Origin of the sequence: Glutamicibacter sp. NPDC127525 (genome assembly GCF_042672105.1) — a bacterium.
Taxonomy (GTDB): Bacteria; Actinomycetota; Actinomycetes; order Actinomycetales; family Micrococcaceae; genus Glutamicibacter.
On the sequence record NZ_JBHXVN010000004.1, the window covers coordinates 93821 to 203383 of the forward strand.

The 109563-nt window shown below is 62.1% G+C and carries 115 protein-coding genes, 1 tRNA gene and 3 pseudogenes (1 of these 119 running past the window's edge); 55 read left to right on the top strand and 64 right to left on the bottom strand.

The window, feature by feature from the left end; genetic code table 11:
* Positions 1-186: 186 nt before the first annotated feature.
* Positions 187-972: a winged helix-turn-helix domain-containing protein gene (locus ACFVHU_RS10740; protein WP_105658819.1), complete on the bottom strand. Its 786-nt coding sequence runs from the start codon at positions 970-972 to the stop codon at positions 187-189.
* A gap of 614 nt (positions 973-1586) precedes the next feature.
* Here ACFVHU_RS10740 and ACFVHU_RS10745 point away from each other — a divergent pair.
* A complete protein-coding gene (locus ACFVHU_RS10745) occupies positions 1587-2327 on the top strand; it encodes a response regulator transcription factor (RefSeq protein ID WP_105658820.1) in 741 nt (246 codons plus the stop codon).
* Positions 2328-2350: 23 nt separating this feature from the next.
* Positions 2351-3835, top strand: a complete 1485-nt coding sequence (locus ACFVHU_RS10750; RefSeq protein WP_286172350.1) for a cell wall metabolism sensor histidine kinase WalK — start codon at positions 2351-2353, stop codon at positions 3833-3835.
* Positions 3836-3870: 35 nt separating this feature from the next.
* On the opposite strand, the gene upp is transcribed toward ACFVHU_RS10750, so the two are convergent.
* Positions 3871-4518, bottom strand: a complete 648-nt coding sequence (gene upp / locus ACFVHU_RS10755; protein WP_105658822.1) for a uracil phosphoribosyltransferase — start codon at positions 4516-4518, stop codon at positions 3871-3873.
* A gap of 169 nt (positions 4519-4687) precedes the next feature.
* Here upp and tadA point away from each other — a divergent pair, with 169 nt between their 5' ends.
* Together tadA and ACFVHU_RS10765 are read left to right on the top strand one after the other, a co-directional pair.
* Positions 4688-5164, top strand: coding sequence for a tRNA adenosine(34) deaminase TadA (gene tadA / locus ACFVHU_RS10760; protein WP_388024346.1), 477 nt, complete (start codon positions 4688-4690; stop codon positions 5162-5164).
* A 94-nt stretch (positions 5165-5258) separates the two neighbouring features.
* Positions 5259-5349: transfer RNA gene (locus ACFVHU_RS10765), tRNA-Ser, on the top strand.
* Positions 5350-5732: 383 nt separating this feature from the next.
* Here the strand turns inward: ACFVHU_RS10765 and ACFVHU_RS10770 are convergent.
* From ACFVHU_RS10770 to ACFVHU_RS10780, 3 genes are read right to left on the bottom strand one after another with little or no spacing between them, the layout of a single operon-like run.
* On the bottom strand, positions 5733-5951 hold the full coding sequence (locus tag ACFVHU_RS10770; protein ID WP_388024347.1) for a hypothetical protein: 219 nt from the start codon (positions 5949-5951) through the stop codon (positions 5733-5735).
* Positions 5952-5972: 21 nt separating this feature from the next.
* A complete protein-coding gene (locus tag ACFVHU_RS10775; protein WP_388024348.1) occupies positions 5973-6665 on the bottom strand; it encodes a hypothetical protein in 693 nt (230 codons plus the stop codon).
* A 12-nt stretch (positions 6666-6677) separates the two neighbouring features.
* Positions 6678-7427 (bottom strand): hypothetical protein, encoded by a 750-nt coding sequence (locus ACFVHU_RS10780; protein ID WP_133835084.1) that lies wholly within the window; start codon positions 7425-7427, stop codon positions 6678-6680.
* Positions 7428-7645: 218 nt separating this feature from the next.
* On the opposite strand from ACFVHU_RS10780, the pseudogene ACFVHU_RS10785 reads away from it, so the two are divergent.
* Positions 7646-7897 (top strand): annotated as a pseudogene (locus ACFVHU_RS10785) (tyrosine-type recombinase/integrase); the annotation flags it as partial.
* 1273 nt (positions 7898-9170) lie between these two features.
* Here ACFVHU_RS10785 and ACFVHU_RS10790 read toward each other — a convergent pair.
* The 3 genes from ACFVHU_RS10790 to ACFVHU_RS10800 form a co-directional block, all read right to left on the bottom strand.
* Positions 9171-10373 (bottom strand): glycerophosphodiester phosphodiesterase family protein, encoded by a 1203-nt coding sequence (locus ACFVHU_RS10790; RefSeq protein WP_388024350.1) that lies wholly within the window; start codon positions 10371-10373, stop codon positions 9171-9173.
* A gap of 97 nt (positions 10374-10470) precedes the next feature.
* Positions 10471-11013 (bottom strand): YaeQ family protein, encoded by a 543-nt coding sequence (locus tag ACFVHU_RS10795; protein ID WP_388024352.1) that lies wholly within the window; start codon positions 11011-11013, stop codon positions 10471-10473.
* A 53-nt stretch (positions 11014-11066) separates the two neighbouring features.
* Positions 11067-11222, bottom strand: a complete 156-nt coding sequence (locus ACFVHU_RS10800; protein WP_388024353.1) for a hypothetical protein — start codon at positions 11220-11222, stop codon at positions 11067-11069.
* A 390-nt stretch (positions 11223-11612) separates the two neighbouring features.
* Between ACFVHU_RS10800 and ACFVHU_RS10805 the strand changes: the two genes are divergently transcribed.
* The 3 genes from ACFVHU_RS10805 (at position 11613) to ACFVHU_RS10815 (ending at position 14362) form a co-directional block, all read left to right on the top strand.
* Entirely contained in the window at positions 11613-12734 is a 1122-nt protein-coding gene (locus ACFVHU_RS10805; protein WP_388024355.1) for a histidine kinase, read from the top strand.
* Positions 12731-13414: a response regulator gene (locus ACFVHU_RS10810; protein WP_388024357.1), complete on the top strand. Its 684-nt coding sequence runs from the start codon at positions 12731-12733 to the stop codon at positions 13412-13414. Before ACFVHU_RS10805 ends, ACFVHU_RS10810 begins: the two co-directional genes overlap by 4 nt.
* A gap of 117 nt (positions 13415-13531) precedes the next feature.
* Positions 13532-14362 (top strand): CPBP family intramembrane glutamic endopeptidase, encoded by an 831-nt coding sequence (locus ACFVHU_RS10815; protein ID WP_388024358.1) that lies wholly within the window; start codon positions 13532-13534, stop codon positions 14360-14362.
* A 95-nt stretch (positions 14363-14457) separates the two neighbouring features.
* Here the strand turns inward: ACFVHU_RS10815 and ACFVHU_RS10820 are convergent, their stop codons facing one another.
* The 4 genes from ACFVHU_RS10820 to ACFVHU_RS10835 form a co-directional block, all read right to left on the bottom strand.
* Positions 14458-14967: a hypothetical protein gene (locus tag ACFVHU_RS10820; RefSeq protein ID WP_332727684.1), complete on the bottom strand. Its 510-nt coding sequence runs from the start codon at positions 14965-14967 to the stop codon at positions 14458-14460.
* Between the two features lie 36 nt (positions 14968-15003).
* Positions 15004-15456, bottom strand: a complete 453-nt coding sequence (locus ACFVHU_RS10825) for an NUDIX domain-containing protein (RefSeq protein WP_332503186.1) — start codon at positions 15454-15456, stop codon at positions 15004-15006.
* A 283-nt stretch (positions 15457-15739) separates the two neighbouring features.
* Entirely contained in the window at positions 15740-16327 is a 588-nt protein-coding gene (locus ACFVHU_RS10830; RefSeq protein WP_388024361.1) for a DinB family protein, read from the bottom strand.
* Positions 16328-16664: 337 nt separating this feature from the next.
* Positions 16665-17615: a DMT family transporter gene (locus tag ACFVHU_RS10835; RefSeq protein WP_388024362.1), complete on the bottom strand. Its 951-nt coding sequence runs from the start codon at positions 17613-17615 to the stop codon at positions 16665-16667.
* A 71-nt stretch (positions 17616-17686) separates the two neighbouring features.
* On the opposite strand from ACFVHU_RS10835, the gene ACFVHU_RS10840 reads away from it, so the two are divergent.
* Entirely contained in the window at positions 17687-18631 is a 945-nt protein-coding gene (locus ACFVHU_RS10840; protein WP_388024363.1) for a LysR family transcriptional regulator, read from the top strand.
* 285 nt (positions 18632-18916) lie between these two features.
* Here ACFVHU_RS10840 and ACFVHU_RS10845 read toward each other — a convergent pair whose 3' ends face one another.
* Genes ACFVHU_RS10845 through modA form a run of 5 tightly spaced genes read right to left on the bottom strand, consistent with a single transcriptional unit; the run spans position 18917 to position 23363 of the window.
* On the bottom strand, positions 18917-19795 hold the full coding sequence (locus ACFVHU_RS10845) for an NTP transferase domain-containing protein (protein ID WP_388024364.1): 879 nt from the start codon (positions 19793-19795) through the stop codon (positions 18917-18919).
* Entirely contained in the window at positions 19792-21039 is a 1248-nt protein-coding gene (gene glp, locus ACFVHU_RS10850; protein ID WP_388024365.1) for a gephyrin-like molybdotransferase Glp, read from the bottom strand. Before glp ends, ACFVHU_RS10845 begins: the two co-directional genes overlap by 4 nt.
* Positions 21036-21788 (bottom strand): ATP-binding cassette domain-containing protein, encoded by a 753-nt coding sequence (locus ACFVHU_RS10855; protein ID WP_332489267.1) that lies wholly within the window; start codon positions 21786-21788, stop codon positions 21036-21038. The genes glp and ACFVHU_RS10855 overlap by 4 nt, the downstream gene beginning before the upstream one ends.
* Positions 21785-22591, bottom strand: a complete 807-nt coding sequence (locus ACFVHU_RS10860) for an ABC transporter permease (RefSeq protein ID WP_332499125.1) — start codon at positions 22589-22591, stop codon at positions 21785-21787. The genes ACFVHU_RS10855 and ACFVHU_RS10860 overlap by 4 nt, the downstream gene beginning before the upstream one ends.
* Positions 22584-23363: a molybdate ABC transporter substrate-binding protein gene (gene modA, locus ACFVHU_RS10865; protein WP_388024366.1), complete on the bottom strand. Its 780-nt coding sequence runs from the start codon at positions 23361-23363 to the stop codon at positions 22584-22586. Before modA ends, ACFVHU_RS10860 begins: the two co-directional genes overlap by 8 nt.
* Before the next feature lie 137 nt (positions 23364-23500).
* On the opposite strand from modA, the gene moaA reads away from it, so the two are divergent.
* Positions 23501-24541, top strand: coding sequence for a GTP 3',8-cyclase MoaA (gene moaA / locus ACFVHU_RS10870; RefSeq protein WP_388024367.1), 1041 nt, complete (start codon positions 23501-23503; stop codon positions 24539-24541).
* On the opposite strand, the gene ACFVHU_RS10875 is transcribed toward moaA, so the two are convergent.
* The 3 genes from ACFVHU_RS10875 to ACFVHU_RS10885 are packed head-to-tail and all read right to left on the bottom strand — an operon-like array spanning position 24538 to position 26294.
* Positions 24538-25098 carry a DUF6036 family nucleotidyltransferase gene (locus ACFVHU_RS10875; protein WP_388024369.1) on the bottom strand — a complete coding sequence of 187 codons (561 nt, stop codon included), beginning with the start codon at positions 25096-25098 and terminating at the stop codon, positions 24538-24540. The genes moaA and ACFVHU_RS10875 overlap by 4 nt on opposite strands.
* Positions 25095-25691, bottom strand: coding sequence for a transcriptional regulator (locus ACFVHU_RS10880; RefSeq protein ID WP_388024370.1), 597 nt, complete (start codon positions 25689-25691; stop codon positions 25095-25097). The genes ACFVHU_RS10875 and ACFVHU_RS10880 overlap by 4 nt, the downstream gene beginning before the upstream one ends.
* Before the next feature lie 57 nt (positions 25692-25748).
* A complete protein-coding gene (locus ACFVHU_RS10885) occupies positions 25749-26294 on the bottom strand; it encodes a DinB family protein (protein WP_166650882.1) in 546 nt (181 codons plus the stop codon).
* 104 nt (positions 26295-26398) lie between these two features.
* On the opposite strand from ACFVHU_RS10885, the gene ACFVHU_RS10890 reads away from it, so the two are divergent.
* Entirely contained in the window at positions 26399-27364 is a 966-nt protein-coding gene (locus tag ACFVHU_RS10890; RefSeq protein WP_388024372.1) for a helix-turn-helix transcriptional regulator, read from the top strand.
* A gap of 118 nt (positions 27365-27482) precedes the next feature.
* Positions 27483-27626 (top strand): transposase domain-containing protein, encoded by a 144-nt coding sequence (locus ACFVHU_RS10895; RefSeq protein WP_388024649.1) that lies wholly within the window; start codon positions 27483-27485, stop codon positions 27624-27626.
* 418 nt (positions 27627-28044) lie between these two features.
* Here the strand turns inward: ACFVHU_RS10895 and ACFVHU_RS10900 are convergent, their stop codons facing one another.
* On the bottom strand, positions 28045-28635 hold the full coding sequence (locus ACFVHU_RS10900; RefSeq protein WP_388024373.1) for a TetR/AcrR family transcriptional regulator: 591 nt from the start codon (positions 28633-28635) through the stop codon (positions 28045-28047).
* Between the two features lie 199 nt (positions 28636-28834).
* Between ACFVHU_RS10900 and ACFVHU_RS10905 the strand changes: the two genes are divergently transcribed.
* The 4 genes from ACFVHU_RS10905 to ACFVHU_RS10920 all read left to right on the top strand — a co-directional run bounded on the left by ACFVHU_RS10905 (position 28835) and on the right by ACFVHU_RS10920 (position 33629).
* Positions 28835-30283 (top strand): APC family permease, encoded by a 1449-nt coding sequence (locus tag ACFVHU_RS10905; RefSeq protein ID WP_388024375.1) that lies wholly within the window; start codon positions 28835-28837, stop codon positions 30281-30283.
* Positions 30284-30319: 36 nt separating this feature from the next.
* Complete coding sequence (locus ACFVHU_RS10910; RefSeq protein ID WP_388024377.1) at positions 30320-31150, top strand: MoaF C-terminal domain-containing protein; 831 nt, start codon at positions 30320-30322, stop codon at positions 31148-31150.
* Positions 31151-31243: 93 nt separating this feature from the next.
* On the top strand, positions 31244-32674 hold the full coding sequence (locus tag ACFVHU_RS10915; RefSeq protein ID WP_388024378.1) for an aldehyde dehydrogenase family protein: 1431 nt from the start codon (positions 31244-31246) through the stop codon (positions 32672-32674).
* A gap of 145 nt (positions 32675-32819) precedes the next feature.
* The gene (locus ACFVHU_RS10920; RefSeq protein WP_388024650.1) at positions 32820-33629 is read left to right on the top strand and encodes an SDR family NAD(P)-dependent oxidoreductase; all 810 of its coding nucleotides are present in this window, start codon (positions 32820-32822) and stop codon (positions 33627-33629) included.
* Between the two features lie 533 nt (positions 33630-34162).
* On the opposite strand, the gene ACFVHU_RS10925 is transcribed toward ACFVHU_RS10920, so the two are convergent.
* Positions 34163-34744, bottom strand: coding sequence for a TetR/AcrR family transcriptional regulator (locus ACFVHU_RS10925; protein ID WP_388024380.1), 582 nt, complete (start codon positions 34742-34744; stop codon positions 34163-34165).
* A 143-nt stretch (positions 34745-34887) separates the two neighbouring features.
* Here ACFVHU_RS10925 and ACFVHU_RS10930 point away from each other — a divergent pair, with 143 nt between their 5' ends.
* From ACFVHU_RS10930 to ACFVHU_RS10950, 5 genes are all read left to right on the top strand, one after another.
* The gene (locus ACFVHU_RS10930; RefSeq protein ID WP_388024381.1) at positions 34888-36357 is read left to right on the top strand and encodes an APC family permease; all 1470 of its coding nucleotides are present in this window, start codon (positions 34888-34890) and stop codon (positions 36355-36357) included.
* A gap of 39 nt (positions 36358-36396) precedes the next feature.
* Entirely contained in the window at positions 36397-36729 is a 333-nt protein-coding gene (locus ACFVHU_RS10935) for a cupin domain-containing protein (protein WP_388024382.1), read from the top strand.
* Between the two features lie 11 nt (positions 36730-36740).
* Positions 36741-38063, top strand: a complete 1323-nt coding sequence (locus ACFVHU_RS10940) for a flavin monoamine oxidase family protein (RefSeq protein WP_388024383.1) — start codon at positions 36741-36743, stop codon at positions 38061-38063.
* Positions 38064-38758: 695 nt separating this feature from the next.
* On the top strand, positions 38759-39316 hold the full coding sequence (locus ACFVHU_RS10945; protein WP_388024384.1) for a M20 family metallopeptidase: 558 nt from the start codon (positions 38759-38761) through the stop codon (positions 39314-39316).
* Positions 39317-39325: 9 nt separating this feature from the next.
* On the top strand, positions 39326-39952 hold the full coding sequence (locus tag ACFVHU_RS10950; protein WP_388024651.1) for a M20 family metallopeptidase: 627 nt from the start codon (positions 39326-39328) through the stop codon (positions 39950-39952).
* Positions 39953-40065: 113 nt separating this feature from the next.
* Here ACFVHU_RS10950 and ACFVHU_RS10955 read toward each other — a convergent pair whose 3' ends face one another.
* A complete protein-coding gene (locus ACFVHU_RS10955) occupies positions 40066-40554 on the bottom strand; it encodes a hypothetical protein (protein ID WP_388024386.1) in 489 nt (162 codons plus the stop codon).
* 446 nt (positions 40555-41000) lie between these two features.
* Positions 41001-42145 (bottom strand): annotated as a pseudogene (locus tag ACFVHU_RS10960) (IS3 family transposase).
* 203 nt (positions 42146-42348) lie between these two features.
* Here ACFVHU_RS10960 and ACFVHU_RS10965 point away from each other — a divergent pair.
* Entirely contained in the window at positions 42349-42639 is a 291-nt protein-coding gene (locus ACFVHU_RS10965) for a hypothetical protein (protein WP_388024388.1), read from the top strand.
* Between the two features lie 59 nt (positions 42640-42698).
* Here the strand turns inward: ACFVHU_RS10965 and ACFVHU_RS10970 are convergent, their stop codons facing one another.
* Both ACFVHU_RS10970 and ACFVHU_RS10975 read right to left on the bottom strand, forming a co-directional pair.
* Entirely contained in the window at positions 42699-43379 is a 681-nt protein-coding gene (locus tag ACFVHU_RS10970; protein WP_388024390.1) for a hypothetical protein, read from the bottom strand.
* A gap of 303 nt (positions 43380-43682) precedes the next feature.
* Entirely contained in the window at positions 43683-43826 is a 144-nt protein-coding gene (locus ACFVHU_RS10975) for a hypothetical protein (RefSeq protein WP_388024391.1), read from the bottom strand.
* Between the two features lie 415 nt (positions 43827-44241).
* Here ACFVHU_RS10975 and ACFVHU_RS10980 point away from each other — a divergent pair, with 415 nt between their 5' ends.
* From ACFVHU_RS10980 to ACFVHU_RS10990, 3 genes and pseudogenes are all read left to right on the top strand, one after another.
* Positions 44242-44823: a hypothetical protein gene (locus tag ACFVHU_RS10980; protein WP_388024392.1), complete on the top strand. Its 582-nt coding sequence runs from the start codon at positions 44242-44244 to the stop codon at positions 44821-44823.
* 236 nt (positions 44824-45059) lie between these two features.
* Positions 45060-45652, top strand: a pseudogene (locus ACFVHU_RS10985) (recombinase family protein).
* Between the two features lie 103 nt (positions 45653-45755).
* Complete coding sequence (locus tag ACFVHU_RS10990) at positions 45756-46454, top strand: abortive infection family protein (protein ID WP_388024394.1); 699 nt, start codon at positions 45756-45758, stop codon at positions 46452-46454.
* 537 nt (positions 46455-46991) lie between these two features.
* On the opposite strand, the gene ACFVHU_RS10995 is transcribed toward ACFVHU_RS10990, so the two are convergent.
* The 5 genes from ACFVHU_RS10995 to ACFVHU_RS11015 all read right to left on the bottom strand — a co-directional run bounded on the left by ACFVHU_RS10995 (position 46992) and on the right by ACFVHU_RS11015 (position 51072).
* Positions 46992-47357, bottom strand: coding sequence for a hypothetical protein (locus tag ACFVHU_RS10995; protein WP_388024396.1), 366 nt, complete (start codon positions 47355-47357; stop codon positions 46992-46994).
* Between the two features lie 27 nt (positions 47358-47384).
* Positions 47385-47945, bottom strand: coding sequence for a hypothetical protein (locus tag ACFVHU_RS11000; RefSeq protein ID WP_388024398.1), 561 nt, complete (start codon positions 47943-47945; stop codon positions 47385-47387).
* Positions 47946-49021: 1076 nt separating this feature from the next.
* Complete coding sequence (locus ACFVHU_RS11005) at positions 49022-49444, bottom strand: hypothetical protein (protein WP_388024399.1); 423 nt, start codon at positions 49442-49444, stop codon at positions 49022-49024.
* 42 nt (positions 49445-49486) lie between these two features.
* Positions 49487-49894 carry a molybdenum cofactor biosynthesis protein MoaE gene (locus ACFVHU_RS11010; RefSeq protein WP_388024401.1) on the bottom strand — a complete coding sequence of 136 codons (408 nt, stop codon included), beginning with the start codon at positions 49892-49894 and terminating at the stop codon, positions 49487-49489.
* A complete protein-coding gene (locus ACFVHU_RS11015) occupies positions 49891-51072 on the bottom strand; it encodes a ThiF family adenylyltransferase (RefSeq protein WP_388024403.1) in 1182 nt (393 codons plus the stop codon). The genes ACFVHU_RS11010 and ACFVHU_RS11015 overlap by 4 nt, the downstream gene beginning before the upstream one ends.
* A 37-nt stretch (positions 51073-51109) precedes the next feature.
* On the opposite strand from ACFVHU_RS11015, the gene ACFVHU_RS11020 reads away from it, so the two are divergent.
* Genes ACFVHU_RS11020 through ACFVHU_RS11040 form a run of 5 tightly spaced genes read left to right on the top strand, consistent with a single transcriptional unit; the run spans position 51110 to position 53795 of the window.
* The gene (locus ACFVHU_RS11020; protein WP_388024405.1) at positions 51110-51361 is read left to right on the top strand and encodes a MoaD/ThiS family protein; all 252 of its coding nucleotides are present in this window, start codon (positions 51110-51112) and stop codon (positions 51359-51361) included.
* Positions 51362-51364: 3 nt separating this feature from the next.
* Complete coding sequence (locus ACFVHU_RS11025; RefSeq protein WP_388024407.1) at positions 51365-52597, top strand: molybdopterin molybdotransferase MoeA; 1233 nt, start codon at positions 51365-51367, stop codon at positions 52595-52597.
* The gene (gene moaC, locus ACFVHU_RS11030; protein ID WP_332487502.1) at positions 52590-53066 is read left to right on the top strand and encodes a cyclic pyranopterin monophosphate synthase MoaC; all 477 of its coding nucleotides are present in this window, start codon (positions 52590-52592) and stop codon (positions 53064-53066) included. Before ACFVHU_RS11025 ends, moaC begins: the two co-directional genes overlap by 8 nt.
* Positions 53056-53547 carry a molybdenum cofactor biosynthesis protein B gene (locus tag ACFVHU_RS11035; protein ID WP_388024409.1) on the top strand — a complete coding sequence of 164 codons (492 nt, stop codon included), beginning with the start codon at positions 53056-53058 and terminating at the stop codon, positions 53545-53547. The genes moaC and ACFVHU_RS11035 overlap by 11 nt, the downstream gene beginning before the upstream one ends.
* 38 nt (positions 53548-53585) lie before the next feature.
* A complete protein-coding gene (locus ACFVHU_RS11040; RefSeq protein ID WP_013347838.1) occupies positions 53586-53795 on the top strand; it encodes a DUF1653 domain-containing protein in 210 nt (69 codons plus the stop codon).
* 24 nt (positions 53796-53819) lie between these two features.
* Here the strand turns inward: ACFVHU_RS11040 and ACFVHU_RS11045 are convergent, their stop codons facing one another.
* A complete protein-coding gene (locus ACFVHU_RS11045) occupies positions 53820-54251 on the bottom strand; it encodes a MarR family winged helix-turn-helix transcriptional regulator (RefSeq protein WP_133834408.1) in 432 nt (143 codons plus the stop codon).
* Between the two features lie 72 nt (positions 54252-54323).
* Between ACFVHU_RS11045 and ACFVHU_RS11050 the strand changes: the two genes are divergently transcribed.
* The gene (locus ACFVHU_RS11050) at positions 54324-55430 is read left to right on the top strand and encodes a hypothetical protein (protein ID WP_388024412.1); all 1107 of its coding nucleotides are present in this window, start codon (positions 54324-54326) and stop codon (positions 55428-55430) included.
* 41 nt (positions 55431-55471) lie between these two features.
* Here ACFVHU_RS11050 and ACFVHU_RS11055 read toward each other — a convergent pair whose 3' ends face one another.
* Positions 55472-55765 carry a DUF6966 domain-containing protein gene (locus ACFVHU_RS11055; RefSeq protein ID WP_388024414.1) on the bottom strand — a complete coding sequence of 98 codons (294 nt, stop codon included), beginning with the start codon at positions 55763-55765 and terminating at the stop codon, positions 55472-55474.
* A gap of 49 nt (positions 55766-55814) precedes the next feature.
* Complete coding sequence (locus ACFVHU_RS11060; protein ID WP_388024415.1) at positions 55815-56465, bottom strand: alpha/beta hydrolase; 651 nt, start codon at positions 56463-56465, stop codon at positions 55815-55817.
* 469 nt (positions 56466-56934) lie between these two features.
* On the opposite strand from ACFVHU_RS11060, the gene ACFVHU_RS11065 reads away from it, so the two are divergent.
* Positions 56935-57816 carry an esterase/lipase family protein gene (locus tag ACFVHU_RS11065; protein WP_388024417.1) on the top strand — a complete coding sequence of 294 codons (882 nt, stop codon included), beginning with the start codon at positions 56935-56937 and terminating at the stop codon, positions 57814-57816.
* Between the two features lie 94 nt (positions 57817-57910).
* Positions 57911-58303, top strand: a complete 393-nt coding sequence (locus ACFVHU_RS11070; protein ID WP_388024419.1) for a VOC family protein — start codon at positions 57911-57913, stop codon at positions 58301-58303.
* A gap of 88 nt (positions 58304-58391) precedes the next feature.
* Here the strand turns inward: ACFVHU_RS11070 and ACFVHU_RS11075 are convergent, their stop codons facing one another.
* The 6 genes from ACFVHU_RS11075 to ACFVHU_RS11100 form a co-directional block, all read right to left on the bottom strand.
* A complete protein-coding gene (locus ACFVHU_RS11075) occupies positions 58392-59174 on the bottom strand; it encodes an IclR family transcriptional regulator C-terminal domain-containing protein (RefSeq protein ID WP_388024421.1) in 783 nt (260 codons plus the stop codon).
* An 80-nt stretch (positions 59175-59254) separates the two neighbouring features.
* Positions 59255-59911 carry a 3-oxoacid CoA-transferase subunit B gene (locus ACFVHU_RS11080; protein ID WP_105658562.1) on the bottom strand — a complete coding sequence of 219 codons (657 nt, stop codon included), beginning with the start codon at positions 59909-59911 and terminating at the stop codon, positions 59255-59257.
* Positions 59911-60582 (bottom strand): 3-oxoacid CoA-transferase subunit A, encoded by a 672-nt coding sequence (locus ACFVHU_RS11085; protein ID WP_105658563.1) that lies wholly within the window; start codon positions 60580-60582, stop codon positions 59911-59913. Before ACFVHU_RS11085 ends, ACFVHU_RS11080 begins: the two co-directional genes overlap by 1 nt.
* A gap of 19 nt (positions 60583-60601) precedes the next feature.
* Positions 60602-61813 (bottom strand): thiolase family protein, encoded by a 1212-nt coding sequence (locus ACFVHU_RS11090; protein WP_388024653.1) that lies wholly within the window; start codon positions 61811-61813, stop codon positions 60602-60604.
* A 65-nt stretch (positions 61814-61878) separates the two neighbouring features.
* Positions 61879-62634 carry a DUF6318 family protein gene (locus ACFVHU_RS11095; RefSeq protein ID WP_388024423.1) on the bottom strand — a complete coding sequence of 252 codons (756 nt, stop codon included), beginning with the start codon at positions 62632-62634 and terminating at the stop codon, positions 61879-61881.
* Positions 62635-62816: 182 nt separating this feature from the next.
* The gene (locus ACFVHU_RS11100; RefSeq protein WP_388024425.1) at positions 62817-62993 is read right to left on the bottom strand and encodes a hypothetical protein; all 177 of its coding nucleotides are present in this window, start codon (positions 62991-62993) and stop codon (positions 62817-62819) included.
* 205 nt (positions 62994-63198) lie between these two features.
* Between ACFVHU_RS11100 and ACFVHU_RS11105 the strand changes: the two genes are divergently transcribed.
* On the top strand, positions 63199-63942 hold the full coding sequence (locus tag ACFVHU_RS11105; RefSeq protein WP_388024426.1) for an IclR family transcriptional regulator: 744 nt from the start codon (positions 63199-63201) through the stop codon (positions 63940-63942).
* A 16-nt stretch (positions 63943-63958) separates the two neighbouring features.
* Here the strand turns inward: ACFVHU_RS11105 and ACFVHU_RS11110 are convergent, their stop codons facing one another.
* A complete protein-coding gene (locus ACFVHU_RS11110) occupies positions 63959-64849 on the bottom strand; it encodes a LysR family transcriptional regulator (RefSeq protein ID WP_388024428.1) in 891 nt (296 codons plus the stop codon).
* 127 nt (positions 64850-64976) lie between these two features.
* Between ACFVHU_RS11110 and ACFVHU_RS11115 the strand changes: the two genes are divergently transcribed.
* Positions 64977-66050 carry an MBL fold metallo-hydrolase gene (locus ACFVHU_RS11115; RefSeq protein WP_388024430.1) on the top strand — a complete coding sequence of 358 codons (1074 nt, stop codon included), beginning with the start codon at positions 64977-64979 and terminating at the stop codon, positions 66048-66050.
* A gap of 32 nt (positions 66051-66082) precedes the next feature.
* Entirely contained in the window at positions 66083-67507 is a 1425-nt protein-coding gene (locus ACFVHU_RS11120; protein ID WP_388024431.1) for an MFS transporter, read from the top strand.
* 25 nt (positions 67508-67532) lie between these two features.
* Here the strand turns inward: ACFVHU_RS11120 and ACFVHU_RS11125 are convergent, their stop codons facing one another.
* A complete protein-coding gene (locus ACFVHU_RS11125; protein WP_388024433.1) occupies positions 67533-68438 on the bottom strand; it encodes a LysR family transcriptional regulator in 906 nt (301 codons plus the stop codon).
* A gap of 104 nt (positions 68439-68542) precedes the next feature.
* Here ACFVHU_RS11125 and ACFVHU_RS11130 point away from each other — a divergent pair, with 104 nt between their 5' ends.
* Both ACFVHU_RS11130 and ACFVHU_RS11135 read left to right on the top strand, forming a co-directional pair.
* Positions 68543-69871 (top strand): MFS transporter, encoded by a 1329-nt coding sequence (locus tag ACFVHU_RS11130; RefSeq protein ID WP_388024435.1) that lies wholly within the window; start codon positions 68543-68545, stop codon positions 69869-69871.
* Between the two features lie 97 nt (positions 69872-69968).
* A complete protein-coding gene (locus ACFVHU_RS11135) occupies positions 69969-72305 on the top strand; it encodes an arylsulfatase (protein ID WP_388024437.1) in 2337 nt (778 codons plus the stop codon).
* A 25-nt stretch (positions 72306-72330) separates the two neighbouring features.
* On the opposite strand, the gene ACFVHU_RS11140 is transcribed toward ACFVHU_RS11135, so the two are convergent.
* From ACFVHU_RS11140 to ACFVHU_RS11160, 5 genes are all read right to left on the bottom strand, one after another.
* The gene (locus ACFVHU_RS11140) at positions 72331-73296 is read right to left on the bottom strand and encodes a formylglycine-generating enzyme family protein (protein WP_388024439.1); all 966 of its coding nucleotides are present in this window, start codon (positions 73294-73296) and stop codon (positions 72331-72333) included.
* 81 nt (positions 73297-73377) lie between these two features.
* Positions 73378-73851: a DUF3237 family protein gene (locus ACFVHU_RS11145; RefSeq protein WP_388024440.1), complete on the bottom strand. Its 474-nt coding sequence runs from the start codon at positions 73849-73851 to the stop codon at positions 73378-73380.
* A 48-nt stretch (positions 73852-73899) separates the two neighbouring features.
* Positions 73900-75228 (bottom strand): MFS transporter, encoded by a 1329-nt coding sequence (locus ACFVHU_RS11150; RefSeq protein WP_388024442.1) that lies wholly within the window; start codon positions 75226-75228, stop codon positions 73900-73902.
* 120 nt (positions 75229-75348) lie between these two features.
* Positions 75349-76362 carry a PDR/VanB family oxidoreductase gene (locus ACFVHU_RS11155; RefSeq protein WP_388024444.1) on the bottom strand — a complete coding sequence of 338 codons (1014 nt, stop codon included), beginning with the start codon at positions 76360-76362 and terminating at the stop codon, positions 75349-75351.
* Positions 76363-76402: 40 nt separating this feature from the next.
* Positions 76403-77497, bottom strand: coding sequence for a Rieske 2Fe-2S domain-containing protein (locus ACFVHU_RS11160; RefSeq protein WP_388024446.1), 1095 nt, complete (start codon positions 77495-77497; stop codon positions 76403-76405).
* A 169-nt stretch (positions 77498-77666) separates the two neighbouring features.
* Here ACFVHU_RS11160 and ACFVHU_RS11165 point away from each other — a divergent pair, with 169 nt between their 5' ends.
* Positions 77667-78248: a PadR family transcriptional regulator gene (locus ACFVHU_RS11165; protein ID WP_388024448.1), complete on the top strand. Its 582-nt coding sequence runs from the start codon at positions 77667-77669 to the stop codon at positions 78246-78248.
* 58 nt (positions 78249-78306) lie between these two features.
* Here the strand turns inward: ACFVHU_RS11165 and ACFVHU_RS11170 are convergent, their stop codons facing one another.
* From ACFVHU_RS11170 to ACFVHU_RS11215, 10 genes are all read right to left on the bottom strand, one after another.
* Positions 78307-79176 carry an ABC transporter ATP-binding protein gene (locus tag ACFVHU_RS11170; protein WP_388024450.1) on the bottom strand — a complete coding sequence of 290 codons (870 nt, stop codon included), beginning with the start codon at positions 79174-79176 and terminating at the stop codon, positions 78307-78309.
* Positions 79166-79939, bottom strand: coding sequence for an ABC transporter permease (locus ACFVHU_RS11175; protein ID WP_388024451.1), 774 nt, complete (start codon positions 79937-79939; stop codon positions 79166-79168). The genes ACFVHU_RS11170 and ACFVHU_RS11175 overlap by 11 nt, the downstream gene beginning before the upstream one ends.
* Positions 79936-80769 (bottom strand): ABC transporter permease, encoded by an 834-nt coding sequence (locus ACFVHU_RS11180; RefSeq protein WP_388024453.1) that lies wholly within the window; start codon positions 80767-80769, stop codon positions 79936-79938. Before ACFVHU_RS11180 ends, ACFVHU_RS11175 begins: the two co-directional genes overlap by 4 nt.
* On the bottom strand, positions 80766-81740 hold the full coding sequence (locus ACFVHU_RS11185; RefSeq protein ID WP_388024454.1) for an ABC transporter substrate-binding protein: 975 nt from the start codon (positions 81738-81740) through the stop codon (positions 80766-80768). The genes ACFVHU_RS11180 and ACFVHU_RS11185 overlap by 4 nt, the downstream gene beginning before the upstream one ends.
* 83 nt (positions 81741-81823) lie before the next feature.
* Complete coding sequence (locus tag ACFVHU_RS11190) at positions 81824-82822, bottom strand: ABC transporter substrate-binding protein (protein ID WP_388024455.1); 999 nt, start codon at positions 82820-82822, stop codon at positions 81824-81826.
* Between the two features lie 210 nt (positions 82823-83032).
* Entirely contained in the window at positions 83033-84550 is a 1518-nt protein-coding gene (locus ACFVHU_RS11195; protein WP_388024457.1) for a long-chain fatty acid--CoA ligase, read from the bottom strand.
* A 62-nt stretch (positions 84551-84612) separates the two neighbouring features.
* The gene (locus ACFVHU_RS11200; protein WP_388024459.1) at positions 84613-85068 is read right to left on the bottom strand and encodes a MaoC family dehydratase; all 456 of its coding nucleotides are present in this window, start codon (positions 85066-85068) and stop codon (positions 84613-84615) included.
* A 54-nt stretch (positions 85069-85122) separates the two neighbouring features.
* The gene (locus ACFVHU_RS11205; RefSeq protein ID WP_388024460.1) at positions 85123-86310 is read right to left on the bottom strand and encodes an acyl-CoA dehydrogenase family protein; all 1188 of its coding nucleotides are present in this window, start codon (positions 86308-86310) and stop codon (positions 85123-85125) included.
* Complete coding sequence (locus tag ACFVHU_RS11210; RefSeq protein WP_388024462.1) at positions 86310-87200, bottom strand: amidohydrolase family protein; 891 nt, start codon at positions 87198-87200, stop codon at positions 86310-86312. The genes ACFVHU_RS11205 and ACFVHU_RS11210 overlap by 1 nt, the downstream gene beginning before the upstream one ends.
* 17 nt (positions 87201-87217) lie before the next feature.
* Positions 87218-88141, bottom strand: a complete 924-nt coding sequence (locus ACFVHU_RS11215; protein WP_388024463.1) for an SDR family NAD(P)-dependent oxidoreductase — start codon at positions 88139-88141, stop codon at positions 87218-87220.
* Positions 88142-88274: 133 nt separating this feature from the next.
* Between ACFVHU_RS11215 and ACFVHU_RS11220 the strand changes: the two genes are divergently transcribed.
* The 7 genes from ACFVHU_RS11220 to pcaC all read left to right on the top strand — a co-directional run bounded on the left by ACFVHU_RS11220 (position 88275) and on the right by pcaC (position 94335).
* The gene (locus ACFVHU_RS11220; protein ID WP_388024465.1) at positions 88275-88748 is read left to right on the top strand and encodes a MarR family winged helix-turn-helix transcriptional regulator; all 474 of its coding nucleotides are present in this window, start codon (positions 88275-88277) and stop codon (positions 88746-88748) included.
* A gap of 164 nt (positions 88749-88912) precedes the next feature.
* Positions 88913-90109: a 4-hydroxybenzoate 3-monooxygenase gene (locus ACFVHU_RS11225; RefSeq protein ID WP_388024466.1), complete on the top strand. Its 1197-nt coding sequence runs from the start codon at positions 88913-88915 to the stop codon at positions 90107-90109.
* Positions 90110-90149: 40 nt separating this feature from the next.
* Positions 90150-90998, top strand: coding sequence for a protocatechuate 3,4-dioxygenase subunit beta (gene pcaH, locus ACFVHU_RS11230; RefSeq protein ID WP_388024468.1), 849 nt, complete (start codon positions 90150-90152; stop codon positions 90996-90998).
* Position 90999: 1 nt separating this feature from the next.
* A complete protein-coding gene (gene pcaG, locus ACFVHU_RS11235; RefSeq protein ID WP_133834385.1) occupies positions 91000-91578 on the top strand; it encodes a protocatechuate 3,4-dioxygenase subunit alpha in 579 nt (192 codons plus the stop codon).
* Between the two features lie 145 nt (positions 91579-91723).
* Positions 91724-93130, top strand: a complete 1407-nt coding sequence (locus tag ACFVHU_RS11240; protein ID WP_388024469.1) for a lyase family protein — start codon at positions 91724-91726, stop codon at positions 93128-93130.
* Positions 93112-93909: an alpha/beta fold hydrolase gene (locus ACFVHU_RS11245; protein WP_166650807.1), complete on the top strand. Its 798-nt coding sequence runs from the start codon at positions 93112-93114 to the stop codon at positions 93907-93909. Before ACFVHU_RS11240 ends, ACFVHU_RS11245 begins: the two co-directional genes overlap by 19 nt.
* A gap of 18 nt (positions 93910-93927) precedes the next feature.
* Positions 93928-94335 (top strand): 4-carboxymuconolactone decarboxylase, encoded by a 408-nt coding sequence (gene pcaC, locus ACFVHU_RS11250; protein WP_105658571.1) that lies wholly within the window; start codon positions 93928-93930, stop codon positions 94333-94335.
* A 16-nt stretch (positions 94336-94351) separates the two neighbouring features.
* Here pcaC and ACFVHU_RS11255 read toward each other — a convergent pair whose 3' ends face one another.
* Together ACFVHU_RS11255 and ACFVHU_RS11260 are read right to left on the bottom strand one after the other, a co-directional pair.
* Positions 94352-95143: an aspartate dehydrogenase domain-containing protein gene (locus tag ACFVHU_RS11255; protein WP_388024471.1), complete on the bottom strand. Its 792-nt coding sequence runs from the start codon at positions 95141-95143 to the stop codon at positions 94352-94354.
* A gap of 101 nt (positions 95144-95244) precedes the next feature.
* Positions 95245-96540, bottom strand: coding sequence for a benzoate/H(+) symporter BenE family transporter (locus ACFVHU_RS11260; protein ID WP_105658573.1), 1296 nt, complete (start codon positions 96538-96540; stop codon positions 95245-95247).
* A gap of 191 nt (positions 96541-96731) precedes the next feature.
* On the opposite strand from ACFVHU_RS11260, the gene ACFVHU_RS11265 reads away from it, so the two are divergent.
* Positions 96732-97583, top strand: a complete 852-nt coding sequence (locus ACFVHU_RS11265) for a helix-turn-helix transcriptional regulator (protein WP_388024472.1) — start codon at positions 96732-96734, stop codon at positions 97581-97583.
* Here the strand turns inward: ACFVHU_RS11265 and ACFVHU_RS11270 are convergent.
* Together ACFVHU_RS11270 and ACFVHU_RS11275 are read right to left on the bottom strand one after the other, a co-directional pair.
* Positions 97580-98011 (bottom strand): acyl-CoA thioesterase, encoded by a 432-nt coding sequence (locus ACFVHU_RS11270; RefSeq protein ID WP_388024474.1) that lies wholly within the window; start codon positions 98009-98011, stop codon positions 97580-97582. The two genes, ACFVHU_RS11265 and ACFVHU_RS11270, sit on opposite strands and share 4 nt — an antisense overlap.
* A 49-nt stretch (positions 98012-98060) precedes the next feature.
* Positions 98061-99188, bottom strand: a complete 1128-nt coding sequence (locus ACFVHU_RS11275) for a hypothetical protein (protein WP_388024475.1) — start codon at positions 99186-99188, stop codon at positions 98061-98063.
* Between the two features lie 179 nt (positions 99189-99367).
* Between ACFVHU_RS11275 and ACFVHU_RS11280 the strand changes: the two genes are divergently transcribed.
* On the top strand, positions 99368-101215 hold the full coding sequence (locus ACFVHU_RS11280; RefSeq protein WP_388024476.1) for a calcineurin-like phosphoesterase C-terminal domain-containing protein: 1848 nt from the start codon (positions 99368-99370) through the stop codon (positions 101213-101215).
* Between the two features lie 150 nt (positions 101216-101365).
* On the top strand, positions 101366-102337 hold the full coding sequence (locus ACFVHU_RS11285; protein ID WP_388024477.1) for a D-2-hydroxyacid dehydrogenase family protein: 972 nt from the start codon (positions 101366-101368) through the stop codon (positions 102335-102337).
* A gap of 44 nt (positions 102338-102381) precedes the next feature.
* On the opposite strand, the gene ACFVHU_RS11290 is transcribed toward ACFVHU_RS11285, so the two are convergent.
* Positions 102382-103581, bottom strand: coding sequence for an MFS transporter (locus tag ACFVHU_RS11290; protein WP_388024478.1), 1200 nt, complete (start codon positions 103579-103581; stop codon positions 102382-102384).
* Positions 103578-104519: an EamA family transporter gene (locus tag ACFVHU_RS11295; RefSeq protein ID WP_388024480.1), complete on the bottom strand. Its 942-nt coding sequence runs from the start codon at positions 104517-104519 to the stop codon at positions 103578-103580. Before ACFVHU_RS11295 ends, ACFVHU_RS11290 begins: the two co-directional genes overlap by 4 nt.
* 79 nt (positions 104520-104598) lie before the next feature.
* On the opposite strand from ACFVHU_RS11295, the gene ACFVHU_RS11300 reads away from it, so the two are divergent.
* On the top strand, positions 104599-105480 hold the full coding sequence (locus tag ACFVHU_RS11300; protein WP_388024481.1) for a LysR substrate-binding domain-containing protein: 882 nt from the start codon (positions 104599-104601) through the stop codon (positions 105478-105480).
* 46 nt (positions 105481-105526) lie between these two features.
* Here the strand turns inward: ACFVHU_RS11300 and ACFVHU_RS11305 are convergent, their stop codons facing one another.
* Positions 105527-106213 carry a phosphatase PAP2 family protein gene (locus ACFVHU_RS11305; RefSeq protein WP_388024482.1) on the bottom strand — a complete coding sequence of 229 codons (687 nt, stop codon included), beginning with the start codon at positions 106211-106213 and terminating at the stop codon, positions 105527-105529.
* A 63-nt stretch (positions 106214-106276) separates the two neighbouring features.
* On the opposite strand from ACFVHU_RS11305, the gene ACFVHU_RS11310 reads away from it, so the two are divergent.
* From ACFVHU_RS11310 to ACFVHU_RS11330, 5 genes are all read left to right on the top strand, one after another.
* Positions 106277-106735 (top strand): 23S rRNA (pseudouridine(1915)-N(3))-methyltransferase RlmH, encoded by a 459-nt coding sequence (locus ACFVHU_RS11310; protein ID WP_388024484.1) that lies wholly within the window; start codon positions 106277-106279, stop codon positions 106733-106735.
* 63 nt (positions 106736-106798) lie between these two features.
* Positions 106799-107263 carry a hypothetical protein gene (locus ACFVHU_RS11315; RefSeq protein WP_388024485.1) on the top strand — a complete coding sequence of 155 codons (465 nt, stop codon included), beginning with the start codon at positions 106799-106801 and terminating at the stop codon, positions 107261-107263.
* Between the two features lie 4 nt (positions 107264-107267).
* Positions 107268-107729 (top strand): hypothetical protein, encoded by a 462-nt coding sequence (locus ACFVHU_RS11320; RefSeq protein WP_388024487.1) that lies wholly within the window; start codon positions 107268-107270, stop codon positions 107727-107729.
* Positions 107713-108015, top strand: coding sequence for a transcriptional regulator (locus ACFVHU_RS11325; protein WP_105658582.1), 303 nt, complete (start codon positions 107713-107715; stop codon positions 108013-108015). The genes ACFVHU_RS11320 and ACFVHU_RS11325 overlap by 17 nt, the downstream gene beginning before the upstream one ends.
* A 39-nt stretch (positions 108016-108054) precedes the next feature.
* A protein-coding gene (locus tag ACFVHU_RS11330) for an ATP-dependent helicase (protein ID WP_388024488.1) crosses the window boundary here: on the top strand, positions 108055-109563 show its 5' end (the start). 3156 nt of this gene lie beyond the right edge of the window; only the first 1509 of its 4665 coding nucleotides appear in the window; the start codon lies at positions 108055-108057; the stop codon falls past the right edge of the window.

Below are 109563 nucleotides of genomic sequence, written 5' to 3' on the forward strand. Positions count from 1 at the left end.
GTTGGGTTTTTTTTTATTTTTTTTTTGTTGTGGCGCCTGGTGGCGGCTTTTATTTATTATTACTTTTTGAATTATTTGGGGGCGTGGTTCCTGCGGGGGTTGTTTTTTTTTTTTTTTTTTAAAACACAACCCCGCGGGGGCCCACCACCCCCCCCCGGCCCCCCCCGCCACTGCTGCCAGCTGATGCTAGATGGAGTATTCCGGAGCTGCCCAGACAACAACTTCTGGGTGCTCGTAGAAGCGGTAGCCCTGGCCACGTACGGTGCGCACGGTATTGGCCAGGCGTCCCAGCTTGGAACGCAGACGACGGATATGCACGTCGATGGTGCGTTCGTTAGGGACTTCTTCGGCATTGCGCCACAGGTTTTCCAACAGCTCTTCGCGGCCTACGGTGCGGGTGCCGTTTTCCACGAGGAAATTCAGCAGCTCGAATTCCTTGAAGGTCAGGTTCAGGGTTTCGCCATCCAGGTAGACTTCGCGGCGCGAGAGGTCGATCAGCACGCCAGATGGGCGCGGGGTGGATGGACGGGCTTCAGCGCGTGGCCGGCGGGAAATCGTCGGATCGCCCAAAGCCTGGCGAACTACATCGATGGGCTCACCCTGGGCGCTGGTTGGAGCCAGTGCCACGGCGGCATGGGTCTGCGCTTGCGGCGACAAGGTGGCCAGGAAGGCGCGGACCTGGGTGGCCAGCTTGCCCAGCGAGGTGCCCTGCGCCTGGGCGGCAGTTTCATCCAGGCCCACGTAGAGCACGAAGCCGCGTGCGGAGGTGTCGGCGCTTGGCTGGCCTGTTGACTGCACTGGAGTGCTAGCCGGCTGATGCGATGCATCACGTGTTTCATGAACATTGGAAACCGCGCGCAGCGGACGGTAACCCGCTGGTGCATAGCTGCCAGAAGCTGAACGCTGCGCAGCTGCTGCGCGGTTCTGCGCATTGCGAATTGAAACGTGGACGTATCCGGAACCAGCCGACATAATCTTTTCCTCTTTTAGTGCGAAGGCCAAGTGGTTTGGCGCTCATGCTTCGGGTTTTGCTTGCGCTGTTCGCGGCCTTCGTCCACGTTCAGCAGTTGGGTTTCCCGTCAATAACTCCCAAAATCGGATTACAAATCACTCATAATTCGGCTTGGAGGCCATGGACGCCGAGCATTCGTTGAGGACGATCTTGGGCAACTCGATGTTGGAATCCGAGGTGCTTTTACCGTCCTGCGCCGTACTCACACCTCTAGTTTCCTCGTAACATTGGCAACTTGCAAGTAACAATGAACACCTGCGTCCACATAGTGAGACGAATGTTTCCAAACGTGACGCACAACACTTTAGACAATTCTAGGCTACCTAAGCGCTTAACTAAACAATATGGTCAACATATCAATAGAACTTCGTCATTATGTCCGGTCCATTCATAGGTCTGAATATTCATTCATCACTATGGTCCGTCCACGCTTCAATCATTCGTCGTTCTTAGGGGTTGACCAAATTAACCACTATCGGTTCGCGTTTTCCCCGCATAAAATCGACTTATAGTCATAGCTGGCACACAGCAAAAACATATTCTCGGCCCATGGCAATAGGACAAGCTGATTAACATGAATGAATCACGATTCTCCCCTTCGCAATTGCCCCGGCTGACTCACCCTGATGGCACGGCAATCAAAGTTCTCGTGGTCGATGATGAACCTTCATTGGCGGAATTGGTCGCCATGGGAACCCGCATGCTCGGCTGGGAAGCCACGATGGCCCACGATGGGCCCGAAGCAGTAGCCACCGCTCGCTCCCTGGCGCCGGACGTACTGGTTCTCGACTGGATGCTGCCTGGGTTCGACGGCCCCGAGGTGCTGCGCAAGGTGCGCACCCACTTCCCTGAAATCCCCGTACTTTTCCTCACTGCCAAGGACGCGGTTGAAGACCGTATCGAGGGCCTGGGGGCCGGTGCAGACGACTACGTCGCCAAGCCCTTCAGCCTCGAAGAGGTCCTGATCCGATTGCACCGACTCGTGGAACGTTCCGGCGCGGCCACTGCGGATTCCGCTGAATTGGTGGTCGGCGATCTGGTGCTGAACATGGACTCGCACGACGTATCCCGCGCAGGCCGCGAAATTTCGCTGACCGCCACCGAATTCGACCTGCTCAGCTACCTGATGAACAACGCCCGCCGCGTGGTATCCAAGTCGCAGATCCTGGACAACGTCTGGCACTACGATTTCGACGGCCAGGCGAACATCGTCGAACTGTACATCTCGTACCTGCGCAAGAAGATTGACGTTGACGCAGAGCCGATGATCCACACCGTGCGTGGCGTTGGCTACGTGCTGAAGCCGGCTGCATGAGTTTCTTTTCCCCGAATACCAGGGTGAGCTCGCCGCACGCGCTGCAGCGCAAACTACTGCTCATCCTGCTGACCTCGGTCACCGCCGTATCTGTCTTGCTCGGCCTGCTCTATAACGCGGGCATGCGCCAGACCTTGATGGACCAGCTCAACAGCCAGCTGCGGCTCACCACCGAACGCGCGCTGAATTATTCGCAGGGTGCACCAGCGGTGAACTCCCGGCTTGATGCCCCCGGCCAGTCCGCCGGCACGCTGACCGCGCGGTTCGTCGACAAATACGTCTTCAACGGCGGGGTGCTGGACGAACGCACCGGCGTGCTGAAGCAGCTGAGCCAGGAAGATGCCATCCCGATGGTGGATCTGGAGCTGAGCACGTTGCGTGCCGGCGGGCAGTTCAAGCCGGTACGTGCCCACCTGACTGTGGGCGACTATTACCTCGTCGCAGTCAAGGACTCTGGATCCAACGGCATCCTGATTGTCGGATTGCCCCTGCACAGCACCGATCTGGCGTTGCGCGGCATGGCCTGGCTGACGCTGTTCATCGCCTTGATCCTGATCGCCGGTGCGGGCCTGGCCGGTTCGTGGCTGATCTCCCGCTCGCTTGCCTCGCTGAAGCGCGTGGCCACCGTGGCTGCTTCGGTTGCCGCCGAAGAGCTTGATTCAGGAAAGGTGGACCTGACCCAGCGCGTCCCGGCGCAAGATGCAGTCCCCGGTACCGAGGTGGGCAATGTCGGCAATGCGCTGAACGCGATGATCAGCAACGTCTCCACCGCACTGACCGCCCGCGAGAAGTCCCAGGCCCAGATGCGCCAATTTGTCGCCGATGCCTCGCACGAACTGCGCACTCCGCTCTCGGCGATCCGCGGCTACACCGAGCTGCTCTCGGCCACTGAGCATTTCTCCCCGGACGGGCAGCGCTCGGTGGACCGCGTTCTGCAGCAAAGCAGCCGAATGAGCTCACTGGTTGAGAATCTGCTGCTCCTGGCTCGGCTGGATGAGGAGAATGCGTTCAAGCGCAGCGAAATTGACCTGTGCTCGCTGACATCGGATATCACCGAGGACTTCAAGCTCACCGCGAGCGACCACCATTGGGAGTTCGACTGCCAGGCGCCGCAGACCATTGTCAATGGCGACTCGGCCTCGCTTCGCCGGGTGATCACCAACCTCTTGGCCAACGCCCGCAAGCACACGACGGCCGGAAACACCGTCACTGTTTCGGTGGACCAAGACGAAGACACCGATGAAGCCATCATCCGGGTTCACGACACCGGTGAGGGCATTGCCCCGGAATTCCTGCCTCGGGTCTTCGAACGTTTCACCCGCGCCGACAAGGCGCGTTCTGGCTCCGATGGCACGACCGGGCTGGGCCTGCCGATCGCCAAGAGCATCGTCGAAGCCCACGGGGGCACCGTCACGGTCACCTCCCAGCCAGGAGATACCGTCTTCGAGGTCCGGCTTCCGTTGGATACGCCCGAAACCGGTGAAGAAACGCCGAAGGCTGCGGTGTAGTCACCGCAGCCTTCGGGCACATCGCTTAGCTGGAACTAGGCAATGGGCGGGGTCACGCCATACAGGCGGTCGCCGGCATCGCCCAGGCCTGGGATGATGTAGGACTTCTCGTCCAGCTTTTCGTCCATCGCTGCCAGCACGATGTGCACGCGATGATCGCCACCGTGGATTTCCTTCAGACGCTCGATGCCCTCAGGGGCAGCGATCAGGCAAATGCAGGTAACGGATTCTGCGCCGCGTTCGAAGATGAACTTGATGGCCTCGGCCAGGGTGCCGCCGGTGGCCAGCATCGGATCCAGCACGAACACTTGGCGGCCGGCCAAGTCATTTGGCACGCGGTCAGCGTAGGTGATGATGTCCAGGGTTGCCTCGTTGCGGGCCATGCCCAGGAAGCCGACCTCAGCGGTCGGAACCAGGCGGGTCATGCCTTCGAGCATGCCAAGGCCTGCGCGCAGGATGGGGACAACCAGCGGGGTCGGCTTGGCAATGGAGGTACCGGTGGTGGTGGCGACCGGGGTCTGCACCTCAACGTTTTCGGTTTTCACCTCGCGGGTTGCCTCATAAGCCAGCAGGGTGACCAGTTCGTCGGTCAGCTGGCGGAAAATCGAGGATGGGGTGTTCTTATCACGAAGAACCGAAACCTTGTGTGCCACCAGTGGGTGGTCGACTACCTGTACGCGCATAAGTAGAAATCTATCAGCACCGACTCAGGCAAATCGAGAGATATCCCTGATTTCCCGCCGTTAAAGCACTTTGGTGTGCCCAAGGAAACAGCAAACTTCAGTGCAGTGCGCAGTGCACCACACTCCGGGCGCCCGGCTACCGTCCCAAAACACGTAAAGTGAAAGCACTATGGTGCACGAATTTAATGCTTGGATGGACCTCGCGTTGGCTGAAGCGCGCAAAGCGCTGGCCACTGATGACGTACCCATCGGCGCCGTCATCCTCTCCCCCGAAGGCGAAGTCCTGGCCACCGGACGCAACGAGCGCGAGGCCATCAAGGACCCCACGGCGCATGCCGAGGTGGTCGCCATTCGCAATGCGGTCAAGGCCTTGGAAGCCAAGGGACAAGATGATGGCTGGCGCTTATCCGACTGCACCCTGGTGGTGACCCTTGAGCCCTGCGCCATGTGCGCCGGGGCAATAGTCCTTTCGCGCATTCCCAAATTGGTCTTCGGGGCCTGGGATGAGAAGGCCGGCGCGTGCGGCTCGGTCTTCGATATCGTCCGTGAACCGCGATTGAACCACTGGGTCGAGGTGTACTCGCGGGTCAAGGAAGAAGAATGCGGTGACCTGTTGCGTGAATTCTTCCGGAGCAAGCGCGGCTAGAACCCGACGTTGATGTGTTTCGGAACACTTCAGGCCAAAAACAGCGCTCTCGTTTTTGTTTTCGCCTGATGTTCGTTATAGAGTTATCAGGTCTGGTGACGTGTCCGAGCGGCCGAAGGTGCAACACTCGAAATGTTGTGTACGGTAACCCCGTACCGTGGGTTCAAATCCCACCGTCACCGCCAATGAAAACCCCTGGTCAGCCAGGGGTTTTCTTCCTTTAAAGAACTGGCGTGGTGCACATGTGGTGCATATTTCAGCGGAGGGACGTCGCAACATGGTCGTCATGCGTTGCGAACACGGCTTCCACCACCATGCCGGCCCGCACGCCTGCGACTGGGGCAACCACGGTGAAGAGTGCCCCTACTGGGCATCGCGCAAGCAGGACGCTGCGAACCAATAGCCTCCCGGCGGGCTGCCGCACGCGCTACGCGCGCTTGCCCTCAGGAAGCCGGGCACAGAGAAAGATCCCCCTGCTGCTGGATGCAGCAAGGGGATCTCTTCGGGTTAGGCTCAGCGGATCTGGACGTGCTCGTCTCGGCTCATTCGGTGAACGAGCAGGCATTGCCTACTGTCGTGAAGTGCTGGCCTTCGGATGGTGCCGATAGTTGGTGAATGCCAGGATCAGTGCTGCGAGCAGCAGCACTCCGCCGACAGCCCATCCAACCACGGCGTAGTCAGTAAGCTGAGGGACGCGAGGCAGATTGATCGCGGCTACCGCAAGGAACAGAAGCACCACCACGGTACTCTTCCTGGCGGCAGACGAATTGCTAGGTTGCTTTGTCATTTGCCGTTTCCTTTCTCGTGCCTAGCTGGCACCGCTCAGGCACTGTCCTACGGATGCGCCAGCGACAGCGGTGAACCCAGCCACGCAGATGATGCAGCCTGTTCCAACGGTAACAGCACAGAATGCCGCACAGGTGGAGATGATCACGAGCGCCGCCATGGTGGAGATGCCCAGCGCGTTGAGGCACTTGATCACACCCTCGTTACCAGCGGCCGCAACGCCCACCGACGAGTCTGCAGGAGACATGGCGCTCAAAGCCTTCGCAGCCTGAGCTTCAGCTTCGGGAGTGGCTTCAACAGTCCACTGCTTAAGGAGACTCCCATCGACCCACTGCTTCACATCGGCAGTGCTGTCGCTGGTGTACGTAGCTTGAACCTGCGCAAAGCTCTGGACAACGTCTCCCGCGGCGTCGACGACGGCAACGGCGAACGAACCCTCGTCGTGGCCGTCGCCAGACGTAGCCACTGCCACCATCAACGAACTGGAGCCATTGATCCGGGCGACGTTTGCCTGCTTGATATCGACTTCTGCGCCGTTTCGCAGCTGAGCGTCGAAACTCGGCTCAGCTATTGCGATCGCTCGCTCAACAGTTGAATCCGAAAGCGGCCCGTTGGTTGAGAACGAGCTTTCGGAAGCGTTGACCGGACTAGCAACCGCGAAGAGCATCGCCCAGCCTGCAACCATCGCGATGATTGCTTTCGAAATCTTTTTCATGTTGACCACTTCCTATTTCTGGGCCTGGTCGATGCAATAGCCGACCTGGCCGCCCCAGACGCCCGCAGCTGCCGCGATGCAGCCCACGCAGCCGAGCCCAACGGTTCCTACGCAGACCGCCGCGCAGGCGATAGTGATGGCGGTAATAACCCAGCCAGGGATGCCCGCGTTGGCAAGGCAGTTGTTGAGCTTGTCCCAGAAACCGGCATATGTAGTGACGTTGTTTGCCGCGTCAGCAGTGGTCAATTGCTTGTCCATGGTCAGATTTCCGTCAACCCACATGCGGGCATGACCAGATGCATCGTCGCCAACGAAAGCCATCTCTGTGCGCTGCGCAACGTTGCCTGAGTTGTCCAGGAGTGCACCGACTGTGGCGAGCTGGACGCCGTCGCCGACGAGCGGGTAGCTCACATACGATGTCCCGTCTGACATCGACCATGCTTGGACGCCGGAACGGTCAACTTTCAGACCTGAGAGCGACTCTGTTGGAAGATCGGCATTCTTGGCCAACTGGAGGGCCTCCGACTTCGACAGAATCTCGGCGTTCTCGCCGAAGCTGGCGATGCTGGTCACAGCCGGAGACGAAGCGGCCGCCGCTGGCTTAGTCAAAGCCGTACTCAGGCTCAGGACCAGGGAAGCGATTGCCACGAACGCGATCGCGAGGTACGTGACCCCGGAGCTGGATTGTTGTCTTGATGTTGGGATTGGAATGCAGTGGTCTTCATTTGACCTGACCGCAATCGAGTGAAGTTTGAGCTTCACGACTATCACCTTTTGAATGAATCGAAATCTACATCTTCGTAAAGATCGGCGCATCATCTGCCGTGCCAAGCGGGGGTCGACCGAAATCGAGCCTCCGCAACAAAAGTCCTCGGTCTGGATCGAATTGCCTCAGATACGAGCACGTTTAATAATCACCATTAAATAAGAACGGCGTAAATACTACTTAAGTAGGAGGGGCGAACCCGGGCAACGCCAAGACCGGATGGTTCACCGGAGCCGTGAAGCGAGCCCAGGCGTCCGACAAGTCGTTCCGCAGGGTCACGCCCCACGACCTGCGGCACACGGCGGCATCGCTGGCAATCAGCGCCGGGGCCAACGTCAAGGTGGTACAGCGCATGCTCGGCCACAAGTCGGCCAAGGTCACGTTGGACACCTACGCGGCACTGTTCCCCGACGACCTCGACAACGTGGTCGAAGCCCTCAGCAAGCAGCGCGCCGAACAGCTCTAACGGTGGTGCACTGTGGTGCATTTTGGTGCAGGAATACCTGTGGGACGTGGTGCGCACCTGTGAGCCAATGAGCCCAGATGCCAGTAAACACAAGGGATATTCGGGAGCTAGCAGTAATGGCGCGGATAGGATAATGGGTTCAAATCCCACCGTCACCGCGTTGAATAGCCCCGGAATCCTTGTGATTCCGGGGTTTTTCTTATCTCAAATCGGCTTGTTGCCTTAAACTCCGGATCTGTTGCATTAAAGATAGAACAACCGGGTTAAAGGTAGAAGTGGCGACGGTACAACGACGAGAGCTAAAGCACGGTTACAGTTATCGAGTCGTTTGGCGGGAACCGGATGGAACTCTCCAACAACGTACATACAACAATGACGAAGACAAGGCGAAAGATCGCAGTCGCAGTTTCGCTTGCACTTACGGATCACCAAACTGACGGCATCCATGACCGTCGTTCTCATACTAGCTGAATCCAAACAGCTAGTGTCCGCGTTCCAAGCTGGCGGTGGTCCCGGAGCCTACTACAACACCGGAACCACCGATAGGGGTTCCCAGCTACAGTTGCTGCCAACAAACGGTAAGCAAGAAGGCAAACAAACGGTGCAACCGATCACAGCGGACCCTTCCCGGTGCATTGGGTCAGGCCGCCTATCAATCACCCTAGCGTCGAGCGAGGTGTAGGCAAAGAGGCTGGTCTGATTCATTGGGAATCCACAACAGATTCAAATCCCGACCCGTACTGGGGAGTGCGGCCTTGTTGCTCGTGAGAATCCACCCGCGTGTTGTCAATTAAACTAATCCAGCCCTCGCTGATTCGATCATCAACGAGGGCTGGTTGCGAGTTTTGCGCTGGGCGATGGATCCCCATCCATCTCCCCAAAGACTTCCGATTCCCCAAAAAAACGTTAGTCCGGCGTGAAACCTATGCACAGAATACTTCGTCAAGCCCATGACGCCTAGAGAATTTTTGGAATTGGGAAAAGTTTTTATTTTATCCCCGCCCACTTCACCTTTCACTCTCCTGCAACTACAGTAGCTATTGGCCTAGGCCAATTACGAAAAGTCACCAGTCAGGCATTGAGTTCGTTTCCCCAAGAGCGGCCTCACGCTGGTGCAACCCGTCAGCGTCCCCCAAGTGCTGGCGGGTTGCCTGCCTTAATACGGAAAACCGCCCCATTTTTGTGGACTGCTCCCCGGAAGTAGTACTGGTTTCCCTATCCAAATTCTGGGGAGCAGTCCACAATGGTTCCCGGGGGTTCGCTCTACCTAGAGCTAGTTCGCGAAGGTATCGGTGAGCTTGCCCTTGGCATCCCACAGCGCCAGCGAGTCGCCACCGTTGTTCAGGATTCCCGGTCCGTCCACGTAGTAGGCTTCTTCGCTGTTGGTACCCGGACCCGAGTACACGCGCAGCTGATCGCCTGTCTCCAGCTCGTATCCTTCGCCAATTTCCAGGATGTTGTTAGCGGCATCGCGAATGATGTAGCCGCTGACATCGATGGTGCGCTTTCCGGTGTTCTCCAGGATCACGTGCTCGCCATTTTCTGGGGCGATGTCATCTCCCGGCACGTCATTGATCGCGTTGGCAATCACTACGCCATTGTTGGCAGGGAAATCTTTCTGGCCAGCGACGTGGCGGTTCACCTGCGCTGGGAAGTCGCCGGTGATTCGCTCGACACCCAGGGCCAGTGCAGCATCGGCTGCTTCGACGGCGTTGACGGTGTAGACGCCCAGGCCCAAGCCTGCGTCCTTCACGCGCTGTGCACCGGCGGCATCAAGGGTGCGGTAGCTAGTGCCGAAAGAATCCGCGTAGGTCGCGTAGGTTGCCAGTTCCGCGGCAGAAGGCACGGTTCCGGTCAGCTGCTGCAGTGGTACTTCCGGCGCCAGCTGGGCAAAGATCTGGTTGGATGCTGCGTCGAAGCTGAGGACCTCGATCTTGTTCGCCTCTGCCAGTGCCTTCCATTCAGGATCCTCAGCCAGCGCGTCGGCTACCAGCTTCTCTACGCCAGGGGACTTGGCTGGATCCTTGATTTCGATGAAGACACCCGTGCCACCGGTCAGTGCATCTGGAACCTCGTCGAAATGGGGAATCTTGGTTCCCTCGGACTCGTCCGAGAAGTAGGAACCCGCATCGAGCTGCTGCAGTTCTTCCCAGGTAAATGACGTGATGGGGTCATTGACGCGGTCAGGGAAAACCTCTGCCACGTTCGTGGTGCGGGAAGGCGTTCCGTCATGGAAGATGAACGGTACTCCGTCCTTGGACAGCTGCACATCGATCTCGATGAATTCGGCGCCGGACTGGCTGCCTGCCTTGATGGCCGCCAAGGTGTTCTCCGGTGCCACACCTGCGGCTCCGCGGTGGCCGATAATCAGTGGATCAGATCCAGTCGGTTCAATCTGAGCAGCTCCGGCAGGAGCGGCCAGGGTGACGGCCAAAGCCAGAGTTGCCGTGCCAAGGGTGATATTGCACAGTTTCATGGAGCACTTCCGTTGGTGTCATTGGTGTACACCGGCCATGTTTCCGCGCGCTGATGACAGCGACCCCACACTGAGCTGAATCAGAGATTAAGCTTTTCTACTCAATCTCATGCGTGCTGAACTGGGTTTCCAGATTCGTCCCGTTCAATTCAAGGTAGATTTGCCCCTCAGTCACCGAGACGGACATGGTATTGCGGCGGGTCAATGCTTGGCCCGCTGCATCAATGAACTTGGGGGCGAAGGAGCGCACCATGATCTCTTGCGACTGGTGGATCGTCTTGCCACGCCAAGAAGCCAGAAGCTTGGCAGGATCGCGGTGCGTGTAGACGGCGGTGCGGTCTGCCCGCTTGCTGCCCAAATGCAGGCGCTGGGCATCAGGGGCGCCCACTTCAATCCACGCGGTAATGAGCCCGGTCAGGTCCTTGACCAAAATGGCTGGCTCTTCTCCGGTGGATACGCCTCCGGCCGAGAAGGCAATACCGTCTTCATATTCGAGGCAGTAGGCCAGTACACGAGTGACCAGGTAGGCATCGGTTTCGGAAGGATGCTGCGCCACTCGCAGCGAAAGATCCTCGTAAACCCCGCGATCCACATCAGCAAGTTGAATTTCAAAGGTGTGCATAGTCGCGCCGATAGCCATAGTTCACGAGTTTACCGTGAACACCATGGCCTGATCGACGCGCGGCTAGCTGGCTAGGCTTTCGCCTCGCGGCTTCGAGCCACGAAGAAACCTGCCAGCGATGACAAGCTGGCCACGGCCGCAAAGATGACAACCATCGGATTCCCGCTAAAGGAAAGTACCGAAAACGCAGCAAAAAGAATGGCAGAAACAACGAACAGGGTCTTCATAACTAAATCCTATTTGATACAGCTCACGGATAAAAGATTTATTCAGCGGGTGGCAGCTTTCCGCTCACCCCCTTTGCCACGGGCAAAAGAGTTCAACAGTATTGGGCATGCAGCTACCGGAACTACGCTCAGTATCATCTGGCAGCCCACTTTGCACTATCCACCGTCGAGGATCGAAAGGCCCCGTACGAGGTGCGCGCATACCGCGTGGTGCGCTTATCCCAAGCACACGGACCGGCTGCCGACGCCACGGTTCCCCCTTGGGCTTCACGTCCCGCCGGCATGGTCTTCTTTAAAGCCCACCGGCCACCTGCTGGAGATCCGGCGCCGGAGAGTTGCTGGATAATCTTTCGCCCGTGGCAACGCTGGGCGCACGTGTACGATTCTGGGGTGAAGACTGTGCATTGGCCGCTGGCCGGATTCAAGTGGGACGCCGTATCCGCTGCGGTGCTCATCGGCTTGTCATTCGTCCCCGGGGTGGCACGGCAGGGCCTTGAGCTGGCGGACTCCCCCGATCACCCGCTGAATCTGCCTGGCATAGCGCTCATCGTGCTCCAGGGCGGCTCGGTGGCGGTACTGCGCCGCTGGCCGCATTGGTCTTTGGCCCTCGCCTTTTCGTCGTTTGCCGCTTACCAATTGCTCGGGTTCCCCACCACGTTCGCGGCGCTCGGCCTGCTGGTGGCCCTGGTAGGCGCCGGCGCGCTGGCGCAACGGCACCGGCCGCTGACCGTATCGCTGCTCCTAGCCGGCTACGTCCTGCTTGTCGCGGCCCTGATTCGGATTGACCCCACGCTCACGGTACCCGACGCCTTCGCCTTCGGAGCGATGCTGGCGGCGCTGTGGATCTTCGGTTCCTGGCTTCGCTCGCAGTCCGCGATGCGCCGGCGCCACGCCGAAATGCTGGAAAGGGAGATCATCCTGGCCGAGCGGACGCGCATCGCGCACGAGCTGCACGATGTGGTCACGCACCATGTCACGGCGATGGTGGTGCAGGCCGAGGCCGGAGGGTTCCACCCGCAGCTCGATGCCAAGACGCAGCAGCTGCTGACTTCCATCGCCGACGGGGGCCGGAAAACGCTGGCGGACTTGCGCAGCCTGCTCGGGGCACTGGACGGGAAAGCGGAAAAGTCGCGGGTACCCGCCGAGCAGCAGGCCGCCGAGGTCATCGCCCGGGCACGGGCTTCCGGCCAGAATGTGGAATTCGCGGAGCAAGGCGAGCCCTACCCGCTCACCGGGGCTACGGGACTGGTGGTTGTCCGGGTAGTCCAGGAAAGCCTGACCAACGCGCTGAAGCATGCGCTCGATGGCGCCGCAACGGTAGGCATCAGCTACGGCAAGGATGAGATCATGGTCGAGGTGGCCAGTTCCGGCCGCCGTGCCAGGGGCTCGGCATCGAACTCTGGAGGCCGGGGGATCATCGGGATGCGAGAACGCGTGGAACTGGCCGGTGGCCAATTGCAGGTCGAACAGCTCGCTGAGCAGTTCGTGGTCAAAGCGAGGATCCCTCGATGACCTCCACTCCAGCGAACACGCCAATCCGCGTGGTCATCTGCGATGACCACGAACTTGTGCGCACCGGATTTTCCACCATCATCAACGCCCAACCCGATCTCGTGGTTGTCGGCGAGGCGGCGGACGGAGAGGAAGCGGTACGAGTCACCCGCCGTGAGCGCCCGGATGTCGTGGTGATGGATATCCGCATGCCGCTGCTGGACGGAATCGAAGCGACCCGGAGAATTGCCGGGCCGCAGGCCTCCGACGCCGCGCGAGTCCTGGTGGTGACGACCTTTTCCCTGGACGGCCTGGTGTATGACGCACTGCGCGCCGGCGCGAGCGGCTTCCTGCTCAAGGATGCCCGGCCCGCGGAACTGGCCGCGGCCATCCGGAGCATTGCCGCCGGTGACTCGCTTATCGCCCCGGCGCTGACCCGCTCCTTGATCGGACGCTTCGGCGACCGGCTGCGGCCCTCGGCAAAGGACGCCGCCATCTTCGAGGCGCTGACCGCGCGCGAACGCGAAGTGCTGCAGCTGATCGCCGAAGGCCTGTCCAACGCGGAGATCGCAGCGCAACTGGTGATCAGTCCCGAAACGGTGAAAACCTATGTGTCTCGCATCTTGTCGAAGCTGCAGGTGCGCGACCGGGTGCAAGCTGTCGTGCTCGTCCACAAAACGGGATTCGCCGACTGGTCCTGACGCGCCGGTCCCCCGAACGGGGGATCCCAAGTGCCTGCCCGCGGGTGATTTGCCCCGCGCCCCAACGCCGTAGCGTCTTGTTCACACCCACTATCGGGTAGCGAACAAGGAGCAAGAATGACAGAAGCTACGCAGAAATCGCCCTCCCTCAGGCATAAAACCTGGATCTCCACAACCCTGATGGTCACTGGAATGGCCATCGCAATGCTGATGGCCAATGCCCTGGCCGCGTGGCCGCGCAATCCGGTGGCAGCCTTGATCATCGGACCCATCCTGGCCGTGGCAATGATCGGCCTGTTCAGCATTGCGGGACAACGAGTCGAACGCCTCAAGGCAGAAGAATTCCCGAGGCGCAACGCCGTCCGCCATGTGCTGGTCGGAACGGGGCTCGGGGTGCTGATGTCCGGGGCCACAGTGGGCCTCCTTGCCCTCTTCGGCGCGTACACGATCACCGGCTGGGGCTCCGTTTCCGGAATGCTGGCCGTCGCCGGAATGATGTGCGCGGTTGCGGTGTCGGAGGAAGTGTTCTTCCGCGGCGTGGTCTTCCGCCTGCTGCGTGGCCGTTGGGGTACCACGGTGGCGCTGAGCGTCTCGTCAATCCTCTTCGGGCTCGTCCACCTGGTGAATCCGGACGCGTCGCTGTGGGGTGCCTTCGCCATCATGATCGAAGCTGGAATCATGCTCGGCGCCGCCTACCTTGCCACCGGATCGCTTTGGCTGGCGATCGGCGTGCACTTCGGCTGGAACTTCGCGACCACCGGCCTTTTCGGCTCGGTCACCTCGGGATCCGAGGCGCGCGATTCGCTGGTCACCGCAGTGATCAGCGGACCGGACTGGCTGTCCGGAGGAGCCTTTGGACCCGAAGCCAGCATCGTGGCAATCGTGGTCTGCTCGGTGGCAACCCTCGTGTTCTTCGCAGTCGCCCGTCGCCGTGCCGCAACCGTCTGAAGATTCCCGGCCTGCACCCCAATGCGCGTCACGCATTCGGGCTGCAGCCGAGAATCCACCCGTACAGCTCAAGCTGGCTCGGGACAGCCTGAGGGCTACTTGCGCTCGGGATTTTGCGGATCAAACACCGTTTGCGACAGCGGCGCATAGGCGTACCAACCAGGATGCTCCCCACGCAGAGCCCTTTCCCGGGCTTCGGCAACGTCCGCTTGGAACTGGTTGTTTTCCACGACAAAAGCCTCGAAAGCTTCGGCAGCCTGCGGATTCTGAGCTGTACCGCTCGCCTGGAAGCTGCGCGCAGGGCAGTCATCGTCTTGAGCGCTCAAATCGATGATGAACTTGTTGCCGAGTTCATCGGCTACACGCTGTGCCAGCAGTAATCCTTGGGCATAGAACTCGCGACCGAGCTCCGCTGAGTTCCATTCGTAGTCACGGTCCAGGCCTTCATAGAAGAGCTCTTCCCATCCGGCAAGATCGGCTGCCAGTTCGGGCGACAGCCCTGCCGCGTCATAGGGAACCGGGTCTGGAAACCATAAAACTGTATCCGCATGGTCCGGAAACATTCGGACCGTGCGGGACTCGGATTCGTCCATGGAACTGTTCATGGATAGATCATACCGATGACGATGCGGCGTTCCTGCTCAGCTGAGGACAGGGTTCGACTCGTCGCTGAGTTTCCCGAGCATGGCACCGAGCCCGGCTGCCAGGACGTGCGCCTGTGCCAGTGGTAGCCACCAGCATTCCCAGGACTCGGGTGTGCCGCCATGCGAGGGATCTTGTTCACCGGCTATCCAACGCCGTGAAAGATCTTGCCGGGGAACACTGAGTTCGAAGAAGTGCCGGTTAGCAATTTCGTCTCTCATGGGCCGTAAGTCATAGGCCATCGTTCCAAGGTCTCGTGTAACGAAGCCTTCTATTCCAGTCTCCTCGAAGAGCTCACGTACGGCCGCTCGACCGGGGGTTTCACCCGGCTGGAGGGTTCCAGCCGGCACTTGGACTCCGGTGACATGCATAGGGTGCTGCAAATGCGTGAAGACCAGCAGGTGATCGTCTTGGACGACGTAGCAAACTGCTTTTTCTATCACGCTCGGCATTGCTTGATAATACCAACAGCAGCGGCTGGCCTGGCCGGGAGCACAGTCCGTTCCTCATCGGTTTCGCGCCAGGAGCCATGCATTCGGCATCGGGCATTGCCGCTAGCGCTAGGTCGATGTTGGGTTTGAGCTGCACGTGGTTCCCCACCATTGCAGCCGCTCAATCGACGAACTGAAGTGCCGGGGAGTCACAGGTCCCTTATTTCAAAATGTCCAGCAGGGTTCTGGTTCGGGGATCTCCGCCGCAAGCCTGCCGGACGACAGAATCAACACGCCGGAAGAACTAGGCGTTCTCGGCTAGCTTTTTCATCTGCAAGCGTTGTTCTTCCCACTGGTCGGCAGTGAGCTCTGGCAAGTTAGGTGCCGATGGCCGTAGACCGACGAAACCGTCCAGCTGCTCCCGGACGATATCCAAGTGCCCGGCATGCCGGTGCGACTCTGCGATCATATGCACCAGGAGCCGTTCCACCGTGGTGTGCCGATGCTTTCCCCACCATGGCACTACAGCCGGTGAACCCAGCTCCAGCTCGTCAAGCACTCCATCGGCTGCGGCAATCGCTTCCTTGTAGAACATGACTGCATCATTCAGAGTCATCCCCGGTGGCGGGAGGAAGTCTGCTTGCGCGTCATCGGAATCGAAGATGCTCCGGATAATCGGATTCTGAATTTCGCGGCCCAGGCATTCGATGAAATACCCGGATTCGGTGACGGCCAGGTGGAGCAGCAGCCCCATGGCGTGGGTACCTGTCGAGGTCATGGGCGTTCGCGCTTGGGCATCGCTCAGGCCTTCGCATTTCCACAAGATGGCTTCGCGGGCATCGTTGAGATATTCGCGCAGCAGCGCGCCGCGGTCACTTTTATCAATTGGCATGAGCCGAGTCTAATGCCGCGATGGAAACAGGAAAATAGGCCGCTGCAGGACGGTGCACAGCAGTGACCGCTCGCTCTGACGCCTAGGTAACAAGCCCGAGCATCAAGGTGACGTTCGCAGGACGGTTTCAGGGAAATCCGGCTACTTGCAAGATCGAAAGGTGGGGACATTACGCCATTATTCAGTCCGGCCTCGGGTGCAGGTCCAAGGAGAGCCGTGGTTTCCCCCGTAACGGCGGCTACAGGTTGCACGCGCAAACGCAGAATACGAATAGGAGTACATCCCGTATGTGCAGCATTCGCAGCTCCCGGGACAGGATGGATATCGCCTTGCCGGGTCAGTTGCCGTCAGCTGGCCCAATCACCGGTGCCAAGCCTTCCTTGGCCGTTGGGCCGCTTCCGCGCCAGCGTTGTTCAGCACGCGCACCCCACCACGTGGCCCCCAGGAGTACAGCGGCGCCCGCATATCCGAGTGCGCCTATCGGATCTGAGGCCAGGAGCACTCCTGCCAGCAGTGCCCATCCTGGTTCTGTGCCAAGAAGCATGCCCGCACGTGACGCCGAGGTGTGCTTAGTGGCCCACAGCTGCCCGAGAAAAGCGAAGATGGTGCAGCCCAGGCACAGATAGGCGATGGTGAGCCAATTTTCGATGCTGAAACCCGGAAGATGCTCCAGCAACGAATTGCCACCCCACGCGGCGAATATCGCAGCTCCGAACACTATCTCGACCGTGGTTAGTCCCAGCACATCAGCGTTCCTGCCAATGGTAAACCGTGCCTCGGCAACTCCGAGCAGGGCCCGGGTTACCGCCGCAAGGAGCATCAAGCCATCGCCCAGATTGGCCCCGGAGAATCCCTGCCCACCCACGAGCAGCGTAATCCCGAGTAGTGCAAGAATAACGCTGGAGACCAGAGATGGGGAAAGCCGTCTTCTCGTGAGTGCGGATTCGAGCAACGGTGTGAAGAGAATGGAAAGGGCAATGATAAGTCCGGCATTGGTGGCACTTGTGAGCGTGACACCAATGGTTTCCAAAGCGATAGTCGCCGCTCGCATGGTCCCGAGCAGGACTCCGGGCAAAGTCGAGTCCCGGAGCCGCATGTTGGAGCGGGCGAGATTCACGCAGAGCAAGATTGCCGCTGCGGGCAGGAAACGTGCGCACATCACCGCGGCAGCAGACGAGGCCATCGCGAGATCTTGGGTTGCCAGGTAGCTGCCACCCCACATTATTGCGATGATCATCAGGATTATATCGGGAAGAAAGCGATGGGCTACACGAGGATTTTCTGGCATGCTTTCACTTTAGGAAGGCAAACCATGCAGAACAACGGCCAGTGTCTTCACGATCCCGTAAGCTAAGCTTCATGGAAGTGCATCACCTGCGAACCCTGCGCGAGCTCAGGGACCGGGGCTCAGTAACTGCAGTAGCCCAGGCTCTGCACCTTTCGCCGTCTGCCGTATCCCAGCAGCTTGCCGCGCTCCAACGCGGGATGCCAGTTGCCCTGACCGAGCCGCGCGGCCGCGTGCTGGTGCTCACCCCCGCCGGGGAGCGGTTGGCCGACGCCGGCGGAGAAGTATTGGAGTCTCTCGCACGCGCAGAGAATTCCGTCTCCGAATACCTGCTGGCCCGTCAAGAGCCCGTTTCGGTCACCGCTTTCCACAGTGCCGGACTGGCCTGGTTTCCGCCGCTCATCGCCAGCAGCCTGAGTGATCCAGACGGCCCCATGGTGCATTGCCGGGACGAAGACGTGTCTATCAACGGGTTCGTCGATCTGGTCGGGAACTATGATCTGGTCATCGCCCACCGCCCGCTGGCCTCAGCTGCATGGCCGGGCAACAGGGTGCACGTCACGCCCGTCCTGCAAGAGCCGATCGACGTGGCACTCCACCGGGAACACCCGTTAGCGCACCAGGAAACGGTGCGCTTGGCCGATTTGGTGGGCGAAACCTGGGTCGCAGCACACGAGGGATTCGCACTGGAACCGTTGCTGGTCCAAGCGATGTTTGCCAGTGCCGGAAACCCGATTCAGATCGCGCATCGCGTCAATGAGTTCAACCTGGTGGCGGCGATCATCGCCGAAACCCGCATGCTTGGGTTGCTGCCTCGATATACGGGGCTGACCCCATATTTCCGCGAGCACGTAGTGCTGCGTCCCCTGGCAGACCTCTCCCTCGGCCGCCATATCGACATCTTGACCAGGCTCGAAGCACGGACTCGGGTGAGCACACGCACCGTGATTGACCGGATCATCAAGATTGCCGACCGGACCCGCCGCCACGCGGAAGAAGCGTTGCCGAAAGGCCACTAGCGTTGCTGCAAGCAAATGGCGCATTCTGGTCGTCTGCTCGTCCTGCGAGAAAATCGCGACCAGGAATCGGGCGATTACTGAATCCCGGGTATTCAAATTATCGAAGCTTCCTTGATTCCCTGCCTAAGTCAGGGCTCGGCGAAAAGGCGCACTCCCCGAAGCACTCCCAGGATCTGTAATTAGCGGTCAGTCCGGCAACAAATCGAAAAGGGCCACTCTTCAATTCGCTCCAACCTTGCGCACCATTTCACTGGTATTGCACTGCGGTCTCAAAGGATTCATGGCTTACGTTGTTCCTTCAGGATGCTCATCAGCCCAGCGGTGGGCACGCGAGACCAGTTGCTCGGACAAGCCAGGCAAGTCTCCCTTGCCGCTGCCCATGGCCAGGCCGAGCAGGAAGGTACTCAGGGGTGCTGCTGGTCGGGCCACCTCGTGAGCTACATGCTTGGCAACATCAAGCACGGTAGCGATATCCACTTCGCCGGAGTCCAAGCCCAATTCCTTGGCGGCTGCTTCCAGCCAATCATTCAGTGCTTCGGGTGGCAAATGCTGTGCCATGGCTTTCCTTTCATTCTGGCGGGCGCTTTCCAACGCCTGCGGGGTATCAATGTCGCTGCTGGTTTCATCATCCACCGGCACCCTAGCCAACTGCAGCTGATTCAAGGCTCGGCGCACCGGGGCATTGACCAGGTTCTCGCCCAACTCTTCGCAGACCGAACCCAGTGCCGAGGTGCGATAGATTCCTGCCAGCCACTGGGCATGGCCTTCAGCGTCAACCAGCAACAGGCCGTCAGCTGCGCGTTGTCCGAAGCCATTGATCAACGCGGTGGCCACGGCGATCGGCCGTTGCAGGTCGCAGGCCAGAACCATGGTCCATTTGCTGTTTTCGCTGCCAGCAAGTTCAGCAAGCCCGGCAGCAATGCCCGCCAAGGGGCCAGCAAATGGCGGATCCTCCCGGATGACCGAATCGGCCTTGGCACCAGCGGAATCCGGGCCGACCACAACGACGCGTAGTGCGCCGGTTGTGCGGGCCGCGGCGACCACGCGGTCAACCAGGCGCTGGCCGTGCAGCTCTATTTCGGCTTTGCCTTCGCCGCCCAGCCGAGAGCCCCTGCCGCCGGCGAGCACCAGGGCATTGAAGTTGGCGAGCTGCCGCGTGCTCATGGGATCATCCCCAGTACCTCGACTTCATCGCCGGGGTGGATCTGGTTGACGCCAGCCGGGACCAGCGCGTAGCCCTGGGCAGCGCCGAACCCGCCCACCGAGTGGGAAATGCTGCTGGCGTGAACCGCCGGGGCGCACCGCAGTTGCTCCCCAGGCTCGAAGACTACCGGGATGACCTGCATGCGTCCGGCCGCGGCTTTCCATCCCACCGCGGCGATGGCGCGCAAAGTCGGGCGCAGCACCTCGCGGTGGCCTTGCATGGCCCGCAGGCACGGGCGCACGAACAGCTCGAAGCTGACTGCTGCGCTGACCGGGTTGCCGGGCAAGGCGAAGACCATCGCACCGGCCTCCAAACGGCCCGCGCATTGCGGCTGGCCGGGGCGGATCTTCACCCGGGCCGCCTGCACTGCCGGTTCGGCTTCCAGCACCTGGCGCATCACATCGTAGGCGCCGGGACCTACTCCCCCAGTGCTCAGGATGGCATCATGCGTGGAGCCGAGCACGTCCAGCTGTTCGCGGACCGCTTGAGTGTCATCCACGCAGTGCACCACGGTAGCTGCCTGGATGCCGGATTCAGCCAGGAGCCCTGCCATGAGCAGCGAATTGGTTTCCGGGATTTGCCCGCGCGAGAGCCTTTCACCGGGCGCAAGCAATTCCGCCCCGGTGACCAGCACGGCCACCTTGGGCTGTGTGCGCACCGACAGCTTGCTGGCACCGGCTGCCGCCAAGGCGGAAAGACGGGCCGCGGTGAGCTGCTCGCCGGCATAGGCCACCAGGTCACCGGCGGCCTTGTCCTCGCCGCTGCGGCGGATGTCCTTGCCTGCTGGCACCGGCCCATGGATCTGCACGGTGGCGGCATCCCAGCCATCTGCAGCGGCTGAAGTGTCCTCGATGCGCACCACGGCATCGGCATCCGTCGGGATCGGAGCACCGGTCATGATCTTCACGCACTGGCCCGGTTCCAGCTTCGGGTCCCAGCCGCTGCCCGCGGGCACTTCGCCGACGACTTCCAGGGCAATTGACACCTCAGCGGTATCCTCGGAGCGCACCGCATAGCCGTCCATGGCCGAGTTGTCCCACAGCGGCAACGGGTACGTGGAGGTGGCATCCTCGGCCAGCACCGCGCCGTGCAGGAGGGCGAAACCGCCAGCCACCTCGATCTGCTGCGGGGCCAACGGCACGACCTGCGACAGCAGCCGCGCGCGGTGCACTTCAAGTTCCACGGGTTCATTGACGGTGCTCATGGCTGCTCTCCCTGGATGCTCCTGGGGTGCTGCGCTGGCAAGGTAGCCACCACCGCGCGCACAAAACGGTTGGCCGGATCGGCGAAGACCTGCTCGACGGTTCCCTGCGCAATGATGCTTCCCCGTTCCAGCACCAGCAGGTCATCGGCGAGCGCCAGGGTGTCGGCGGCTGAATGCGAGACGACGATGGCGCTGGTGGCGGTGCGTTCCAGCTCTTCGCGCACCAATGCGCGCATGTCCATGGCGGCTTCGACATCCAGCGAGGCGAAGGGCTCGTCGATCAGCAGGATCTTGGGCTGGGCGGCCAAGGCCCGGGCCAGCGCAATGCGTTGGCGCTGCCCGCCGGAGAGGGCCTCGGGCCGGTGGGTGGCGATTTCTTCCAGTCCCAGCCGCCCGATCCATTCGGCGGCCACGGCCTTGGCGGCAGCCTTGTCCAGTCCCCCGGCCCGGGCGCCAAAGGCGATATTCTTCAGCGCATCCAGGTGCGGGAACAGGTGCGGGTCTTGGCCCAGCAGGCCCACCTCGCGCAGGTGCGGCGGGCGGTGCTGCTTCGCGTCGGCCAGCAGGGAACCGGAAAGCTCGATGCGCCCCTCGGCAATCTTCTGGATCCCGGCAATCGCATGCACAATGGTGGACTTGCCCGAGCCGCTAGGGCCCATCATCGCCAGCGTGCTGCCGGCAGGCACTTCGAATTCAACGGCCACGTCGAATCCGGTGCGCGGCACGCGCAGCGCAACCTTCAATGTCATTTCAAGGCCCCCGGACGCCAGGCCCGCACCAGCAGCAGCACCACTACCGCGGTGGCCAGGAGCAGGATCGATAGGGCTACTGCCGAGTCGCGTCCAGTTCCAGCCCCGTTGAACGCGGTGTAGATGGCCAGCGGCATGGTCTGGGTAACCCCCGGCGCGTTGCCGGCGAATAGCGCGGTGGCCCCGAATTCGCCGATGGCCCGCGCGAAGCACAGGATCACGCCGGCCACCAGTCCGGGGGCGGCCAGCGGCAAGGTGATGCGGGTGAGCACCATCCAGCGCCCGGCGCCCAGGGTGGCGGCGGCTTGTTCGTACCCGGCGCCGGCGGCCCGCAGCGATCCTTCCACGGAGAGCACCAGGAAGGGCAGGGCCACGAAGCTCTGGGCAATGACCACCGCGGCGGTGGAAAAGGGCAGGGTAATCCCCCACAGGGAATCGATGAACTGGCCGATGGGGCTGGTGCGCCCGAAGAGGAAGAGCAGGGCCACGCCGCCGACCATGGGCGGCAGCACCAGCGGCACGGCGATCAAGGCCCGCAACAGCTGGGCAACCCGGGCCGAACTGCGGGCCATCAGCACCGCCAGCGGCACGCCGAGCAACACGCACAGGGCGGTGGCAGCCACCCCGGTGCGCAAGCTCAGCCAGAGCGCCGAGAGGGCTTGGGGGCTGGTGGCATCGGCCACCAGCGTGGACCAGCTGGCACGGGTGAGAAGCGCCAGCAGCGGCAGCACCAGCAATCCCACGCCCAGCAAGGCCGGGGCAATGGCGAAGCCTGGAACCCGTACCCCGGTATCGCTAGCCATTGGCCTGCGCAGCCCCGGTGCCGAAACCATGCTCTGCCAGGATTTCCTGGCCGCGCTCGCTGATCACGAAGTCCACGAACGCCTGCGCGCCGGGGTTCTGGCCCAGCGTGGCGATCGGATAGGTGTTCACGACCTCGTCGGCTCCTTCCAGAACGATCGCGGCGACGTTTTCGTCACCCAGCACATCGGTGGCGTAGACCAGTCCGGCATCCGCTTCGCCGGCGGCCACCTTCTGCAGCACCGCAGTGACATTCTGCTCCTCGCTGGCCGGGACCACTTCGACGCCCTGGGCCTGGAGCAGCTGGCGTGAGGCCGAGCCGCACGGCACCTGCTGCGCGCACAGCACCGTGGTGGCCGCGGCAAGGTCTTCCAGCGAATCGATATCCGCCGGGTTCTCCTGCGGTACCGCGATCACCATGGTGTTGCTGGCGAAGATCACCGGCTCGTGGCCGAACCCGGCTTCGGTCACCTCCAGCATGTTGCGTTCATCGGCCGAGGCGAAGACATCCACGTGTGCGCCTTCAAGGATCTGCGTGGCCAGGGTCGAAGAGCCGTCATAGGAGATGCTGGCAATCTGCACCTCCGGATGTTCTGCGGTGAACTCCTCGGAGATCTGTTCGAAGGCGCTCTGCAAGGAGGCTGCCGCGGAGATGGTGATGGGTTCGGACGCGGCCTGATCGGAAGAGCCGCTGGCCGAACAGCCCGCCAAAGCCAGCACGGCCGCCGCGAGCCCGGCAAGGGCTCGGAACCGTGGAAACGGGCGGTGCTGCATGGGATCTCCTTGAAATCGGGGGCTGGTGCCAATGCTACCGTCGAGCCAACCGGGGCCGATCCATTTTGCGTACTTGATTTGTTACTTTCAGGTTAACCGTCTTCCACGCAACGGTGCCGGGGGCTACTGTGGAGTGTATGAAAGCACAAGCGGCCGGCACCCTGGGCGATGCCCGTGGACGGCCCCTGCATGACCTGCGGATTTCGGTGACAGACCGCTGCAATTTCCGCTGCGTCTACTGCATGCCCAAGGAGATCTTCGGCCGCGACTTCGTTTTCCGCGAGCGCTCCGAGCTGCTCAGCTTCGAGGAGATCGAGCGGCTGGCCCGCGTCAGCGTTTCGCTGGGGGTCACCAAGCTGCGGTTGACCGGCGGCGAGCCGCTGCTGCGCCGTGGCATCGTGGACCTGGTGGGCATGCTCGCCAAGCTGCGCACCCCCGAGGGCCAGCCGGTGGATCTGGCAATGACCACCAACGGGTCGGCGCTGCCGGTGTTCGCACCTGCGTTGAAGGAAGCCGGGCTGAACCGCGTGACCATCTCCTTGGATTCCTTGGATGACGAGAAGTTCAAGGCCATCAACGACGTGGACTTCCCGGTCTCCCGGGTACTGCACGCCATCGACGTGGCCCGTGAAGTGGGCCTGGGCCCGGTGAAGATCAATACCGTGGTCAAGCGCGGGGTCAATGACTCGGAGATCCTGTCGCTGGCCGAGCACTTCCGCGGCACTGGGGCGATCCTGCGCTTCATCGAATACATGGATGTGGGCACCACCAACGGCTGGAAGCTGGATGAGGTGCTGCCCTCCTCCGAGGTCGTGGCCATGGTCAATAAGCGCTGGGCGCTGGAACCGGTGACTAAAACCGAACCGGGTGAAACGGCCAACCGCTGGCGCTACAAGGACGGCGCCGGAGAGATCGGTGTGATCTCCAGCGTCACCAACGCCTTCTGCGGCAACTGCTCGCGCGCCCGGGTCTCGGCCGAAGGCCAGCTCTACACCTGCCTGTTTGCCGGCTCGGGCTATGACCTGCGCCAGCTGATGCGCGACGGGATCAGCGACGAGGATCTTGCCAAGGCGCTGACCGGGCATTGGCGCAAGCGCGATGACAATTATTCCGAGCTGCGTGCGGCGCTGACCCCGGGCAACCGCAAGCGCATCGAAATGTCCTACATCGGGGGCTAGGGGTTCTTGTTGCTTCTTAGACGCCGTGCGACGGTTATGGCCTCTTCTGCGACAATCTCATAATTTTGCCGACTCCCAGACAACGGAATTGAGTCTTCTCCATACTTGTCATAGGCGAGCTCAAGTAATTCGCTGGTGTCGCTGAGTCTTAAAGCGTTGATCAGGTGCCCTAAATCAAGAATGTCTTTGTCGCGCTCCGCCGCCAGCTTCATGGCGGTCAAAGTCGGCAAATCAGCAACTTCGACTGCGGAAAGAATAGAGTCCGGCGCGGGAGCCCAAGAGGCATTGTCGGGGATGAAAGCGGCTGCACTAGAGTTCAACCACTTTTTAGGCAAACCGTGTTCGGCCGCCATCGCCTCTATGATTTTTTCGACTTCTGTCCGATGCGAGTAGTAAGCATCGATATCTTCCGTAGCACGATCAATCAGGCCGTGAAGAAGCATAGCCGAGCCCCCGACGACTCTAATTCTCACGTTGAGTCCCTGTTCGTTCAGGCGCCGTTCGAGTTCTGCGAGCAGGTCAACGACTCTGTTTCTTCCCAAGCCCGTTCTACTCATGCTGTTCCCAAGCTCCGTTGTCGAATCCACACATTCAGTTCTTGAAGTGCTGGAGGCGTCTCAGCGCGAATTAGCTCCTTCATCTTCTCCCCTACCGGATACAACTTTTCCGAGAGGAACACGGGTTCCGTTGGTCGCACAATGTCCGAGGTCCACTGCGGGACTGGCGTATTGGTCTGGCCCGCAATCCACTTAGTTATGGCCGCCAGAGCCACTTGGTATTGCGAGTCCTCCAATTCAGGCGACTGTGCCAAGAGTGGACGCCCGGCTTCAAGAGATTCAGTCGAATATTCACTGATGAGACGCAGTGCGAACTCGAAATTTTTGGCTTCCAGGGTCTGTCGGAAGTCCTCAGCTATTTCAGCGCCCCTGTCATTAATAATGCGTAGCCTAGGCTCCTCAAACCCAAGTCTCTTCAGAACCCTAAGCACTAATCCCAGAGCCACCGTTTCTTTCCCTGCTTCCAAGTCAACGATGAACTTACGCGAAACCCCTACCGAATTTGCCAAGGCAGCTTGGGTCAGCCCTAGGAAACCACGTTGGGTCCGGATCTTATCCGCCAGGCTTCCGACAGTGAACGATGGGGTTTTCATATTCAAATGATGTCACCGTACGGTGACTTTGTCTAGAAGTTTGATTGCCGCCTGTTGTTATCCCATGGTCTTCTGCCCATCCAGGGATTCGCGGATGATGTCCGCATGCCCTGAATGCTGGGTGGTCTCGGCGATGATGTGCAGCAAGGTGCGGCGCACCGACCAGTGGATATCGACAAACCATGGGGCCGAAGGCAACTCGTGCACGGTGTCCAGATCCAGCTCAGCCAGCAGCGCATCGGTGCGGTCGGCAATCAAAGCGTAGTTTTCCAGCACCGCGTCGAGAGTATCTCCTGGCTGCATATGGAATTCGTTATGGAATGCTTCGATCGCTTCGGGTGGCATCTGGCTGAAATCCGCACCGTCCCACGCCATGGCTGCCCGGCCTTTGACCATGAATTCCTGCCACTGTTTTTCGACTGCGCTGACATGTTTGATCAACCCGCCGAGGGTCAGCTCGCTCACGGTGGTTCGCTGCTCCGCCTGCTCATCGCTCAAGCCTTGGACCGTAAAACGCAAAAAATGCCTCGCGTTGGCCAGGGTCTGGAACAGGTCGGCGCGTTCTCCGGTGAGCTTGGTGTTGGTGATGGCCATGGTGCTCATGATTGCCTCCTGGCATAAGCTGCAGCCGGTATTTCCAGCTGGTAGTAACCAGAATAGAAGTGAAAAGTGCCAGTTTTTGTCCTAAATCAAGGCAGACTTATCGTATGAGTACCAGTACCAGATTCTTGCGCTTACTCTCGCTACTGCAGACCCATCGCTATTGGTCCGGAGACGAGCTCGCAGAACGCCTTGACGTCAGCCTGCGCACCGTTCGCCGGGACATCGACCGGTTGCGTGACTTGGGCTACCCAGTGCAGGCCGATCGCGGTGTGGAAGGTGGTTATCAGTTAGCCTCCGGCACCGCGTTGCCTCCCCTGGTGCTCGACGATGAGGAAGCTGTGGCATTGGTAGTCTCATTGCAATCCACCGTGCACAGCGGATCTTCCGCGCTGGCCGAGGCCGCGTTGCGGGCCATGGGAAAAGTTGTGCCCGTACTGCCAGCCAGATTGAGGAAGCGGGCGCAAGCGCTGACCGCGAGCACTGTCCCACTCAATTCCCAGTCCTCCGCAACAGATCCGGTGGATCCAGCGGTACTGGTGGCATTGGCCCAGGCGTGCCGTGATCATGAACGAATCGCCTTCGACTACAAGGATGCCAAGTCAGCAGAAACCTCGCGCCGGGTAGAACCGGTCCAATTAGTGAATGTGGGCAACCGCTACTATCTCGTGGCCTTTGATCTGGACCGCGATGATTGGCGCAGTTTCCGGGTGGATCGCGCACTGAACCCCTCGCCCAGGGCATTGCGGTTTGCGCCGCGTGAAGTGCCAGGTGGCGACGCAGCGGCCTTTGTGCGCGCAGGATTGCGCGGCAGCGGGCAACCAGAAGTGAGCGCCCGGATTCAAGCCAGCGCCGAAAAGCTGGAGCCTCTCATTGGCCGCTGGTTCCAGATCCAGCAAATCGATGAGAACAGTTGCCTCGTGCGCACCGAGAATATGGATCTGCGCTGGGCGGCGTTCGGCCTTGCGATGAGTGAGGCCAAGGTCAGCGAGGTGTATCCGAAGGAACTGCGGAAACTGCTCGACTCATGGTCGTTGAACTTGTTCCACCCTCCGATAGGCAAAGGCGATTAACTGGCTCTCCCCAGTGCCCATTACTTAGCACTCTGACGTGTCGATCTTTTCTCATCGCCCGCCACTGATAGGTGAAATCGAAAGACCAGAACGGCTCTCGGACCACGTTTCACCAGGTGTGATAGCGAAAGTTTCCCCCTCCCCGCTAGTTGGCGAAGTGATCACCCAGGTAGTCACTGGCAAGCAACGCTTGCGCCGGCTCCCCTCGTGGATGACGGCGTACTCGGTGACGGCGCCGTCCTTGCGTGTCTCGGCCTCCTAGGAAAGAGATCATGCACAGCCTGCCCGGTGGGCTGCACCGGACCAGCTAATGGATGCTGCCTGCCAAAGCGGCGATTTTCAAGGCCCGCATCCGGTTTGGATCTGAATTGATGATTGAGTTGTTCAACCAGGTCGCAAACCGTTCGGCTCCTTGGCCAGCGCGGACCGGACCGCCACGGATAGTGCCGACGCGCCCGCCAACTGGCAGGCCTCTGGGCGATCGTGGCGAATGCCAGTTCCAAAGGCGAATTACCCCAGGCAAGGATCCTGGGCTTGAGGGGAATGCGGCACCGGCAGCCAAATTCTGGCAACAGGATAACGCCTTCAATTGGTGAAGGGCATGCCCCGGTGCGCCGAGAACCGACAAGGTGGAATTTGGAACGACCACTGAGAAATCTGCCGCGAGCTCCGAAGGCAGTTCACGACTTGTGGTGTTCGGGGGAACGATCCATGGAAGTCGCCATCAGTTGCCCCAATTGGACTACGGCAGATCTGATCCCGGCGGGATCGCCCATGGTAAGAAATTGGAGCATAAGTCCGTCTAGGGAGGCGAAGATGGCTTTGCACAGGTCTTCGCCGGCTTCGATACCGCGGCTTTGCAGGGCTGCATGCACCGACGACACGTAATTCGCGTACAACCGGCGCGAGGTCTCTTGCAGCTCAGGCCTACGCCTGGCTTCCAGCAACATTTCAAACTGGAACATGTGCACTTCGGGCTCGGCCGTGACCGAAGCGATCAGGGCATCGGCATAGTGTTCATTGAGGTCCGCAAAGAGGGCCAGCTCGGTATTTTCTATGGAGCGCTGAATTGCCCATTCCATGGTGGCTGTCAGCAGCGTTGCAATTGACCCGAAATGGTGGGAAATCAAGTTGTGGTTCACGCCAGCTTCCCCCGCGACCGCCCGGTAAGTGACGCCGCGGAGTCCTTTTGCTGCGACTATCCGCATGACGGCCGACATAAGCGCCTCGCGCCCCTCCCCATACGAAGGGCGTTCCGTTTCATTGCTCATGGAACGAGTCTATGCGCCAGCACTGCGGATTCCTCGTTGTGAAAACCCAAGGAAAACTCCTTGACGTCCAAACTGTACATATGTACAGTTTGAATCGTGAGCCACACCACGACAAAAGATCAGTCACGCGAACTGCCCGAAAGTCCACCACTGCGCTAGCCCTCTTTTGAGGGCGGGGCATTATCGAAAGATATCGAGCATGAATCAGCCATCAGAACAACCGGCCCCGCCCCTCACCGGCCAGCAAAGCCCCGGGACCGACGAGGGACTGCGGTCCAACCGACTCGGAGTGCTTGCCGTTGCGTTCTTCGTGATTGCTGCCGCCGCGCCAATCGCGGCCGTGGTCGGTGCGAGTCCCGTGATTTTCTCAGCCAGCGGCGCCGGAACACCTGTTATCTATGCCATCGCTGCGTTGCTGATCGGCCTCTTCTCGGTGGGATACCTGCGAATGAGCCGGGAAATCACCAGCGCTGCTGGCTTCGTCGCGTATATCGCCAAAGGCCTGGGATCAAGATGGGCTACCGGAGCGGCAGGCATCGCCCTTGTCACCTACGCGGCCCTGCAATCCGGCCTCTGGTCCCAATTCGGCGTATTCGCACAGGAGCTCGTCGCCAGGCTGACCGGGGTTGAAGTACCCGTCTACGTGTTGATCGTGGCCGTTCTCGCGTTGACCACCCTCCTCACCATGAGGGGCGTGGGTGCAAGCCTCAAGGTTCTGGGTGTGCTGATCGTCGGCGAGATCCTGGTGGTCACGGCCCTCGTGGTGTCACTGATCGTGCACCAGGGGTTTGGCATCTTCACCTTCGAGGGGTTCACCGCCCAAAACGTCTTTGGTCCCGGACTGGGTATCTCGCTCCTGTTCGCCTTTACCTGTTTCACCAGCTTCGAGGCAACAGTCGTCTTCTCCGAAGAGGCCGTCAACCCGCGCAAGACCATCCCACGCGCGCTCTGCCTCGTCATCGCGTTCGTCGGGATCTTCTACGCGATCTCCACCTGGGCGATCAGCGGGGCCATCGGCACCGACAGCATCCAGTCCGAGGCGACCAATAACCCGGCAGGCCTCGTCTTCGACCTCGCCGCGGTGAACGCCGGACAGTGGCTGAGCACCGCAATGCAGGTCATGGTCGTCACCAGCTTCATCGCCATGCTGCTGGGACTGTCCAACATGTTTTCCAGGTACCTTTTCGCACTGGGCCGCTCCGGAACCCTCCCAGCCCAACTGGCCACCACCAGCGGCAGAGGCACTCCAGCCCTAGCCGCCCTCGTTAACGGCATCGGGATCTTCCTGGTGGTCACGGTATTCCTTGCCTTCGGAGCCGACCCCATCACCACCGTCTTCGCCTGGCTCGTTGCACTGGGCACCGCTGGATTCATCACGATCCTGGTCCTCACCTCCATCGCCATCATCGTGTTCTTCGCCCGCCAGAAGACCCGGGACAACCGGTGGGTCACGACCATAGCCCCCGTACTGTCCTGCATCGCCTTCATCCTGATCGGGTACCTAACGATCTCCAACTACGACGTCCTCCTTGGAGGCGCCGGAGGCGTCGCGAAGTGGCTCCTGCTTCTCATCCCGGCAGCGTTCGCCGCAGGCCTTGCCATCGCGGCGCGAAAGCCGGCCATCAACTACGACTCCGTCGGCGTCTAATACCAAACCACCAACCACCGAAAGAAACAGGTAATCATGAACACCAACCCAGCTGTGAACCCCAGCGCCACCACCGGCACCGAGACCAACGGCTACGTGCCGCAAGATGAATGGCCGGCAGTGACGGCCATGCTTGCCGGCTTCGGCGACCCGTCGTTGCCTGCCAGCCATAAACTCGACGAAACCTCGATCGTGATCACTTTCGACAACGGCTGGACGATCACCCACGCATTTGCCCAGGGCCTCGTGACTTGGACCATTACCGGGGGCGACAACGCGGGCGCGACCGGCACCCACCCGTACCGGGCCGTGGAAGTTCGGGAGGAAATCTTCTATGTGGATTTCCTCAAGGGCGAAGGCACCGCAACCCGCGACGTCACCATGATCATTAACCGCGCCGACGGCCGCGTCACAGTCGCAGATTCCTCGTTCGTGAACCGCAACGGCGATGTCCGCATGAACACCGAATTCCTGTCCGGGCGAATCTTCGGCACCGGCGAGATCGAGCCCCGCTCCGAGAGCGAAGAGCTTATCGGCAAGCGCATCTTCTACCGCTACAGCCCCACCGAGCAGTATGAGCACATCTACCTCAGCTCCGGCACCTTTGTCTGGCACTGCATCCAAGGCGCAGAACGTGGACTAGGCGATGTCGATCCCATCCGGGTCTTCGAACTGGCCGACGGCGTCGTCCTGCTCTACTGGAGCGAAACAGTCATGCCCGTCGAATCGTTCGTCGTCATCGATCTCGCCAACGAGCGATCCATCGGTCGCATGTTCTGCTGGGATGGACCAACACTTGCACCGATGCATCTGCCCTTCGACAGCAAGTTCACCGTGCTGAATGACACGCAGTACCCCTCCGAATAAGAACAAGGTCCTTCCTGCTGCTCGAGAAACGACAAATTCCCTGCTCCGGCATCGCGATTCCGTCTCGAGCCCACCAACCACGAAAGACTCGACATGACGATCCATCCAAATACCCGACCCGCCATTTCCAAGGACCTTCTCTCCGCAATCCACGCCGTCCCCGGAGGGCGCGAGATCACGGACCCCGCAACTGGGGCTCTCGTTGGCCTGGCCCCGGAACATACCACCGCCGATCTTGAAACTGCCATCACCGCTGCCCGCGCCGCGCAGCCCGGATGGGCAGCGCGTTCCCACGCCGAACGCAGCGAGCTGCTGAACCTGGCTGCCGACGCAGTGGAAGCCAACGCCGAAGCGCTGGCGGTGCTGCTCTCACGGGAACAGGGCAAGCCGCTTAACGGCCCTAACGCCCGCTTCGAAGTCGGCGCCTGCGCCGCCTGGCTGCGCACTACCGCTGGAATCGATCTTGAACCAGAGGTGCTAGTCGATGATGAGAGCGGAACGGCCGAACTGCATTACCGCCCCTTGGGTGTTGTCGGTGCCATCGGCCCATGGAACTGGCCCATGATGATCTCGGTCTGGCAACTGGCACCGGCCCTGCGGATGGGTAATACCGTGGTACTCAAACCCTCGGAATACACGCCGCTATCGGTACTCGCCCTGGTGCACGTAATCAATTCGGTACTGCCTCAGGATCTCTTGCACGTGGTTTCCGGTGGCCGCGATGTGGGCGAGGCGATCAGCAAGCATCCAGGCATTAACAAGATCATGTTCACTGGATCGACCGCTACGGGCAAAGCCATCATCCGCTCTTCTGCCGATACCGTGAAGAGGCTAACTATGGAACTCGGCGGCAACGACGCCGGAATCGTACTGCCCGATGCAGACCCCGAGAAGATCGCCGAGAATCTGTTCTGGGGGGCATTTATCAACACCGGCCAGACGTGCGCCGCCCTGAAACGGCTCTATGTCCACGAGAACATCTACGAGGAAGTCTGCCAGGCGCTCATCAAGGTTGCGAAAGCGATGCCCATGGGCAACGGACTGGACGAAAAAAATGTCCTGGGCCCGCTGCAGAACAAGGCGCAATTCGACATCGTCGCTTCCTTGGTCCAAGCAGCCAAGGATTCTGGCGCGCGCGTCCTGCTAGGCGGAAACCCTGTGGCAAACCAGCCGGGCCATTTCTACCCAACGACCCTTGTCGCTGACATCGGCAACGACAATGCCCTAGTCACCGAGGAACAATTCGGTCCGGCCTTGCCGATCATCAAGTACTCGACCCTTGATGAGGCCATCGCCATGGCCAACGGCCTGGACGTCGGCCTCGGCGCGTCCGTGTGGTCCTCGGACATCGACGCGGCCCGGAATGTCGCCGCCCGCATCCAGGCCGGAACAGTGTGGATCAACAAGCACGGCGCCGTGGACCCTCGGGTCCCTTTCGGCGGCGCCAAGATGTCAGGCTATGGACTGGAATTCGGCGTCGAGGGCCTCAAGCACCTCGGGCAGCCCCAGGCCATCAGCTACTAACCCCAACAGCGGGGGCCACCTACCCAGTGGCCCCCGCACACCTGGGACCGTGCCGGTGATGGTGTCGACAGCTCCTTATCCCCGCATCACCGGTAGTGGTTCCCTCCCACAGTAAGGACACCGAACGAACAAGAAGCCCGTAGCCATCGTCACCGGCGGAGGAACAGGCATCGGCGCCGCGACGGTGTCTGCACTCCGGGACCAGGGATGGAACGTTGTCGTTTGCGGACGGCGGTCCGAAACACTTGAGAAGGTCGCCCTATCCACCGGAGCAATCCCCGTGGTTGGCGACGCCGCCTCCGCAGCGGATGTGGACCGGCTGCTCAAGACCACCGTTGAACGGTTCGGATCCGTCGACGGCCTAGTGCTGAATGCCGGTATTGTGCGCCCCGGCAAGGTCGGGGAGTTAGCAACCGACGATTGGGACGCGATGGTCCGCACCAATCTGACCGGTCCCTTTCTCCTGGCCAAGGCGGCCATGCCGCATCTGATAGCCGCCGGAGGATCGATCGTAGGGATCGCCTCAGCATCCGCGCTCCGGGCCACCGCTGGCATTCCCGGATACAACGCCACCAAAGCCGGAATGGCAATGCTGATGGAGTCAATTGCCGTCGACTACGGGTCCTTCGGGATCCGCGCCAACACCGTTTGCCCGGGATGGACCAGGACTGAAATGGCCGACATGGAAATGGACGAATACGGTGCCGAACTCGGCCTTGAACGAGAGCAAGCCTACTCGGTGGCCACATCATTCGTGCCCAGCCGGCGTCCAGCCGAAGCGGCGGAAATCGGGAACGTGGTCTCCTGGCTGCTCTCCGAGCACGCCTCGTACATCAATGCGGCGGTGATCCCCGTAGACGGCGGGATGATTGCTGTCGACCCAGGGTCTCTAGCGCTGGATCCCCGGGCAACGATGTCCGCCAACCAGTCCTCCCAGTTTCCTGCCCACCCTTGAAACGGCCCTGGGCCGCTGAAGCTTACCGCACCACGCCAGCTGTGAACTGCAGTGCTTTTCCCGCTGATTCGCACCATTAGTTCGTGGGGTTGTGTTCAGGGGAATCAGTACGGTTGGTACGCCGCGCGTCCCCGACGAGCATGCACCAGGATCCCAGCGCGGTTGATGGACTCCGCGCAATGCTCAATCATGCCCTGCGTCAAATGATTGGGGTTTCAGTGATGGTCCGTTTCGACCCAAGTGTCATCGTGGTCCCGAGTCCCAGGAAGAAGTTGACCTTCACACGAATTTGCAGACCGCATCAGGGAAGCGTCTGAGCAACGACCGCCAATGACAACCGCGAACACCACCAAAGAGATATTGGCGATGATCATTAGCTTCTTGTCCTCGTTCACAGCGCCGTTGCTTTAGCATCCGATCTGGTACCGCTAAGTCGGCCTGCCACCCAGTGGACCGCAGGATTGCCAGGTCAGCTCACCACGCCTCTCGAACGATGACGGACAGACACGCTAGGCTACCGCAGAAATATCGCACTACCCAGACTGGCAATTTGCACTCAGGTTGGCCTCCAGCAGGGCACCGACGCATTCGATGGCTTCGCGCACCGCGTCGGGTTCAGCGACGGTGAGCTGCTGGAACACCAGCCCGTCGAGGGCGGCAAAGACGGCGCGTGCCAGCGGCCGGGTATTGGCGTGTCCGTGACGTTTCAGCGCCCGTTCGAGCGCCGCAATATACCCCTCGTAGAGCGTCACAGCGGCATCTCGGAGGTCGGGGCGGCGGCGTGCCTCGAGCACGAATTCGTACTGGAACAACTGCAGGTGCGGCTCGCTGCCGACCAGCTCAACGAGCGCACGGGCAAAGCCCCCATCGATCGTTTCAGCGGCCGAGAGGTCGCTGAGCCGGATGGCGCGTGACGTTGCCCAGGCCACAGCCTCATGGAGCAACGCGTCCTTCGTCCCGAAATGATGGCTGATTAGGGTGTTGTTGACCAGCGCAACCTCGCTGACCGCCCGGAACGTCAGGCCGCTGAGGCCACGTTCCGCGACCACAGTGACGGTGGCCGCGAGGAGCGCTTCCCTGCCCTCGCCGTATTTGTTAATTCGCGTCGCTTTCACATACCGAGTCTAATCCACGGATGTGTCCCTTGACACAATGAACTAAGCAGATGCATAGTTTTAAATATGTGAGGACGAACACGTCTCCGCATCCGCGTGACCCGTACGCCGCGCGGTCCCAACTTGTGATCGAAAGGCCCCTCATGCCTGCATCGCTCGACCCCCACAACTCCGCTCCAGCGCTGCACCGCACCTTGCGGTGGCAAGACGCATTCGCCCTGGCGATGGCTGTCTCCGGAGGCCTCTTCGTATCCTTCGGCGCAACCATGGCCGCCATCGGCGCTCTTTCCGCACTCTTCATCTGGGCAATGGCCGCAGGCATCGGATGGGCACAAAACCACCTCTTCGCCGAAATGGCTTCCATGTTCCCCGACAAATCAGGTGGGGTACCGATCTACGCGCATGAAGCCTGGAAAGGACGTTTCGCCCCCGCCGGTGCATTAGCGTCCTTTGGCTACTGGTTCGGCTGGTCGGCCGTCATCTCGATTGTCAGCCTCACCGCCGGCGCGATTATCCAGGCCCGCTGGTTCCCAGGGGCGTTGTGGGCCCTCGATCTGGGGATCCTGCAGGTCGGTCCTGCCCAGCTGATCGGGATCGGGCTGATCCTGGCGCTGATGGTGCCGAATCTTTTCGGCGCCCAGCCGGCAGCCTGGGTGAACAAGGTCTTCGGTGCCCTGTTGCTGATCCCGCTGCTCACCTTCGTGGTTGCCCCATTTGTCAGCGGCCAATGGGACGCAAGCAACCTGACCTGGGGCCTGGGGCAGGCCGGGGCCGACCATTGGGGTGGTTGGCAGGATGCAGCAGTTTGGCTTTACTTGATCGGCTGGACCGCCTATGGGACCGAAATGTGCGCCGCTTTTACTCCGGAATACCGCAGCACCAAGGACGCCCGCCGAGCCTTATCCAGCTCCGGCGCCTACACCTTCATGATGTTCGCCCTGGTACCGATTGGCGTTGGCGGACTTGTGACGCAAGCCGATGCCGCCGCCGACCCCTCAGCGGTATTTGTCAGCGGCTTCGCCGCGATGCTGCCCGCCGGCTTCGCCGGAGACATTGCACTGCTCATCACCATCGGGGCACTGCTCATGGGAGTGAACGCCAGTATGGCCGACGGATCGCGTGCACTCTACGGTGCGGCAGTCGACGGGCTTGTTCCCCGCCAGTTCGAGAAACTCAACCGACACAAGGTACCGGCCCGCGCCACCGTCACCGCTGTGGTCATGAACATCCTGCTTGTCCTCTTTGTATCCAACCCCATCTCCATTCTCGTGGCGGCCAACATCGGCTATCTCCTGGCCATCCTGCTTGCCGTCTCGGGCTTCCTCCTTCTCCGTCTGGACCGGCCCAACGCCTTCCGAAGCTTCAAGCTCGGCCGATGGGCTATCCCTCTGTCCATCATTCTCACCGTATATGGCGCAGCTGTCCTGGTGGTCGGAGCCTCCTCATCCCACATTTCCGGATATGGAGGGCCCGTTGAACTGGGCATCGGAATCGGCATTCTCCTGCTTTCCCTGATCCTGTTTGTGATCAGACGCCGCATCCAGGACAGGCTCCCTCTGCTGCGCGAACCACGGCCCAGCGAAGAACTCGAATTCCACAACACCCAATCCTAAAAACGTCGTTTTCCGACCGACCGAAAGAAGAGAAGCATCATGTCGCAGATATTCCATGCCAAGCACACCCCCACCGCATTCGAGCCGTTCGAGCTCGGCACCGTTCAATGGCTGCGCCGCAACGGAGACAACGGGAATCAGGCTCTCGCCTCCGGTATCTGGAGTGTCTCCCCCGAGGAAGCCCCCGAACCCTTCGACCTGCCCATCGGCGAAGACGAAACCATCTACATCGTCTCCGGCCACATTCGCATCGAGGTCCAAGGCGGGGACACAATCGACCTCACCGCCGGCTCCATGGCCTCGCTGTCCAAGGGCGCAATGACCCGCTGGACCATCATCGAGCCCACCATCGAATTCTTCGTCTACAGCTAAGGAACACCACCATGGACAACTCTGACGTCCTCATCATCGGTGCAGGTTTCGCCGGACTGACCGCAGCCCGCGAACTTTCTCGCCACGGATACAAAACCACCATCCTCGAAGCCCGCGACCGCATCGCCGGACGCACTCACCTCGAGGAACATCTGGGCAGAAACCTGGAACTCGGTGGCACTTGGGTCCATTGGACCCAGCCTTACGTCTGGGCCGAAATGGGCCGATACGGGATCCACCCCGTCTCCGGCCCCGACTTCACCCAGGCTTACTGGAGCACGGGGAACCAACAGCACACGGGGCATCCCGATGAACTAATGGACCTGCTCGATGCGCCAAATCAAGCGTTGCTGGCCGACTCGCGCAAATACTTTCCGCTGCCTTGGTCTCCGTTGTCCAACCCCGAGATCACCAACATCGACGACGTCACGCTCTCCGAAGCCATCGACCACTTGGACCTGCCCACGGACCAACGACAGCTGCTGCGCTCATTCTGGACCCTGAACTTCAACGGCGCCTTGGACCAAGCCGCCTACACGCAAGCGTTGCGCTGGTGCGCCGCGGCCAGCGGTTCCTGGCAGTTGATGTTCGAGACCTGCGCAACCTTCAAGATCGAGGGCGGAACCCGTCGACTCGCCGAGGCCATCCTGGCCGATTCCAACGCCGAGCTATTGCTAGAACATCCAGTTGCATCCATCCATCGGGACGCCGACGGGGTCGTCGTCCGAACCATCAGCGGCCACCGGTTCACCGCCCGCCAACTCATCCTGGCGGTACCTCTGAGCACCCTGAACGACATCGACATCCAGCCCGAACTCTCCGCGACGAAGCGGGAGGCCGCGACCCGCAGCCATGCCGGACACGGCGCCAAGCTCTGGGTCAAGGTCAAGGGACAGCAGGAACGCTTCGTCGCCGTGGGCCCCGAGGACGCACCCCTGAATTTTGTCCAGGTCGAGTACATCGATGCAAACACCACCACACTGGTCTGCTTCGGCCCCGTTGCCGCGGCGGTCGACGTCACCGACACAGCAGCCGCCCAGCGCATTCTCGATGAACTCGTCCCGGGCCTGGAAGTACTGGAAATCGCAGGCCACAACTGGGTCGATGACAAATATGCCCGCTCCACCTGGTCCATGCACTACACCGGCTACCTCACCGAATCCCTCGCCGAACTCCAGCGCCCCGAGGGACGAATCCGCATCGCCGGTTCGGACATCGCCAACGGCTGGGGAGGATTCATTGACGGTGCCATCGAAAGCGGCCTCGACGCAGCCCGAACCGTGGCTGAGCAACTCGAAAATCAACTAAGGAGCAGTGCTGTCTTGACCGTCTAGAATCTTTCGCCTGAATGCCGGGTCCTGCTAAACGGTTCGCCTCGCTTTCTCTCAGGAGAGGGGTGAGGAACACGCTATGAGCCTTCCATCCACCGCGACCACAGGGGCGACCTTATTGGGCTTCCTCCCCGTAATTCAGCCCTTCACGGGAGGACGGGAGATCAAGAACCCCGCGGCCGTTGCCCTCGTCGGGCTGGCCTCGGAACACATCATCGCGGATCAGCCGGTAGCAAAACTGGCTGGAATTTCGGGGGCTCCCTGCTCCTGCAGCCGTCTGTCATCTAATTTGGCAGGTGAAAGTTCAGCAGTGAGGCGTCTTGCAGCCAATGGGTGCAAGACGCCTCAACGATTGCCACTCCTCCGGCTGAGAATCCCTGATATAAGGGCACACTGACGATGAGCGAGGCGAGTGTCACGGATGTTCAGCTGAAAAGTGCGAACACTTCTGGATTCGTGGACGAAGAATTTAGGCTTCTCATCGGGAAAGTTGTGAGATGCAACAAAAAGCATCGTGACAGCTTGACGGCGGCACAACCGCGAAGCGTATAGTCGCTGGCGTGCTAAATAGATTCAAATCGCTCGTAGTAAAAGCTTTGATCAGTGCTTACTTAAAGATTGAGTCATCGGCATAGTCATCTCTAAGCAACTCGAGGTCCACTGCCCGTCCGTCGACGACGCCTACGAAAGGCTGATTAATGACCACTGCCGACTTTACCGCTGATGCACAAACCATACTTCCCGAACTGATTAAACTGCGCCGCGCGCTGCATGCGGACCCCGAACTCGGTCTCGATCTGCCCCGCACCCAGCAGAAGGTGCTCGACGCCCTCGAAGGGCTGCCGTTGGAAATCACCACCGGCACGCGCACCAGCTCGGTCACCGCAGTGCTTCGAGGAGAACGGCCCGGCCCGACCGTCCTGCTTCGTGGCGACATGGACGCATTGCCGATTCTCGAAGAAACCCATCTGGACTTCGCCTCCTCCAATGGCAACATGCACGCCTGCGGCCACGATCTGCATACCGCCGGACTAGTTGGGGCAGCCAAGTTGCTGTCGGCTCACCAAAGTGAACTTCATGGCTCGGTCATCTTCATGTTCCAGCCAGGAGAAGAGGGCTACGGTGGCGCCAAGATCATGCTCGAAGAAGGACTGCTTTCTGCAGCCGGCGAATCTCCTGTCGCCGCCTACGCGGTCCATGTGGGCCCCGGTCCACGCGGAGTCTTCGCAACACGAGGCGGCCCGGTGGCTGCCTGATCGAACCAACTGAGCGTCACATTACATGGACGTGGCGGACATGGCTCGCAACCCCACCAGACCTTGGATCCAGTTCCTGCAGCGGCCGAACTCATCCTGGCGTTGCAGAGCTTCGTGACTCGACGATTCAATGCCTTCGACCCGGTAGTCCTCTCGACCACCCGGCTTTCCACCGGAGATGGTGCTATCAACGTCATCCCTGAAAGCGTCGAGCTGGCGGCGACTATCCGCACCATGTCCCACGAATCGCTGGCTGTTTTGGAGGAAGGCCTGCCACGTGTCATCAATGGTGTGGCAGCAGCCCATGAGTTCACCGCAGACGTGAGTTTTGAAATGATCTACCCGGTGACCGTGAACGATCCGATTGAGACCGAAGCGGCACTGGAAACGATGCGCGAAATCTACGGTGTACAGCGCGTGGCGATCATGCCATCACCAATGATGGGATCTGAGGATTTCGCTTTTGTGCTCGATGAAGTTCCCGGCACATTCATCGCGTTGCTGGCCACTCCACCGGAGTTGAACGCGTCGGAAGCAGAGTGGAATCACTCGCCACGTGTCGTCTTTGATGACGCGGTGCTCGCAGATCAGGCCGCAGCCCTGGCAGCCATCGCTTTTCAGCGAACCGCACGCTGAACTTCGGAGCTGCGCGCTAATTTTTGAGAATCACGGTGGTTTGCGTCCCCCGCATACTCAAACCCGGCGCGCAGCGCCGTTCTGATTGACGCCGCATTATCAACGTGCACGCGTCATTGAGGAATCAGGCCGGCATCCATCGCGTGCTTCTGAGCAAAAGTGACAGATTGAAAACCGAGTCCACTTCGACGATTGGCAGGTGCTACTAGCGCGCCGAGGTGGTCCAGCTTTCCTTCCCACACGTCATAGCCAGCACCCGCCACAGGAAGCGAATCACGTTCTGATTCACTGAGCAATATGAAGGTATTCTCCATCTCACTCAAGCCGACTTCCGCGGTGTCCTCGTCTGGACAGGCTGTTTCTAGATCAACAGCGTGCGCTCGTGCACGGCTCAGCTCGGCGTTTGGGTTTGGGTTTGGCAATGATGGAGCTGAATCACTGAAGTACAGCTTCGCCTCCCCGAGAGCCCGCCCACCATAGGGAGTGCTGAGTTCCAAAAGTTTCGCGTGGCTGGCCAGTTCCGAATCGGGTAGCTCTCGGCCAGCTTCTAACGCCCATGAAGGACCAACCAAAACCCCGGTGCCAAATAATGAAACGAACATGAGTGCCGAGCTATCGTTCTTCTCGCGATAAACACGGTCCTCACCCCCTGGTGACTGCACGTGCCTTGACTTCAGGGGCGTACTGCTTGGGCATACTTTCCATTCTCTCAATAGAAAACGGCATAAAACCCGGGACCACTCAACATGCATTAGATGCACGAAGCCTGTGTTCGCAAGAGCGCCCAGCGGCAAGAGCAGTCGCGGCCCTTGAGAGCGGCGAAACGCGCAAAGTCCGCCTTACGTACCGATACGGTGGATGTGCTGATGGACGGGAGTTCTCGCCGGTACTTCGATTCCCGTGGTCTATAAGCCGATAATGTACGTTATGTAAAGCCGAAAAGACTTTATTTGCTTTCACCGCATATCGTGAGGATTTGGGTAAGAGCCAATGCCTTTCAACTCTGCTTGAATTGAAGTTGGTTGGGTCCCTTTAAGCAGTCCAGCAGCTATGTGATAGCTAACTGATTCCCTCTAACCCATTCATCCCAAAACCGGGACGGCGTCAACCCATCCAAAGACCCATGGGGACCTCATGATTGTAAATGTCTTTCCATTCATCAGCCAAATACTTCGCATCCGCCATAGTGTCCATGATTTCCCCGGAAAGTTGTTCACGACGGAACTGCGCATTGAACGACTCAATAAAACCGTTCTGCCAAGGCGAACCAGGATCGATAAACGCAATGGACACCCCTACACTGTTGCACCAATCCACCAGCGCGCCAGCCGTGAACTCAGGACCGTTATCACACCGCACGAACATCGGCTGGATCCCGGTTTCAGCAATGATGTCCTCTAATACAGCCACCACATCAGCAGCCTTAAAAGCACGGCGGGGAATGATCGCCAAAGCGGTCCGCGTGTACTCATCGATGATATTAAAGAACCGGATATGACGGCCACAAGAGGCGACATCCGATTGGAAATCAAAGCTCAGTACATGCATCGGATACTCGGCGGTCAAACGCTTCTGATCCCCCGCATCTGGGCGGCGCGACTCTTCTTACGACATCTGGGCTTACAGACCAGGCCTTCTTCTCGCCATAGTCGTCGGATGCGCTTGCTGTTCAAGACAGTGTCTTTCCACCGTTCGGTGGCCAGCAAATGCCAGCGGGCCTTGCGCCACCCCCAGGCCGGATGCTTAGACGCGATGGCCCTCAGGTCGGCTCGTAGCTGCGCTTCGTCAAAGCTCATCGGTGATTTCTTCTTACGAAGTGCAGAGCGGTTCTGGCCCAGAACTTGGCAGGCGAAGCGTTCGGACGCCGGCGAATTCATCCATTGCCATCCGTATGGCGCGGCGGCGTGGTTCGGGGCCTAGAATTTTCCCTTGGCTACCTCGGTGAGGATGTCGTTGGCGAGCATTTGATCAGCGAGCAGCTTCTTGAGGCGCGCGTTTTCCTTCTCTAACTCCTTGGTACGTTTGCTGGCTTCAGCGTTTTTCTCTGAACCGTATTGGTTGAGCCAGCGGTACCAAGTAGCTTCGGTGATCTGAAGTTCTTTGATGACCTCGATCATCTTGTGGCCTTCGTTGAGCATCTTTTGTCCTTGACGGACTTTAGCGATGACCTGGTCTGGTGTGTCTGCGTGCCATTTTTCTGTGATTCCTCCTGTGTCCATTGTTGGACACGAGTACTCACATAGTCACTGGACTACTTTCCGGGGACCCAACCGGCGGCGGAAACTGACTTCCCTGTCGCTCCCCGACCAGAAGTAAGAGGAACTATTACTCGTTCTATTGTAGTATTCTCAAGTGGCGCAGTGCCGTGTACCTTTGACCTACCCTAGACTTGGTGCATGGAATTTTATGAAACTACTCACGGCGAGCCTCGCGATAGTCTAGATGATCCGATTTACAGAATTCAGTTTTGGGAGCGCTTCGACCCCTCGTGCGGCTGGAATCTTCAGTCCTGGCTTCTTGGTGAAGCCCAAGACGTGACTGAAGTCCTAAAGTGGGCGACTCTAAACGCTCGTGGCCGCCTATTCGAAGTTTTTGTTGAGACAGAAGTTGAAGAATATAGAGGTTACCAGATTCCGCGTACTTGTGGTTATATAAAAATATATGGAATAAATCCCAATGAGTCATAGTTATCGAATGCAAAATATGCGCCTGAGAATTTTATTCTCAGGCGCATACTTTGTTCAGATTATTGTTCTTGGGGCACAAACGTTAGCTCAATGGATTCCGCAGGTATACCCACTGGTGCGATTGACGCTTTTAGTCCACATGCCACGCCGGTAGTTTTTCCGTAAGCGCTGTATTTGGCAGGTCCATCTAATTTATAGCCCGGTGGTGCTACTAGAACTCCTTGAGCCCAGCCGCGGAAATCAGCTGGTCCTTCTTTGCAAGAAACAGCTCGATTGGCCCTAATCGTTGGTTTGTTAGTCTTGGAAACAGCTGGAGCACCCCATTGCTTATAATTTGGTTTCGTTCTAACTAAAGAATAATGGAGCGTCAATTTACTTGCATTAACTTTTTTATTTGTAGCTGCGTTTTTACACGTAATAACAGCCACACCGTTAATGGTTCCCGCAACATGATGTGAACCGTGAACGTATTGAATATCTAAACTGCATCGAATTATCGGTTTTAGAATCCTCGTGGCGGCAGTCTCACTAGGAGTGATCGTTTCTTCGACGACTGTAATCATGGATTCGTCTCCAGTGAAAGTACTGTTGCCAAATTGATCTTCAACTGGGGCAAGGAAGCCCTCTTTGTTTCCTTCGACAGTTCGCTCGAAGAACTCTCGAGTGTTTGTGGTCTCTGCCGAAGAATCTTCGGCGGAAGCATTGGCTGGAACAGCTGTTGAAAAAAGCAATGCCAACATTCCGACCGAAGTGAATATTTTAGTCCTTATGGACGCCATCCTCGCCTCGCAATTCAGAAGGTAGTAATAAGTCAGACCTTAGGATTAAGGTGCTCTACGTAACATTAGTCGAACTTGTCGAAGCTACAAATTTTATGCTTTTCGATTTAGCGACACTGTATGAAGGCCCTTTTTACAAGGAGACTACTATTTATGTCGGAGCATGATCATAAGAATCTTCTAAAGAGAAATTATCGAATTTTCCACGAATGAGCATTTGAGGTTAAGTAGAGGACTTGTTCAATCTCTGTGGAGTAGTTCTTACTACCGCGGGGTCCGTTGGTTGGCGGCAGTGAAGTCGATCAGCGAGGTAAACCGTGCCCGCCTCGTCTCATCGAGTACCTGCCGGTGCGTATCGATACTCCACTCCGTGGGGTCCTCCAACAAGACGATCTTCGGAATAGACATTGTCTCGTTTCGGCATGGTCTCCGCTGCTTGAGCACCCACCGATGCAATCTCCATCATGGGAGCGGAGTCGGCCGTTGGTCTCCTGAAACTCCGGAACTCCAACCGAAAGCTTTCGCCAACTGACCGTCGGACGGTCCACTCCCCCTAGCAGCTAGTGCTGCTCCATGTGTGGCATGGGTGCCGGCTTCGTATCTCTCCCGTGATTTGGAGCGTGCGTGGATGGTGGTGCATTGTCAGTGGCTTAAGTCTGATCTTTCATGCATGGTCGGGCCAGCCATACAAACTAAGCTACTCCTGGAATGTGCGACAGCGAAGAAGGAAACTACGTACCTGTGTGAGTCAGCGGAGCATAGGTTGGTTCACTACCGCGAACACAGCTGGTTACTTGGATCGGAGTTGATTGCAGTTTAAATTATGGCTCCGAGAGTGCAATGGATGCTTGACTCGATCACCATGTCGGCGGATTTCGTGCGTAACGGGCGCCTAGACGTTATTGGTCCTAATGCTTTGGTTCGTGCTCTGCACGCGCCAATGTTCGAGAGCTTTACGGCAACGAATGGGTGGGCGAATTTTGCTCGCTACCACTTTTTGGACGAGTCTTCGAAAGATTTCTTTGTGGAGTGGGAGGCAGGAGATGCGGCTACAGTCGCGTTATTAGGAGCGGAGGCTGGACGGGTACCTTACGACAAGGCATTGCAAGAATTGATCGGTGAGCTTACGACTAAAAGTAAGGAATTTGGTGGCTTCTGGGCTGCTCACGCGGTACGGATTCGTCATGAAGGTCTAAAGCGTTTTGCGCACACTATCGTCGGCGAGATTGAGCTCACCGACCAGTCGGCGGACTTGCAGATCGGGAATCGCAGTTCTCACGATATGTCTTTCTACACGGCGGAACCTGGCAGTGCCAGTGAAGAGCAACTGCGCGTGCTAGCGAGCTGGGATCTTCCGAGCGCGCAGTCAACGCCTTCGAGTGGTTCCCCAACTCATCAGGTATAGCGGGGTTCTCATAGCGCGTGGCCTGAAGAAATTGGTTCGATACCTTACATAGAAGTGGCTGCAATAAATGGGATTCAAAAACACTCATTTTTGACACACTGATCACTTGGTCGTTGTGAAAATTCCTGACAGCTGAAAATTCAACAGATTTCGAGGAGCATTTAGTCGCATAACTCAGTGCCATAACTATGCGTCGATACATCGCCTATCCCACGAGTATGGATACATTTAGGCCCATGGGACACCTCCTCGGATACGCCAGAGTCTCCACCGGCGACCAAGACGCACAACTTCAACTCGACGCACTGACCAAAGCGGGGTGCCATCGCATATTCACCGACACGGCATCCGGCTCACTCGAGTCTCGGCCCGAGCTCGATAAGCTCCTGGATCAGATCCGCCCCGGCGACACTCTAGTGGCCTGGCGCCTCGACCGCCTCGGTCGCTCCATCCGCCATCTGATCAACCACATGGACGCGCTGCAGCAACAAGGCATCGATTTCAAATCCCTGCAAGAGAACATCGACACTAGTTCTTCAGGCGGCCGGCTTGTGTTCAACATCTTCGCGTCCCTGGCGGAATTCGAACGCGACCTCATCCGCGAGCGCACCAACGCCGGCCTAGCAACGGCGCGGGCACGTGGCCGCACAGGAGGGCGCCCCTCATCTCTCTCCCCGACAAGCTTCGCGCTGCGAAGAGGATGTACGAACAGCGCGACATGACCGTGGCACAAATTGGCGAAGTTCTCGGCGTCAGTCGCAGTACCGTTTACAGGGCGTTGCAGAAGTCCAGCCTGAAGCAAACGAAGACAGGCACAATTGGTACATGAGTTCACCGCTAAATGATGAGATTGCAGGAGCTATTGGGCAGTTCTTCTTCGCTGGGGATGCCCTTAGCATTCCGTTTTGACACGAGTCTTCAAGACAGCGGGCATGTCAGATCATGACCCCTACGATCCGGAAACCCAGACACCGAATAAACAACAACGTGTACTTGCTGTAGCTAGTGTCGGATCCCGCAAATCCGAAACAGCACGAAAACTCGTTGATAGCTTGCTCAATGCACTCAGACTCCATGGCTCATTTAGCCTTTCTGAAGACCAGCAGAGAGTTGATACTCTGCGATCCGCACTTACCCACAGTGGATGGGGTTTAACGACTGATGGACGCCTAGAACAGCTAGGAAAGATTGATTTCGAAACTGGTGGCCGTGCAGCCCTCGACGAGCAGCTTAATCGATTGCGCAGAAATGTGGACGACCCGGCAGCTGTCTTGGGCGGAGCAAAGGAGCTCTTGGAGGCAATAGCCAAGTTTGTTCTCGAAGAAGGCGGTCTCCCCCTGGATCCGAGGGTCCCATTCCCTGGTCTCATTGAAATATCGTTCGAGCGTCTAGGTTTGCTCCCCGCCGTAGTTAACAACTCTGTCGAGGGGTCAAAACAAATCCATGACATCTACAGGTCAGCTAAGAAGATAATTATCGCCGTCAACGAATTAAGAAACCTGCAAGGGACTGGGCACGGCAGAACGCTCCCGACAGGAGTAACTGTGGAAGCAGCTCGTTACGTTATTCGAGAAGCAACGCACGTTGCCGAGCTCATGTTAACAACCCATGATCGACAAATGGGCCGTTAAGCACTTTTATCGGTTCTGATCATGCGCGAAGTATGAAAATACTGAATGCAGATATCCTACAACTGAATGGTTGCAGGAAGTCTCAACGGGCACCACTCCCCCGCGAAAAATCCACGGATGCTCAATGGTTCAAAATTCTCGCAACTATTTTACGCAACTGATATCACAGATATGATGTATCCACCATTAGTTGCGAAACACTTTCGACGGACTGATGGCCAGGCTGATCGGGTACGCCCGCCCAAGGGGTGGTTCTCCAGCTCCTTAACAAGTTTCAGCACCCCCACCCCCGGGTGCGTACTGATCGTAGAATCTCGCAGCTGGGTCAGGATAACCATGCTTTTATGATGGCTCCGCTCATTGTCGCGCTCGGGTCAATATCGAAGAACGTGTCAGTTGCCGAAATTCTCAGCACTTTTGTCCGCAGGGTTGAGCACCTCCCGAGAACATGACCCGAAAAGAAACAACGTTAAGCGCAAGAATCGGTGGTTGAGAACTCCTTACGTGTTCATCAACCACCGATTACTTGTATCCGAACTAGATTGCAGTTTTCACCGTATCCGACTTGCTGTGGACTACAGCTAGAGCAATCCACAAAAGCACGGGTGCTCCAGTGACTGCAGCCGTGACGGCGAAAGGCAACACGGTGCTTGCAGTCAAAACGAATGCCGTACCCAGCACTGAGAGCACACTAGCTGCAAGTCCGACAATGAATCCTGCTTTCCTAGCTTCGCGGCTTACCTCCGCTACAGCCAAGACACCGGAAACAACAGCGGCCAGGGCCGCTATTAAGGAAACCGCGGTCAACCCATTAGCCCCGGTAAAAATTGATCCGACGGTAAAACACGCCGCCACAGTGATTTTCAGCCCTGTAGACATCCCGAACATTCCTCCATTTTGCATTGAGATCACCTTCCAAAAGAGAGCGGATTACTTTCCCCAAGGGGTCGCGCACCAAGCACCAGCTGCCGCGAGCGAGGCGGCCAGACCAACAACGCCCCCCTTTATTGCCTGCTTACCCAAGAATTTCACCATAGTTTCAGCAGCCTTTTTCCAATCCTTGCGATTGAGGTAACCCAGAATCGTTCCTTCAGAAGCGCCGAAGAGGGTTGCGAACCCGGTGAAGTTCAGGACGCACTGGCCGTAATTTGCTGCTGAGGCAACTGGGATATTACCGATGTGAGTTTGCGGAACCTGGGCGCGGAACTGGGCAATGATCTGCCCGCCTTCTACTTCCCCAAAATGCTCGATAATGCTCATTTCATCAACACGGAATGATCCATCTTCATTCTGGGTGATTCCGTGGGTGAAAAGCGCTTCAAGGTCCTTAGCCAACTTTTCCACTTCGGCATTCGACACCGAATCTTCGGCAATTGCCGTAGCCGCTGGATTGAGCTGGGCCGGCGTTGACGCGGACGCGGGAAGTGCTGTGAAGGTCAATCCACAAGTAAGGACGGCCGCAATCGAAGCATTCACAAACTTATTCTTCATTTTTGCTCTCCAAATGAGCATGAACTGCCCCAGCTGATTTCTGGAACATCTGTCCTTAAAACGTATCTAACCCAATTAGCTTAAGTCAACGCTAATAGAGTGCACTATTGAAATCAGTGGTCATACTTAAGTGGTATGGCGACCTCGTTGAAAATGTGCTATCGCGCCATGCGATCACGTTCACTCTTGAACCCTAAGCCGCGTCTCATCTCGTTGAGTGGAAGGTCCACTGATGGTGATCGCGGTCCCGCAGGTATTCGGCCAACGCAGCCTACGATGTAATCCAGCTCGGGTGCCTTGCTTTCATTACGTTGTTGGCGGAGAGGCGAGATTCTGTCTGGCGTTTATATTTCATTTCTATGCACGCGTTCAACGAAACTTCGCTAGGAGGTGAAGCAATCCACACAGCTCGCGTTAGAGGCAACTACACGTACGGACAGGCATTCGTTGTGGCTGGGAACAGTCTCATGCCTGCGAGTGACGAACTTGTGAACACTCACCTGTTGGCCACTTTAGGTAACGCTCAAGAATGTCATGTTGCAGGAGGCTAAGATCCCTTTTCTTGCCGGACTGGCCTCGAAATTTCTAGCGAAGTACCACGTGGACTGCATCAGTCTGAGTGCTATCAGTGCTATTTCTTGTTGGGTCTACTGGGAAACTGCTTATCTGCACTTGTCGGATATGCAGATCTTGCCTCAGTGTTTATCGCCACGACCATATGCGACCGGATCACTCGCCGAAAGTCAGATCTGACTCCGCATAGTCGCGCCCAGACAGTGTACGCGTGGCACGTCTGTGGGTTTTCGACTACTGCGCGTTAGGTTAGCCAGCGTTTGCGGTTCCGCATAGCAAGGTAGAAGGCGTCTTCGTGTTCGATGTCTACAACAAGCAGATTCGACAGTGCGCGTGGGTTGCTTTCAACCGAGCCCCGGCTAAACGCTAGAGGACGTCCACGCAATGATTGCCGAGTTTGAAGCCGACTTGCTCAGCATGCGTACACGCGAAAGAATGAGGGTGACTAGGGTGCTTACACAATCTGCCTGACTGGCTCTTACCGATGCCCCGATACAAAACAACTAGCATTCAAAACCTTCTAACAGTGCTTCGGCAGATATATTCTCGAGCCAAAAATACGCATGACTCGCAAGCAAGACGTCGTTTATTGTCTGCACTGTTCGCGGAGCATCACGAAGAGAAAGGACCGCACTCGCGACATTCGATATCGCGGAGTTCAGGCTGGTCCTGTCGAACTCAACGCCGAGCAAAGCCAACAGAAAGTCGTGCGTCAGTTTGCGTAGCTCTTGTTTGGAAAGCATCTTCTGCGTCGAAAATTCCAGAGCGTGTTGCATCGACAAAGTCGCGTTTTCCACATCCGGATGCGGCAGACATTGTTGTCGAAGCCTGGACACCAGGAATTCATCGCGAGGAATTTCTCCCGGCATGATTTCCCTATAGTCGGTCTTGCTCCCTACGCCAGGAGGATAGTCAGCCGCAGGCAAGCCCGGCTTTCCATTAGTTGCATAAGTGAAGCAGTATCGACCCTACAGCCCAACCCATTCTGAACTGCCGGAAGAGAAGTGCTGCTTCTTCCAGATCGGGACCTCGGCCTTGATGCGTTCCACCAGGTTCTCAATGGCATCGAATGCTTCCTTCCGGTGCGCTGCTGCCGAAGCAGCGACCAGCGCGGCGTCGCCAATCTTCAACGGACCCACGCGGTGCACAGCGGAAAGCTTCAGCCCGGTGCGTTCTTCTTCCTCGGCAAGGATTTTCTCCAGGAAATCCTGCGCCTGCGGGTGATGCGAGTAGTCCAAGGAGTTCACCGACTGGCCGCCGTCGTGATTACGAATGATTCCGTGGAAGAGCACCACTGCGCCTGCAATATCGGACTGCACGGCATCGCGCACTGCGGCCTCGTCGATAGGTTCTTCGGTGATCAAGGCGTAGCTCATGAGCGGGCTCCTTCGGTGTGTGCATGATCGGCCAGCAGCTGCGGGGCCACTTCAGCCAGTGCGGGAAGCCCGCCTTCAAGGTAGTTTGTTCTGATGCCTCGCCCGGCGAGCAAGGCGGCCGCGCGTTGCGAGCGAGGACCGCGTGCGCAATAGACCGTTACCTGTGCCGGGATCTGCTTCAGATCTGCGCCGGCTTCAATAGCTGCTTCCAGCCCAGGAAGGGGCAGATGCAAGGAACCGGCGATGTGCTGTTGTGCGCGTTCGTCATCATTGCGCACATCCAACAAGACAGGAGCAGCGGAACCAGCCAGCGACTCGGCGAGCGCCTTGGCATCGATGCTTTGGACCTCGGGCAGAGAACCGGAGCAGAAGAGCACGTAGTCAATCAGCTCGGTGACTTCAGCGCCTCGGGGGTCTCTAGAGAATTCGAGGGTGCGGGTGCTAGCAGCCAGCGCATCATAGATCAGCACCTTTCCCACCAGCGGGGCACCGATTCCGGCGATCAGTTTCAAGGCTTCGGTGGACAGGAGCGAGCCGACGGTTCCGCACAATCCGGGCAGCACGCCCCCGGCCGCGCAATCCGGCACGGAGCCCGGGGCAGGCGGGACCGGGAACAGGTCGCGGTAACCCGGACCATGCTCATGCCAGGCCACGGAAACTTGTCCATGATGCTGCAGGATCGATCCCCAGATTAGCGGGATGCCCGTGAGCTGCGCGGCGTCATTGGACAGGTATCGGGTCGGGAAGTTGTCGCTGCCATCGATGACCAAGTCATAATTTGCAAAGATCTGAAGCGCGTTGGAAGAATCCAGGCGCAGATTATGCTCGATGATCTTCACATTGGGGTCCAGCGCCGTGGCGGCCTGCGCCAAGGAAGCAGTCTTGGCCAAGCCGATATTAGCGGTGGTGTGCGTGACTTGGCGGTGCAGGTTGGATAGCTCCACCACGTCATCATCCACGATGCCGATGGTGCCTACCCCTGCTCCGACCAGATACGGGACGCTGGCGCTGCCTAGCCCGCCAGCGCCGATAACCAGTACCCGGGCGGCGGCCAGGCGGCGCTGCGCGGTGTCATCAAATCCGGGCAACGAGAGTTGGCGTGCAGCTCGTGCAGCCTGTTCCCCGCTCAGTGGCGGCCCGGGGGCCACAAGCGCGGGAAAATCGCGTTCGCTTTTCATCGTGCTCCTTATCGCCTAGGCGCGATAGCATGAAGTCATGTCGAAGATTACGATACGCTACTTCGCTGCCGCGGCGGCAGCAGCGGGCTGCGAGCAGGAGAGCTGGGAACGCCCCGAAACACTCGCCAGGCTGCGTAGCGAACTGATCGATTCCTACGGACCTGAAATGGCCCAGGTTTTGCGCGCCGGAAGTTTCCTGATCAACGGCGTGGTGCGCCGCGATGCCGGCGAGCTGGGCACTGCCGACGACCTGACCGTGGATGTCCTGCCGCCGTTCGCAGGCGGATAGTCCATGTCCTGCACTCTGGAAAGCCATCGCGCGGAACTTGAAGAGCTGCTGTCCCCGGTCTTCGCCTGTCTGGACAGCGAAGTGCTGCCCGTCGATAGCCCTGAGGCCAGCGATCGAATCCTCAGCGAGGACCAGTACGCGTTTTTGCCCATCCCTGCGTTCACCAACTCGCAGATGGATGGCTACGCTGCGCGCAGTGCGGACTTGGCAACAGCCTCGCCTAACTCCCCCATCTCTTTGCCATTGGGTTTCACCGCTGCCGCCGGCGACCGGCAAATACCCCTGGCTGAAGGCACAATCAGTCCGGTGATGACCGGTGCGATGATCCCTCTGGGTGCTGACACTGTCATCCCCATCGAGGAAAGTGGCTCTGGCGCTTTCCCGGAATTGGTTCGTGCCGGCTTTGGCACCCCCAGCGGCCACGCAGAATTCTCGGCCCCCAGCGCCGTGGGCCGCTTCATCCGCCCCGCCGGCGTTGATCTCGAAACCGGCGCCTTGGTGGCCAAGGCCGGAACCCGGCTGACCCCGACCATGATTGCCGCACTGGTTTCCAGCGGGCTGCGGGAAGTACCGGTGCGCCGGGCCTTGAAGGTGGCCGTGTGCACTACAGGGGACGAGCTCAGCGATGGGCAGCGTTCCCAGGGCCAGATCCCGGACTCGAATTCCCCCATGCTCGCAGCCTGGCTGCGCCGCTACCAAGTGCAGGTGCGCACCTTGCAGCTGCCCGATGATCCGCAGCGCTTCGCCCTGGCCATCGATGCCTTGCAGGAACAGGTTGACCTGATCGTAACCGTGGGCGGTATCAGCGCTGGAGCCTATGAGGTGGTCCGCCAAGCGCTGTCGCCGCTAGGCGGGGTGTTCCATCATGTGGCCATCCAGCCCGGCGGTCCGCAAGGCTTCGCCCGACTGGCCAAGGCAGCGGTGCTGTGCTTCCCGGGCAACCCGGTCAGTGCCCTGCTATCGGCAGAACTGTTCCTGGCCCCGCTGCTGCGACAGCTAAATGCCCTGCCAGAGCCCTTGCCCCGGCACTACCCGCTGGCAGCCGATGCCAGTTCCCCCGAGCACAAGCACCAGGTGCGCCGAGCGCTGATCCGCGATGGCCAGGTCACCATCCTGGATCCGGGCTCGCATCTGGTCCACGATCTGGCCCGCGCCGATGCGCTGGTGCATATCCCGGTAGGCGTCAGCCAGTTGGCTGCCGGCCAAAGCATCGAAACTTGGAGCATGAATGTCTGAGAAACTCACCCACCTGCGCGAAGACGGCAGCGCCCATATGGTCGATGTCAGCGACAAGGCCGTCACCAAGCGCGTGGCCACCGCAGAAGCCATCTTCGCCACCCGCCCGGATGTTGTCCCGATGCTGATGACCGGGCAGTTGCCCAAGGGCGAGGCGTTGGGCACCGCAAGGGTCGCTGGCATCATGGCGGCCAAGCGCACCTGGGAACTGATTCCGCTGTGCCACCCGCTGCCGATTTCCAAGGTGTCCATTGATTTCACCGCCGAGGAATCCGCGGTGCGCGTCACCGCCCAGGTGACCACCAAGGGCGTCACCGGGGTGGAGATGGAAGCGTTGACCGCGGCCAGCGTTGCGGCTCTGACCCTCTACGACATGGTCAAGGCCGTGGACAAGCACGCCGAGGTCCGCTCGGTGAAGGTTTTGGCGAAGTCCGGCGGCAAGAGCGGTGACTGGGTTCGTGGAGACTAGCCGCACGGCGGCCGTGGTGGTCGCTTCGACCACCGCCGCAGCAGGCGCCGCCGAAGACAAGACCGGCCCGCTGATCACCCGGTGGCTGTCCGAGCGCGGCTTCGAGACCGGCGAGCCGACGGTGGTGGCCGACGGACAGCCGGTGCGTTTTGCCGTGGACGACCTGCTGGCCAATGACGCGCAGGTCGTGATCGTGACCGGCGGGACCGGGGTCTCACCCGATGACCAGTCCCCCGAAATGGTTGCCCCGCTGCTGGATGTCCAGCTGCCCGGAATCATCGAGGCCATCCGCCGGCGCGGAGAAGCGACCACCGCACTGTCCATCATTACCCGCGGGGTTGCAGGATTCTCCGGTAACAGCTTCGTCATCACGTTGCCCGGGTCCACCGGCGGAGTGAAAGACGGGCTGGCCGTCCTGGATCCGATCCTGGAGCACCTGCTGGTCCAGCGCAGCGGCGGCACCGGGCACGGCCCGCGGTAAGTTCTCTAGCACCATCATTGATCAGAAAGGCCACCAGGTTGAGCATCGAACCCGGAATCTACCAGCACTTCAAGGGCCAGCGCTACGAGGTGCTGGCCGTGGGGAAGCACAGCGAAACCGAAGAGCCGCTGGTCTTCTACCGCAAGCTCTACGACGACTACAGCTTCTGGGCTCGGCCGCTGGAGATGTTTGCGGAACACGTTGAACGCGATGGCTACAACGGCCCGCGTTTCGCCAGGATCGCCTAGGGCAAGTTGCAGATTTCCCTGGACCTACTGCGAGTCGGCAACGTTATAGCGTTCCAAGGCTTCGGCAAAGGCCGAGATCTGCTCTTCGCTCCAGCCCTCTAGACGATCGGTTACCGCAGCGCGGTGCACGGCGGCGGAAGCCTGAAGCCGCTCGCGGCCCACGCCGGTCAGTTCCACTACGCGGCCGCGCCCGGATTCCGCATCGTCATAGGCGATATATCCCAAGTCCAGCAGCGTGCCTACCTGCCGGGAGACTGTCGAGCGGTTCAGCGAGAACGCCTCGGCAATGTCGGTGGCCCGGGTTCCGGGAGTATCGGCAATGAAGCGCAGCAGGGAATGCTCCACGAGTGTCAGCGGCTCGGCCAGCTGGCGTGAGCGCGTATTGGCACGTCGGGTAATCATTTGCATGTGATGGAAGATCGATTGGATATCGGCTTCCCGCTGTTCCTTGCCCATGTTCCGAGTCTAGTACGCAGGGCTTTGCCGGGCACTCAATGTTGCATCATGCAACTTTAAGCGTATTCTTTAATGCTGATGACTCTCACCGACAACGCCCCGCGCCAATCCCCCGCTTCCAAGCATGCCGATAATCCGGCCAAGAAGAAGTCTCCCGCAGCCAAGCCGGCAGCACTGGGCTGGGGAAAGCTCGTGTTGACCATGCTGATCCCGTTCTTCCTGTGCGCCATCATGGGATTGTTCTATCTGGGGGCCTTCCACGCGCCCAGTCCGCACAACGTGCAGGTGGCGGTGGTGGGCGATTCCGCGCAATCCAAGGTTTTCGCCCAGACCCTGCAGGATGGGTCCGACGGTGCATTGAATGTGCGCACCGTCGCCGATGCGGACCAGGCCCGGAAACTGGTAGAGCAGCGCGAGCTCGTGGCCGCCTACGAAACCAGCGGCGGCACGGCAACGCTCTACAGCTCTAGCGCCGCGTCGGAAACCTCGGCGAATAACGCCCAGAAAGTCTTCTTGGACGTGGCCTACGAACAAGGCCAGCCATTGCGTATCGAAGATGTCGTGCCCACCGGCGAGCAGGACACCACCGGGCAGGGGCTGTTCTTCCTGCTGGTCGCCTTGAGCATTGGCGGCTACGCCAGCGCCGTGCCGCTGGCCGGGTTCATGGGCAAGGTCAAGCTGCCCGTGCGCTTCGCCATGGCGGCGGTTGCCGCAGCGGTGGTTGCCACAATCGCGGTGCTGATCGCGGGCCCGGTCTACCGGATCATCGAGGATCATTACGCGGGCATCTGGCTGATTTCCTGGGTTTACGCCGCCGGCATCACCCTGCTGGGCCTGGGCCTGCATCCGCTGCTGCGCCACTGGACCACCCCGACGCTGACCTTGTGCTTCGTCGCACTGAATTTCACCAGTTCCGGCGGGATCTTCCAGCCGCAAATGCAGCCCGGATTCTATGGTGCGCTCAATACCTTCTGGAATGGCGCCGGGTGGCTGCACGCAGTGCAGACCCTCGTCTACTTCCCCGGGCAGTCCATCGGCATGGATCTCCTGCGGCTAATCCTCTGGCTGATCCCCGGCATCCTGCTGGTCATCCTGACCCACGCGTGGAGCGTGCGCAGAACCCGCGTGGCCGATGAAAATGCCAGGATCCGGGACGTCGAGGAAACCGTCGCCGCGTAGCGGCACGCGCCGCGGGGATTGCTCCCTGCCGGATGCCGCTCCTAGCTGTGCAAGAGCCAGGAGCGCGCGGAGCCCAAGGCTCGGCGCAGTCCGCTCACCGCGTCATCCATGACCGCGGTTCCCACATCCTGGAAGGACCCCATGCCGCCGCGGTAGAGTTCCAAGGCCTTCCGGGCAGCCTCTCGCAGCTGCTCTCGGCTTTCAATATTCTCGAAGAGGCCATCAAGCCAGCGCGCCGCATGGGCGCGTTGCACGTCATGGTCCTGGGCCGCTGCGAGATGCAGCTTCTCGATAGCCGCGCGGATTCTGCCCAGTGCTTGCTCGACATTGTCCATGGCACAAGGTTATCCCGGCCGTCGGGCACTGCTGCCCGCCAGCCGCGCTTCAGGACTTGCCCAGCGGTATCAGGTCAAGTTGCGCGGTGATATGGCTGCGGACGTCGTTCAGTTCATCCATGTTGATCCCGTGGGCCAACCCCGGGTAGGTGCGGGCGGTCAGGGTCGAATGCTCGGGCAGGAACTTGGTGGTGCGTTCAATGGCGACCGGGGCAATGACCCGGTCTTCGGTGCCACGGCCCCAGAACACTGCTGGACGCTGCGCGGCGATGATTTCATCGGCTGACTGGGTGCCGCCTAAGACGAATCCGCCCAGGATCGTGGTGGCCAGCACCCGCTCGGGCCGGGTGCGCAGCAGCTGGCTGGCCATCAGCCCGCCCTGGGAGAAACCGACTGGAATGATCTTGGTGGCGGTGTCTACATTTGCATCGATCCAGGCCCAGATCGCCGCGGTGGCCGCTTGCACCGGCGCCGCGTCGGGGACGCCCGGAGTGGTGATCTGGAACCAGGCGGCCCCGCCGTGGCCCAATTCCAGCGGAGCGCGCAGCGAAGCCCAAGGCAGATCCAATCCCAGCGGTTCGGCGAGCGAGCCCAGGTCGTGTTCATTGGAGCCGAAGCCATGCAGGAAGACCAGCACGGCACCGGATTCCGGGGTGCTGCTCCAATTGGCGGAACGCACATCGCTCAACAGGTTGCTCATAGCAGGCCAACTCCTCATAAATTGTTTGCGGGCGGTTCCCGATGGTGGAATCACAGCCTTCCGGCGGCGTTCCCAACAAGGTTTAATAAGCCAAGCATACCGTAATTGATTGAAGATACAAGTAAATTTCATTGCCGCGATCCGTCACAGTACCCCGAGCGCCACCCGCTCGGAAAATCTGAAGCGAAGCGCACCCAAGTCCCGCTTGCCCTTCTGCCGGCCACCACAAGCGACCCCCCAAAAACCAGCTAGTCACCATGGATAACTCCGACATAAAGCAGGGTTCAAGCTAGTGCGAAGGCTTGCGGGCATTCCAGGGAAAATTCGCGCAATCTGGAGGGAACGCATCCTACTTCACGCAAAACCTTGTCACCAGAAAATCCTAGACAGAAACTAAAATTACTGTGATCATTTCGTGTTACTACCGGCCAGTAGCAAGTGTCTCCCATCTTTTACTCGAAGGACCACCATGCAACGACGCATACTTTCCGTTCTGGGCGCGCTGTGCCTGGCCGCTGCGACACTCACCGACCCGGCCATCGCGCCGAGCGCGGCAAGCACCGCACAAGCCGAAACAGTTTCGTCCCTGAACATCAGCCCATCCGGGGCTAATAATTGGGATTGCGCACCCGATACCGAACACCCCTATCCCGTAGTCCTCGTCCACGGCACCTTTGCCACCATGAACGTCAACTGGATCTCACTGTCCCCCAAGCTCAAGCGCAACGGCTATTGCGTTTTCGCACTGAACTACGGCTTGGAAAACGGCATCTCGGGTGCGGCGCATGTCCCGGACTCGGCAGCCGAACTGCGCGACTTCATTGACCGCGTCCGCCAGGCCACCGGCGCCAAGAAGGTGGACATCGTCGGGCACAGCCAGGGCGGAATGATGCCCCGCTGGTACATGGGGCACATGGGCGGAGCAAAACATGTCAACGAATTGGTGGCCATCGCCCCATCGAGCCACGGCACCCAGGGCATTCTGGTGCCGAGCGCTACCGGAGTCAGGATTGCCGGCAGCTACGCTGGCTGGATCTGCGACGCCTGCGCCGACCAGGTGGCGGGCAGCGAGTTCATGACCGAGCTGAATTCGATCGGCGACACCGTCGCAGGCCCGGATTACACGGTCATTTCCACCAAGTACGACGAGGTCGTCATGCCGCACAAGTCCCAGTTCCTGCAGGGAGACAGCGAGCACGTGACCAACGTGCTGCTCCAGGACAAGTGCCCGCTGGATGCCTCGGGACACGCCAGCATGGCCGTTGATCCTGTAGTCCACCGCTGGGCGCTCAACGCACTGTCCACGGATGGTCCGGCCGATCCGGGCTACCGCCCTTCCTGCTACCTGTAAGCGGGAATCGGCGCATCCCGGCGTCCGCGCCGATGCCGGGATGCGCCTGGCTCGCACCTAGGCAGAGCGCCAGCCAGCTACTAGATTGGTGGGCATGGACGTACTTTCCAGCAGGGTGCTGCTGCGGCCAATTGACCTGGCCGCAACCCAGCAGTTCTATCGAGATGTGCTGCAACTAGCCGTTGCCCGGGAATTCGGTCCGGCACAGCAGCCGGGCTTGGTGTTCTTCCTGGGCAATGGCCTGCTGGAAGTCTCCGGGCACCGGCCGCCAGGGAAGCCTTCCACGCTGGTACTGTGGCTGCAGGTGCGCGACGTGCAGGCAGAGCTGGAACAGTTGACGGCCCGCGGTGCGACGGTGCAGCGCGAGGCGCGCAAGGAGGACTGGGGCCTGATGGAAGCATGGATCCAGGATCCCGACGGCACCAGAATCGTGCTGGTGCAGGTACCCGAAGGACACCCGATCCGCCGGGACGTGCGCGAGCCCTAGCAACTGGTGCTGGCCTGCGCGGCTCGCCGCGATCACCACGTGTGCTGGCATCGAATGGGATCCGGCCACCGCCTGACCCCGGCGGGTACTAGCGGCTGGCGGCGAGGGCTTCGCGTACCTGCGCGGCAGCTTCGAGCAGCTGCGGCAAAACCACCTCGGCTGCCTGTTCGGCGCTCTGCGTAGTATCGGGGCGCACGCTCATCGACACGTTCATCGCGGCGACCACGGTGCCATCGGCACTGAATACCGGCACCGCCACCGAGCGCAGGCCGATCTCCAATTCCTGGTCCACCACCGCATAGCCCTGGGTACGGATCCGCTGAAGTTCAACGCGTAGCTGATCCGGGTCATCGATCCCCAGCCCGGTCATCGAATGCACGCCGGCGGCGATCACCACCTCGCTGATTTCTTCAGGCTGGTAGGCCAGCAACACCCTGCCCATGGAAGTGTTGGCCGCCGGGAAGCGGGTGCCCACCGAAATGCCCACGCGCATGATCGAACGGGTATGCACCCGGGCGATGTAGACGATCTGCGATCCGTCCAGGATGGAAGCGGAGGCCGATTCATGCACGGCGGCCGAGAGTTCCTCGAGCACCGGTTCGATCAGCTGCGGCAAGGTGGCGCTGGACAGGTACGAGTACCCCAGCTGCAGGACCTTGCTGGTCAGCTCGAAATGCTTGCCGTCGGTGCGCACATAGCCCAGCTCCACCAGGGTCAGCAGGAACCGCCGGGCGGTAGCCCGGGACAGGGAAGTCCGTCCGGCGACCTCGGAAAGGGTCATCGACGCGTGATCGGCATCGAAGCTGCTGATGACCGCCAAGCCGCGGGCCAGGGACTGGACCGATGTGGTTGTTGCTGCCTGCTCGCTCACCGTGCTCCTTGCGCGCTGGAAATGATTGCGGGGCGCACTTCCAAGACTCGGATGCGCACCCCACTAATCTACTGGGTCTTCTAGGCCTGGGTCAGTTCCACCGGGACCTTGGCGGCCAGCTCCTCGAAGCTGATGCCATGGGTGGAGCGCACGAAGACCTTGGCATCGCGCAGCTCGAAGACGGCCACTTCGGTGTAGATCCGCGAGACGCAGCCCAGCCCGGTGACCGGATAGCTCAGCGTTTCAACCAGCTTGGATTCCCCGGCCTTGGTGAACAAGCTCATCATCACCCAGGTCGCCTTGGCGCCGATAGCCAGGTCCATGGCGCCGCCCACAGCAGGGATGGCACCTTCGGCACCCGTGTGCCAGTTGGCCAAATCGCCATCCTTGGAGATCTGGAAGGCACCGAGCACGCATACATCCAGGTGGCCGCCTCGCATCATCGCGAAGGAATCCGCGTGATGGAAGAAGGAGGCGCCGGGCAGCTGCGTGACCGGGATCTTGCCTGCATTGATCAGATCCGGGTCGATGTCCTCGCCGGTGGCCACCGGGCCCATGCCCAGCATGCCGTTCTCGGTGTGCAGGGTGACGCCCTGTTCCTTGGTGAGGTAGTTCGAGACGTTGGTCGGCTGGCCGATTCCCAGGTTCACGAATGCTCCGGCCGGGATGTCCGCGGCAACGAGCTGCGCCATTTCATCGCGGGTGAGCTTTGCTTCGGTGGTGGTCATTGCGCTCATTACTTTTCCCCTCCCAGTTCCACCACGGTATCCACGAAGATGCCCGGGGTGATGACGTTTTCCGGATCGATGGAACCGGCCTGGACGACCTCGTCCACCTGCACGATGGCCGACTTGGCCGCGGTGGCCATGATCGGGCCGAAGTTCCGCGCGGTCTTGCGGTACACCAGGTTGCCCAGCGTGTCGGCCTTCAGTGCCTTGATCAGCGCGAAATCGGCGTGGATCGGGGTTTCCAGCACATAGCCCTTGCCATCGATCACGCGGGTTTCCTTGCCCTCGGCCAGCAGCGTGCCGTAGCCGGTGGGGGTGAAGAACCCGCCGATGCCTGCGCCGGCGGCGCGGATGCGCTCGGCCAGGTTGCCCTGCGGAACCAGCTCCAGCTCGATTTCCCCGGCCCGGTAGGCCTCATCGAAGTGCCAGGAGTCGGACTGGCGCGGGAAGGAGCAGATGATCTTCTTGACCCGGCGTTCCTTGATCAGCAGGGCCAGGCCGGCGTCGGCCTGCCCGGCGTTGTTGTTCACGACCGTCAGGTCCTTCGCGCCGCAGTCCAGGAGCGCGTCGATCAGTTCCATCGGCTGGCCGGCGTTGCCGAAGCCGCCGATCAGGACGGTGGCGCCGTCGGTGATCTCGGCGACGGCATCCGCGGCCGAGGTGGCAATACGTGGTGCCATGATGCTGCCTTTCTACAAGCTACTTGGTTGCGTTCACGTTCTCGACGACGACGGCCAGTCCCTGGCCCACGCCGATGCAGATGGCGGCGATGCCGAAGCGTTCGCCGGATTCCTGCAGCCGGCGGGCGACGGTGCCCAGGATGCGCAGGCCCGAGGCGCCCAGCGGGTGGCCGATGGAGATGGCCCCGCCCCAGGCGTTGACGATCCCCGGGTCGATATCCCAGGCGCGGATGCAGGCCAGGGACTGGGCGGCGAAAGCCTCGTTCAGCTCGACGGAGGAGATGTCCGACCATTTCAGCCCGGCCTTGGCCAGCGCCTTGTTGGCGGCCTGGACCGGGGCGAAGCCGAAGAACTGCGGGTCCAGGGCGGCGGCGCCGTTGGAGACGATGCGGGCGATCGGTTCGGCGCCCAGCAATTCGCCGCCGCGCTCGGATCCGATGAAGGCCGCCGACGCGCCGTCGTTCATCGGCGAGGCGTTGCCGGCGGTGACCGTGGCATTCTCCCCGGTGCGGAAGACGGTGCGCAGCTTGGCGAGGGTTTCTGCGGTGGAATCAGCGCGGATGGTCTCGTCGCGGGTGACTTCGGTGCCGCGCTTGTTCGCCGGCGGAACCGGGACCACCAGGTTCTCGTACTTGCCAGCCTCCCAGGCGGCCGCGGCATGCTGGTGCGAGGCCGCGGAGAACTCGTCCTGGTCCTCACGGGAGATGTTGTGCTTCTCGCGCAGCTGCTCGGTGGCCTCGCCCAGCGATACCGTCCATTCCCCCGGCATGGCCGGGTTGACCAGGCGCCAGCCCAGGGTGGTGTTGGCCAGTTCCAGATTGCTCATCGGGAAAGGACGCTCGGTCTTGGGAAGCACCCATGGAGCACGGCTCATCGATTCGACGCCGCCAACCAGGACCAGGTCCGCGTCGCCGGTGGCGATCTGCCGGGAGGCCGCGATCGAGGCATCCAGCGAGGAGCCGCACAGGCGGTTCATCGTGGTGCCCGGCAGCGAGGTGGGCAGCCCGGCGAGCAGGGTGGCCATGCGGGCCACGTTGCGGTTTTCCTCGCCGGCGCCGTTGGCGTTGCCGAAGATCGACTCGTCGATGTCCGCGGCATCCAGCTGCGGTGCGCGGGCTACCAGCTCGCGCACGACATGGGCGGCCAAGTCGTCGGGGCGGTGGCTGGACAGTGCGCCGCCGATCTTGCCGAAGGGTGTGCGGATTGCGTCGTATAGGTAGGCCTGCTGCATCATCTCACTGCTCCATCGCTACGGGATGTTCACATTGTGAACTTATGTTCGTATGTTGAACTTTATCATTTACCGCCGTCGGCTTCAATAGATTTCCCGCACCGAGGCACCGGCCACGAAAAAGGTGCCCCACCGCCTGGGCGGTGGGGCACCTCGGACCCGCAATCCCCTAACTGGGCGTTGAACGCGACATTCAACGGCTGCCACCCGCTGGCTGCGTCGAACACCGGCTCCTGCACCGCCAGGCTGCAAATGGATCCGATAAAGCTTCCGTCCTCGCCGTAGGCGATCTCATCCCATCTGGCATCAAGGTCCTGGCAGGACACCGGCTCGATCCCGCTGCTCGACTTCCCGCCGGAGTCGAGAACTTCCCCGGCGGCGCGCTCCAGCCCGAAGTTGGCGAAGGCAACCTTGCTTTCGCCATCCTCGTCCTGGAATTGATCGAGGCTGCTGGAGATTTCCGTGATGCTGAATTCGCCAGCTGCGATGCTCCCGCCCCCGGCGTAGGCCTGGTCAATCTGCGCGATCTGCTCCTGGCACAGCGCGCAGTCCGAGGCGGAGAACTCCTTGAGTGCCGCCGTGTCGCCGGTTTCCACCGCATGATTCAGCAACGCCACCCAGTAGCCGATGGCGGCCTCGAGGCCTTCCCCGGAATGCTCTTCGAGAACTTGGGGCCGCTGCGGAACTTCGGCGGCCTGCTGCGTGGAACCCGGGCCAGCTGCCGCCGTGGCGCCTGGCGGATTGCCGGATCCTTCCTCGGATACGCTGACGCAACCGCTGGCGGCGAGCATGAGCGCAGCCGACAGTGCAACAAGCTTCACTTCGCGAATTCGAACCATAACCGCCCGCTTCCAGTAGGTACGCCCCCATCCGCAACCGTTATTACATCAATCATTTGGAAAATAAGATGGCCCGGAGGTTAACTTCTGGATTGCTTTCGGCTGTTTGCAGCTCGTGTTCCCTGGTCATTCGGGCTACTCGTTGCTTCCTCAAGGGAGGATGGTTACGGCTGCTCGGCCAGCTCCCCGGGGCCCTTGCTCAGTTCCGAGCTGGTCATCGGTGCGCGGGATTCTTCTGCCCCGATGTGCTTGGGCTTCTTGCTGACGCCGAACTTGCTGCGCTCCACGACGGGGTTCAGCTTCCCGTCTGGATCCGGCGGCGAGTCGCGGTGCTCTGCCATGGTGTCCTCCCTCAGTCCTGGCGCGTTCACGGCTCCGGACCACTGCGGGCGCCTGGCCGGGCCCGCAGGCTAGTGGTCATCGGGATGCCTGTGCTCATCGTAGGCGTGCTCCGGGCTGCGGGTCTAACATTTCTCGTGTTGGCTTGCCCTGAATCGGCTTCTGGCGGGCCACTGGCGTGCTGGCCTGCTGGTCTAGAGTAGTTCCATGGCCAATTCGACCAGCGGGGACTCGATGCTGGACCGCCTGGTGCGGATCCTGGATGCCTTCGACGCGCACAACCCGCAGCTGACCGTCAACGCCCTGTCCCGCCGGGCCGATGTCCCCCGGGCCACGGCCTACCGGCTGGTCGAATCGCTGGTCTCCCACGAACTGCTCTCCCGCGATGACGATGGCCAGGTGCGCCTGGGCCTGCGGCTGTGGGAGCTGGCCAACCGCAGCGCTTCCACGCTGGGCCTGCGCCAAGCCGCCTTGCCCTTCATGGAGGACATCAACCAGCTCATCGGCCAGAATACCCAGCTATCGGTCCTGGACCGGGATGAAGTGCTGATCATCGAGCGCCTCTCCCGGCCCGGGTCCGTGGTGAACCAGGCCAGCGTGGCCGGCCGGATGCCGGTGCACCGCACCTCCATGGGCATGGCCTTGCTGGCATTTGCTCGGCCCGAGGACATCGCCGGCTATCTGGGGCGCCACCATGCGGCGGTGGACGCAACCCATCCGGATTTCCGCGCCGAGATCGCAGAGATCCGCCGCAACGGCTTTGCCTCCTTCGATGGATTCATCGACCCGGAGACTACTGGGGTCGCCGCCCCGATCTTGGACGAATCGGGCTACCAGCTGGCGGTGATCTCGGTCGTGGTGCCCAGGGGTTCGGGAAACTTGCAGTCCGCCGCGCTGGCGCTGCGCACCGCGGCCCGCGGCATTTCGCGGTCCTTGGCCCCGGCTTCCTGATTCCGGCTGGCCCCGGCTAGGCCCACTGGCCCTGCAGGGCCGCGAGCGTCTCGGTGACCATGGCGCTGCGGCTGACCGATTTCGGCATGGCCGCCACCAGCGAATTGGGCTCGGTGCGCTCGGAGAGCGGCCGGAAGACCAGCGGCCGGTCCTCCAGGCTGCTCTGCGTGGGCTGCATCAGCAGCGAGTAGGCCAATCCGCGGCCCACTACCGCGTGGATGGAAGGCACATTCGCCAGCAGCCAGCTGACCTGCGCGGTGGCCCCATGGCGCTTGAACTCGTCCAGCGTATGCTGCAGGGCGGGCTCCAGGTCCAGGAAAGCGGCCGGGTACCGGGCCAGCTGGGAGAAGCTGATCTGCTCGAACCCGGCCAGCGGATGCTCGGGGCTGACCACGACCTGGCGGTGGAATTCCTTGAGCACCACCAGCGCGCAGTCGGGCCCGAACTGGGTCTCGTAGCCGATGGACAGCTGGGTGCGGCCGGAAAACAGCGCCTCCTGGATCTCGGGGCCGCTGCCTTCGATGAAGCTGAGCTGCAATTGCGGATGCCTGGTGCTGAACCACTCGATGAGGTGCGGGATGACATGGACCGCCAGCGTGGTGAAGACCCCCAGGCTCAGCCGCCCGGTCAGTCCGGTATGCACCTGGGAAACGGCTTGGCGCAGGTGCTCCACCTGGTCGGTGATGATCCGCGCCCGGGTGGCCACCTCCTGGCCTTCGACGGTGAGCGCGATGCCGCGCCCGCGCTGGCGCATGGCGAGCGTGACCCCCAGCGCCTGCTCCAGCTGCCCCAGGGCCAGGCTGACCGCCCCCTGGCTGACGTGGCACAGCCGCGCCGCCTGGGTGACGGATTGCGTTTCGGCGACCGCTGCGAAGTATTCGAGTTGCCGCAATGTCAGTTCACTCATTAGTTCTCCTTATGCCTGTATGCAGTAATTCTAGCTAGGCAAATGTGACGGGGGCCACCAAGATGGAATGAGCACCAGGGGAAGCAGCCCTTCCCCGGCACCATCCGTTGAAAGCGAGAGATCCGCCATGGGCCAATCCGAAGAACCGGCCGACCTGATTCCCTACGTCGTCACGCTGGGCACCGCCGGCGGCCCGCGCTGGTGGAAGGACCACCGCGGCACCCCGCGCTTCGGCATCGCCACCGCGGTGGTGGTCGGCGAGACCTGGTACCTGGTCGATTGCGGCCAGGGCGCAGGGCGCCAGGCCAATGCGGCCGGGCTGCAGCTGCCGCAGCTGGGCGGGATCTTCATCACCCACATGCACTCGGACCACACCGTGGATTTGCCTTCGCTGCTGCTCTTCGGCGCCTTCGAGCTGAAGAACACCGAGCGCGGGCCGATCCCGATCGTGGGTCCCGGCGACCGCGGCAAGCTGCCGCCGCTGTCCCCGCGGGCCACCTCGGTGCCCGAGCCCATTGCCCCCTCGCGTCCGACGCCCGGAATCGAAGGCCTGGTCTCCGGGATCCTCTCCGCCTACGCCACCGACTGCAACGACCGGATCTTCGATTCGCTGGCGCTCTCCCCGGCCGTGCAATTCGACCCGCGCGAAATCCGCCTGCCCGAGTCGCTCGGCTTCGACCCGGATACCGATGTGGCTCCGCCGATGGATCCCATCGAGGTCTTCCGCGACGGCAACGTCACCGTGTCGGCCATCCTGGTCTCCCACCACCCCACGGCCCCGGCCTACGCCTTCCGCTTCGACACCGCCGCCGGTTCGGTGACGATCTCCGGGGATACCGCTCCCTGCGCCAACCTGGCCACCCTGGCCCGGGGCACCGACCTGCTGCTGCACGAGGCCATCAACCTGGAGGTCCTGGCCGCGCAGTACTCCGACGCGCAGATGCTGCAGGCCACCATGGACCACCACCGCCGGGCCCACACCACCGCCGCGCAGGCCGGCAGGATCGCCACCGAAGCGGGGGTCGCCCACCTGGCCCTGCACCATCTGGTTCCCAGCTACAGCCCTCCCGAAGCCTGGCAGGAAGCACGTACGGCCTTCAGCGGGCGGCTCACGATCCCCGATGACCTCGACGTGATCCCCTTCGGGCCGGCCGCCCGCGCCACCCCGGCGCCGGCCACGGCCAGCACCCGCAGCAACTAGCATCCACAGCAAAGCACCGAAAGGACAGGGCCATGAGCCAGAACCCGCACGCAGGACCGGCAACGCCGGCACCGCAAGGCACGACCTACCACGCCAACCCCAAGGAGATGCGCAGGATCCTGTTCTCCAGCTTCCTGGGTACGGCGGTGGAGTACTACGACTTCATCCTCTACGCCACGGCCGCGGGCATCGTCTTCAACCAGGTGTTCTTCGCCGGCCTGGATCCGAATGCGGCCCTGTTCGTCTCCTTCGGCACCCTGGCAGTGGGCTATATCGCCCGCCCGCTGGGCGCATTCATCTTCGGGAACCTGGGCGACAAGATCGGGCGCAAGGCCATCCTGATCACCACGGTGCTGGCCATGGGCATCGCCTCGACGCTCATCGGCCTGCTGCCCACCACCGCGCAGATCGGCCTCTGGGCACCGGTGCTGCTGGTCAGCCTGCGCATCTTCCAGGGCCTGGCCGTGGGCGGCGAATGGGGCGGGGCGATGCTGCTGGCCTTCGAGAACTCGAAGAAGAGCTCGCGCGGCTTCGCCTCGGCCTTCGCCTACATGGGCGCCCCGGCAGGCACCATCCTGGGCACGCTGATCCTCTCCGGGATGTCGCTGCTGCCCAAGGCCGAATTCCTTTCCTGGGGCTGGCGGGTGCCGTTCGTCTTCTCCGCGGTGCTCATGATGCTGGCGATCTTCATCCGCATGCGCGTTTCCGAGTCCCGGATCTTCACCGAGGTCTCGGCCGCCGCGAAGAAAACCAAGAAGCGCATCCCCATCGCCGAGCTGTTCCGGAACCACCGCAAGCCGCTGATGACCGCGGTGGTGGCCGGGCTCTCGGGCCAGATGGCCCAGGGGCTGATGGGCGCGTGGGCGATTTCCTTCGCCGTGCAGCAGGCCATCCTGGCCCAGACCGAAGTGCTGAACATCAAGGCCATCGGCGGGGTCTTCACCGTGCTGGCCATTATCACCGCCTCCAAGCTCAGCGACCGGCTGGGCCGCCGCCGCATCCTGATCTGGGGAAATATCGCCGCGATCATCCTCGCCTTCCCGGTGATGGCCTTGCTGGAGATGGGCAGCACCATGGCCTTCATGCTGGCCATCGTGCTGGGACTGAGCCTGGTCCAGGGATTCACCTCCGGGCCCTATGGCGCCTTCGCCGGCGAGCTGTTCCCGACCGCGGTGCGCTATTCCGGAACGTCGGTGGGCTACCAGCTGGCTTCCACCCTTGGCGCCGGGTTCACCCCGATGATCGCCACCGCCCTGGTGATCGCCGGCGGCGGGAAGCTCTGGCTGGTGGCGGTGCTGTGGATGGCATTCTCCGCCATGTCCCTGGCGGCGCTGCTACGCTCGCAGGACCGCTCCGGCTCCGAGATCCAGAACCTGGATGCGGAGATGGGCTCGGGCCCGCTGGTGGACAAGTCCCGCAGGGCGCAGGGCCAGGAGGCTGCCGCATTGCGCCACTGAATCCCGCGCGGCTTCGGCGCAGGTGTCAGCCGTGCTGCGCGGTATCCTCGCGCAGCAGTTCCAGCGCGGCGGCAACCCGCCGCGGCATGGTGTGCCCGGCGGGCAATACCGCCACCACCGAATTCTGCTCCATCGCATCGGCTACCGGCACATAGACGACCTCCAGCCCGTCGTAGGTCGTCCCGGTGGCCGGCACGCTGTTGGCGAAGGAATAGCCCAAGCCGCGGCCCACGAGCGAGCGGATATTCTCCATGCTGGTGCTGCGCCACCTGATGTCCAGCTCCAGCCCGTGCGACTGGACCAGCGCGGTCAGCCGCTCGGCGGTGGGCGGGACATCGAGGATCACCGCCGGCTCCTCAACGATCTCTGCCAGCCGCAGCGAGTCGCGCCCGGCGAAGCGGTGCCCGGCGGGCAGCATGATCTGCAGGTGTACATCGACCACATGCTCGCTGCGCAGGTCCTCGTCCGTCTGCCACGCATAGCCGAAGGCCAGATCCAGCTTCCCCTGGCGCACGGCGTCCTGGATCGGGCCCGGGGCTCCCTCGGAAATGCGCAGGTCCACCAACGGGTGCCGCTGGGTGAAGTACTGGGCCAGCGGCGGCACCAGCCGGGGCGCCAGCGTCGGGCTGCACCCGACGCGCAGGGCGCCGCGCATCTGCTCGACGCTTTCGGACACGGCCAGCTCGGCCTCGGCCACGCGCTCCAGGACCGACCGGGCATGGCGGGCGAATTCGGTGCCGGCCGCGGTGGGCAGCAGCTTGCGCGACCGGCTGCGGATCAGCAGGTCGGCGCCCAGGGATTTCTCGAGCTGCGCGATGGCCATGGAGGCCGCGGCCTGGGAAATATGGCAGGCGGCGGCCGCGGCAGTGACCGAGCCGTGGTCAACGACCGCCACGAAGTACTGGAATTGCCGCAGGGTCAGCTCAGCCATAAGTTCCTCTGATGGTTTGTATTGATTCAATTGATTATCCATATTGTGTGTCGCGGAGCACACTTGTTACAAGCCAAGCCACATCGACCACCAAGGTGACACCCATGAGCAACAAGACCGCCGGGACGGCAAGGACGCCGCATTCCCTGCACTCCGATTCGCTGAACACCAAGGACATGCGCCGCATCCTCGCTTCCAGCTTCATCGGCAGCGCCATCGAGTACTACGACTTCATCCTCTACGCGACGGCAGCTTCCATCGTCTTCAGCCAGGTGTTCTTCGCGGATCTCAGCCCCTCCTTCGGGCTCTTCGCCTCCTTCGCCACCCTGGCCGCCGGCTACGTGGCCCGCCCGCTGGGCGGCATCGTCTTCGGCCACTTCGGCGACCGGATCGGGCGCAAGAAGATGCTGGTGCTGTCCATGATGATGATGGGCGTGGCCACCACGCTGATCGGGCTGCTGCCCACCACCGCGCAGATCGGCATCCTGGCCCCCACCGCCCTGGTGCTGCTGCGCGTGGTGCAGGGCATCGCGGTCGGCGGCGAATGGGGCGGGGCCGCGCTCATGGCCCTGGAGCATGCCCCGGCCTCCAAGCGCGGCTTCGCCACCTCCTTCGCCAACGCCGGCGGTCCGGCCGGCGCCATCCTGGCCACCCTGGTCGTCTCCGCCTTCTCGGCCATCGCCGGGGACCAGTTCCTGATCTGGGGCTGGCGCATCCCGTTCCTGCTCAGCGCGGCGCTGATTGCCGTGGGCCTGGTCATCCGGCTCAAGGTCGCCGAGACCCCGATGTTCAGCAAGCTCGCCGAAGCCAGCGAGAAGCGCAAGCTGCCGCTGCTGGAGGTGCTGCGCAACCACCCGCGCGCCGTGGTGCTGGCCCTGCTGGCCACCGTCAGCTTCTACTGCTGCCAGGGGCTGCTCACCGTCTGGGGCGTCTCGGTGGCCGTGGGCGAGGGCGTGGACCGCTCCGGGGTGCTGAACTGGAAGGCCGCCGGCGCGGTGCTCACCTTGATCGTCACCTTCTGGGCGGCCCGGATGAGCGACCGCGTGGGCCGCAAGCGGATGCTGGTTCTCGCCGGAATCGTCGGCATCGTGCTGGCCTACCCGCTGATGGCGCTGCTGAACAACGGCACCCTGTGGGGCTTCGCCGTGGCCATCGTGATCGGCAACGGACTGGTCCAGGGCCTGCTCTACGGGCCGATCGGCGCCTTTGTCGCCGAGCAGTTCCCCACCCACGTGCGCTACACCGGCGCCTCGCTGGCCTACCAGGGCGCCTCGGTGGTCGGTGCCGGATTCACCCCGATGATCGCTTCCGGGCTGGTCATCGCCGGCGGCGGCGGATTCTGGCTGGTCGCAGTATTCTGGATGCTCGTGATGGCCATCGGCCTGGGCGCGGTGCTGCTGACCCGCGAAAGCTCCAAAACCAGCCTCTCCTAGCAGCCAGTTGGCGCCCGCCGACCACCGCCTTTGCAATACGGTGGACGGCGGGTGCCCTTCATGCGCCAGCAAGATCCCGAAGAAAGAGAACAGCCCCATGCCCGCACAGATCAATTCCGGCCCGTACCCCGTGCGCGGCTACGCGAACTTCACCGGGGAGGTCTCGCAGAAGGCTAGCGAGTCCATCCCGGCCTGGAATCCCCCGGTGCGCGCGCCGCAGGGCGCACCGAATGTGGTCGTGATGCTCATGGACGACATGGGCTACAGCGACATCTCCCCCTTCGGCGGGGAAATCGACACCCCGGCGCTAGCCGAGATTGCCGCGGAGGGCTACCGGCTGGGCAACTACCAGACCCCGCCGATGTGCGCCCCGGCCAGGGCCGCCCTGCTCACCGGGATGAACCCGCACCGCGCCGGCTTCGCCTACGTCCCGCACATGGACCCCGGCTTCCCCAATTCCGCCATGGAATTGCCCGAAGACGCCCCAACGCTAGCCGAGAGCTTCAGGGCCGGCGGCTACGCGACCTTCATGGTCGGCAAGTGGCACCTGACCGTGGAATCGAAAATGCACGATGGCGCAGAGAAGAGCAGCTGGCCGCTGGCCCGCGGCTTCGACCGCTACTACGGCTGCATGGACGGGTTCACCTCGCTGCTGAACCCGCACCGGCTGGTGCGGGACAACAGCCAGGTAGTGGTCGATGAATACCCCGAGGGCTACTACCTCACCGACGACTTGACCGGCCAGGCGCTGGGGATGCTCACCGAGCTGCGCGCCAACGACCCGTCCAAGCCCTTCTTCCTCTACTTCGCCCACCAGGCCGTGCACGGCCCGCTGCAGGCCAAGCCCGCGGACCTGGAAAAATACCGAGGCCGCTACGACGCCGGATGGGACCACGTGCGCTCCGCGCGCTTCGCCCGGCAGATCGCCGAAGGCCTGTTCCCCGAATGCACCGCCTGCGCCCCGCGCAACACCGAGCCGGGAGCCGCGGTGGCGCCCTGGGATGAGCTGGCCCCGGAGCAGCAGCAGCTGTTCGCCCGCTACATGGAGGTGTACGCGGCGGCCGTGGACAACGTGGACCAGAACCTCGACCGGCTCATCGGCCACCTGAAGGCCACCGGCGAATACGAGAACACCATCATCGTGTTCACCTCCGACAACGGGGCCACCGCCGAGGGCGGGGACACCGGCACGCGCAGCTACTTCAGCCGCTTCGGCACCCCGCGCTTCGGCCTGCCCGAAGGCTGGGATCCCGATGTGGCCCGCGACCCGGAACTGATCGGCGGGCCACGGGCCTATGCGCACTACCCGCGCGGCTGGGCCTACGCCTCCAACACGCCGTTCCGGCTCTACAAGACCCACACCTACGGCGGAGGCACCCGCGTGCCGATGCTGTTGTCCTGGCCGGCCGGGCTTCCGCGGTCCGCAGCCGATGACGGGATCCGCCACCAGTACGCCTACGCAACCGATATCGGCGCAACCCTGCTGAATCTGGCCGGGATCGCGCCGCTGGGTCAGCGCCACGGAATGCCGGCGCAAGAAAGCGACGCGGTGCCATTCGATGCCTGGCTGCGCGATCCTTCGCAGCCCTCGGCGCACACCGAGCAGTACACCGAGCTCAACGGCCGCCGCGCCTTCATCGATGGCAAATGGAAGGCCGTGGCCCCCGAGCCCAACGGCCCCGGCTGGGAGCGGTGCGCCTGGGAACTCTACGATGTCGCCGCCGATCCCGCCGAGACCATGGACCTGGCTGCCGCCCACCCGCTGAAGGTCCTTGAGCTGGCCGAGCGCTGGCAGGCTGCCGGCTGGCGCAACCAGGTCTTCCCGCTCAATGACGACGGCTCGTTGAACCGCAACCGCCCGGCCACCGAACTGGCCCTGGAGCAACCGGTCACGCTGCGTCCCGGCGCCCCGAGCCTGGAACGCTTCCGCAGCGCCAAGCTGACCCGGCTGCGTTCCTTCAGCATAGATGCGCAGCTGGAGCACCGGATGCACGACGCCGGCGTCATCGTGGCGCACGGCGACCAGGGCGGCGGCTACGTGCTGTCCGTCCAGGACGGGCGGGTGCATCTGGGCTACAACCAGTACGGCACGACGCGCCGCACCAGCGCGCCCCTGGCCACCGGCGACCGGCAGATCACGGCCGAGTTCAGCGCCCGGCCCGGGCTGCGCTGGGATATCCGGCTGCTCGTGGACGGGGTGGAAGCGGCCCGGCTCGATGGCCTGCTGCAGCTGGCCGGCATGGCGCCCTTCGCCGGGATCAGCGTCGGGCTGGACCGCGGCGGGCCGGTGGACTGGGAGCTTTCCGAGCGCCACGGCTGCTTCCGCTACAACGGGAGCTTGCACCAGGTGCGCTATACGCCGGGGCCGAAAGCCGACTACAACCCGGAGCAGATCCTGGCCCTGGACCGGGCCATGGCCCGCGCTTTCGAGTAGCCGCCGCACCGCGCCGCGCAGCTGGCTAGCTGCGCGGCGCGACGGTGCGGAAACCGGTATTGCTGCTGGCGGAGTCCGCGCTGTTGGAGGTGCGGGCCGCAACCCGGTAGCGGTTGCAGTAGGAATCGTGGCAAAGGAAGGATCCGCCGCGCATGACCCGGCCGTGCCCGATGGTGGGCCCGGCCGGATCCGCACCGGGAGAATTGCGGTAGTACTTGGGCAGGAACCAGTCGGAGCACCATTCCCAGACATTGCCGCTCGTCTCGTGCAACCCGAAGCCGTTGGGCGGGAATGAACGGACTTCGGCGGTGCCCAGAAAACCATCCGCACAGGTGTTGCGCACCGGGAATTCGCCCTGCCAGATATTGCACCGGTGCTCGCCCTCCGGCCCGAGCAGCTCATCGCCCCACGGGTACCGCTTGGATTCGAGCCCGCCGCGCGCGGCGTACTCCCATTGCGCCTCGGTGGGCAGCAAGCGCCCGGCCCAGGCGCAATAGGCCTGCGCGTCGTTCCAGGAAACCTGGACCACCGGATGCTGCGGAATCTGCCGCCAGCTGGATTCGGCACCGTGCGGGTGCGCCCAGCTGGCCCCGCGCACGGTGAGCCACCAGCCGGCACCTTCGGCGCTGCCCAGGATGTCCTTGTCCGGGGCCTGGGCCAGCAGGTGGAAGACCGCCGAATAGCCATAGGCCTCGGACTCGGTCCGGTACCCGGTGGCTTCCACGAAGCGGGCGAATTCCGCGTTGGTCACCGTGGTGGCATCGATCGAGAAGCCCGACAGTGCCACGGCGTGCACCGGCCCCTCCCCGTCCTTCGCGTAGCCTTCGCCAAAGGCATCCCCCATGGCGAAGCTGCCTGCGGGCAGCGCCACCTCGGCAACCTGGCGAGTTGCCGGATCAATGCCGGCCTGCGGGAGCCCAGGCACGGCCGCGGGTGCGGCGCTGGACCCGGTTTCGGGGTGCTGACGCTGGGCAGGATGGCAGCAGGACACGGCGGACCTCCTTAGTGGAATCTGGTTTCTCCCAGCCTAGCCGAGCGCTGCCGCCCGGGCTCGCCAGCCCTTGGCGGCGCCCTAGCGCACCCGGAACACGTCGATGCGCACGCCGCCGGGGCGCCGTTCGCCCACGCCCAAGAACAGGGTGCGGTTCATCCAGGCATGCGGCCCGGAGTCATCGGCCGAGAGGTACGGGACGCAACGGAAGTAGACGCGGGAAGGATCCACCTGCTGCCCGGCCATCATCTTCTCCAGGTCTGCCGGGTCCGCCGAGCGCACCGCCCGGTTTTCCACCAGGATGCGCTGTCCATCCTCCAATTCCAGGACGTAGTTCGCTTCCAGCAGGGCCAAGTCCGCGGTCGGATAGCGCTGGAAGTCGGCCCCGGCATCCAGCACCTTGCCCTGGATCCCGGGGCCGGCTACGCGTCCGCCGCGGATCGGGGCCACCCTCCGGATGCCCTGTGCGGTGGCGCCGATGTCGATGGTCTCACTGACCTCGACCTCGATGGTGGCCACGAAGTCCAGTGCGGGCGGGGTTGGGTTCTGCTCCATTCCAGGTCCTTTCAAGGGTGCTTGTTTCCATTGTCCAGCAGGCCCGGGCTATTCGGCCTTGGCCGGCTGCGCAGCGGCATCTGCGGCGGCTGGTTGCTGCCGGTTGCCCGTTCCCGGCGAGCGCAGCATCCCCAGGGCGGCCGCGGCAACCAGCACCACGATGCCCACGCCCAGGTAGAGCTGGCCGGCGGTCCACGAGGCATCAAGCAAGCTGCCGGCAGCCAGCGGGGCGAGGATGGCGCCGAACCGGCCGATGCCGATGGCCCACCCGACGCCTGTTCCGCGCGATTGCGGAGCGTAGGAGGCCGGGGCCAGGGTATACAGGCCGGCAACGCAGCCGTTGATCAGCATGCCGACCAGGACGCCGAGCACGAAGGCCAGGGCGAGGATGCCGGCGGCCGAGATGAAGACCACCATGAGCACCGAGGAAAGCACGGTGAACGCGATGAGCACCTTGCGGACGGCCCATTTGGCAGTCAATGCGCCGAAGAGCAGGGAACCGAAGGTGCCGCCCAGGGTCAGCATCAAACCGCCTACCACGCCCTGGCTTTCGGTCATGCCCGCGGTAACCAGCAGCTTCGGGGTCCAGCTGTTCACGAAGTAGAAGCCGAACATCACGGCGAAGAAGGCAACCCAGATCACCGTGGTCACCCGGCGGGTATCCGGCGAGAACAGCGCGAGCACGGCGTTGCCGCTTCCCTTTGATCCATCGTTGCCCTGCTCGGGCAGGACTACGTCCTCGGCACCCAGGCGCATCTTGCGTGCCAGCTGGCCCAGCTTCTGGCTGGTTCGCGCGGTACGCCGGGTTAGCAGGAAGTCCACGGACTCCGGAACGACGGCCAACAAGGCGAAGAAGGCAGCCATCGTCAGCGCACCGCCGAAGATGAAGACCGAGCGCCAACCATAGTGCGCCTGCAGCCAGACTGCGGCCATGCCGCCCAGGGTGGCGCCGACACCATAGCCAGCGGTGTAGATGCTCACGGCCATGCCGCGCCAGCGCCCATTTGAGTACTCGCTGGTGATCACGTTGGTGCATGCCAGGATGCCGCCGACGCCCAGGCCCGTGACGATACGCCAGATGGCAAGGGCCGTCATGGAATCTGCGGTGGCGGAGAGGAACATGCCCGCCGAAGCGAGCGCGGTGGTGCCCAGCAGCATCGGGCGGCGTCCGAACAGGTCGGCAAATGGGGCCAGGAACAACGAGCCAGCGGCCATGCCAAAGAGGCCCGCGCTCAGCAGCACGCCCAGCGCGGCTCCGTTCAACGAGAATTCTTCGGAAACCTGGTTCGAGGTAAACGCCATGGCCAATACATCAAAACCATCGAGGGCGTTCAAAAAAGTGCAGACTGCGACGACCAGCCATTGGAAGGCCGACATCGGTGAATTTTCAATTCTCTGCTTGATGTCCATGGGGAACTATCTCCAGTTTCGGGGTGCACCAAGCCACCCGCCGAGCCGTTTCTGCCTGCCGGCGGTGGTGCCTAGATGGGAATTCAGCTAGTTCGGTTCGATGGTGACCACAGCAGGCCCGCCACCGGTGGCGGCATCGGCTTTGGCGCCGGTCTTCGAGGTAATGGCCCGTGAAACGCAGCAGTTCATCTTGCTCGACTGGCGTTTTTGCCGTTCGGAGTAGAACACGTCGCGGTGGTCGATATGACCGGTGATCTCGGTGATGCGCACCTCGCACAATCCGCATTCGCCCTTGCGGCAGTCGGACATCATCTGCGCCCCGGCATCTTCCAAGGCCTCAAGCATGGACCGCCCCTGCGGAACGGCCACTTCCAGGCCCAGCTTGGGAACCCGGACAATGAATTCTTCGGGGTCATGCCAGCCGGAGTTGCCAAAGGTTTCATAGCGCAGCGCCGAAGGTTCCAGCTCGCGCTCTACCCAGCCCCGGCGAACCGCATCCATGAGCCGGATCGGCCCGCACATGTACAGTTCCGTTTCCTGACCAGCACGTCCAAGCAACTCGTTGACCTTCAGCGACGTGCCCTCGTCATCAACGTGGACTTCCAGCCGGGAACCGTGCTCGGTTTGCAGTTCGGACAGGTAGGCCATGGCCGAACGCTTGCGTCCGGCGAAAACCAGCGTGTAGTCAGCCTTCAATCCCTTGAGCACCGAAGCCATATTCGCCATGGCGGTGATGCCAACACCCCCGGCCAGCAGGATGTAGTGCTTGGCTCCCACGCGCAGCGGGAAGTTCTGCAATGGCTGGGTGATCTGCAGCCGGTCCCCTACCGACAGCTCGTGCATGTAGGTCGATCCGCCCCGGGACAGCGGCGCCTTGAGCACGCTGATCGCCAGAGTTGTTCCGTCGGCGCTGGATTCAACTACGGAGTAGGAACGCTTGGCATCATTGCCGTTGATCTGTACCGCCAGATCAATGTGGGAGCCTGGCTCGGCGCGCTTGGGCAGCTGCGGGGCGAGTTCAATGCGCTTGATCCCGTCGGCCACCTCCACGATGCGGGTGACTGCCGCGTCCTGCCAGACTTCAATATTCGTCGCTGCCATTGCGTTGGCACCAACCTTTCAGTTTGAGCGAGGGAACCGGCTAGGCGCGGGCGGACTGGTTTGCTTCGGCTGCGAGCATGCCTTCGAGGATGCGGCGGACCCACATGCCTCCGGCGTCGATGTTCAGGTTGTAGAACTCGTAGTCCGGGTTGGCATCGATGGCTTCCTGCTGGGCCTTGAGCATCGCTTCGTCCTCGCCGAAGACGCCATGCACGCCGTCACGCAGCTGGGTGGTGATCAGCTGGCTGTCAAGGCAGTAGTTGCGCATGAACGCCCAGAAGTAGTGCGAGGAGCGATCGGTTTCCGGGGTAATGGTGTTCACGACGAAACCATTCACGCCTTGGCTGCGGTCGCCTTCCGGTGCTCCGGTGCCGGCCTTGGCCACACCCACGTCAATGGTGATGGTTGCCGGTGCTTCGAAGTGGATGATCTGCCAGCGGTCTACCTTGCCCTCGAAGCCCGGGAACTTATCGCGCATGTTCTTCAGCCAGAACGGCGGTGCATCGATATTGTGCATCCAGCGGGTGACGGTGACCTTGTTGCCCTCGTGCGTGGTGATGAATTCCGAGTCGCTGAGCTCATCCTGGCCGATCGAGGAGGAATGCACGAATTCCTCATGGGTCAGGTCCATCAGGTTGTCCAGGATCAGCTGGTAGTTGCAGTCCGCGGCAATGGTCATGCCGTCGCCTGCCCATTGGTCGGAAGACATCTGGTGCATGTCCGGGACCCGATCCGGGTCTGCCAAGGATGGGTCGCCCATCCAGATCCACACGTAGCGGTAGCGCTCGACCAGGGGGAAGGAGGGAACGGTGGCCGAGGGGTTGATGGTCTCCTGGGCGGGCATGGAGACGCAGCGGCCAGCGGAGTTGTAGACGATGCCGTGGTAGGGGCACTGCAGTCCGTCTTTGCCTACGGTCTTGCCCATGGACAGCGGGGCCAGCCGGTGCCAGCAGGAATCGGCCAGCGCCACGGCCTTGCCGTCTTCGGTGCGGTAAAGGGCTACCGGACGCTTGGCGATGGTGCGGGACATGGGCTTGCGCGTGACCTCGTGGTCCCATGCCGCTACGTACCAGGCATTGAGCGGGTGGCCCATGATCTTGGCGGTGGTGGTGCTCTTGGCTGCAACCTCGGTCATGGCAGTCCTCTCGATGGCGGACCCGGCTGCGCTCAGCCATGGCGGATCCAGTATGTGATTTGCTCAAGGGTGGAATTCGGCAAACTATCTATGCACATAGATAGTTTGCATGCCATTAGAATAGCTATACACATAGTGATTGGCAACACATTTCCGGAAAGAGGCGATTTTGAGTCTTCGCAACGCGCTGCTTTCGCTGCTGACAGTTGAGCCAATGACCGGCTACGACCTGTATAAAGTCTTCGAATCCTCGGTCGGGCACGTCTGGCACGCACCGGACTCGCAGATCTACCCCGAGCTGAAACGCATGGAATCCGAGGGGCTCATCACGGGCCAGGATGTACCGTGGGGTCCGCGCGGAAAGAAACGGCAATACACCATCACCCAGCAGGGAGTTGCCCAATTCAAGGGCTGGATGAACACCCCGCTGGAGTACGCACGCACCCGCGATCCGGCGCATCTCAAAGCGGCTTACCTGGAGTGGGCGGAACCCGAGGCCGCACGTGAGCAAATGCGAGGGCATATCGCTCATCACCAGTCCCTGCTCAAGCAATGGCAGGAACGGATCACCGAATTGGAGCAAGGTTCGAACTCCATGCTCGCCAAGCGATTGAAGAGCACGCCGCGCAAGGATTGGGAAGCGACGGTCGCCTATAAGCGGTTCACCTACGAGGGCCTGATTGCCCGGGCAGAATCCGAAATCCAATGGGCTACGCGCGGGCTGGAACTCATCGATTGCTTGAACGCCTGAGAGCTGCTGGCGGGCGCAGGAAAGCCGCCGGTCCCGCAAGGACCGGCGGCTCAGCTTGCTACTTGGGGTCCGTCAAGAACTTCGTCTTGGCTTCCTCCGGACGATGCCCCTGCTTGGCCTTCTGGATTTCGGCATAGACGTGGTGGCGGAGTTCGGTGAACCGCGGCAGCGACCGGGTCTCCAGCTGGTCGCGCTCTGCCGGCAGGTCAATGGCAATATCCTCCTGCACCACGGTCGGCGACGAGGAAAGAATGATCACCCGCTCGCCCAGGTAGATCGACTCGTCGATATCGTGGGTCACGAACAGCACCGTCACGCCCAGCTTCTTCCAGACATTGCGGATCAAATCCTCGAGGTCAGCACGCGTCTGAGCATCAACGGCCGCGAACGGCTCATCCATCAGCAATACCTCTGGCTGGTAGGCCACCGCGCGGGCAATCGCCACGCGCTGCTGCATGCCGCCGGAGAGCTGCCAAGGATAGGACTTGGGCACATGGGCCAGCCCCACGGCCTCCAGCGCCTCGTCGACCAGCTTCTTGCGCTCGGCCTTGGGCACCCCGGCATTCTTCAGAGGCAGCTCCACATTGTCGGCCACGCGCAGCCACGGAAACAGCGAACGGCCGTATTCCTGGAAGACCACAGCCATTTTCTTGGGCGGCCCCGTGACCTTCTGGCCGTCCAGCAGCACTTCGCCGCTGGTGGCGCCCAGCAACCCGGCAATGCACTTGAGCAAGGTGGTCTTGCCCGAGCCCGAAGGGCCCACCAGGCAGACCAGCTCCCCGTGCCCCAGGTCAAAGGTCAGGTCGCGGACGGCTTCGATATCGCCGCCGTCAGTGTGGTAGACCTTCTTCAGGCCACGAACCGAAAGCAGCGCTTCGCCTTCTGGCAAGGTGCGTCCACCGGTGGTTCCATTCTGGCTAGACAGCATTTTCAACCTCTTTCAGACCGTTGTACCAGCGCAGCACGCGGCGTTCGATCCACTGGAAAATAAATGACATGATGACACCGATCAGACCCAGCACCACGATGCCGGACCACATTTCCGGAACAGCGAAGGAGCGCTGGAACTGGACTATCGCGAAGCCCAGCCCGGAGGAGGACGCGAACATCTCGGAAATGACCATCAGGATCAGCCCGATCGACAGGCACTGGCGGATGCCGGCCATGATGGTCGGGGTGGCGCTGGGCAGCACCTGGTAGCGGATCCGCGAGAAACCGCTGATCCCGTAGGAACGGCTTGTTTCGTTCTGCACCGGGTCGATGGCGCGCACGCCTTCGATGGTGTTCAGCAGCACCGGCCAAATGGCTCCGGAGATGATGACTGCGATCTTCATTCCGTCGTTGATGCCCACCAGCAGCATCAGCACCGGAATCAGCACCGGCGGCGGCAAGGCGCGGAAGAATTCGAAGACCGGCTCGGTGATGGCCCGTGCGGTGCGGTTCAAGCCCACCAGCAGGCCCAGCAGCACGCCGAGCACGATGGCCCCGAGCACGCCGAAGACCAGCCGCTGAATGCTTGGCAGCACATCGGTGAACATCCGTTCGCCGATCCAGGTCTCGATAAAGGTCCTGACCAGGTCGGCCGGGGTGGGAACGAAGAAGCTCGCTCCGCCCAGGGTGGCGGCAACCCACCAGAGGACCAGCAGGATAGGCAGGGCCACGAGGAAGGTCAATGACTTCAGGGTTCTCATGCGATGACTTCTCCTCGAACAGAGGCATGCCAGGAGAGCACGCGCTTCTCGACCACGCGCATGCACAGGTTGATCACCACGCCCAGCAGGCCGGTGGCCACGATCAGCGCGTACATTCCGGCAATTGCGCCGCCGGATTGGGCCAGCTGGATTTCCTTGCCCAGCCCCGGGGAACCGATGATCAGTTCCGCGGTGATCGCCAGGATCAGCGCTACCGCTGCTCCCAGGCGGATGCCGGTCATCAGGTACGGCAGCATGGTGGGGAAAATGACGTCGCGAATGCGCTGGAAACGGGAGAACCCGTAGGAGCGGGCTGTCTGCATCGCCACGTTGTCCACGTCCGCCACGCCGTAGAGCACCTGGATCAGCACCTGCCAGAAGCAGGCGTAGATGATCAGCATCAGAGAGGACTCGATCTTCGTGCCGAACATCAGCACCGCCAGCGGGATCAGCGCCACCGATGGAATCGGGCGCAGGAATTCGATGGTGGAGTTGGTGGCGCGGCGCAGGAAGGACGACATGCCGATGGCCAAGCCCAGCACCAGGGCCAGCAGCACGGCGATGGCCAACCCGATGAACCAGGCGAGCAGGGTCTCGCCCACAGCCACCCAGAAGGCCGTCAGCATGAAATCGGCGAACAGTGTCATCAGCACTTCTGAAGCCGGCGGCAGGTAGGCGGCCTGGACGATTCCCAGGGCCGGGAGCAGTTCCCAGATGCCAAGGAAAATCACGATGCCGATCAGCCCCCACACCCCGTTGGGCACCGCCGATCCGGTTCTTGCGCGCTTGGCCCTGCGCGCCCTCGCAGGTGCTGCGCTCGTGGCACTCATGGCAGCAGCTTTTCCAAGTCAACCGGCTTGGACAAGGTCCCGTAGCTTTGCGCCGCGTCGCCGAGCTTCTGCACGGCCTCGCGGTTGAAGTCGGTGCGGAAGCGCGGCAGCACCATTTCAGCGCGGACTTCCTCGCTGATCTTGGTGTACGTGCCGACGATGTCGCGGACCTCGTCGGGGTTCTGCTGCGCGTAGTCCAGCGACTTGTTCATCGCCCTGGTGAACTTCTGCGCCACCTCGGGATTTTCCTGCGCATACTGCGCCGAAGTGAAGTAGCCGGCAACATCCAGCTCCGGATCGAATTCGGCGAAGTTCGCCGACAGCATTTTCGCTCCGGCGTCCAGGGCCGAGCTCTGGAATGGCTCCAGGATCCAGGCCGCATCGACAATGCCGTTCTCCAGCGCTGCCGGGGCATCAGGGAATGGGACCTCGACGAATTCGATGCTCCCCGGGTCTCCCCCGTCTTCTTCGACGATCGACTTGATGGTGGTGTCGCCGATATTCGACAGGTTGTTGACCGATACCTTCTTGCCGGCCAGGTCCTTCGGCGAGGAGATCTTGGAATCGCCCTTGACCAGCACGGAGCCGACATCCGAGGTGCCATCTCCCGTGGTGGAGATGCCATTGGCAACGAATTTCATGTCCAGGCCCTTGTCATTGGCGACCATCACGGAAATGAGGTTTGAGAAGGCGAAATCGTAGCTTCCGGATTGGATGCCCGGGACGATGGCCGAGCCTCCGGTGGCGGTTTCGATTTCCAAATCCAGGCCTTCGTCAGCGAAGAAGCCCTTGGCGTCCCCGAGCCAGATGGGTGCGGTATCCACGATCGGGATCACGCCGACGGTGATTTGCTCTAGCGAGCCCCGGGCATCGGCGGAGTTGTCTGCTCCTCCGCTGGGTGAACCGGAGCTGCAGGCGGCCAGCGCGAGCACTGAGATGGAAGCGAGTGCGAACTTGAGCGAGTGTTTCATGGCGAATTCCCCCATTGTGGTGCGATTGCCGCTGCGTCCCCGGCTTCCCGGGGCCGCAGCAGCATGAGTGCAAAGCAGTTGGATTACTTGATGACCAGCTGGTCCATGTCCGGGGCCTTATCTAGGAATCCGAACTTGGCCGCCAGCTCGCCGAGCTTGGTCAGCTCGGGAAGCGGGGTTTCAGCCTGCCAGGTTTCCATCAGCAGTCCCTGGGCCACCTTGGCGTCCATGTTGATGAAATCGGGAAGCATGGCGCGGGCGGCATCCGGATCGCTTTCAGCCGTTTCGAGAACTTCTGCCATCGCGGCCTTCCAGTTCGTGATGACCTCGGGGTTCTCCTCGGCGAACTTGCCGCTGGTGAAGCTGACCATGGTTGGCATGCCGGCAATGGCATCCTGGTTCGGGTAGCCCACCAGCTCGTTGTCCTTGTTGGCCAGCGCGCGGGAGAGGAATGGCTCTGGGACCCAGATCGCGTCGACGTTGCCGCGGTCCAGCTGGGCTTCCATATCCGGGAACGGCATTTCGCTGAACTTCAGGTCCCCAGGATTGGCTCCGGCCATCTCCGCCGATTCCATGATGGTCAGATCGCCCTGGGTGCGCAGCGCGTTGACCGAGGTGGTCTTGCCTGCCAGGTCCTTCCAGCCACTGATTGCCGAGTCCTTGCGGGCAACTACGCCGTTGGCATCTTCGCCTGAGCTGCGGGACTCGGAGTAGCCGGTGACGATCTTCATGTCCAGGCCCTTGTCCGCTGCGGTCATCACCGATAGCGGGTTTCCTACGGCAATGGCCAGTTCGCCGGTGGAAACTGCGGGCAGCATTGCCGCTCCGGCGTTGGAGGTGCTCAGCTCGACATCCAGGCCGTGCTTCTCGAAGGTGCCGGTATCGATGCCCTGCTGCACTGCTACCGACGGTGCGATGGGCAGGATGCCCACGGTGATCTTGGTCAGCGAGCCGTCTTCGGCGGCCGCGGAATCGCTTCCTTCGGCTTCCCCCGAGCCGGAGAGCGACCCTCCGCCGCAGCCAACCAGGCCCAGTGACAGGACTGCCGCACCTGCGAGTAATGTAGACCAGCGCTTATTCATATTTCCCCCTAGAAAGCCAGTGCCCCGGTCCCGAGTGGCAGACCGCGAAAAGCGTGTGATTTGAGACACATAACCAGACTAGGGTAATCATTGAAAAAGTCAATGGTTGACCTTGTAATGATTTAACTTCTAAGGCTGCAGGCCAGATCCTGGCCGATGGTCAATGGTTTCCAGCCCGGACGCTGCCATCAACGCCCGGGCTGGAAACCCTCAACTGTATTGCTTGCGCAGATCGGCTTTGCGGATCTTTCCGCTGGCCGTGCGCGGCAGTTCATCGAGGAATACTGCGGTGCGCGGAATCTTGTAGCGGGCCAGCCGGCCATTGAGATGGGCCACGATCTCCTCCTGGCTCAGCGAGCTTCCCGGCTTGAGCACGGCGATCGCACGCGGCACCTCGCCCCATTTATCGTCCGGGATCCCAATGACCGCGACAGACTCGATTTCGGGCAGCTCCATGATGGCTTGCTCCACTTCCGCCGGGTAGATGTTCTCACCGCCGGAAATAATCATGTCCTTCAGGCGATCCGAGATGAACAGGAAGCCTTCCGCGTCCACATGCCCGATATCCCCGGAACGGAACCAGTCGGGTTCGTAGAAGGCGCCGGCACTAGCTTCAGGGCGGTTCCAGTATTCCTGGATGACATTGGGACCGCTGATCAGGATTTCGCCCACCTCGCCGGCGGGCAGCTCGTTGCCCAGGGAATCGGCAATGCGGATATCGGTGAAGAAGTGCGGCAAACCTGCCGAGCCCATTTTCGGGCGGGAATGCGCGGCTTGCAGCAAGGTGGCTCCCGGTGCGGTTTCAGTCAGCCCGTATCCGCCGCTGAACCCCAACCCGCGGGCCTCGTAGGCTTCCAGTACACGCAGTGGCACGGCCGAGCCGCCGCAGGTGAGCATTTGCAGCGAGGACAAATCGGTGTCCGCCCACTTTTCGTGCTCGGCCAGGAGCTGGAAGGTGGTTGGCACCCCGGAAAGCTGGGTGACCTGGTAGCGTTCCACCGCATCCAGGACGGCAGCGGGTTCGAAGCGCTCCTGCAAAACCACAGTTCCGCCCTTGAGCAGCATCGGCAGGGCGCCCATGCCCAGGGCCGCCACGTGGAACAGCGGAGCGATGAGCAGGACCACCGATTTGCTGGTGATGTCGTAGTCCACGATCACGTTGTAGGAATTCCACGTCATGTTCGCGTGGGTGAGCACCGCGCCCTTGGGCGTGCCAGTGGTTCCCGAAGTGTAGAGGATGATGGCCGGGTCTTCGAGTTCCACGGCGATGTCCCCGTGCGCGGCATCGCCGGCCTGCAAAGCCCGCTCATAGGAGCTGTCTTCGCAAGGAACCAGCGCGACGTCCCAGGCCCGGGCCACCGGGCTGCCGGCAATGGCCGCCTGCGCTTCATCAGCGAAGTTCTGGATATAGACCAGCACTTCGCTGCCCGAATCGCGCAAGGCGAAGTTCAGCTCCCGGGGAGCCAAGCGCACATTGAGCGGCACAAACAACGCACCGAGTTGCGTGGCGGCGAACATGGTCTCCAGATAAGCAGTGTGGTTGGCCCCGAGGAACGCCACGCGGCTGCCCCGGGTAATCCCCTGGGCTGCCAGGGCACTGCTGAGCTTGTCGATGCGTTCTGCCAGCTGAGCGTAACTCAGGCTGACTCCCGCGTGGATCACCGCAACCTGCTGCGCGGACTTCACCCGGCGCCGGTGGATCCAGTTGCCAAACCCCTTATTCAACATCTGTCACTCTTTTCATTAGGTCGATCGTTGCGGCTATCGCGCTGGCCCAGCAGCGCTGCGCCCTAGGCGTAGAAGCGGTAGAGGCCGCGGGAGACAACGGCCGGCTTCGTGCCGCCCTCCACTTCGACCACCTGGTCCACTGCGATCTGGTATCCGCCCTTGACCTCTTCCACTTCGGCAATTACGGCCTTCATGCGGACCTTGGAGCCCACTGGCACCGGAGACGGGAAGCGGACTTTTTCCAGGCCGTAGTTGACCTTAGTCTTCACGCCGGTGACATCGAAGAGCTCGGTCCAGAAGGCGATCTGCAGGCTCAGGGTCAAATAGCCATGGGCAATCGGTCCGCCGAATGGCCCGTCCTTGGCCTTTTCCGGATCGGTATGGATCCACTGGTGGTCATCGGTCGCGTCAGCGAAGGTGTTGACCTGTTCCTGGGTGACCACACGGTATTCGCTGTAGCCCAGGTCCTTGCCCTGTGCGGTGGCGAGGTCTGCGTAATCCAAAATGGTCGGTGCCATGGTGTTTCTCCTGGTGTTGTGTTGGTTGTTTGCGGAAGTTCGTTGCTGCCGGATTCAGCGGAAGGCGCTGACCCCGGTAATTGCCCGCCCGATGATCAGCGAGTTGATTTCGTGGGTGCCTTCGTAGGAATAGATGGCTTCGGCATCGGCGTGGTGGCGGGCCACGTTGTTCTCCAGCAGGATGCCGTTGCCGCCGCAGGCTTCCCTGGCCAGGGCCGCGGTTTCGCGCAGCATCCGGGCTGTGAACATCTTGGCCATCGCCGAGTTCTCGTCGCGGTAGATGCCGGCTTCTTGCTGCTGGGTCAGGCGCACCACCATGGCCAGGCAGGCGGTGGCGTTGGAGAGCATATGCGCCAGCTTTTCCTGGATGAGCTGGAAGGAGCCCAGCGGCTTGCCGAACTGGCTGCGCTTGGCGACGTAGTCGCGGGCCGATTCATAGGCCCCGAAGCACACGCCGGTGGCAATCCAGGCGACATCCGAGCGCATATTGCGCAGGCACGCAGCGACGTCCGCGAAGGAGTTGATCTCCGCCAGCCGCGCGGCGGCCGGGACCCAGGCATCGGCAAGCTCGATGTCGGCGTTCTGCATGATGCGCAGGCTGGTCTTGCCCGGGATCTTGCTCAGTTTCACGCCGGGCGCGTCCGTTGGCACCAGGAAGCACTTGACCTGCGAGTCGGCCTCGTCGCGGGCGAAAACTGCCAGCACGTCGGCTTGGCTGGCGCCACCGATCCAGCGCTTTGCGCCGTTGATCAGCCAGCCAGCTTCCCCGTCGCGCTGCGCCTGCTTTGCCGAGGTCGCCAGCCCTCCGGCGATATCCGAGCCGTGGTCCGGCTCGGTCAGCGCGAACACTCCTTTATAGGCGAAGGAAGTGATCTGCGGTTCCAGCTGCGCAACCTGCTCTGGGCTTCCGCCCAGATTCACCGTGGTGCGGAACAGGCCCGACTGCGCGTTGTAGAAGGTGGCTACCGAGGCATCCATGCGGCCCAGCTCGAAGTTGCGGAAACCGGCATAGAGGCCCGAGGGGCGCTGGCCCGCTTCCAGGACTTCGGCAGGTTCCATCAGCTGGGCGTCGACCAGCGGCGCGATAATCTGCTCCGGGAATTCCCCACGCTCCCAGTAGTCGTCGAGTACCGGGCCCACATGCTCTTCCAAAAGGGCACGCAGGCGCGACAGGGCATCGCGCTCCGCCTCGCTGAGCAGATCCTTGAATCCGTAGAAATCGCTGGTGGCCACTGCTTCCATCAGCCCTGCACCCCCAGCACGCGAAGCGCATTGCCTTTCAGGATCCCCGGGCGGACTTCATCCTTCAGGTCCAGCTCGGCAAAGGCGCCAAGCCATTTCTGCGGAGTGATCAGCGGGAAATCGGTGCCGAACAGCAGCTTGCGCGCGAGCACGTTATTGCCCATCTTCACCAGCGAGGCCGGGAAGTACTTGGGGCTCCAGCCCGACAGGTCGATGTAGACATTAGCCTTGTGGGTGGCAATGGAATTCGCCTCGTCCTGCCAGGGCACCGAAGGGTGGGCCATGACGATGGCCAGGTTCGGGAAGTCCGCGGCCACATCGTCCAGCAGCATCGGGTTGGAATAGCGCAGCTTGATGCCGCGACCGCCGGGAAGTCCGGCACCCATCCCGTTCTGCCCGGTGTGGAAAATGCATGGCAGGCCCAGTTCCTGCAGCGTCTCCCACAGCGGGTAGAAGCTCTCATTGCTTGGGTCGAAGCCCTGCAATGACGGGTGGAATTTGAAGCCGCGCACTCCCAGGGACTCGGCCTGGTACCGCGCGTCGTCAATAGCCTGCTGCCCGCGGCGCGGATCGACCGAGCCGAAGGGAATCAGCACGTCATTGTTCCGGGCACAGCCTTCCACCAGATCCTCGATGGAGTTCGGATCATGCCCCAGCGCGGTGCGCGCATCGACGGTGAAGACCACTGCGGCCATCTTCAGGTCGCGGTACAACTGCGCGATGCTGTCGATGGACGGGGTCCGGTCCGCTGACTTGAAATACGCTGCCGAGGCCTCGAAGAGGTCTTCCGGCATGGCCTTGTGGCCGCATTCATCGACTTCAAGATGCACATGCATGTCGATGGCGTCCAGCGCCGCGAAGTCGATTCCGAGTTCATAACGTGCAGTCATGGCTTTTCCTCCGGGCGTTACTTGGCTGGTTCCGGGCGGAGTTCTCCAGGAAGCTCCGGGAACTTCTCGCCGACGGACTGCTGGTTGCCCGCGAACGGGAACCGTTCCTGCAGTGTTGCATAGTCCCAGCCGCCGTCGTGGAATTCCGATTCGATGGCCTCGGGGTGGCTCCACAGCTGCAGCCGGTCGCCGCCGGCGCCAATGGCCTGGCCGGTGATGCCGCCAGCTTCCTCGGAGGCGAGGTAGGCGATGAGCCCGGCCACGTCGTCGGCGGTGCCGAAGCCCAGGTCCTTGCGGAAGAAGTCCGGCATGGCTTCGCCGCGCTCATCGGCTTCGACGGCCTTGGCGAAGAACGGAACGGTCTTGGTCATTTCGGTAGCGGCCACCGGGATGACGGCGTTGGCGGTGACGCCGGCGCGCTTCATTTCCATGGCCCAGGTGCGCACCATGCCCACGATGCCGGCCTTGGCCGCAGCGTAGTTGCTCTGGCCGAAATTGCCGCGCTGGCCGGTGGGCGAGCCAATGGCGATGATACGGCCGGAGACATTGTTCTCCTTGAAGTAGCCGTAGGCCTCGCGGACGCAGGTGAAGGTGCCGCGCAAGTGGACGTTGATGACCAGGTCGAAGTCCTCGTCGGTCATTTTCAGCAGCGACTTGTCGCGCAGCACGCCTGCGTTGGTCACCAGGATATCCAGGCGGCCGAAGTTCTCCACCGCGCCGGCAACCAGTGCCTTGGCGGTTTCAGTGGAGCCCACCGCCGCTACGACGCCTGCGGCTTTGCCGCCGGCCTCGGCGATGGAGGAAACGGCCGCTTCCACAGCCGCTGGGTCAACATCGTTGATGATGACCGCAGCGCCCTGGCGAGCCAATTCTTGCGCGTAGCTCAGACCTAGTCCGCGTCCGCTTCCGGTGACGATGGCAACTTTCCCTGCTAGCGACATGAGTTCTCCATTTCAATGGGTGTTTCGATTGCTCCCCCTCGGTGAAAAGTGGGAACCTTGACTACATACATAAGAACTTTAATCCTTGAGAAAGTCAATGGTTTATTTTTTCATGAAAAGTGAGGATAATGGAGTGAGCAGCAAAATCACTGCCAAATCAGCGAAGGAAGAGCAGTTCATGAAATGCGACCTCGTGCAGGAGCTGAACTTCCTGGTGGCGCGCATGCGCTCCCTGGGGTCCAGCCGGGCCAACCACGCACTGAAGCCCCTCGGCCTGAAGGTGCGCTCCTACTCCGTGCTTTCTTTGGCATGCAGCGACATCATGCCGACCCAGCGCGACCTGGCAGAGTTCCTGGCCCTGGACCCGAGCCAGATCGTCCCCCTGGTGGACGGCCTGGAATCCGGAGGGCTGGTCTCGCGCATGCCGGATCCGAAGGATCGCCGCTCCAAGGTCATCGTGGCCACCGCTGCCGGGCGGAAGCTCTATGCGCAGGCCAGGAAGGTCACGAAGCAGAATGAGGATGAGACCCTGGAGGCGCTCACCCCGGGCGAACGCCTTCAGCTGCGCGACCTGCTATCCCGCGTCGCCTTGGCCGAGGCCGAGTAGCGACGCCGGAAGTATTCTCATTCATTGAGAATGCGCCTGCCTGCCGGGTCGCATGCACCGCATCCTGATGGAAGTTCTTCTTACTTCCTTAGACCACATGCATCGGTCCGGCAACGCAGCCGGGCGCTCGGTTGCTGGTCCAGACGACAGCAAGGCAGGGTCCCATGGTTCAGAATCCGCGCATCCTCAAGACCAAGGTCGGCATCATCGGCGGCGGCCCAGCCGGGCTCATGCTTTCGCATCTGCTGGCCAAAACCGGCATCGAGAACATCGTCGTGGAAATGCGCGACCACGAGGCCATCCGCAACACCCACCGTGCCGGAATCCTCGAAGCCCAAGCGGTCAAGATGCTCACCGAGTCCGGCGTGGATGGACGGGTCCTGACCCACGGCGACGAGCACGCCGGCATCGACCTGCGCTTCAACGGCGAATCCCACCCGCTGGACTTCCGCGACCTGGTCGATGCCACCGTCACCCTGTACGCGCAGAACGAGGTCTTCGTTGACCTGGCCGCGGCGCGCCAACGCGACCAGGGCGATGTGCGGTACTCCTGCGAAGTCACCGAGATCCTGGACTTGGAGACCTCCACCCCGAAGTTCCGCTTCACCGATGCGCAGGGCAACCTCTTCGAGGTGCATGCGGATGTGATCGTCGGCGCCGACGGCTCGCGCTCCTTCGCCCGCCGCCAGATGCCCGAAACCCTGCGCAAGGACTTCAAGGTCGCCTACCCCTTCGCCTGGTTCGGAATCCTCACCGAAGCACCGAAATCCGCCCCGGAGCTGATCTACGCGAACTCCCCGCACGGCTTCGCGCTGATCTCCCAGCGCAGCGACACCGTGCAGCGCATGTACTTCCAATGCGACCCGAACGAAGACGTGAACGCCTGGAACGATGACCGCATCTGGGCCGAGCTGCAAAAGCGCGTGGACGGACCGGATGGCTTCCAGCTGAAAACCGGGGAAATCTTCGACAAGACCGTCCTGGGCTTCCGCTCCTTCGTGCGCGAACCGCTCTCCCACGGGCGCCTGTTCCTGATCGGCGATGCCGGGCACACCGTCCCGCCCACCGGAGCCAAGGGCCTGAACCTGGCCTTCGCCGATGTGAAGGTGCTCTTCGAGGCCCTGGACTCCTACTTCTCCACCGGCAGCGAGCAGCTGCTGGACGGCTATTCGGACCTGGCGCTGAAGCGGGTGTGGAAGGCGCAGAACTTCTCCTACTGGATGACTTCCATGCTGCACACCCCGGTTGGCGGGGACCCGTTCATGGCCAAGCGCGCCTTGGGCGAGCTGGAAACCGTCACCTCCTCGCGGTTCGGCCAGCAGTACCTGGCCGAGTCCTACACCGGCTGGCCCCACGCTTAGAACCTCTAACCATCCTCCGCACCTTAGAAAGGAGCCCGCAATGAGCACCGAAACCGCACCGCAGGACCGCACCGAAGCCGAGTCCTTCAACAACTCGCATCTTCTGGACCCTGCGGCAACCACCGCCAGCCAGGAAGAAATCAGCGGCGAGATCGCCGATCTCCACGAGGCCTACCGCCAGGAGGTCATGGCGGGCAAGAAAGCCGAAACCCAGCCGCGCGTCGACTTCGCGCCCTACCGCTCCTCGCTGCTGCGCCACCCGACCAAGAACCTGCACCACGCTGACCCGGAAACCATTGAGCTGCACTCCCCGGCTTTCGGCCAGCGCGACGTGCATGCGCTGGAATCGGATCTGACCATCCAGCACAACGGCGAGCCGATCGGCGAGCGCATCGTGGTCGCCGGCCGCGTGCTCGATGGCGACGGCCGCCCGGTGGCCGGGCAGCTGGTGGAAATCTGGCAGGCCAATGCCGCCGGACGCTACATCCACAAGCGCGACCAGCATCCGGCCCCGATCGATCCGAACTTCACCGGCGTGGGACGCGCCATCACCGGCCCGAACGGCGAATACTCCTTCACCACCATCAAGCCGGCACCCTACCCGTGGAAGAACCACCACAACGCCTGGCGCCCGGCGCACATCCACTTCTCGCTGTTCGGCACCGACTTCACCCAGCGCATGATCACCCAGATGTACTTCCCTGGTGACCCGCTGTTCAGCCTCGACCCGATCTACCAGGCGATCACCGACAAGGAAGCGCGCGACCGCCTGGTCGCCAGCTACGACCATTCGCTGACGACCCATGAATGGGCTACCGGATACTACTGGGACATCGTACTCACCGGCTCCAACCGCACCTGGATGGAAGATGAAGAGGGAGACCACTAGCATGGCTCAGGCACCAGAACTGAAGCTGGCCCCCACACCGGGTCAGACCATCGGCCCGTTCTACGGCTACGCATTGCCCTATGAGAAGGGCAATGAGCTGATCAGCCAGGCCCATCCCCGCTCGGTGCGCCTGCACGGGATGGTCTATGACGGCAACGGCGAGGCCATTCCGGACGCCCTGCTGGAAATCTGGCAGGCCGACGAGAACGGCAATGTCGTTTCCCGCGATGGCTCGCTGGTCCGCGACGGCTACACCTTCACCGGGTGGGGACGGGCGGCGGTGGATAACGCCGGGCACTACACCTTCACCACCGTGAACCCGGGCGCTACCGAAGAGGGCAAGGCCCCGTTCATCATGCTCGCGGTTTTCGCCCGCGGCCTGCTCAATCGCCTGTTCACCCGCATCTACCTGCCGGAGGACACCGAAGCGCTGGCTAGCGACCCGTTGCTGTCATCGCTGGGCGAAGCAGAACGCGCAACGCTGATTGCTGCTCGCGAAGACGATGGCTCGCTGTGCTTCGATATCCGCCTGCAAGGCGGGAACGAAACGGTGTTCCTCTCCTACCCGCGCGAGAGCTAGTTGCCACCGCGACACCCCGCTGGATTGCCCCAGCGCCCGCACTGTTACGGGCGTTGGAGCGCCCGGCGGGGTGTTGCCCGTTGCCGGGCACTACAGTTCTAGATAGACGGCTTATACGCTCAACAGCTAAGAATCGAGGCACCGAATGGATGGCGCAGACTACGGCGTGCTGGCCCCCGCCTGGGCAGGAACTGCGGCCGGGGCATTGGCCAGCGATGCGTCTTTCGTCCAAGCCATGCTGGATGCCGAAGCCGGATGGGTGCAGGTCCAGGCGGATGCCGGCCTGTGCAGCGTCCAGGATGCGCAGGCCGTGCGCGAGGTGGCCCGCGCGGACCGCTACGACCTGGCCTTGCTGGCCTCCAGGACACCGGATGGGGCCAATGCGCTCATCCCGCTGCTGGGCATGATGCGCGACCTGCTCAAGCACGACGGGGCCGCGGCAACTGCGGGCACCGCGTTGCACCGCGGTGCCACCAGCCAGGACATCATCGACACAGCGCTGATGCTGGTCCTGTCCAAGACGCTCACGCTCACGCTGGCAGATCTGCGCAGCACCGCTGGCGGGTTGGCTGCCCTGGCGCAGGCCCACCGCGGGACCGTGTGCATTGCCCGCTCGCTGACCCAGCATGCGCTGCCCACCACCTTGGGCTGGAAAGCGGCCAGCTGGCTCTCGGCCGTGCTGGATGCCGAGCAGCAGCTGGATGCCGCGGCGCGGCAGCTGCGCTTGCAATGGGGCGGTGCGGTGGGCACGCTCGCCTCCCTGGAGCAGCTGCTCTCCGGCCAGCCGGAGACAACGGCCACAAGCCAGTCGCTGTCCTCGGATCTGGCGGCCCTGCTGGGCCTGGAGGATCCGGGAACGCCCTGGCACACCAACCGCATGCCGATTCTCCAGCTTGGCTCCGCACTGGGTGCGGCCATTGCCGCGCTGGGGACCCTGGGCGCTGATGTGCTCACCGCCTCCCGTCCGGAAATCGGCGAGCTGTCCGAACCTCGCGAGGCCGGCAAGGGCGGCTCCTCGGCCATGCCGCAGAAGCAGAACCCGGTGCGCTCGGTACTGCTGCGCAATGCGGCATTCAGCGCCCCCGGATTGCTCTCCACCCTGTTCACTGCTGCCGGCACCGCGGTGGATGAACGCCCCGATGGCGGCTGGCACGCCGAATGGAGTGCCCTGCGCGAACTGGCCCGGCTGGCATCAGGGGCGGCATTCCACGCTTCGTTCCTGGCCAACGGCCTGGGAGTGGATCGCGCTGCCATCGAGCGGAACCTCGCCCTGGGCGGAGATGCCGTGCTCTCCGAACGACTCGCTGCCGCCCTGGCTGATCTGGTGGTCGGCGGAAAACCGGCCATCCAGGCATTGGTGCGCCGCAGCCTCGACGAGGGCATTTCCCTGCGCGATCTGCTGCGCCTGGAAATCTCCGTGCATGACTTGAACGACCAGGACCTCTACGAATTATTTGATCCAGCTGGCTACCTCGGTGCCGCGGATCGCTTCACCGAAACCGTACTCGCCGATTACTCGGCACGGAAGGAATCATGGCAGTCCCGCAACTAACCCCCTCCTTGCTGCACACCGACAAGGCACTTCCCACCCTCATCGTCGGCCCCTCGCTGGGCACTGCGGCCCTGCCGCTGTGGGCTCCGGCCTTGCCTTACCTCAAGGACAAGTTCCAGGTCATCGCCTGGGACCTGCCGGGGCACGGCGAAAGCAAGCCGTCCACCGAAGCCTTCTCGCTGGCCGAACTGGCTACCGGCGTCACCAAGGCCGTCGAGGCGCTGCGTGCCGACGGCGTCATCTCCGAGGGCAGCAAGCTGTACTACGCCGGAGTGTCGGTCGGCGGGGCCACCGCCCTGCAGCTGGCCGTGGACCACGCCGGCTTCTTCGACGCGTTGTCCTCCATCTGCTCTGCGGCGAAGATCGGCACCCCCGACGGGTGGACCGACCGTGCCGAGCTGGTCGCCAAGGCCGGCACCCCGACCATGGTCGCCGGTTCTGCCGAGCGCTGGTTCGCACCGGGATTCATCGAGAAGGAGCCGGTGATCAGCACCGAGCTGCTGCACAGCCTGCAGAACGCTGACCGCTTCGCCTACGCCCACGCCTGCGGCGCCTTGGCAGGATTCGACGTGCGCGGGCAGCTGGCTTCAACCAGCGACCCGATCATTGCCATCAACGGCGCACAGGACCAGGTGTGCCCTCCGGCAGACGCGGAGTTCATCGCCGAAAATGCACCCCGCGGAACCATGGCGGTCATCGATTCGGCCGCCCACCTGGCCCCGGCCGAAGCACCCGAAGAGACCGCGGCCTTGCTGGCCGAGTTCTTGCTGGCCAACTAGAAGCGAGGACTTGCAGAAATGGCTGATTCACCGCGCCTTCCCGGCGATACCTATGATGCTGGCATGGAGGTACGCCGCCAGGTGCTGGGCAACGAGCACGTTGAGCGTTCCACCAGGAACTCGAATGAGTTCACCGACGAATTCCAGGAAATGATCACCCGCTACGCATGGGGCACCATCTGGACCCGCGACGGCCTGCCGCGCACTACCCGCAGCGCCATCACGCTGACCGCAATGATCGCCGGGGGCTACTGGGAAGAACTGGAAATGCATGTGCACGCGGCCCTGCGCAATGGCATGGCTCCCGAAGAAATCAAGGAAGTCTTCTTGCAGTGCGCCATCTACTGTTCCGTTCCGGCGGCGAACGTGGCGTTCAAGGTCGGCAAGAAGGTGCTGGAGGAGTACGCGGCAGCCGAAGGCCACTAGCGGTGGCACCGCGCCGCTAGCGGCGCGCCGCCGCGGCTTGCCGGATCGAGTGCAGCAGGGCCCACGGGACGATGCCGCTGGTGCGCGGGTTGCGTGGCGAGGGGTGGTTCTTGATCGAGAAGCTGTACTCGCCGGCTGGGCCGCGCGCCTCGATGCGGTGCTCGGTCAGGCCTGCCTCCGGGTCGGCGATCAATCTGGCTGTCACCGCATCCCAATCCCCCACAGCCAACGCCACCGCCGCGGCCACATTCAATGACTTCGGGAAGTCCTGGGCCGCTGCCGCGGCTGGACCGCGAAATACCTCTACCGGTCCGGCGGCCTGCTCCAATTCACCGCGCCGCTGCGCATCCATCCACGGCTGCACCAAGGTGGCCGGCAGCTTGCGCGTCGTCACCAGCACCTGGTCGATGCCGCCCATCCGGGCAGCCGCGCCCAGCAGGTCCAATCCGCCGATGGCCCCGGCAGTGCTGGAAAAGCGTCCAGGTCCGGCGGCCTGCACTTGCGCGGCGAACTCCGGGTCAGCCAGCGCTCCCATGGAACTGGCCAGCAGGTCAACCCCGCAGGCCAGGATGCGCACCGCATTCTCGCGCAGGGCTTGCTGGCCCGCGCATTCGACCACCAGGTCGCAGCGCTCCAGGGCCGACTCCCAGCTCAGCTGCTCATGCTCCAGCCCGGTTTGCGGACGGCGCAGGATCACCCCTTCGAGCTGGGCACCGTGCACCGTCCCGGCTGCCAGTTGCTCCGCCACCACGGAGCCGATCGCCCCGTGGCCCAGTATTCCCACCCGATACATGCTGCCCGTGGCCATGCCCGTCCTATCCGAAAAGATCGATGTAAGCTACCGCCAGCTTAGGCCAGCTCGCGGGCTCGGCACGAACTGCCAGCTGGCCAGGGTGCGGGCCGTTGCCGCTAGTGCCGGGAAGCGGTCGAATGGTCCGTGCGTTCCATGAGCCGGGAGGCGCCATATCCGATGAGGATGCCCCAGAAGGCGGCATGGATGTTGAACAGGTCCAGGCCGGAAATGGTTACCACGAACGTCACGAGGGCGCCCAGGGTGAATTTGGTGGCGAAGGCCGTCACAAAGGCCTGCTGCAGGGCCTTGAGCATGGCGATGCCTCCCAAGGCCAGCACGAAAGCCTCTGGGGTGGCCAGCATGAAGCGCGTCAGCGTTGGAGCGAACAGGGCGAAGAGCAGGGACAGGAGGCCATAGACCACCGCTGCGGTGTACTGGCGGTGCTTTTCGCCAGATGATGTGAGCAACGCGTTGGTTGGCCCGGTGACGCAGGCGGACACCGCACCGAAGCATGCGTTCAGGATCGAGAACCCGCCCGAGGCCAGCGCAAAGGCATTGACCGGGGGACGGTGCCCGGCAGAGCGCAGCACCGCGACACCCTGGCCGTTCTGCACAATCAGCACGGTGATGGCCAACGGCACTACCAGTTCCAGCTGCGCAGCCCAGCTGAATTCCGGAGCGGTGAACACCGGGGTGGCCAGCACGGGCCCGCCAGCTGCGTCCAACGCGAACTGGCCGCTGGCGGCCACCGCGATGACCCCGGCGATCAGCGTGCCCAGCACCGGGGGAATTCTTCTGCCCAGCGCCGGCACCGCAGCGAGCAGGACGAAGACCAGCACCATGGGGCCGGCCACCACCGGGTTGGCTTGGGTGGACGAGACGATGTCGGTGCCGAAGCGCAAGAAGACCGCGGCCACCATGGCCATCACAATCGGCATGGGTATGGCCGCCATGATCCGGCGCACCACCCCGGTAGCGCCCAAGGCCAGGACCAGTACCCCGGAGACGAAGAACGCCCCGACCACCTCGGGGAAGGACAGGTGCTGCAGCGAAGGGCCCAGCAGCACCGTGCCGGGGATGGACCAGGCGAATCCCAGCGGCTGGCGGTAGAGCAGGGACATCACGATGGTCGCCAACCCGGCGGAGAGGAAGATCCCGCAGACCCAGGAAGCCATCTCGGCCTGGGACAGCCCGCCAGCGGCACCCACCGCAAGGGTGACCGCGATGGGGCCCGAAGCGGAGAACACCAGCCCGATCACGCCATTGCTGGCATATACCCCGCCCACGTCGCGCAGCAGGTCGCGGATTCCGGCAGGCCGTTGCGCGGCCCGCTCCAGCAGCGGTTCGCGTGGTGCCCGCGCAGCTGCTGGAGCCGATTCGCGGGTGGGCAGGTTATCGGCGGGTTTGGGCATGTGCGCTCCTGGGCGATGATGGCAGTGGCATTAATAGTCCACCACCATTGCACGGCTCCAGGGGCCGTGGGACGTGGCGCATTGATCCGGGGTATGGCATTCCTAGGATAGTTCTGGCTGCTGGCTGCCACTGCACGCAGGGCTAGGATAAGACCGGGGCGATGCGGCCCGCGGATGAAAGGAATGCAGGGATGAATTCCAATACCGAGCTCGGCGAATTCCTCAAGGCCCGGCGGGCCCTGGTCAGCCCGGCAGGCGATGGCGGCCCCCGGCGGCGCGTGCCTGGGCTGCGCCGCGAAGAGGTCGCGGTCCTGGCCGGCGTGAGCACCGACTACTACACCCGGCTGGAACAGGGCCGGCACAAGCGCCCCTCCGAATCCGTGCTCGGCGCGTTGGCCAAGGCCCTGGAACTGGATGAGACGGCCGCCGGGCATTTATTCAACCTGGCCCGCTCGGTGTCCGGCTCCGGGCGCAACAGCCCGTCGAGCAACATCCAGCGGGTACGCCCCTCATTGCATCAGCTGCTGGATTCCTTCACCGGGCATCCGGCCTTCATCCGCGGACGGCGTACCGAGGTGCTGGGCATGAATGCGCTGGCCGCCAGCCTGCTCACCGACTTCCTCGCCAAGCCGGTGCGCCACCGCAGCCTGATCCGCTGGGCCTTCCTGGATCCCGAAGCCAGGCAGCGCTACGCCGACTGGGAGCAGATCGCCGCCTCGATGGTCGGCACCTTGCGCCTGGATGCCGGGCGCCAACCACATGATCCGCTGCTCGCGCAGCTGGTCGGAGAGCTGTCCATGAACAGCGAAGAATTCCGCACCTGGTGGGCCGATCACCGGGTGGTCGAGCGGCGGGACGGGATCAAGCGGTTCAACCATCCCCAGGTGGGCTATCTGGAGGTCAACTACGAGGCCTTGGACGTGACCGGGGCACCAGACCAGACCCTGTTCATCTACACCACCGACCCGGGCTCGGACTCCGAAGCGAAGCTGCGCGATCTGGCCGCGCTGCTCAACGGCCAGGGACCGGCACCCGAAGCCTAGCTGCGTGCTGGGATCAGCGATTTGCCGAGCCAGCTGCGCTCCAGCTCGTTGAGCGGGCGCGACGAGACGCCATCGGCTGCCAGCGGCACCATGACCGTGGTCGAGTCGAATACCGGCTGCCCGTCCTGGTAGCCGATGCCCCGCACGGTGAAGGACTTGTTGCCCAGCCGGCTGATGCCCATGCGGATGAGCATCTCGGGCTGGTAGTACAGCGGGCGCAGGTAGTCGATCTGGATCGATGCCACCACGGTGCCGAATTCGAAACGGCCTGTTGTCCCGTCCTCGCGCGTCCAGCGGATGCGGGCTTCTTCCATCAGGGTCACGATGCGCGCATTGTTCACATGGCCCAGGGCGTCCTGGTCCGACCAGCGCAGCTGCAAGATGACTTCGGTAGCCGCGGCCAGTCCATCGTTTGTCGTTTCGCTCATGGAACCCATTGCACCAGAAACCCGGGCTGGCTACTGCGCCCGTGACGGCTCATGAACTTGGGCCATCGCCGGAAGGCACCCAGCGTGCATCCTCGTTGTTGGCGTCCAGGCAGATCCATTCCTGTGCAGGCCCGTAGCACCGCAGCTCATCGGTGAACCAGAACGTCTGGTCCGGGTCCCACCCGGCGATCACGCTGGCGTATTTATCATCGATGTCGAGGCATTGCCCGGCGAGCGCCAGATAGGCGCCGATGCCCAGATGCACCCCGTCGTAATCGCGCGCCACGGCCAGCCAGTCGGGGGTCTTCCATGCGCCGTCGCGCCCGGTGGCCAGGTACCAGTCGTGGCGCTTGTGCGCGGTGACCTCGATGCCGTGCTCGCGGCAGAGCCGGATCCAGTCCTCGGCCGTGGCGATCTCCAGCACCTTGGCTGCGGGAGGCACGCTCGTGAACCTGACGCTGGCTTGCTCCCATCCGAAACCGTCTTCCACGCAGCTCAGGCCCACTGGCTCCCGGTCTGGGAACACACCGGTAGTGGAGGGCAGGCGGCTGCTGGGCTTGGACCACCATTCCCCGCCGAAGCTGCCCAGCGGGGTGCTGCTCATTTCGGCGGCATCGCGGGCTTCGGTCGCCAGGACGCCGGCCCTCCACTCCTGCAGTAGGCCCAAGGCATTGCTGCCGGGAGCCTGCGTCCTGCCCTGCGGGTCATGTTGGTCGAATTCGACCTGGAATTGGTTGCGCAGATCCACGGGATCCAGCCACCAGGCCGCGAGCCCGCTGTCCGCCAGGTGCCGGGCCACGCGCTCAAGCGGCGCGGCCAGTTCCGGCAACGCCAGCAGGGTGTCTTCCCCATCCGGTTCCTGCCAATAGCGGGCACTGTCGACCGAGCGGACCAGCGCTTGCTGCAGCAGCGCTGCGGTGGCCGGAACCAAAGTGGTGCCGTCCAGGCGCCGGGCGATCTGCTGGACACTGGTTTCGGGCATGCTGGATTCATCCGCGCCAAACAGGCCAACGCTTTCGCCGCGTTCTACCGCTACGTGATACGCGGCGTAGAACATTGCCGCATGCAGCGGATGCTCCCCGAACGCCGGTAGCAGCTTCTCTTCGCTGGCAGTGGCGAACTCCCACAACATCCTGCGCCCGCGCGCGCCTGCCATGAGCGCCTGCACTAGTTCCATCCGCGCCACTTCATTTCACTGGTTCGAAAACAGTAAATCCCGCCAAGACAGTCGATAACTATTTACGGGATCGATTATTAGACATTACCTGAGCAGGGGTTGCAATTCACCTGCCATTGGCACCGTGGAAGACGGCCGGCCAAGGGGCCGGCAGATTGTCCCCACCCGGAGGAACGTTCGTGAAAATCTTCGCTCGACCCGGCAAAACCAATCATCTCACCCCACTGCATCTCACCGCCGGAAGCCTAGTTGCCATTGCAGCTTCCACCGCATTCATCGGCGCCACCCCGGAACTCGAGGCAGTGCCGGCAGCCAAGTCCGCCGCGGACTGGAGCTCCTCGGCCTACCGCGGGTCAGTCGAGGTGATCCCGGCAGGAACTGGCCGCAGCGGCACCGCGCAAGAGACGCTCGACGGAGTGGTCTTCGAGGATCGCAACAAGAACTCCACGCAGGATGCCAACGAGCCTGGCCTACCGAACGTCACGGTTTCCAACGGCCGCGACGTCGTGGCCACCGATGGGCAGGGACGCTACGAACTTCCGGCCTACAACAACATGACCGCGTTCGTCACCCAGCCCCGGGGCTTCCAGGTTCCGGTCGACGACGACAACGTCGCCCAATTCTTCTACACCCACCTGCCTGAAGGCTCCCCGGACCTGAAGTACGACGGCATCGCCCCGACCGGGCCGCTGCCCGAGGCAGTCAACTTCCCGCTGGTGGCCAGCAGCGCCACGCAATCGCCCGAGCAGAGCTGCGTCATCGGTGCGGATGTGCAGACCTATACCCAGCAGGAAGTCGAGTACGCCAGGGAAGGCGCTTTCGCCGATCTGGCGGCCCGCACCGACTACACCGGCTGCGGTGCCTTGTTCATCGGCGACCTCGTGGGCGATGACCTGACCTTCTTCCACCAGACCCGAGAACTGTCCTCCATGCTCAACGGTCCGGCCCGGTTCCTGCCGGGCAACCACGACATCGACTACGACTCGCTGGACGGGCAGCACGAGTACGATTCCTTCCGCGCCCAGTTCGGTCCGGAGTACTACTCCTACGACACGGGCAAGACTCACGTCATCGCCCTGAGCACCATCGATTACCCGACTGCGGTTCCGGCCAAGAAGAGCGACTACACCTACGATCTGGGCAAGCGCCAGCTGCAGTGGCTGCGCGCGGACCTGGCCGAGGTACCCAAGAACAAGGCCATCGTCCTGGCCGGGCACAGCCCCCTGCTGGAGTTCTTCTACAGCGACGAGCATTCCACCAAGCAGGTCCGGGAGATCTACGAGCTGCTGGAAGGACGCGAGGTCGTTTCCCTGGGCGGGCACACCCACATGTCCGAGAACCTGCGCGCCGGGGACCTGATGGATGGCTGGCGCGACGAGGTCGGCGAGGCAGGCCTGCCCTTCACGCACCTGACTGTCCCAGCCATTTCCGGGCAGTGGTATGACGGACGGGTTACCGAGAACGGCTACCCGACCTCCATCCAGCGCGACGGGACCCCTCCGGGAGTGCTCACCTTGGACATCAAGAACACCAAGATCACCGAGCGCTTCACCGTGACCGGCGGGGATACCAGCAAGCAGATGTCCCTTGGCTTGAACACCCCGGCGTACCGGCAGTGGTACGAGGAGAATCTGGAAAAGGAGCGCGGCACGGTTCCGGCCCTGGATGACCCGCTGGCGGTGAGCCGGCAGGGACTGGCCGAGGACACCTGGCTGACCACGAATTTCTGGATGGGCAGCACCGGCTCCGCTGTCGAGGTCTCCATCGACGGCCAGGACCCGGTTGCGGCCGAGCGGACGCAGAAAATGGCCGGCGAACGCCCGCTGTCAGGCGCCGAGTACTCGGATCCGGCGGCCATCGCCGAGCAATTCGTCCATGGTGGCGGCTTCGCCGAGAAGACCAGCCACCTGTGGCGCTTGGAACTGCCAGATGATCTCTCCGTCGGGGCGCACACCGCCACGGTGACTGCCACCGACGTGCATGGGCGTTCTTTCACCGAGGAATTGGATTTCACGGTCATTGGGTAGCGCCATCCTTCGTGCGTGCATGAAAAACTCCCCAAAAGTTGTTGTGACTTTTTCAGTCCAACTTTTGGGGAGCAGTTCAATGAGCAGGCACCAGCTTTTTGTTACGCCCGCAGTGGGACAGCATCGGCTGAAGGTGCCTAGGATGAATCCATGCGCATTGCAATCCTGGATGATTACCACAACGTGGCCCGCTCGCTGGCCGATTTCGACGGCCTCGCCGTCGCCCTGGACGCCGAAGTCACTGTCTTCACCGAGCACCTGGGCCACGAGGACAGCACCGTCGTCCAGGCGCTGCAGCCCTTCGACGCCATCGTCGCCATGCGCGAACGCACGCCTTTCCCGGCCGCCCGGCTCAATGCCCTGCCCAACCTGAAGCTGCTGGTCACCACCGGCCGCCGCAACGGATCCATCGACCTGCAGGCTGCCAAGAACCAGGGCATCGTGGTCAGCCACACCGGCTACGTGGCTACCGATGCCGCCGAGCACACCTGGGCGCTGATCCTCAGCGCCGCACGCCGACTGGACGTGGAGCTGTTTTCCGCGGACCGCCCGCTGGCGGCTGGCTCGGGCTGGCAGACCACTTTCGGACTGGGCCTGTCCGGCAAGACCCTGGGCGTCTACGGCCTGGGAAATCTGGGAGCGAAGGTTGCGAAGGTCGGCTTGGCCTTCGGCATGCGGGTCATCGCCTACAGCCAGAATCTCACCAAGGCCCGCGCCACCGAAGTGGGCGTGGAACTGGTCTCCGAAGCCGAGCTGTTCTCCACCAGCGACATCGTCACCGTGCATCTGAAGCTCTCGGAGCGCAGCACCGGGGTCATCGGACCCAAACAGCTGGCGTGGATGCGTCCCGATTCCATCCTGGTCAACACCTCGCGCAGCAGGATCGTGCAGACCGACGCGCTCATCGACGCGCTGGACAGCCGGCAGCTGCACCTGGCCGCGGGGGATGTTTTCGACGTGGAACCGCTGCCGACCAAGGACCGGCTGGCCGCTACCCGGGGCGTGATTGCCACCCCGCATATCGGCTATGTAACCATCGAGCAGTTCGAGATGTTCTACCGCGACGCGGTGGAAGACATCCGCGCGTGGGCTAGCGGCGCACCGATCCGGGTGCTGGCCTAGGTACCCGGGGACACTGCACACTGCTGAACGGCTGCCGGGCCCGCCTATTCGGTGCGGCGGCCTGGAGCGAACGTCCGCTTGGCAACCACCACCGTTGCTGCAGTGAGCACCATGAGGACGAGCACCGTCCATGCCTGTGTTTCGCTGGATCCGCCGAGGGCAAGAACGGCGCCGCCTGCCAATCCTCCGCCAGCCACCGCGAGGTTGAATACGGTCACGAACAAGGATTGGGCCACGTCGGTATTTTTGCCGGCGCGATCTGCCAGGCAGGTTTGCAAGAGCACCGGTGCTCCTCCGAATCCGATCCCCCATAGGATTATCGCGGTGGCAGCCGCCAGGCTGCCCAGTTCAGGATGCGCCAACACCAAACCGGCAATTCCCATCACAGACAGGCAACCGAGAATCAGGACCCTCATGGCGCGGTCAATGACGAGTCCTGTGATGGTGATTCCGGCGAAGGATGCCACCCCGAATAGCAGCAAGCCCAAGTCGAGGTTCAGGCCACTGGGAGATAGCACAGGCGCGATGTAGGTATAGAGCACGTTGTGGGCCAGCACCCAGAACAGGGCCACGAACAGGACCATGCGAACTCCGCGAATCCGCAGTACGCTGCCTAGCGACGGCTTGCGAGTTTCTGGCCGCCCAGCAATTGGGGGCAAAGAAACAAGGATCCAGAAAAACAAGGCAAGTGCCGCGACCGAGATGCCCAGAAATACCCATCGCCAGTCAACGATTGATCCAGCCCAAGCTCCCAATGGGACCCCGAGCGCCAAGGCGATCGGTTGGCCTAGCCCTGCGATGGTCAGCGCACGTCCCTGCAATGATTCGATAACGAGGCTTCTCGCGTACCCGGACATGACGCCCCAGATGAGAGCCGCTGCCGCACCAGCAGCAAACCGGGCAAGGAGCACCAGGGGATACCACGGAGCCAGTGCTGTTACGGTGTTGAAAAGTACAAGTCCCAGTACTGCGCAGAGCAGGACCTTCTTCCGGTCCATGCGGCGGGTCGCAAAAATCAGCGGAATGGCAGCGAGGAGCGAACCGACTGCGTATAGGGTGACCAGCTGGCCAGCGCCTGCAGGTGAAGTCCCGAGCCCTGAAGCCAACTGCGGCAATAACCCGGCCGGCATGGATTCTGTAAATATTGCCAGGAACCCCGCTGAGGACAGGGCCAGGAGTGCACCCCACGGAAGGCGGGCTCTCGCTTGGAACGGCTGGTAACTGATCGGTGACGTTGTTGTCATTGGGCATCATTCCGAGATTGAAGGGCGAAGTGATTGCTGAAACGTGGTAATCGGATAGTGAATTGGCCCGCGGCCAGTGCAGCCACCGCCAGCGAGAAGCCAAGGAGCTGGCCGGCGTTGAGCGATTCCCCGCCAAGGCCCACCCCGAGCGCCGCTGCAACCAGCGGGGAAAGCATCCCTAAAAGGGCCGTGGAAGTGACCGGAAGACGCCCCAGGCCACGGAACCAAAGGGTGTAGGCCAGCAGTCCGCCTACGAGCCCGAGCCACAGATATCCGGCAAGGCCCGAAGCCGGCACGCTGTTGGGGAATCCTTCAAGCAGCATTGTTGGCATCAGCAATACGAGGCCACCGGCAGTCAGTTGCCAACTGGCGAAACCCATTGCCCCGAGACCTGCAGGCCGGCCCCACCGTTTGGCCAAGACCAGGCCCAGGCCCATGGCGAGGCATCCGCCCAATCCAGCAAGAATTCCTACTGGGTCAAGCCTGGCGGCGGGTCCGAGGACTACAAGCCCTACGCCCAGAACACCGGTGACGGCCCAAGCCAACTGCCATCCGGAGGGGCTTTGCCTCAGGATCAGCACTGCGAGAATTGCAACGACAAGCGGTTGCACGGCCCCGAGGGTGGCGGCCACTCCTCCCGGAAGCCGGCTCGCGGCCACGAACAGAAGTGGAAAGAAGAGTCCGACGTTCAAGAAGCCGAGCACGGCGGCTTTCCACCACCAGCCACCGCGAGGGAGCTGCCGTACCAAAAGCAGTCCGATGATCCCTGCCGGCAACGAGCGAACGAGCGCGGCGAACATCGGGTGCCCCGGGGGAAGCAGTTCCGCCGTCACCAAGTATGTTGTGCCCCAAACGGCCGGAGCCAACGCCGTCAGCAGGGTAGTGCCGGCACGAGAGCTCGTCATATGCGCAGGTGAAGGAGCCGTAGTTGTGATCATGCTTCAACTATCACGGTGAACTCATCAATCAGTCCAACACATAGTTTTCATGTCAACAATCGTGTGCCACGATAGATGAATGGAATTGCAGCAACTTCGCTATGTACTTGCCGTCGCAGAACACAAGAACTTCACGCGCGCTGCCCAAAGCTGCCATGTGGTCCAATCGGCCTTGAGCCACCAGATCAAGGTATTGGAGCACGAAATCGGGACTCAACTATTCGCTCGGACTAGCCGGAAGGTCGAACTGACCGAAGCCGGGGTTGCCTTCCTGCCATCGGCGCGAGCAAGCTTGGAAGCAGCAGAGCGCGCTGTCTCCGAGGCCCTGGCCACCACCGGCGAAATCCGCGGCAAGCTCAGCGTCGGAATCATTCCTACGGTTACCGGGATCGATCTGGCAGCTGCATTGGGGGAATTCCACCGCGACAACCCCGTAGTCCACGTCAGCTTAAGCACCGGGGACAGCAACGCGTTCATCGAGTCCATTCGGGCCGGTTCCATGGACGTTGCCGTGCTTGGCCTGCCCGGCAGCACCGCTCCAAAACAAGTAGCTTCCCGGATTCTCGCTCGTGAACGACTCGTTGCCGTGCTCGATGCCGGGCATCGACTGGCAGAACATCAGCGCCTGGGTCTCGTTGACCTATCTGATGAGCTTTTCGTGGATTTTCCTGCGGATTCACCGGGGCGAGCGCAGTCGGACATAGCGTTCGACTCCGTGGGAGTGTCCCGACACGTCGCATTCGAAGCAACGAACGTTGATCTGATGCTTGATCTCACCGCTCAGGGCCTGGCGATTGCCTTGATGTCCGAAGCGCTGGTTCCGGCCAATCGCGGACTTGTTGCCGTCCCGCTGTCCGACGGGCCCTCACGCACGGAATACCTTGCCTGGAGTGAATTCAATCCCAGCCCGGCTGCCCTCGCCTTCATTGCCATACTGGAGAAGAACTTCAAGGTCCGATAGAGCGTCGACGTCTTCTGGCGGCACGGCATTGGCAGGACCGGTGAAACTAGGGCTTCTGCGGCCGCGGCACGAAGAAGTAATGCAGGATCGCCACGACGGCGGCCCATGCGGACCCGATCAGCAGCCCCACCAGCACGTCAGAGACCCAGTGGTGCCCGATGTAGATTCGCGAAGCTCCCATCGCCAGGACGAATAGCGCCGCGACGATGGAGATCAGGTACGCGTAGCGGCGCAGCCCGTAGATGATCGCCAGGTAGCTGGCGATGCCGATCAGCGCGGCCGAGTTCAGCGTGTGCCCGCTGGGGAACGAAAAGGTCTGCGGCGGCGCCGGGCCTCCGGGAACGCCTTGGGGACGCGGCACCTGGAGGCTTGTCTTGAGAATAACGGTCAGCAGGACCGAGACCAGTGCAGTGAACGCGATGGCCGCCAACGGCCACGCACTGCGGGTTTTCCAGCACAGCAATGAGGTGATCACCAGCATGATCATGGTCATTCCCGGTGTGGATCCCCAGAAGTACAAGAAGTCGGAGACCGCAAACAGGAACGGCGACTGGTGCTCCAGTGCCCATTGGTAGGCAGGGGCATCCAGATCCCTGGCCCATCCGCCCGCGTGCAGGGAGACCAGCACCCTGCGGGTGAAGTAGAACATGGCGACAACCAGCCCGAAAATCATCCACAGCACCTGTGCGCCGCGGGAACGTTGGCCTTGCCGGAAATACCATGAGGATCGCATGGCTTCCATCGTATCGGGGCGGGCGCGAAGCGCTGAACTCGATCGATGCGGAACAATGGAAGCATGACGATCAAGGTGCTGGCAGTTGGCAAGAAACACGAATCCTGGGTGGACGAGGGAATTTCCCGCTACGAGAAGCGGCTGAAGAAACCCTTCAATCTCACCTGGCAGCTGCTGAACCATTCCTCGCGCGAGAACGACGCGGCCCGCACCGAGGAGTCTGCCCGCATCCTGGCGAAAATCGATGAACGCGACTTCGTGGTTCTGCTCGATGAACGCGGCAAGAACGTGGACTCCCCCGCGTTGGCCAATACTTTGCGCACCCCGATTGATGCTTCGCGCAATGTCGTGATCATCATCGGCGGCGCGTACGGCGTGGACGCATCCGTGCATGCGCGGGCCAATTTCACCTGGTCGCTTTCGAAGCTGGTCTTCCCGCACCAGCTGGTGCGCTTGATCCTCACCGAGCAGCTGTACCGCGCGCAGGACATCCTGGCAGGCGGGAAGTACCATCACGTTTAAGCCATTCCCTTGACTTTCCAACTTGGAAAGACAAGACTTTCCATAACGGAAAGTGGGGAAATCATGGCTGAGGGGCAAGAACGAATCGACAAGCTGACCGCCGCGGAGCGCTTGGCCTCCGCGGACCAGGCCTCGAACAAGATGATCGCTGCCGGCACTTCTTCCCGGGCCACCCTCTTCGTGTACGTGGTGCTCGGGAGCACCGCGATGAGTCTTGAACATGTCCTTTCGCCAAAGATGGCTCTGGCGTTATTCGCGGCGGCTGTCGTTGCAGCCCTCGTGCACTACGTGATTATGCGCAGCCGCGCCAAGATGCGCCCTTTGCTCAGCAGCTCGGCAACCTACGGCTGGTACGCGTTCCTGGCGTCAATGATCGTGATGTGCCTGCGCTTTTGGGTCGCCGAGGACCCTTGGAGCATCGGTGCGAAACTAGTCGTCTCCTGCACCGCCTTATGGCATTTGCTTTCCTCGGCGCAAGCGGCATGGGACAAGGACCGTGTGCAAGATGCCCAGGAAATGGCGGTCTAGCCAGGTGAACAATTCGCAGATCCCCTCGGAGCGCGAAGCCGCTTCCCAACTCGCCGCGGCCGAAGAAGCCGCGAACGGCACCGTCAGCGCCACCGAAGCCCCCGGGGCATTCATGATTGCCCTGGGCATCGTCACGTCGGCAATCTTTTCGCTCTACGGAGTCATCGACATCGCCCTTTGGTACTGGTCGCCGGTGCTCTTTGTGCCATTGATCGCCTGGTACGCCTACTGGTCGCGCCAGCGGCCCAAGTCCCGTCCTGCATTGAGGCACTCGGGCAAATACATCGCTGTCATGCTGTTCATGATGCTCGCCCTGCAATTGTGCACCTTCTGGATTCCCCAGACTTGGCTGTTCGCGATACCCAAATTCCTCGCATTGGCCGCTGTCTTCACCGGTTCCCTGTGGATCATGCGCCGCGAAACCATCAAATCCCGCATCAAGGATGGAAATGAACAAGCCATCTAGCAATGCGCAATTCGACGAGCTGATCCATGCACCCATCCGCCTGCGCATTTGCGCCAGCCTCGCCCCGGTGCAGTGGGCAGAATTCGCGCACCTTCGCGGCATCCTCGATGTCGCCGACTCCGTCTTGAGCAAGCACCTCAAGCAGCTCGCCGATGCCGGGTATATCGGCATCGAGCGGTTCACCAAGCTGGGGCGCAGCCATATGCGCGTTTCGCTGACCAAATCCGGACGCCGGGCCTACGTCAGCCATGTGGCGGCCCTGCGGGAGATCACGGCGGGCGGATAATGGCCGATCTTGTCGTTCGCAGACCGTAGTATCGATTCCATGAGCGATGTCCTGTCCCGGTTCGGCGCAGCCACCCGCAAGTGGTTCACCGACGTCTTCTCCGCGCCCACGGTTGCCCAGAGTGGCGCCTGGGAATCCATCTCGGACGGGAAGCACACCCTGGTCATCGCGCCTACCGGCTCGGGCAAGACCCTGGCCGCGTTCCTCTGGGCACTGGACCGGCTGCACCACGCGGAACTTGACGCTCCAGCATTGCCGGGGATGGACTCCGATGCCGATCATCCAACGGGCAATGGCACCAAGGTGCTCTACATTTCTCCGCTGAAGGCCCTCGGGGTCGACGTGGAGCGCAACCTGCGTTCTCCGCTCGCTGGCATCCGCGCCACCGCGCACGAAATGGGCTTGTCCCAGCCGTCGGTGTCGGTGGGAGTGCGCTCGGGAGACACCCCGGCCAATGACCGGCGCAAGCTGCTCAAGGACCCGCCCGAAATCCTGATCACCACGCCCGAATCGCTGTACCTGATGCTCACCAGCCAGGCACGCAAGACCCTGGCCGATGTGCACACCGTGATCATCGACGAGGTCCACGCGATTGCCAATACCAAGCGCGGAACCCATTTGGCCCTGTCCCTGGAACGGCTCGACGCGCTGCTGCCCGCCCCGGCCCAGCGCATCGGGCTCTCTGCCACCGTCGAGCCGCCCGAAGAAGTGGCCCGCTTCCTGGTCGGCTCCGCCCCGGTGAACATCGTACGCCCGCCGTCCACCAAGAAATGGGAGTTGGCGGTGCGCGTCCCGGTGGAAGACATGACCGACCTGCCTTCCGCGGCCGGAGCGCATGATCTGGGTCCGGGTTCCTCCCCCGCGGCGTCGGCGAGCATCTGGCCGCATGTGGAGAACCAGCTGGTGGATCTGGTGCTGGACAACCATTCGACCATCATCTTCGCCAACTCCCGCCGGCTGGCCGAGCGGCTGACCGGGCGGCTGAACGAAATCTACGCCGAACGCGAGGGATTCAGCGCCGAGAATGCTTCCACCTCCACCCCCGCCGCGCTGATGGCCCAGGCCGGCTCCACCGCTGCCGCGCACCCGGAAGCTCCGTTACTGGCCCGTGCCCACCACGGCTCGGTGTCCAAGGATTCGCGCGCCCAGATCGAGGAAGACCTGAAGCTGGGCAAGCTGCGCGCCGTGGTGGCTACCAGCTCCCTGGAACTCGGCATCGACATGGGGCTGGTGGATCTGGTGATCCAGGTCGAATCCCCGAACTCGGTCTCCTCGGGGCTGCAGCGCGTGGGCCGTGCCGGGCACCAGGTCGGCTCGGTCTCCCGGGGCGCTTTCTTCCCCAAGCACCGGGCGGACCTGCTCTCCACCGCCCTGGTGGTCACCCGCATGCGCCAAGGAGCCATCGAGAAGATGGTGATCCCCGCCAACCCGCTGGATGTGCTGGCGCAGCAGACCCTGGCCGCGGTGGCCATGGACGACTTGGACGTAGAGCAATGGTTCGACACCGTGCGCCGCGCCGCCCCCTACCAGCAGCTGCCGCGCAGCGCC

What these genes read in the sequence shown, in the direction of transcription:
- ACFVHU_RS10825 (WP_332503186.1), bottom strand. Translation starts at nt 15,456, where the DNA reads ATGCCGAGCGTGATAGAAAAAGCAGTTTGCTACGTCGTCCAAGACGAT.
- ACFVHU_RS11120 (WP_388024431.1), top strand. Translation starts at nt 66,083, where the DNA reads ATGAGCCAGAACCCGCACGCAGGACCGGCAACGCCGGCACCGCAAGGC.
- ACFVHU_RS11130 (WP_388024435.1), top strand. Translation starts at nt 68,543, where the DNA reads ATGAGCAACAAGACCGCCGGGACGGCAAGGACGCCGCATTCCCTGCAC.
- ACFVHU_RS11025 (WP_388024407.1), top strand. Translation starts at nt 51,365, where the DNA reads ATGTCCTGCACTCTGGAAAGCCATCGCGCGGAACTTGAAGAGCTGCTG.
- ACFVHU_RS10905 (WP_388024375.1), top strand. Translation starts at nt 28,835, where the DNA reads ATGAATCAGCCATCAGAACAACCGGCCCCGCCCCTCACCGGCCAGCAA.
- ACFVHU_RS10885 (WP_166650882.1), bottom strand. Translation starts at nt 26,294, where the DNA reads ATGAGCACCATGGCCATCACCAACACCAAGCTCACCGGAGAACGCGCC.
- ACFVHU_RS11180 (WP_388024453.1), bottom strand. Translation starts at nt 80,769, where the DNA reads ATGAGTGCCACGAGCGCAGCACCTGCGAGGGCGCGCAGGGCCAAGCGC.
- ACFVHU_RS11170 (WP_388024450.1), bottom strand. Translation starts at nt 79,176, where the DNA reads ATGCTGTCTAGCCAGAATGGAACCACCGGTGGACGCACCTTGCCAGAA.
- ACFVHU_RS10970 (WP_388024390.1), bottom strand. Translation starts at nt 43,379, where the DNA reads ATGTTGGCATTGCTTTTTTCAACAGCTGTTCCAGCCAATGCTTCCGCC.
- ACFVHU_RS10860 (WP_332499125.1), bottom strand. Translation starts at nt 22,591, where the DNA reads ATGGCTAGCGATACCGGGGTACGGGTTCCAGGCTTCGCCATTGCCCCG.
- ACFVHU_RS11295 (WP_388024480.1), bottom strand. Translation starts at nt 104,519, where the DNA reads ATGATCACAACTACGGCTCCTTCACCTGCGCATATGACGAGCTCTCGT.
- ACFVHU_RS10890 (WP_388024372.1), top strand. Translation starts at nt 26,399, where the DNA reads ATGAGTACCAGTACCAGATTCTTGCGCTTACTCTCGCTACTGCAGACC.
- moaC (WP_332487502.1), top strand. Translation starts at nt 52,590, where the DNA reads ATGTCTGAGAAACTCACCCACCTGCGCGAAGACGGCAGCGCCCATATG.
- ACFVHU_RS10980 (WP_388024392.1), top strand. Translation starts at nt 44,242, where the DNA reads ATGGCTCCGAGAGTGCAATGGATGCTTGACTCGATCACCATGTCGGCG.
- ACFVHU_RS11135 (WP_388024437.1), top strand. Translation starts at nt 69,969, where the DNA reads ATGCCCGCACAGATCAATTCCGGCCCGTACCCCGTGCGCGGCTACGCG.
- ACFVHU_RS10945 (WP_388024384.1), top strand. Translation starts at nt 38,759, where the DNA reads ATGACCACTGCCGACTTTACCGCTGATGCACAAACCATACTTCCCGAA.
- ACFVHU_RS11240 (WP_388024469.1), top strand. Translation starts at nt 91,724, where the DNA reads ATGGATGGCGCAGACTACGGCGTGCTGGCCCCCGCCTGGGCAGGAACT.
- ACFVHU_RS11000 (WP_388024398.1), bottom strand. Translation starts at nt 47,945, where the DNA reads ATGAAGAATAAGTTTGTGAATGCTTCGATTGCGGCCGTCCTTACTTGT.
- ACFVHU_RS11195 (WP_388024457.1), bottom strand. Translation starts at nt 84,550, where the DNA reads ATGTTGAATAAGGGGTTTGGCAACTGGATCCACCGGCGCCGGGTGAAG.
- ACFVHU_RS11115 (WP_388024430.1), top strand. Translation starts at nt 64,977, where the DNA reads ATGGGCCAATCCGAAGAACCGGCCGACCTGATTCCCTACGTCGTCACG.
- ACFVHU_RS10800 (WP_388024353.1), bottom strand. Translation starts at nt 11,222, where the DNA reads ATGAAGACCCTGTTCGTTGTTTCTGCCATTCTTTTTGCTGCGTTTTCG.
- ACFVHU_RS10745 (WP_105658820.1), top strand. Translation starts at nt 1,587, where the DNA reads ATGAATGAATCACGATTCTCCCCTTCGCAATTGCCCCGGCTGACTCAC.
- ACFVHU_RS11160 (WP_388024446.1), bottom strand. Translation starts at nt 77,497, where the DNA reads ATGACCGAGGTTGCAGCCAAGAGCACCACCACCGCCAAGATCATGGGC.
- ACFVHU_RS10795 (WP_388024352.1), bottom strand. Translation starts at nt 11,013, where the DNA reads ATGGCTATCGGCGCGACTATGCACACCTTTGAAATTCAACTTGCTGAT.
- ACFVHU_RS10915 (WP_388024378.1), top strand. Translation starts at nt 31,244, where the DNA reads ATGACGATCCATCCAAATACCCGACCCGCCATTTCCAAGGACCTTCTC.
- pcaC (WP_105658571.1), top strand. Translation starts at nt 93,928, where the DNA reads ATGGCTGATTCACCGCGCCTTCCCGGCGATACCTATGATGCTGGCATG.
- ACFVHU_RS11060 (WP_388024415.1), bottom strand. Translation starts at nt 56,465, where the DNA reads ATGAGCAACCTGTTGAGCGATGTGCGTTCCGCCAATTGGAGCAGCACC.
- ACFVHU_RS11255 (WP_388024471.1), bottom strand. Translation starts at nt 95,143, where the DNA reads ATGGCCACGGGCAGCATGTATCGGGTGGGAATACTGGGCCACGGGGCG.
- ACFVHU_RS11245 (WP_166650807.1), top strand. Translation starts at nt 93,112, where the DNA reads ATGGCAGTCCCGCAACTAACCCCCTCCTTGCTGCACACCGACAAGGCA.
- ACFVHU_RS11210 (WP_388024462.1), bottom strand. Translation starts at nt 87,200, where the DNA reads ATGACTGCACGTTATGAACTCGGAATCGACTTCGCGGCGCTGGACGCC.
- ACFVHU_RS11185 (WP_388024454.1), bottom strand. Translation starts at nt 81,740, where the DNA reads ATGAAACACTCGCTCAAGTTCGCACTCGCTTCCATCTCAGTGCTCGCG.
- ACFVHU_RS10910 (WP_388024377.1), top strand. Translation starts at nt 30,320, where the DNA reads ATGAACACCAACCCAGCTGTGAACCCCAGCGCCACCACCGGCACCGAG.
- glp (WP_388024365.1), bottom strand. Translation starts at nt 21,039, where the DNA reads ATGAGCACCGTCAATGAACCCGTGGAACTTGAAGTGCACCGCGCGCGG.
- ACFVHU_RS11225 (WP_388024466.1), top strand. Translation starts at nt 88,913, where the DNA reads ATGGTTCAGAATCCGCGCATCCTCAAGACCAAGGTCGGCATCATCGGC.
- tadA (WP_388024346.1), top strand. Translation starts at nt 4,688, where the DNA reads ATGGTGCACGAATTTAATGCTTGGATGGACCTCGCGTTGGCTGAAGCG.
- ACFVHU_RS10815 (WP_388024358.1), top strand. Translation starts at nt 13,532, where the DNA reads ATGACAGAAGCTACGCAGAAATCGCCCTCCCTCAGGCATAAAACCTGG.
- ACFVHU_RS11310 (WP_388024484.1), top strand. Translation starts at nt 106,277, where the DNA reads ATGACGATCAAGGTGCTGGCAGTTGGCAAGAAACACGAATCCTGGGTG.
- ACFVHU_RS10955 (WP_388024386.1), bottom strand. Translation starts at nt 40,554, where the DNA reads ATGTTCGTTTCATTATTTGGCACCGGGGTTTTGGTTGGTCCTTCATGG.
- ACFVHU_RS10875 (WP_388024369.1), bottom strand. Translation starts at nt 25,098, where the DNA reads ATGAGTAGAACGGGCTTGGGAAGAAACAGAGTCGTTGACCTGCTCGCA.
- ACFVHU_RS10740 (WP_105658819.1), bottom strand. Translation starts at nt 972, where the DNA reads ATGTCGGCTGGTTCCGGATACGTCCACGTTTCAATTCGCAATGCGCAG.
- ACFVHU_RS11305 (WP_388024482.1), bottom strand. Translation starts at nt 106,213, where the DNA reads ATGCGATCCTCATGGTATTTCCGGCAAGGCCAACGTTCCCGCGGCGCA.
- ACFVHU_RS11325 (WP_105658582.1), top strand. Translation starts at nt 107,713, where the DNA reads ATGAACAAGCCATCTAGCAATGCGCAATTCGACGAGCTGATCCATGCA.
- ACFVHU_RS11200 (WP_388024459.1), bottom strand. Translation starts at nt 85,068, where the DNA reads ATGGCACCGACCATTTTGGATTACGCAGACCTCGCCACCGCACAGGGC.
- ACFVHU_RS11260 (WP_105658573.1), bottom strand. Translation starts at nt 96,540, where the DNA reads ATGCCCAAACCCGCCGATAACCTGCCCACCCGCGAATCGGCTCCAGCA.
- ACFVHU_RS10835 (WP_388024362.1), bottom strand. Translation starts at nt 17,615, where the DNA reads ATGCCAGAAAATCCTCGTGTAGCCCATCGCTTTCTTCCCGATATAATC.
- ACFVHU_RS10940 (WP_388024383.1), top strand. Translation starts at nt 36,741, where the DNA reads ATGGACAACTCTGACGTCCTCATCATCGGTGCAGGTTTCGCCGGACTG.
- ACFVHU_RS10840 (WP_388024363.1), top strand. Translation starts at nt 17,687, where the DNA reads ATGGAAGTGCATCACCTGCGAACCCTGCGCGAGCTCAGGGACCGGGGC.
- ACFVHU_RS11270 (WP_388024474.1), bottom strand. Translation starts at nt 98,011, where the DNA reads ATGAGCGAAACGACAAACGATGGACTGGCCGCGGCTACCGAAGTCATC.
- ACFVHU_RS11125 (WP_388024433.1), bottom strand. Translation starts at nt 68,438, where the DNA reads ATGGCTGAGCTGACCCTGCGGCAATTCCAGTACTTCGTGGCGGTCGTT.
- moaA (WP_388024367.1), top strand. Translation starts at nt 23,501, where the DNA reads ATGAAAGCACAAGCGGCCGGCACCCTGGGCGATGCCCGTGGACGGCCC.
- ACFVHU_RS11145 (WP_388024440.1), bottom strand. Translation starts at nt 73,851, where the DNA reads ATGGAGCAGAACCCAACCCCGCCCGCACTGGACTTCGTGGCCACCATC.
- ACFVHU_RS10995 (WP_388024396.1), bottom strand. Translation starts at nt 47,357, where the DNA reads ATGCAAAATGGAGGAATGTTCGGGATGTCTACAGGGCTGAAAATCACT.
- ACFVHU_RS10830 (WP_388024361.1), bottom strand. Translation starts at nt 16,327, where the DNA reads ATGCCAATTGATAAAAGTGACCGCGGCGCGCTGCTGCGCGAATATCTC.
- ACFVHU_RS10900 (WP_388024373.1), bottom strand. Translation starts at nt 28,635, where the DNA reads ATGAGCAATGAAACGGAACGCCCTTCGTATGGGGAGGGGCGCGAGGCG.
- ACFVHU_RS10930 (WP_388024381.1), top strand. Translation starts at nt 34,888, where the DNA reads ATGCCTGCATCGCTCGACCCCCACAACTCCGCTCCAGCGCTGCACCGC.
- ACFVHU_RS10975 (WP_388024391.1), bottom strand. Translation starts at nt 43,826, where the DNA reads ATGTCTATTCCGAAGATCGTCTTGTTGGAGGACCCCACGGAGTGGAGT.
- ACFVHU_RS11105 (WP_388024426.1), top strand. Translation starts at nt 63,199, where the DNA reads ATGGCCAATTCGACCAGCGGGGACTCGATGCTGGACCGCCTGGTGCGG.
- ACFVHU_RS11155 (WP_388024444.1), bottom strand. Translation starts at nt 76,362, where the DNA reads ATGGCAGCGACGAATATTGAAGTCTGGCAGGACGCGGCAGTCACCCGC.
- ACFVHU_RS11290 (WP_388024478.1), bottom strand. Translation starts at nt 103,581, where the DNA reads ATGACAACAACGTCACCGATCAGTTACCAGCCGTTCCAAGCGAGAGCC.
- ACFVHU_RS10880 (WP_388024370.1), bottom strand. Translation starts at nt 25,691, where the DNA reads ATGAAAACCCCATCGTTCACTGTCGGAAGCCTGGCGGATAAGATCCGG.
- ACFVHU_RS10810 (WP_388024357.1), top strand. Translation starts at nt 12,731, where the DNA reads ATGACCTCCACTCCAGCGAACACGCCAATCCGCGTGGTCATCTGCGAT.
- ACFVHU_RS10935 (WP_388024382.1), top strand. Translation starts at nt 36,397, where the DNA reads ATGTCGCAGATATTCCATGCCAAGCACACCCCCACCGCATTCGAGCCG.
- ACFVHU_RS11285 (WP_388024477.1), top strand. Translation starts at nt 101,366, where the DNA reads ATGCGCATTGCAATCCTGGATGATTACCACAACGTGGCCCGCTCGCTG.
- ACFVHU_RS10965 (WP_388024388.1), top strand. Translation starts at nt 42,349, where the DNA reads ATGGAATTTTATGAAACTACTCACGGCGAGCCTCGCGATAGTCTAGAT.
- ACFVHU_RS11215 (WP_388024463.1), bottom strand. Translation starts at nt 88,141, where the DNA reads ATGTCGCTAGCAGGGAAAGTTGCCATCGTCACCGGAAGCGGACGCGGA.
- ACFVHU_RS11020 (WP_388024405.1), top strand. Translation starts at nt 51,110, where the DNA reads ATGTCGAAGATTACGATACGCTACTTCGCTGCCGCGGCGGCAGCAGCG.
- ACFVHU_RS11100 (WP_388024425.1), bottom strand. Translation starts at nt 62,993, where the DNA reads ATGGCAGAGCACCGCGACTCGCCGCCGGATCCAGACGGGAAGCTGAAC.
- ACFVHU_RS11010 (WP_388024401.1), bottom strand. Translation starts at nt 49,894, where the DNA reads ATGAGCTACGCCTTGATCACCGAAGAACCTATCGACGAGGCCGCAGTG.
- ACFVHU_RS11090 (WP_388024653.1), bottom strand. Translation starts at nt 61,813, where the DNA reads ATGCAGCAGGCCTACCTATACGACGCAATCCGCACACCCTTCGGCAAG.
- ACFVHU_RS11110 (WP_388024428.1), bottom strand. Translation starts at nt 64,849, where the DNA reads ATGAGTGAACTGACATTGCGGCAACTCGAATACTTCGCAGCGGTCGCC.
- ACFVHU_RS10775 (WP_388024348.1), bottom strand. Translation starts at nt 6,665, where the DNA reads ATGAAAAAGATTTCGAAAGCAATCATCGCGATGGTTGCAGGCTGGGCG.
- ACFVHU_RS10845 (WP_388024364.1), bottom strand. Translation starts at nt 19,795, where the DNA reads ATGAGCACGCGGCAGCTCGCCAACTTCAATGCCCTGGTGCTCGCCGGC.
- ACFVHU_RS11150 (WP_388024442.1), bottom strand. Translation starts at nt 75,228, where the DNA reads ATGTCGGCCTTCCAATGGCTGGTCGTCGCAGTCTGCACTTTTTTGAAC.
- ACFVHU_RS11275 (WP_388024475.1), bottom strand. Translation starts at nt 99,188, where the DNA reads ATGGAACTAGTGCAGGCGCTCATGGCAGGCGCGCGCGGGCGCAGGATG.
- ACFVHU_RS11050 (WP_388024412.1), top strand. Translation starts at nt 54,324, where the DNA reads ATGCTGATGACTCTCACCGACAACGCCCCGCGCCAATCCCCCGCTTCC.
- ACFVHU_RS10990 (WP_388024394.1), top strand. Translation starts at nt 45,756, where the DNA reads ATGTCAGATCATGACCCCTACGATCCGGAAACCCAGACACCGAATAAA.
- ACFVHU_RS11065 (WP_388024417.1), top strand. Translation starts at nt 56,935, where the DNA reads ATGCAACGACGCATACTTTCCGTTCTGGGCGCGCTGTGCCTGGCCGCT.
- ACFVHU_RS11175 (WP_388024451.1), bottom strand. Translation starts at nt 79,939, where the DNA reads ATGAGAACCCTGAAGTCATTGACCTTCCTCGTGGCCCTGCCTATCCTG.
- pcaG (WP_133834385.1), top strand. Translation starts at nt 91,000, where the DNA reads ATGGCTCAGGCACCAGAACTGAAGCTGGCCCCCACACCGGGTCAGACC.
- ACFVHU_RS10820 (WP_332727684.1), bottom strand. Translation starts at nt 14,967, where the DNA reads ATGAACAGTTCCATGGACGAATCCGAGTCCCGCACGGTCCGAATGTTT.
- upp (WP_105658822.1), bottom strand. Translation starts at nt 4,518, where the DNA reads ATGCGCGTACAGGTAGTCGACCACCCACTGGTGGCACACAAGGTTTCG.
- pcaH (WP_388024468.1), top strand. Translation starts at nt 90,150, where the DNA reads ATGAGCACCGAAACCGCACCGCAGGACCGCACCGAAGCCGAGTCCTTC.
- ACFVHU_RS11300 (WP_388024481.1), top strand. Translation starts at nt 104,599, where the DNA reads ATGGAATTGCAGCAACTTCGCTATGTACTTGCCGTCGCAGAACACAAG.
- ACFVHU_RS11015 (WP_388024403.1), bottom strand. Translation starts at nt 51,072, where the DNA reads ATGAAAAGCGAACGCGATTTTCCCGCGCTTGTGGCCCCCGGGCCGCCA.
- modA (WP_388024366.1), bottom strand. Translation starts at nt 23,363, where the DNA reads ATGCAGCACCGCCCGTTTCCACGGTTCCGAGCCCTTGCCGGGCTCGCG.
- ACFVHU_RS11070 (WP_388024419.1), top strand. Translation starts at nt 57,911, where the DNA reads ATGGACGTACTTTCCAGCAGGGTGCTGCTGCGGCCAATTGACCTGGCC.
- ACFVHU_RS11190 (WP_388024455.1), bottom strand. Translation starts at nt 82,822, where the DNA reads ATGAATAAGCGCTGGTCTACATTACTCGCAGGTGCGGCAGTCCTGTCA.
- ACFVHU_RS10790 (WP_388024350.1), bottom strand. Translation starts at nt 10,373, where the DNA reads ATGAAACTGTGCAATATCACCCTTGGCACGGCAACTCTGGCTTTGGCC.
- ACFVHU_RS11205 (WP_388024460.1), bottom strand. Translation starts at nt 86,310, where the DNA reads ATGGAAGCAGTGGCCACCAGCGATTTCTACGGATTCAAGGATCTGCTC.
- ACFVHU_RS11045 (WP_133834408.1), bottom strand. Translation starts at nt 54,251, where the DNA reads ATGGGCAAGGAACAGCGGGAAGCCGATATCCAATCGATCTTCCATCAC.
- ACFVHU_RS11265 (WP_388024472.1), top strand. Translation starts at nt 96,732, where the DNA reads ATGAATTCCAATACCGAGCTCGGCGAATTCCTCAAGGCCCGGCGGGCC.
- ACFVHU_RS10855 (WP_332489267.1), bottom strand. Translation starts at nt 21,788, where the DNA reads ATGACATTGAAGGTTGCGCTGCGCGTGCCGCGCACCGGATTCGACGTG.
- ACFVHU_RS10770 (WP_388024347.1), bottom strand. Translation starts at nt 5,951, where the DNA reads ATGACAAAGCAACCTAGCAATTCGTCTGCCGCCAGGAAGAGTACCGTG.
- ACFVHU_RS11080 (WP_105658562.1), bottom strand. Translation starts at nt 59,911, where the DNA reads ATGAGCGCAATGACCACCACCGAAGCAAAGCTCACCCGCGATGAAATG.
- ACFVHU_RS11085 (WP_105658563.1), bottom strand. Translation starts at nt 60,582, where the DNA reads ATGGCACCACGTATTGCCACCTCGGCCGCGGATGCCGTCGCCGAGATC.
- ACFVHU_RS11315 (WP_388024485.1), top strand. Translation starts at nt 106,799, where the DNA reads ATGGCTGAGGGGCAAGAACGAATCGACAAGCTGACCGCCGCGGAGCGC.
- ACFVHU_RS11055 (WP_388024414.1), bottom strand. Translation starts at nt 55,765, where the DNA reads ATGGACAATGTCGAGCAAGCACTGGGCAGAATCCGCGCGGCTATCGAG.